This is a genomic window from Pantoea sp. Tr-811, from assembly GCF_011752535.1.
Taxonomy (GTDB): Bacteria; Pseudomonadota; Gammaproteobacteria; order Pseudomonadales; family Pseudomonadaceae; genus Aquipseudomonas.
The window spans coordinates 1-114,757 of record NZ_VWXJ01000014.1; the positions used below are offsets into that span (position 1 = coordinate 1).

The 114,757-nt window shown below is 64.1% G+C and carries 104 protein-coding genes and 1 pseudogene (1 of these 105 cut by a window edge); 52 read left to right on the top strand and 53 right to left on the bottom strand.

Going from position 1 to position 114,757, the window contains the following annotated elements; translation table 11 throughout:
- Positions 1-209 precede the first annotated feature (209 nt).
- The 3 genes from xseA (at position 210) to leuA (ending at position 4,478) form a co-directional block, all read left to right on the top strand.
- Positions 210-1,589: an exodeoxyribonuclease VII large subunit gene (gene xseA / locus F3J44_RS20060; protein WP_167060334.1), complete on the top strand. Its 1,380-nt coding sequence runs from the start codon at positions 210-212 to the stop codon at positions 1,587-1,589.
- A gap of 3 nt (positions 1,590-1,592) precedes the next feature.
- Positions 1,593-2,420 (top strand): peptidoglycan DD-metalloendopeptidase family protein, encoded by an 828-nt coding sequence (locus tag F3J44_RS20065; RefSeq protein WP_167275357.1) that lies wholly within the window; start codon positions 1,593-1,595, stop codon positions 2,418-2,420.
- 390 nt (positions 2,421-2,810) lie between these two features.
- Complete coding sequence (leuA, locus tag F3J44_RS20070; RefSeq protein WP_205300023.1) at positions 2,811-4,478, top strand: 2-isopropylmalate synthase; 1,668 nt, start codon at positions 2,811-2,813, stop codon at positions 4,476-4,478.
- Between the two features lie 234 nt (positions 4,479-4,712).
- Here leuA and F3J44_RS20075 read toward each other — a convergent pair whose 3' ends face one another.
- Genes F3J44_RS20075 through zwf form a run of 3 tightly spaced genes read right to left on the bottom strand, consistent with a single transcriptional unit; the run spans position 4,713 to position 7,580 of the window.
- On the bottom strand, positions 4,713-5,393 hold the full coding sequence (locus F3J44_RS20075) for a bifunctional 4-hydroxy-2-oxoglutarate aldolase/2-dehydro-3-deoxy-phosphogluconate aldolase (protein WP_167275362.1): 681 nt from the start codon (positions 5,391-5,393) through the stop codon (positions 4,713-4,715).
- Positions 5,394-5,410: 17 nt separating this feature from the next.
- Complete coding sequence (gene pgl, locus F3J44_RS20080) at positions 5,411-6,124, bottom strand: 6-phosphogluconolactonase (protein ID WP_167275365.1); 714 nt, start codon at positions 6,122-6,124, stop codon at positions 5,411-5,413.
- Positions 6,111-7,580, bottom strand: coding sequence for a glucose-6-phosphate dehydrogenase (gene zwf, locus F3J44_RS20085; RefSeq protein ID WP_167275367.1), 1,470 nt, complete (start codon positions 7,578-7,580; stop codon positions 6,111-6,113). The genes pgl and zwf overlap by 14 nt, the downstream gene beginning before the upstream one ends.
- Before the next feature lie 202 nt (positions 7,581-7,782).
- Here zwf and hexR point away from each other — a divergent pair, with 202 nt between their 5' ends.
- On the top strand, positions 7,783-8,655 hold the full coding sequence (hexR, locus tag F3J44_RS20090) for a DNA-binding transcriptional regulator HexR (protein ID WP_027920157.1): 873 nt from the start codon (positions 7,783-7,785) through the stop codon (positions 8,653-8,655).
- Here hexR and F3J44_RS20095 read toward each other — a convergent pair.
- The 11 genes from F3J44_RS20095 to edd form a co-directional block, all read right to left on the bottom strand.
- A complete protein-coding gene (locus F3J44_RS20095; protein WP_167275370.1) occupies positions 8,648-9,502 on the bottom strand; it encodes a D-hexose-6-phosphate mutarotase in 855 nt (284 codons plus the stop codon). The two genes, hexR and F3J44_RS20095, sit on opposite strands and share 8 nt — an antisense overlap.
- A gap of 116 nt (positions 9,503-9,618) precedes the next feature.
- Entirely contained in the window at positions 9,619-10,962 is a 1,344-nt protein-coding gene (locus F3J44_RS20100; RefSeq protein ID WP_167275373.1) for a carbohydrate porin, read from the bottom strand.
- Positions 10,963-11,003: 41 nt separating this feature from the next.
- Entirely contained in the window at positions 11,004-12,155 is a 1,152-nt protein-coding gene (locus tag F3J44_RS20105) for an ABC transporter ATP-binding protein (RefSeq protein WP_167275376.1), read from the bottom strand.
- Between the two features lie 3 nt (positions 12,156-12,158).
- Complete coding sequence (locus F3J44_RS20110) at positions 12,159-13,004, bottom strand: carbohydrate ABC transporter permease (RefSeq protein ID WP_167275379.1); 846 nt, start codon at positions 13,002-13,004, stop codon at positions 12,159-12,161.
- Positions 12,997-13,905, bottom strand: a complete 909-nt coding sequence (locus tag F3J44_RS20115; protein WP_110745733.1) for a carbohydrate ABC transporter permease — start codon at positions 13,903-13,905, stop codon at positions 12,997-12,999. Before F3J44_RS20115 ends, F3J44_RS20110 begins: the two co-directional genes overlap by 8 nt.
- Positions 13,906-14,037: 132 nt before the next feature.
- Positions 14,038-15,324, bottom strand: coding sequence for an ABC transporter substrate-binding protein (locus F3J44_RS20120; protein WP_167060365.1), 1,287 nt, complete (start codon positions 15,322-15,324; stop codon positions 14,038-14,040).
- A gap of 99 nt (positions 15,325-15,423) precedes the next feature.
- Positions 15,424-16,701 carry an AGE family epimerase/isomerase gene (locus F3J44_RS20125; protein ID WP_167275383.1) on the bottom strand — a complete coding sequence of 426 codons (1,278 nt, stop codon included), beginning with the start codon at positions 16,699-16,701 and terminating at the stop codon, positions 15,424-15,426.
- 302 nt (positions 16,702-17,003) lie between these two features.
- The gene (locus F3J44_RS20130) at positions 17,004-18,458 is read right to left on the bottom strand and encodes an ATP-binding protein (RefSeq protein ID WP_167060370.1); all 1,455 of its coding nucleotides are present in this window, start codon (positions 18,456-18,458) and stop codon (positions 17,004-17,006) included.
- Complete coding sequence (gene gltR / locus F3J44_RS20135; RefSeq protein ID WP_167275385.1) at positions 18,442-19,164, bottom strand: two-component system response regulator GltR; 723 nt, start codon at positions 19,162-19,164, stop codon at positions 18,442-18,444. The genes F3J44_RS20130 and gltR overlap by 17 nt, the downstream gene beginning before the upstream one ends.
- A gap of 71 nt (positions 19,165-19,235) precedes the next feature.
- The gene (locus F3J44_RS20140) at positions 19,236-20,195 is read right to left on the bottom strand and encodes a glucokinase (RefSeq protein ID WP_167060377.1); all 960 of its coding nucleotides are present in this window, start codon (positions 20,193-20,195) and stop codon (positions 19,236-19,238) included.
- Positions 20,192-22,018, bottom strand: coding sequence for a phosphogluconate dehydratase (edd, locus tag F3J44_RS20145; protein ID WP_167275388.1), 1,827 nt, complete (start codon positions 22,016-22,018; stop codon positions 20,192-20,194). Before edd ends, F3J44_RS20140 begins: the two co-directional genes overlap by 4 nt.
- A 264-nt stretch (positions 22,019-22,282) precedes the next feature.
- On the opposite strand from edd, the gene gap reads away from it, so the two are divergent.
- The 6 genes from gap to F3J44_RS20175 all read left to right on the top strand — a co-directional run bounded on the left by gap (position 22,283) and on the right by F3J44_RS20175 (position 29,108).
- On the top strand, positions 22,283-23,284 hold the full coding sequence (gene gap / locus F3J44_RS20150; RefSeq protein ID WP_167275391.1) for a type I glyceraldehyde-3-phosphate dehydrogenase: 1,002 nt from the start codon (positions 22,283-22,285) through the stop codon (positions 23,282-23,284).
- 312 nt (positions 23,285-23,596) lie between these two features.
- Complete coding sequence (locus F3J44_RS20155; RefSeq protein WP_167060385.1) at positions 23,597-24,109, top strand: sigma-70 family RNA polymerase sigma factor; 513 nt, start codon at positions 23,597-23,599, stop codon at positions 24,107-24,109.
- A gap of 90 nt (positions 24,110-24,199) precedes the next feature.
- Positions 24,200-25,162, top strand: a complete 963-nt coding sequence (locus F3J44_RS20160; RefSeq protein ID WP_167060387.1) for a FecR domain-containing protein — start codon at positions 24,200-24,202, stop codon at positions 25,160-25,162.
- Between the two features lie 125 nt (positions 25,163-25,287).
- Positions 25,288-27,876: a TonB-dependent receptor gene (locus F3J44_RS20165; protein ID WP_167275393.1), complete on the top strand. Its 2,589-nt coding sequence runs from the start codon at positions 25,288-25,290 to the stop codon at positions 27,874-27,876.
- A gap of 171 nt (positions 27,877-28,047) precedes the next feature.
- Complete coding sequence (locus tag F3J44_RS20170) at positions 28,048-28,641, top strand: biliverdin-producing heme oxygenase (protein ID WP_167060392.1); 594 nt, start codon at positions 28,048-28,050, stop codon at positions 28,639-28,641.
- Positions 28,642-28,694: 53 nt separating this feature from the next.
- Positions 28,695-29,108 carry a YbaN family protein gene (locus F3J44_RS20175; RefSeq protein WP_167275396.1) on the top strand — a complete coding sequence of 138 codons (414 nt, stop codon included), beginning with the start codon at positions 28,695-28,697 and terminating at the stop codon, positions 29,106-29,108.
- Here F3J44_RS20175 and arcD (F3J44_RS20180) read toward each other — a convergent pair.
- Positions 29,088-30,515 (bottom strand): arginine-ornithine antiporter, encoded by a 1,428-nt coding sequence (gene arcD, locus F3J44_RS20180; protein ID WP_167275398.1) that lies wholly within the window; start codon positions 30,513-30,515, stop codon positions 29,088-29,090. The genes F3J44_RS20175 and arcD (F3J44_RS20180) overlap by 21 nt on opposite strands.
- Before the next feature lie 431 nt (positions 30,516-30,946).
- Between arcD (F3J44_RS20180) and arcD (F3J44_RS20185) the strand changes: the two genes are divergently transcribed.
- The 7 genes from arcD (F3J44_RS20185) (at position 30,947) to gltS (ending at position 39,188) form a co-directional block, all read left to right on the top strand.
- Positions 30,947-32,374 carry an arginine-ornithine antiporter gene (gene arcD, locus F3J44_RS20185; protein WP_167275399.1) on the top strand — a complete coding sequence of 476 codons (1,428 nt, stop codon included), beginning with the start codon at positions 30,947-30,949 and terminating at the stop codon, positions 32,372-32,374.
- Positions 32,375-32,406: 32 nt separating this feature from the next.
- Positions 32,407-33,660, top strand: a complete 1,254-nt coding sequence (gene arcA / locus F3J44_RS20190) for an arginine deiminase (RefSeq protein ID WP_167275401.1) — start codon at positions 32,407-32,409, stop codon at positions 33,658-33,660.
- A gap of 72 nt (positions 33,661-33,732) precedes the next feature.
- Entirely contained in the window at positions 33,733-34,743 is a 1,011-nt protein-coding gene (locus F3J44_RS20195) for an ornithine carbamoyltransferase (protein ID WP_167060407.1), read from the top strand.
- A gap of 125 nt (positions 34,744-34,868) precedes the next feature.
- Complete coding sequence (gene arcC / locus F3J44_RS20200; protein WP_167275402.1) at positions 34,869-35,798, top strand: carbamate kinase; 930 nt, start codon at positions 34,869-34,871, stop codon at positions 35,796-35,798.
- A gap of 55 nt (positions 35,799-35,853) precedes the next feature.
- Positions 35,854-36,222 (top strand): DUF5064 family protein, encoded by a 369-nt coding sequence (locus F3J44_RS20205; RefSeq protein ID WP_167275405.1) that lies wholly within the window; start codon positions 35,854-35,856, stop codon positions 36,220-36,222.
- Positions 36,223-36,364: 142 nt separating this feature from the next.
- Complete coding sequence (locus F3J44_RS20210; protein WP_167060416.1) at positions 36,365-37,873, top strand: sigma-54-dependent transcriptional regulator; 1,509 nt, start codon at positions 36,365-36,367, stop codon at positions 37,871-37,873.
- Between the two features lie 109 nt (positions 37,874-37,982).
- Positions 37,983-39,188 carry a sodium/glutamate symporter gene (gene gltS / locus F3J44_RS20215; protein WP_167060419.1) on the top strand — a complete coding sequence of 402 codons (1,206 nt, stop codon included), beginning with the start codon at positions 37,983-37,985 and terminating at the stop codon, positions 39,186-39,188.
- A 207-nt stretch (positions 39,189-39,395) separates the two neighbouring features.
- On the opposite strand, the gene F3J44_RS20220 is transcribed toward gltS, so the two are convergent.
- A complete protein-coding gene (locus F3J44_RS20220; RefSeq protein ID WP_167060750.1) occupies positions 39,396-39,662 on the bottom strand; it encodes a bacteriocin immunity protein in 267 nt (88 codons plus the stop codon).
- Between the two features lie 215 nt (positions 39,663-39,877).
- Between F3J44_RS20220 and F3J44_RS29910 the strand changes: the two are divergent.
- Positions 39,878-40,044, top strand: a pseudogene (locus F3J44_RS29910) (sodium/glutamate symporter); the annotation flags it as partial.
- Positions 40,045-40,233: 189 nt separating this feature from the next.
- Here F3J44_RS29910 and F3J44_RS20230 read toward each other — a convergent pair.
- Positions 40,234-40,500 (bottom strand): bacteriocin immunity protein, encoded by a 267-nt coding sequence (locus F3J44_RS20230; protein WP_167275408.1) that lies wholly within the window; start codon positions 40,498-40,500, stop codon positions 40,234-40,236.
- 7 nt (positions 40,501-40,507) lie between these two features.
- Positions 40,508-42,277 (bottom strand): S-type pyocin domain-containing protein, encoded by a 1,770-nt coding sequence (locus tag F3J44_RS20235; RefSeq protein WP_167275411.1) that lies wholly within the window; start codon positions 42,275-42,277, stop codon positions 40,508-40,510.
- A gap of 645 nt (positions 42,278-42,922) precedes the next feature.
- Between F3J44_RS20235 and gcvH the strand changes: the two genes are divergently transcribed.
- The 6 genes from gcvH (at position 42,923) to F3J44_RS20265 (ending at position 50,006) form a co-directional block, all read left to right on the top strand.
- On the top strand, positions 42,923-43,306 hold the full coding sequence (gene gcvH / locus F3J44_RS20240; protein ID WP_167060431.1) for a glycine cleavage system protein GcvH: 384 nt from the start codon (positions 42,923-42,925) through the stop codon (positions 43,304-43,306).
- 5 nt (positions 43,307-43,311) lie between these two features.
- A complete protein-coding gene (gene gcvP / locus F3J44_RS20245; RefSeq protein WP_370526771.1) occupies positions 43,312-46,173 on the top strand; it encodes an aminomethyl-transferring glycine dehydrogenase in 2,862 nt (953 codons plus the stop codon).
- A gap of 156 nt (positions 46,174-46,329) precedes the next feature.
- Entirely contained in the window at positions 46,330-47,706 is a 1,377-nt protein-coding gene (locus F3J44_RS20250; protein ID WP_167275416.1) for an L-serine ammonia-lyase, read from the top strand.
- A 26-nt stretch (positions 47,707-47,732) separates the two neighbouring features.
- Positions 47,733-48,854: a glycine cleavage system aminomethyltransferase GcvT gene (gcvT, locus tag F3J44_RS20255; protein ID WP_167275419.1), complete on the top strand. Its 1,122-nt coding sequence runs from the start codon at positions 47,733-47,735 to the stop codon at positions 48,852-48,854.
- A gap of 358 nt (positions 48,855-49,212) precedes the next feature.
- Entirely contained in the window at positions 49,213-49,425 is a 213-nt protein-coding gene (locus F3J44_RS20260; RefSeq protein ID WP_003257941.1) for a cold-shock protein, read from the top strand.
- A 92-nt stretch (positions 49,426-49,517) separates the two neighbouring features.
- A complete protein-coding gene (locus F3J44_RS20265) occupies positions 49,518-50,006 on the top strand; it encodes an RDD family protein (protein ID WP_167060443.1) in 489 nt (162 codons plus the stop codon).
- A gap of 103 nt (positions 50,007-50,109) precedes the next feature.
- On the opposite strand, the gene lptG is transcribed toward F3J44_RS20265, so the two are convergent.
- Positions 50,110-51,171 (bottom strand): LPS export ABC transporter permease LptG, encoded by a 1,062-nt coding sequence (lptG, locus tag F3J44_RS20270; RefSeq protein WP_167275422.1) that lies wholly within the window; start codon positions 51,169-51,171, stop codon positions 50,110-50,112.
- The gene (gene lptF, locus F3J44_RS20275; RefSeq protein WP_167060449.1) at positions 51,164-52,279 is read right to left on the bottom strand and encodes an LPS export ABC transporter permease LptF; all 1,116 of its coding nucleotides are present in this window, start codon (positions 52,277-52,279) and stop codon (positions 51,164-51,166) included. Before lptF ends, lptG begins: the two co-directional genes overlap by 8 nt.
- A 290-nt stretch (positions 52,280-52,569) precedes the next feature.
- Here lptF and F3J44_RS20280 point away from each other — a divergent pair, with 290 nt between their 5' ends.
- The 5 genes from F3J44_RS20280 (at position 52,570) to rlmF (ending at position 59,063) form a co-directional block, all read left to right on the top strand.
- Positions 52,570-54,063 carry a leucyl aminopeptidase gene (locus F3J44_RS20280; protein WP_167275424.1) on the top strand — a complete coding sequence of 498 codons (1,494 nt, stop codon included), beginning with the start codon at positions 52,570-52,572 and terminating at the stop codon, positions 54,061-54,063.
- 50 nt (positions 54,064-54,113) lie between these two features.
- Complete coding sequence (locus F3J44_RS20285; protein WP_167060455.1) at positions 54,114-54,545, top strand: DNA polymerase III subunit chi; 432 nt, start codon at positions 54,114-54,116, stop codon at positions 54,543-54,545.
- A gap of 5 nt (positions 54,546-54,550) precedes the next feature.
- A complete protein-coding gene (locus F3J44_RS20290; RefSeq protein ID WP_167060458.1) occupies positions 54,551-54,919 on the top strand; it encodes a DNA polymerase III subunit chi in 369 nt (122 codons plus the stop codon).
- 186 nt (positions 54,920-55,105) lie between these two features.
- On the top strand, positions 55,106-57,952 hold the full coding sequence (locus F3J44_RS20295; protein ID WP_167060461.1) for a valine--tRNA ligase: 2,847 nt from the start codon (positions 55,106-55,108) through the stop codon (positions 57,950-57,952).
- 160 nt (positions 57,953-58,112) lie between these two features.
- Entirely contained in the window at positions 58,113-59,063 is a 951-nt protein-coding gene (gene rlmF / locus F3J44_RS20300) for a 23S rRNA (adenine(1618)-N(6))-methyltransferase RlmF (RefSeq protein WP_167275428.1), read from the top strand.
- A 51-nt stretch (positions 59,064-59,114) separates the two neighbouring features.
- Here the strand turns inward: rlmF and F3J44_RS20305 are convergent, their stop codons facing one another.
- A complete protein-coding gene (locus F3J44_RS20305) occupies positions 59,115-59,396 on the bottom strand; it encodes an HU family DNA-binding protein (protein WP_167060467.1) in 282 nt (93 codons plus the stop codon).
- 406 nt (positions 59,397-59,802) lie between these two features.
- Between F3J44_RS20305 and yejK the strand changes: the two genes are divergently transcribed.
- On the top strand, positions 59,803-60,810 hold the full coding sequence (yejK, locus tag F3J44_RS20310; RefSeq protein ID WP_167060470.1) for a nucleoid-associated protein YejK: 1,008 nt from the start codon (positions 59,803-59,805) through the stop codon (positions 60,808-60,810).
- A gap of 163 nt (positions 60,811-60,973) precedes the next feature.
- Here the strand turns inward: yejK and F3J44_RS20315 are convergent, their stop codons facing one another.
- The 14 genes from F3J44_RS20315 to F3J44_RS20380 form a co-directional block, all read right to left on the bottom strand.
- Entirely contained in the window at positions 60,974-61,279 is a 306-nt protein-coding gene (locus F3J44_RS20315; protein ID WP_167275431.1) for a GIY-YIG nuclease family protein, read from the bottom strand.
- Between the two features lie 18 nt (positions 61,280-61,297).
- The gene (locus F3J44_RS20320) at positions 61,298-61,768 is read right to left on the bottom strand and encodes a nuclear transport factor 2 family protein (protein WP_167060475.1); all 471 of its coding nucleotides are present in this window, start codon (positions 61,766-61,768) and stop codon (positions 61,298-61,300) included.
- A gap of 145 nt (positions 61,769-61,913) precedes the next feature.
- Positions 61,914-63,176 (bottom strand): MFS transporter, encoded by a 1,263-nt coding sequence (locus tag F3J44_RS20325; RefSeq protein WP_167060478.1) that lies wholly within the window; start codon positions 63,174-63,176, stop codon positions 61,914-61,916.
- Positions 63,177-63,189: 13 nt separating this feature from the next.
- Positions 63,190-63,840: a FadR/GntR family transcriptional regulator gene (locus tag F3J44_RS20330; protein ID WP_167060481.1), complete on the bottom strand. Its 651-nt coding sequence runs from the start codon at positions 63,838-63,840 to the stop codon at positions 63,190-63,192.
- Between the two features lie 211 nt (positions 63,841-64,051).
- Positions 64,052-65,101, bottom strand: a complete 1,050-nt coding sequence (gene hisC, locus F3J44_RS20335; RefSeq protein ID WP_167275434.1) for a histidinol-phosphate transaminase — start codon at positions 65,099-65,101, stop codon at positions 64,052-64,054.
- Positions 65,102-65,103: 2 nt separating this feature from the next.
- Positions 65,104-66,429, bottom strand: a complete 1,326-nt coding sequence (hisD, locus tag F3J44_RS20340; protein WP_167275436.1) for a histidinol dehydrogenase — start codon at positions 66,427-66,429, stop codon at positions 65,104-65,106.
- Positions 66,430-66,555: 126 nt separating this feature from the next.
- The gene (hisG, locus tag F3J44_RS20345) at positions 66,556-67,191 is read right to left on the bottom strand and encodes an ATP phosphoribosyltransferase (protein ID WP_023382134.1); all 636 of its coding nucleotides are present in this window, start codon (positions 67,189-67,191) and stop codon (positions 66,556-66,558) included.
- Positions 67,192-67,284: 93 nt separating this feature from the next.
- Complete coding sequence (murA, locus tag F3J44_RS20350; protein ID WP_167275439.1) at positions 67,285-68,550, bottom strand: UDP-N-acetylglucosamine 1-carboxyvinyltransferase; 1,266 nt, start codon at positions 68,548-68,550, stop codon at positions 67,285-67,287.
- Between the two features lie 23 nt (positions 68,551-68,573).
- A complete protein-coding gene (locus F3J44_RS20355) occupies positions 68,574-68,813 on the bottom strand; it encodes a BolA family protein (RefSeq protein WP_003255121.1) in 240 nt (79 codons plus the stop codon).
- Positions 68,814-68,931: 118 nt separating this feature from the next.
- The gene (locus F3J44_RS20360) at positions 68,932-69,234 is read right to left on the bottom strand and encodes a lipid asymmetry maintenance protein MlaB (protein WP_167275441.1); all 303 of its coding nucleotides are present in this window, start codon (positions 69,232-69,234) and stop codon (positions 68,932-68,934) included.
- Positions 69,231-69,878 carry a phospholipid-binding protein MlaC gene (locus tag F3J44_RS20365; RefSeq protein ID WP_167060499.1) on the bottom strand — a complete coding sequence of 216 codons (648 nt, stop codon included), beginning with the start codon at positions 69,876-69,878 and terminating at the stop codon, positions 69,231-69,233. Before F3J44_RS20365 ends, F3J44_RS20360 begins: the two co-directional genes overlap by 4 nt.
- A 9-nt stretch (positions 69,879-69,887) precedes the next feature.
- A complete protein-coding gene (gene mlaD, locus F3J44_RS20370; RefSeq protein ID WP_167060502.1) occupies positions 69,888-70,373 on the bottom strand; it encodes an outer membrane lipid asymmetry maintenance protein MlaD in 486 nt (161 codons plus the stop codon).
- The gene (gene mlaE, locus F3J44_RS20375) at positions 70,373-71,170 is read right to left on the bottom strand and encodes a lipid asymmetry maintenance ABC transporter permease subunit MlaE (protein WP_167060505.1); all 798 of its coding nucleotides are present in this window, start codon (positions 71,168-71,170) and stop codon (positions 70,373-70,375) included. Before mlaE ends, mlaD begins: the two co-directional genes overlap by 1 nt.
- A complete protein-coding gene (locus F3J44_RS20380; RefSeq protein WP_043213285.1) occupies positions 71,170-71,979 on the bottom strand; it encodes an ATP-binding cassette domain-containing protein in 810 nt (269 codons plus the stop codon). Before F3J44_RS20380 ends, mlaE begins: the two co-directional genes overlap by 1 nt.
- 247 nt (positions 71,980-72,226) lie before the next feature.
- On the opposite strand from F3J44_RS20380, the gene F3J44_RS20385 reads away from it, so the two are divergent.
- The 10 genes from F3J44_RS20385 (at position 72,227) to F3J44_RS20430 (ending at position 79,246) form a co-directional block, all read left to right on the top strand.
- Complete coding sequence (locus F3J44_RS20385) at positions 72,227-73,201, top strand: SIS domain-containing protein (RefSeq protein WP_167275444.1); 975 nt, start codon at positions 72,227-72,229, stop codon at positions 73,199-73,201.
- A gap of 16 nt (positions 73,202-73,217) precedes the next feature.
- Positions 73,218-73,742: an HAD family hydrolase gene (locus F3J44_RS20390; RefSeq protein ID WP_167060511.1), complete on the top strand. Its 525-nt coding sequence runs from the start codon at positions 73,218-73,220 to the stop codon at positions 73,740-73,742.
- 8 nt (positions 73,743-73,750) lie between these two features.
- Positions 73,751-74,323, top strand: coding sequence for an LPS export ABC transporter periplasmic protein LptC (lptC, locus tag F3J44_RS20395; protein WP_167060514.1), 573 nt, complete (start codon positions 73,751-73,753; stop codon positions 74,321-74,323).
- A complete protein-coding gene (gene lptA / locus F3J44_RS20400) occupies positions 74,310-74,837 on the top strand; it encodes a lipopolysaccharide transport periplasmic protein LptA (RefSeq protein ID WP_060511296.1) in 528 nt (175 codons plus the stop codon). Before lptC ends, lptA begins: the two co-directional genes overlap by 14 nt.
- Positions 74,838-75,563 (top strand): LPS export ABC transporter ATP-binding protein, encoded by a 726-nt coding sequence (gene lptB, locus F3J44_RS20405; RefSeq protein ID WP_167060517.1) that lies wholly within the window; start codon positions 74,838-74,840, stop codon positions 75,561-75,563. It abuts the gene before it with no gap.
- Positions 75,564-75,738: 175 nt separating this feature from the next.
- Positions 75,739-77,232: an RNA polymerase factor sigma-54 gene (locus F3J44_RS20410; RefSeq protein ID WP_167060519.1), complete on the top strand. Its 1,494-nt coding sequence runs from the start codon at positions 75,739-75,741 to the stop codon at positions 77,230-77,232.
- A gap of 78 nt (positions 77,233-77,310) precedes the next feature.
- Complete coding sequence (gene hpf, locus F3J44_RS20415; protein WP_003255135.1) at positions 77,311-77,619, top strand: ribosome hibernation-promoting factor, HPF/YfiA family; 309 nt, start codon at positions 77,311-77,313, stop codon at positions 77,617-77,619.
- Positions 77,620-77,631: 12 nt separating this feature from the next.
- The gene (gene ptsN / locus F3J44_RS20420; RefSeq protein WP_167060522.1) at positions 77,632-78,096 is read left to right on the top strand and encodes a PTS IIA-like nitrogen regulatory protein PtsN; all 465 of its coding nucleotides are present in this window, start codon (positions 77,632-77,634) and stop codon (positions 78,094-78,096) included.
- A 2-nt stretch (positions 78,097-78,098) separates the two neighbouring features.
- The gene (gene rapZ / locus F3J44_RS20425; RefSeq protein ID WP_167060525.1) at positions 78,099-78,953 is read left to right on the top strand and encodes an RNase adapter RapZ; all 855 of its coding nucleotides are present in this window, start codon (positions 78,099-78,101) and stop codon (positions 78,951-78,953) included.
- 20 nt (positions 78,954-78,973) lie between these two features.
- Positions 78,974-79,246: an HPr family phosphocarrier protein gene (locus tag F3J44_RS20430; protein WP_167060528.1), complete on the top strand. Its 273-nt coding sequence runs from the start codon at positions 78,974-78,976 to the stop codon at positions 79,244-79,246.
- A 90-nt stretch (positions 79,247-79,336) separates the two neighbouring features.
- Here F3J44_RS20430 and F3J44_RS30250 read toward each other — a convergent pair whose 3' ends face one another.
- The 6 genes from F3J44_RS30250 to pmbA form a co-directional block, all read right to left on the bottom strand.
- Positions 79,337-80,245, bottom strand: coding sequence for a ZIP family metal transporter (locus F3J44_RS30250; protein ID WP_205300016.1), 909 nt, complete (start codon positions 80,243-80,245; stop codon positions 79,337-79,339).
- On the bottom strand, positions 80,242-80,853 hold the full coding sequence (locus F3J44_RS20440) for a superoxide dismutase (RefSeq protein WP_167060531.1): 612 nt from the start codon (positions 80,851-80,853) through the stop codon (positions 80,242-80,244). The genes F3J44_RS30250 and F3J44_RS20440 overlap by 4 nt, the downstream gene beginning before the upstream one ends.
- 1 nt (position 80,854) lies before the next feature.
- Complete coding sequence (locus F3J44_RS20445; RefSeq protein WP_167275446.1) at positions 80,855-81,316, bottom strand: hypothetical protein; 462 nt, start codon at positions 81,314-81,316, stop codon at positions 80,855-80,857.
- Between the two features lie 30 nt (positions 81,317-81,346).
- Positions 81,347-82,723: a lyase family protein gene (locus tag F3J44_RS20450; RefSeq protein ID WP_167275449.1), complete on the bottom strand. Its 1,377-nt coding sequence runs from the start codon at positions 82,721-82,723 to the stop codon at positions 81,347-81,349.
- The gene (locus F3J44_RS20455; protein WP_205300017.1) at positions 82,716-83,108 is read right to left on the bottom strand and encodes a hypothetical protein; all 393 of its coding nucleotides are present in this window, start codon (positions 83,106-83,108) and stop codon (positions 82,716-82,718) included. Before F3J44_RS20455 ends, F3J44_RS20450 begins: the two co-directional genes overlap by 8 nt.
- Before the next feature lie 201 nt (positions 83,109-83,309).
- Positions 83,310-84,656, bottom strand: a complete 1,347-nt coding sequence (gene pmbA, locus F3J44_RS20460) for a metalloprotease PmbA (protein ID WP_167275452.1) — start codon at positions 84,654-84,656, stop codon at positions 83,310-83,312.
- A 109-nt stretch (positions 84,657-84,765) separates the two neighbouring features.
- Between pmbA and yjgA the strand changes: the two genes are divergently transcribed.
- The gene (yjgA, locus tag F3J44_RS20465; RefSeq protein WP_167275454.1) at positions 84,766-85,284 is read left to right on the top strand and encodes a ribosome biogenesis factor YjgA; all 519 of its coding nucleotides are present in this window, start codon (positions 84,766-84,768) and stop codon (positions 85,282-85,284) included.
- Between the two features lie 116 nt (positions 85,285-85,400).
- Here yjgA and tldD read toward each other — a convergent pair whose 3' ends face one another.
- The 8 genes from tldD to mreB all read right to left on the bottom strand — a co-directional run bounded on the left by tldD (position 85,401) and on the right by mreB (position 96,493).
- Positions 85,401-86,840: a metalloprotease TldD gene (gene tldD, locus F3J44_RS20470; protein WP_167060549.1), complete on the bottom strand. Its 1,440-nt coding sequence runs from the start codon at positions 86,838-86,840 to the stop codon at positions 85,401-85,403.
- A gap of 2 nt (positions 86,841-86,842) precedes the next feature.
- Positions 86,843-87,694: a carbon-nitrogen hydrolase family protein gene (locus F3J44_RS20475; protein WP_167060552.1), complete on the bottom strand. Its 852-nt coding sequence runs from the start codon at positions 87,692-87,694 to the stop codon at positions 86,843-86,845.
- A gap of 12 nt (positions 87,695-87,706) precedes the next feature.
- A complete protein-coding gene (locus tag F3J44_RS20480; RefSeq protein ID WP_205300018.1) occupies positions 87,707-91,516 on the bottom strand; it encodes a YhdP family protein in 3,810 nt (1,269 codons plus the stop codon).
- 88 nt (positions 91,517-91,604) lie between these two features.
- Positions 91,605-93,062, bottom strand: coding sequence for a ribonuclease G (rng, locus tag F3J44_RS20485; RefSeq protein ID WP_167275459.1), 1,458 nt, complete (start codon positions 93,060-93,062; stop codon positions 91,605-91,607).
- 54 nt (positions 93,063-93,116) lie between these two features.
- Positions 93,117-93,731 (bottom strand): nucleoside triphosphate pyrophosphatase, encoded by a 615-nt coding sequence (locus tag F3J44_RS20490; protein ID WP_167275462.1) that lies wholly within the window; start codon positions 93,729-93,731, stop codon positions 93,117-93,119.
- A 33-nt stretch (positions 93,732-93,764) separates the two neighbouring features.
- Complete coding sequence (gene mreD / locus F3J44_RS20495; RefSeq protein WP_167275464.1) at positions 93,765-94,253, bottom strand: rod shape-determining protein MreD; 489 nt, start codon at positions 94,251-94,253, stop codon at positions 93,765-93,767.
- On the bottom strand, positions 94,253-95,293 hold the full coding sequence (gene mreC, locus F3J44_RS20500) for a rod shape-determining protein MreC (RefSeq protein ID WP_167060757.1): 1,041 nt from the start codon (positions 95,291-95,293) through the stop codon (positions 94,253-94,255). The genes mreD and mreC overlap by 1 nt, the downstream gene beginning before the upstream one ends.
- A gap of 162 nt (positions 95,294-95,455) precedes the next feature.
- On the bottom strand, positions 95,456-96,493 hold the full coding sequence (gene mreB / locus F3J44_RS20505) for a rod shape-determining protein MreB (protein ID WP_003255163.1): 1,038 nt from the start codon (positions 96,491-96,493) through the stop codon (positions 95,456-95,458).
- 201 nt (positions 96,494-96,694) lie between these two features.
- On the opposite strand from mreB, the gene gatC reads away from it, so the two are divergent.
- The 5 genes from gatC (at position 96,695) to F3J44_RS20530 (ending at position 101,513) form a co-directional block, all read left to right on the top strand.
- Positions 96,695-96,982, top strand: coding sequence for an Asp-tRNA(Asn)/Glu-tRNA(Gln) amidotransferase subunit GatC (gene gatC / locus F3J44_RS20510; protein WP_110637484.1), 288 nt, complete (start codon positions 96,695-96,697; stop codon positions 96,980-96,982).
- Positions 96,983-96,997: 15 nt separating this feature from the next.
- Positions 96,998-98,449, top strand: a complete 1,452-nt coding sequence (gatA, locus tag F3J44_RS20515; RefSeq protein WP_167060565.1) for an Asp-tRNA(Asn)/Glu-tRNA(Gln) amidotransferase subunit GatA — start codon at positions 96,998-97,000, stop codon at positions 98,447-98,449.
- Between the two features lie 11 nt (positions 98,450-98,460).
- Complete coding sequence (gene gatB / locus F3J44_RS20520; protein WP_167275468.1) at positions 98,461-99,906, top strand: Asp-tRNA(Asn)/Glu-tRNA(Gln) amidotransferase subunit GatB; 1,446 nt, start codon at positions 98,461-98,463, stop codon at positions 99,904-99,906.
- A gap of 127 nt (positions 99,907-100,033) precedes the next feature.
- Positions 100,034-100,408 (top strand): septal ring lytic transglycosylase RlpA family protein, encoded by a 375-nt coding sequence (locus tag F3J44_RS20525; protein ID WP_167060570.1) that lies wholly within the window; start codon positions 100,034-100,036, stop codon positions 100,406-100,408.
- Between the two features lie 61 nt (positions 100,409-100,469).
- A complete protein-coding gene (locus F3J44_RS20530) occupies positions 100,470-101,513 on the top strand; it encodes a calcium/sodium antiporter (protein ID WP_167060760.1) in 1,044 nt (347 codons plus the stop codon).
- Positions 101,514-101,793: 280 nt separating this feature from the next.
- Here F3J44_RS20530 and F3J44_RS20535 read toward each other — a convergent pair whose 3' ends face one another.
- The 4 genes from F3J44_RS20535 to F3J44_RS20550 form a co-directional block, all read right to left on the bottom strand.
- Positions 101,794-103,149: an amino acid permease gene (locus F3J44_RS20535; protein WP_167275471.1), complete on the bottom strand. Its 1,356-nt coding sequence runs from the start codon at positions 103,147-103,149 to the stop codon at positions 101,794-101,796.
- A 56-nt stretch (positions 103,150-103,205) separates the two neighbouring features.
- Positions 103,206-104,147: an AEC family transporter gene (locus F3J44_RS20540; protein WP_167060576.1), complete on the bottom strand. Its 942-nt coding sequence runs from the start codon at positions 104,145-104,147 to the stop codon at positions 103,206-103,208.
- A gap of 185 nt (positions 104,148-104,332) precedes the next feature.
- Positions 104,333-104,893, bottom strand: coding sequence for a response regulator transcription factor (locus F3J44_RS20545; RefSeq protein WP_167060579.1), 561 nt, complete (start codon positions 104,891-104,893; stop codon positions 104,333-104,335).
- A complete protein-coding gene (locus F3J44_RS20550) occupies positions 104,893-106,149 on the bottom strand; it encodes an ATP-binding protein (RefSeq protein WP_167060582.1) in 1,257 nt (418 codons plus the stop codon). The genes F3J44_RS20545 and F3J44_RS20550 overlap by 1 nt, the downstream gene beginning before the upstream one ends.
- Positions 106,150-106,352: 203 nt before the next feature.
- On the opposite strand from F3J44_RS20550, the gene F3J44_RS20555 reads away from it, so the two are divergent.
- The 6 genes from F3J44_RS20555 to F3J44_RS20580 form a co-directional block, all read left to right on the top strand.
- Positions 106,353-107,069, top strand: a complete 717-nt coding sequence (locus F3J44_RS20555) for an SIMPL domain-containing protein (protein ID WP_167060585.1) — start codon at positions 106,353-106,355, stop codon at positions 107,067-107,069.
- Between the two features lie 372 nt (positions 107,070-107,441).
- A complete protein-coding gene (locus tag F3J44_RS20560) occupies positions 107,442-109,067 on the top strand; it encodes an ABC transporter substrate-binding protein (RefSeq protein ID WP_167275473.1) in 1,626 nt (541 codons plus the stop codon).
- Between the two features lie 153 nt (positions 109,068-109,220).
- A complete protein-coding gene (locus F3J44_RS20565) occupies positions 109,221-110,813 on the top strand; it encodes an ABC transporter substrate-binding protein (RefSeq protein WP_167275476.1) in 1,593 nt (530 codons plus the stop codon).
- 207 nt (positions 110,814-111,020) lie between these two features.
- Complete coding sequence (locus tag F3J44_RS20570) at positions 111,021-112,394, top strand: OprD family porin (protein ID WP_167060594.1); 1,374 nt, start codon at positions 111,021-111,023, stop codon at positions 112,392-112,394.
- Between the two features lie 74 nt (positions 112,395-112,468).
- Positions 112,469-114,064 carry an ABC transporter substrate-binding protein gene (locus tag F3J44_RS20575; RefSeq protein WP_167275479.1) on the top strand — a complete coding sequence of 532 codons (1,596 nt, stop codon included), beginning with the start codon at positions 112,469-112,471 and terminating at the stop codon, positions 114,062-114,064.
- A gap of 91 nt (positions 114,065-114,155) precedes the next feature.
- Positions 114,156-114,757, top strand: partial view of an ABC transporter permease subunit gene (locus F3J44_RS20580; RefSeq protein WP_167275481.1) — the 5' portion only. It continues 409 nt past the right edge of the window; 602 of the gene's 1,011 nt are visible here — the first part of the coding sequence; the start codon lies at positions 114,156-114,158; its stop codon lies beyond the right edge, outside the window.

Here is a 114,757-nt window from a genome sequence, read left to right on the forward strand (position 1 = left end):
TGAGATCGAGCGCCGCCCGCGCGGCGCATCGCAGGCAAGCCTGCTCCTACATCTGTTTCGGGCCAGTGTTCATGTGGCCACCGCGCGCGGCCCTTTGTAGGAGCAGGCTTGCCTGCGATGCGCCGCGCGGGCGGCGCTCGATCTCGAATCCACTATAAATCTCCCGGCATGCACTTGGCGCCCCCTACCCCGCCCCTTATCATGCCCCCATGATCAAAGACCCTTTCGAACGACTCGGCCTGGACCGCGAGGTCCTCACCGTCAGCCAGCTCAACGGCCGCGCCCGGGTGTTGCTGGAAGATGTGTTCCGCAGCGTCTGGGTGGAAGGCGAGATATCCAACCTCGCCCGCCCGGCCTCCGGCCACATGTACTTCACCCTCAAGGACAGCGGTGCCCAGGTGCGCTGCGCCTTGTTCCGCCAGAACGCCACGCGCGTGCGCCAGGCCCTGCGCGATGGCCTGGCCGTGCGGGTGCGCGGCAAGGTGTCGCTGTTCGAGGGGCGTGGCGACTACCAGCTGATCCTCGATACCGTGGAGCCTGCCGGCGATGGCGCGCTGCGCCTGGCCTTCGAGGCGTTGAAGGAAAAGCTCGGCAGCGAAGGCCTGTTCAGCGCCGAACGCAAGAAGCCACTGCCGGCTCACCCCCGGCGCATCGGCATCATCACCTCGCCCACCGGCGCCGTGATTCGCGACATCATCAGCGTGTTCGGCCGCCGCGCACCGCAGGTCGAGCTGAACCTGATCCCCACCGCCGTGCAGGGCCGCGAGGCTATCGGCCAGATCGTGCGGGCGCTGCAGCAGGCCGACCGGCTCGGCTTCGATGCGCTGATCCTGGCCCGTGGTGGCGGCTCGCTGGAAGATCTCTGGTGCTTCAACGAAGAAGCCGTGGCGCGCGCCGTGGCCGCCTGCGTCACGCCGATCGTCAGCGCCGTGGGCCACGAAACCGACGTGTCGATCAGCGATTTCGTCGCCGACGTGCGCGCCCCCACGCCCTCGGCTGCCGCCGAACTGCTCGCCCCCGACAACAGCGGCCTGCAGCAACGGCTGGACGGCCTGCACCGGCGCCTGCTGCTGCGCATGCAAAACCGCCTGAGCCACGACCGCCTGCGCCTGGACTCGCTGACCCGGCGCCTGCGCCACCCCGGTGAGCGCCTGCGCCAGCAGGCCCAGCGCCTGGACGACCTGGACATGCGCCTGCGCCGTGCATTCATGCTCAACCTCAACCAGCGCCGCGAGCGCCTGGCACGCCTGGACACCCGGCTGGCCGCCCAGCACCCGGGGCGCACCCTGAAGCTGCTCGGCCAGCGCCTGGACAGCCTGGCCGAACGCCTGCCGCGGGCCATGCGCGAAGTGCTCAAGGACCGCCGCCAGCGCTTCCAGGCCCAGTTGCAAACGCTGCAGGTGGTGAGCCCGCTGGCAACCCTGGCGCGCGGCTACAGCATCCTGCTCGACGAACAGGGCCAGGCCATCCGCAGCGCCGGGCAAACCCGCAACGGCCAGCGCCTGACCGCCCGCCTGAACGAGGGCGAGCTGCAGGTGCGCGTGGAAGACAATCACCTGACTCCGGTCACCCTCTCGCTACTGGACTGACACATGCCCCGCCTCCTTGCGCCCCTGCTTGCCCTTTCCCTCCTGCTGCTGGCCGCAGGCGCCCAGGCCAGCTACATCACCCGCACCCTGAACAAGCCGGTGCCCGGTGGCGTGGCCGTTGTCGACCTGGGCCCGGCGGCCACGGCGCCGAGTGCGCGCTTCGAGGGCAAGCCGGTGCTGGTGGTGCGCGAGCAGGACAACTGGCTGGCCATCGTCGGCATCCCGCTGACCCAGAAGCCCGGCGCGGCAGTACTGACCCAGGGCGAGCGGAGCCTGGCTTTTACCGTGGGCAGCAAGAAATACCCCGAGCAGCACATCACCCTGAAGAACACCCGCCAGGTCAACCCGAACCCGGCCGACCTCAAGCGCATCGACCGTGAACTGGCCGAGCAGATCAAGGCCTACCGCAGCTTCAGCCCCGGCCTGCCCAGCAACCTGGTGCTGGACAAACCGGTCAACGGGCCGCTGTCGAGCAAGTTCGGCGTGCGCCGCTTCTTCAACGGCGAGGAGCGCAACCCCCATGCCGGCCTGGATTTCGCAGTGCCGGCAGGCACTCCGATCAAAACCCCGGCCAACGGCCAGGTGATTCTGGTGGGCGACTACTTCTTCAATGGCCGCACGGTGTTCGTCGACCATGGGCAGGGCTTCATCAGCATGTTCTGCCACATGTCCAAGATCGACGTGCAGGTGGGCCAGCAGCTGCGCCGCGGCGATGTGGTGGGGCGCGTGGGCTCCACCGGCCGCGCCACCGGGCCGCACATGCACTGGAACGTCAGCCTGAACGATGCACGGGTGGACCCGGCGATCTTCATTGGCGCGTTTCAGCCCTGAGATCGGCGGCGCCTGCTTCGCGGCTGTAGGAGCGGGCTTGCCCCGCGAAGAGGCCGGCGCCGTCGACATCACTTCCCCTGTGTTGCGCCATCGAAAATTACCGCGCAACATTCAAGAACCCTTAAACAGATATCAGCGATAAAATCTCGCCATTTCGCTTTTTTTAAGCATTCCTCTCAATTTTTTCCAAGCGCTTGCCATCCCCCACCCCACTGGTTAGGGTTGAAGGCATGAAAACCTTCAGCACCCTCATCCTGCTCCGACAACATCGCAGCCTCTGCCTGGTCAGCGCCCGACTACCAGGCTGATTCGCGTCGCCTCGCCTCTTCATCTCGTTATCGCTCGGCAGGCCCGATCTCGGCCGCACACAAAAGGATTGCTTTCATGTCCATGCTCAAAGACCCTTCGAAGAAGTACCGCGCCTTCCCGACCATCGACCTGCCTCACCGTACCTGGCCGTCGAAGACCATCACCCAAGCGCCGATCTGGTGCAGCTCCGACCTGCGTGATGGCAACCAGTCGCTGATCGAGCCGATGGACTCGGAGAAGAAGCTGCGCTTCTGGAAGACCCTGGTGCAGGTTGGCGTGAAAGAAATCGAAGCCTCGTTCCCATCGGCCTCGCAGACCGATTTCGACTTCGTGCGCACGCTGATCGAAGACGGCCACATCCCGGACGACACCACCATCCAGGTGCTCACCCAGGCCCGTGAAGACCTGATCGCCCGCACCTTCGAATCCCTGCGTGGCGCCAAGAAGGCCATCGTCCACCTGTACAACGCCACCAGCCCGTCGTTCCGCCGCATCGTCTTCAACCAGGACAAGCAAGGCGTGAAGGACATCGCGGTGAACGCGGCCAAGCTGTTCGTCAAGTACGCCGCCCAGCAGCCGGAAACCCAGTGGACCTTCCAGTACTCGCCGGAAACCTTCAGCGCCACCGAGCTTGAGTTCGCCAAGGAAGTCTGCGATGCGGTGATCGAGGTGTGGAACCCGACGCCTGAGCACAAGGTCATCCTCAACCTGCCGGCCACCGTGGAAGTGTCCACGCCGAACATCTACGCCGACCAGATCGAGTGGTTCTGCCGTAACGTCAGCCGCCGCGACAGCGTGATCATCAGCCTGCACTGCCACAACGACCGTGGCACCGGCATCGCCGCCACCGAGCTGGGCCTGATGGCCGGCGCCGACCGCGCCGAAGGCTGCCTGTTCGGCAACGGCGAGCGCACCGGCAACGTCGACCTGGTGACCCTGGCACTGAACCTCTACACCCAGGGCATCGACCCGCTGCTGGACTTCTCCGACATCGATGGCGTGCGCAAGGTAGTCGAGGAGTGCAACCAGCTGCCGGTGCACCCGCGTCACCCCTACGTCGGCGACCTGGTTCACACCGCGTTCTCCGGCTCGCACCAGGACGCCATCCGCAAGGGCTTTGCCAAGCAGCAGGAAGGCGAGCTGTGGGAAGTGCCGTACCTGCCGATCGACCCGGCCGACATCGGCCGCAGCTACGAGGCGGTGATCCGCGTCAACAGCCAGTCGGGCAAAGGTGGCATCACCTACCTGCTCGAACAGGAATACGGCATCAGCCTGCCACGCCGCATGCAGATCGAGTTCAGCCAGGTGGTGCAGGGTGAAACCGACCGCCTGGGCCTGGAAATGACTGCCCAGCAGATCTACACCCTGCTGCACAAGGAATACCTCCAGGCCAATGCCCCGTACGCGTTGGTCAGCCACCGCCTGCAGGAAGAAAACGGCCACAGCGCCGTGGAAGTGGAAGTGGCCGGCGAAGGCGAAACCACCCTGCACTGGCGCGGCAAGGGCAACGGCGCCCTGGAAGCCCTGGTCGCCGGCCTGCCGGTTGCCGTGGAGATCATGGACTACAACGAGCACGCCATCGGCGCTGGCACCAATGCCAAGGCAGCGGCCTACATCGAACTGCGCGTGGCCGGCGGCCGCCCGGTGCACGGTGTGGGTATCGATGAAAACATCACCACTGCCAGCTTCAAGGCACTGTTCAGCGCGCTGAACCGCTCGCTGAGCCAGGAACAGGCCAAAGCAGCCTGATGCGATGGGCGCCGCTGGCGCGGCGCATCGCGAGCTTCGCTCGCTCCTACCAGGCCAATGCAAATCTGAACTGCGCCCCAGGTGATGGACGGGTGTCCAACATCTGGGGCGCAGTTCAATCTCCGGTAGGAGCGAGCAAAGCTCGCGATGCGCCGCGCCAGCGGCGCCTTTTCATACCCCAAAAAAAGGGGCGCCGACCAAGCGCCCCATAAGCCGTAAAGCACACAACAAATGTCAGTTGGCGTCGAGCAATGCCATGGCCTCGACGCTGCACGCCTCGATCCGCGCCCAGTCACCGTTCTTGATCCAGCTGCTGTCGAGCATCCAGGTGCCACCCACGCACATCACGTTAGGCAGCGCCATGTAGTTGCGCACGTTGGCTGGGTTCACGCCACCGGTCGGGCAGAAACGGATATCCCCGAACGGGCCGGCGAACGCCTTGATCGCCGCCACGCCCCCGCTGATTTCCGCGGGGAACAGCTTGAAGCGGCGGTAACCCAGGGCATAACCCATCATGATTTCCGACGGCGTGCTGATCCCAGGCAGCAGCGGGATTTCGCTGTCCACGCCGGCTTCGAGAATGGCCTGGGTGATGCCCGGCGTCACCACGAACTGCGCGCCAGCGGCCTCGACCGCCGCGAACATGCTGCGGTCGAGCACGGTGCCGGCACCCACGCACAATTCCGGGCGCTGCTCGCGCAGCACCTGAATGGCCTTCAGCCCATGTTGCGAGCGCAGGGTCACTTCCAGCGTGCGAATGCCGCCGGCCGCCAGGGCATCAGCCAAGGGCAGGATGTCTTGCTCACGGGCGATGGTGATTACCGGCAGAATGCGCGCCTTGTCGCAGATGGCATCGATCCGGGCGGCTTTCTCGGCCATCGAGAGCTTTGGCTGTGGGCGTTCAAGGGTGGTCATGACAGTGGATCCTTGGCTCATGGGCACCAGTAGATGTCCAGGGGGTCGTGAAGAAAGGCGCGAATCGGCATTTCCGAAAGGTCGTTGCCCGCCAGCGCGGCGCGCAGGGTAGCGAGTTTGCCCGGGCCTTGCACGGCCAAGGCGATAGAAGCGGCACTGGCCAGCAGCGCACGGGTCAGCGACAGGCGCTGGTGCGGCACCGTCGGGGCCAGCATCGCCAGGCAGCGGCGTGGGTTGCCCAGGGCCAGCCCTTCGTTCAGGTTCGGGCTGTTGGGGAACAGCGAGGCGATATGGCCATCGTCACCCATGCCCAGCACCAGCACATCGATCGGCGGCAGGTCGGCCAGCACTTGGTCGGCCTGGGCAGCGGCGGCCTCCAGGTTTTCCGCCTGCTGGTACAGGCCGATGAAGCGGGCCTTGGCCGCCGGCCCCTTGAACAGGTGGCGGGCCAGCAAGCCGGCGTTGCTGTCGGCATGCTCCACCGGCACCCAGCGCTCATCGGCCAGGCTGACGGTGACCTTTGGCCAGTCCAGCGCCTCGCCTGCCAGCTTCTCCAGAAACGGCACCGGGCTGCGCCCGCCGGACAACACCACGCAGGCCTGGCCCTTGGCGGCGATGGCCGCACGCAGGCGCTCGGCCACATCCGCGGCCAGGGTCGCAGCCAGTGCCTTGCCGTCAGCCAGCGAATGCGCCTTCACGGCGGCTGGCAGTTGCAGTTCAGATATCGCCATACCAGGCCCTCCCATCACGTGTGATCAATGCTATCGAGCTCATCGGCCCCCAGGAACCGGCGGCATAAGGCTTGGGCGCATCGCCCGCATTACGCCAGCCGGCGATCAGTTGGTCGCACCACTTCCAGGCGTACTCGATTTCGTCCTTGCGCACGAACAGGTTCTGGTTGCCCCGCATCACTTCGAGCAACAGCCGCTCGTAGGCATCCGGAATCCTTGCGCTGCGCCAGGTGTCGGAAAAATTCAGCTGCAGCGGGCCGCTGCGCAGTTGCATGCCCTTGTCCAGGCCCTGCTCCTTGGTCATCACCCGCAACGAGATGCCTTCATCCGGCTGCAGGCGAATGATCAGCTTGTTGCCGATCTGCAAGCGCTGTTCCGGAGCGAAGATGTAGTGCGGTGTTTCCTTGAAGTGGATGACGATCTGCGACAGCTTCTGCGGCATGCGCTTGCCAGTGCGCAGGTAGAACGGCACGCCCGACCAGCGCCAGTTGCGAATGTCGGCGCGCAGGGCAACGAAGGTTTCAGTGTCGCTCTGGGCGTTGGCGTTGTCTTCTTCCAGGTAGCCCGGCACCGGCTTGCCGTCGCTGTAGCCGGCAATGTACTGGCCACGCACCACATGGGTGCTCAGGCCCTCGCCGGTGATCGGTGCCAGGGCCTTGAGCACCTTCACCTTCTCGTCGCGGATGCTGTCGGCGGAGAGCTCGCTGGGCGGGTCCATGGCGATCAGGCACAGCAGCTGCAGCAGGTGGTTCTGGATCATGTCACGCAGCTGCCCGGCCTTGTCGAAGTAGCCCCAGCGGCCTTCGATACCGACCTTCTCGGCCACGGTGATTTCCACGTGGGAGATGGAGTTCTGGTTCCACTGGGTTTCGAACAGGCTGTTGGCAAAGCGCAGGGCAATCAGGTTCTGTACCGTTTCCTTGCCCAGGTAGTGGTCGATGCGGTACACCCGGTTTTCCGGGAAGAACCGCGCCACGGCATCGTTGACCCGGCGTGACGACTCCAGGTCGTGGCCGATGGGCTTTTCCAGCACCACCCGGGTGCGTGGGGCCAGGCCGGCCTTGTCGAGGTTTTCGCAGATCGCGCCGTACACCGCTGCGGCGGTGGCGAAATAGGCGATCAACGGCTCCTCGCCCGGCAGTTGCTCGGCCAGCGCCAGGTAACCGTCGGGCTGCAGGAAATCCAGGTGCTGATAGCCCAGCCGGGCCAGGAACCGGCCCAGTGCCGCCGGCTCGATATCGGCGTCCGGCACGTGCCGGCGCAGGTGGGCCTCAATGGTGTTCAGGTGATCCTGGGCGCTGCCGGGCTCGCGGGCCAGCGCCAGCAGGCGCGTGTCCGGGTGCAGGAGGTTGGCACGGTCGAGCTGGTAGAGCGCAGGGAACAGCTTGCGCAAGGCCAGGTCGCCAAGGGCGCCAAACAGGGCAAAGGTGCAAGGTTCGACACTGATTGCAGCCATGATGTTGGTTCTTTCCTAAAGTTGGCCTAGGAATACCGCTTTCACACACGGTTTTCAAGGGATAATGTAGTAAAAACCACAACATTACAGATAAGCGTTACAGACAAGTGGTGCGTCAACCGCACCGACAGTACGATAGACCACCGTGCAAAAAGCCTGCTGCTCCCACAGCCGGCTGTCTTCCCGACCCAAGGACACACCCATGGACCGCGTGCGAAACCTCCTGGAACAGATCCAGGGACGCCTCGACGAGCTGAACAAGGCCGAACGCAAAGTCGCCGAAGTCATCCTGCTCAACCCGCAACAAGCCACCCGTTTCAGCATCGCTGCACTGGCCCAGGCGGCCAAGGTCAGCGAACCCACCGTCAACCGCTTCTGCCGCTCGTTCGGTGTCAGCGGCTACCCCGAGCTCAAGCTGCAGCTGGCGCAGAGCCTGGCCAGCGGCGCGGCCTACGTGAGCCGTGCGGTGGAAGCCGACGACGACCCCGCCGCCTACACCCAGAAGATCTTCGGCAGCGCCATCGCATCGCTCGACAGCGCCTGCCAGCAGCTGGACCCACAGCAGGTCAGCCGCGCCGTGGACATGATGATCCAGGCCCGGCAAATCCACTTTTTCGGCCTGGGCGCCTCGGCCCCGGTGGCCCTCGACGCCCAGCATAAGTTCTTCCGCTTCAACCTGGCGGTGTCGGCCCATGCCGACGTGCTGATGCAACGCATGCTGGCCTCGGTGGCCCACACCGGCGACCTGTTCGTGATCATTTCCTACACCGGGCGAACCCGCGAACTGGTCGAAGTGGCGCGCCTGGCCCGGGAAAACGGGGCTTCGGTGCTCGGCCTGACCGCCGCCGGCTCGCCCTTGGCCCAGGCCTGCAGCCTGAGCCTGCACATTCCGCTGCCAGAGGATACCGACATCTACATGCCGATGACCTCGCGCATCATCCAGCTCACCGTGCTCGATGTGCTGGCCACCGGCATGACCCTGCGCCGCGGCGTCGACTTCCAGCCGCACCTGCGCAAGATCAAGGAAAGCCTCAACGCCAGCCGCTACCCGATCGAGGACGACGAACTCAACTGAGCCGGTGTGCCTGCAGGCGCAGGTGGGCACGCTGGCCCGGCGCCAGGCTCAGGCCTTCGCCACTGCCACTGGCCGCCTCGACGCAGACGAAACCCTGGCATTCGCGCCCGCTCACGCCCATCAATGGCCGGTTACCGGGGTGCCAGACCACGGTGTCGTCGCTGTCGCCGGTATCGATGCACAGCTCGCGTTGCCAGGCCGGGTCCTGCAGTTGCACCCGGGGCGTACCCGGGTAGACCTTCTGGCAGCCGCCCTTGAGCTTCAGCGCGCCCTCTTCGCGGCAGGCCTGGCGGTTGAGGCGGTCGTAGCCTTCGATATCTTCAAGCCCAGACAGCGCTATCTCGGACACGTCACTGATACGCCAGTAGGCCAGCAGCGCATGGCTCAGTTGGCAGGGTTCGCTGTCCTGGTGCTCGGTGCTCAGGCTCAATTCCATGCGGTTGCCCAGGCGGGCGTGCAGGTCGACCTGCCAGTCGCACAGGTCCAGGCGCCACTTCAGGGCCACGCCCTGCTCGTCCTCGCGGCTGTCCACCAGTTTCCAGTCCAGCAACCGCGCCCAGCCATGGGCGGGCCACAGGTCCTCGCTGGGGTGGCGGCCATACCAGGGCCAGCACACCGGCACACCACCGCGGATCGCCCCCACCTGTGGCCATTGCTCGGCGCACCACAGCCACGGCCGCTCGCCGGCCGGTTGAAAGTGCAGCAACTGGGCGCCCTGGCGGCTGAACACTGCCTGGCAACGGGGATGATCGATAATCAGCACATCGCGCTGCTGGTAACGCTCCCACTCGAATGTCGGCCGGGGCCGCTGCGAGGAAAAGAAGCGATGTAGCGGATGTTCGGGCATGGTTCCAAGCTCTTGTTGTTTGAGGTAGCGCTGTCTCGGCCTGTTCCCGACAACCACTGCAAGCCAGTGGGTGCCGGGAGCCGATTTGGATTGGCGTAAATTTACAACAATTGTGCTTAGAAAGACGACTGAATCTTGATACCCGCGACCAGCGCATTGTCCACTTCGTCGACCGCGCCAGGGCTCTTGATGTACTGAAGGTTGGGCCGCACGGTCAGCCAGTTGGTGACGTGGAAGCCGTAGTAGAGCTCGGCGTTGTACTCGGTGCGCTGCAGCGGCACGAAGCCTGGGTTGTCGTAATCGTCGATGCCGCTCTGGGCATTGAGCAGTTCGGCGCGTTTCTTCACGTCGTCATTCACATGAATGCGTGCCACGCCAAAGCCGATGTCGTCCTTGGGCCGCGAATCGAAGGCGCCCTTGTAGACCAGGCCCACCTGCTGGTAGTTGTCGACCACGTTGGTGGCCTTGTCGTGCACCGTGAAGTTGGCGAACAGGCTCAGGCCACGGTTGACGTCCCCGGCATGGGCCGTCACCTGCTGCTGCGCCACCACCCACCAGCCATGCTTGCTGGAATGGGACTTGAAGTCGGCACCGGTGATCGCCTGCGGGTTGCCGTTGACGTCGTCGAACACGTCGTCGGCCTTGGCGGTGCTGTAGTAGTAACCCAGGCGGTACTCGCCCGGCAGGCCATTGACCTTGGGCGACCAGACCATTTCCACCGGCAGGATCGCGCCCTTGGTGCCGCTGCCGCTGAGCTTGAAGCCGTTGCCGGTTTCCAGGTTCGACGGGTTCTGCTCGTAGGCACCCACCTGCACGAAGAACTCGGGGGTGATGTTGTACTTGACCCGCAATGCCCACTGGCTCACCGGCCAGTTGTACCAGATGCCCCCCACCCAGTTGCCCACCTGGGAGCCACAGAACGCCAGGTTCTGGAAGTCGCAGGGGAAGCTGTTGAAGTCTTCGCCTTCGCCGAAGCGGCCAACCTTGATGTCCAGGGCGCCGTCGAAATACTTCTGCTTGACCCACATCTGCGTCAGCCGCCAGGTCTGGCCACGGCCCCACACTTCCTGCACCGAGCTGAACTGCCCGGCGCGTGGGTCGCTGATGCGGTCGTTGGACAGGTTGCGGCCGCTGCGCTCGGTGATCGCCAACTTGAACTCGGCATCGTGCCAGCCCAGGATCTTCTGCAGGTCCAGGTGCGCGCCGAGGGCGAACTGGTCGCTGTAGCGTGCGGTCTTGTCGTCGTTGTAGCCGCCGTGCAGGTTGCCGGCCACCTCGCCGACGTAGTCGAGGGTGAAGTCGTAGCCTTTTTCCAGCAGCTCGGTGCGGGTGCCTCCCCAGTCACCGGTCATCCATTTCGACTCACTGGAAAAGGCCTCGGCAGCTTGCGCGCCACTGCTGCCAACGGCGGCAAGCAGGGCCAATGAGCCCAACGTTTTGATGCGATTGCGCTGTTCCATCCCTTTGCGTCCTCTTTTTTCTTATTGGGGTTGTAGACGAATCAGCGGCCCTTGAAGTGAGCCACGTTGTCCTTTACGGCATTACCATTGTTCAGGTGCAGGCGTTCGCCGCTGTGCGCGTCGAACAGCAGGGCCCGCGCCGGGTCCAGTTGCAGGTTCAGGCTGTCGCCGACCCGGCAGGCCACATCCGGGGCCAGGCGGCAGCAGACCTTGGTCTGGTTGAGGGTGACGAACACCAGCAGGTCTGGCCCGGTGGGTTCGGTCACCTGCACCTCGGCACGAATGCCCGGCAGGCCGTTGCCCTCCGCCGTGGCCAGGGCGATCTGCTCGGGGCGGATGCCAAGGATGATCTCGCGCCCCTCCAGGCCCTCGCTGGCCGGGCCTAGCGGCAGCTCGCAACGGGCCTGCCCGCTGTCGAGCACAGCCAGCAGCTGGCCGTCCTGCCGGGCCAGGCGCACCGGCACGAAATTCATCGGTGGCGAGCCGATGAAGCTGGCGACGAACTGGTTGGCCGGGTCGTTGTAGATCTGCTGCGGGGTGCCGAACTGCTGGATGATGCCGTCCTTCATCACCGCCACCTTGTCACCCAGGGTCATGGCCTCGATCTGGTCGTGGGTGACGTACACCGTGGTGGTTTTCAGGCGCTGGTGCATCAGCTTCATTTCGGTGCGCATCTCCACCCGCAACTTGGCGTCGAGGTTGGACAGCGGCTCGTCGAACAGGTAGATCTTCGGCCGCCGCGCCAGCGCCCGGCCCATGGCCACGCGCTGCTGCTGGCCACCGGAAAGCTGCGCCGGCTTGCGTGCCAGCAAGTGCTCGATCTGCAGCAGCTTGGCCACCCGCGCCACCTCTTCGTCGATGGCGGCCTGGGGCATCTTGCGGATCTTCAGGCCGAACTCGATGTTCTGCCGCACGCTCATGGTCGGGTACAGCGCGTAGGACTGGAACACCATGGCGATGTCACGGTCCTTGGGGCTCATGCCGCTGACGTCCTGCTCGTCGATGAGAATCGCGCCGCCGGTGATGCTTTCAAGCCCGGCGATGCAGTTCATCAAGGTCGACTTGCCACACCCCGAGGGCCCGACCAGGATCAGGAACTCGCCGTCGCGAATCGACAGCTGGATGTCCTTGAGGGTGTCCGGCAGGCCGCTGCCGTAGGTCTTGTTCACATTGCGAAGTTCAAGCGTTGCCATGACTTACCCCTTAACCGCGCCGGCCGTCAGCCCGCGGACGAAATACTTGCCTGCCACCACATAGACCAGCAGGGTTGGCAGCCCGGCAATCATCGCCGCCGCCATGTCGACGTTGTATTCCTTGGCCCCGGTGCTGGTGTTGACCAGGTTGTTCAGGGCCACGGTGATCGGTTGCGAATCGCCACTGGAAAACACCACGCCGAACAGAAAATCGTTCCAGATCTGGGTGAACTGCCAAATCAGGCAAACCATGATGATCGGCGTCGACATCGGCAGGATGATGCGGCGGAAAATGGTGAAGAACCCGGCACCGTCCAGGCGCGCGGCCTTGACCAGGGCATCGGGGATGCTCACGTAGAAGTTGCGAAAGAACAGCGTGGTGAAGGCCAGGCCATACACCACGTGCACCAGCACCAGGCCCGTGGTGGTGCTGGCCAGCCCGAGCTTGCCGAGGGTGAACGAGGCCGGCAGCAGCACGGTCTGGAACGGCAGGAAGCACCCGAACAGCAACAGGCCGAAGAACAGCTGCGAACCCCGAAAGCGCCACATCGACAGCACGTAGCCGTTCAGCGCACCGATGGCGGTAGAGATCAACACCGCCGGCACGGTGATCAGGATCGAGTTCCAGAAGTAGCCACTGACCGTCGCCCAGGCCTTGGCCCAGCCAATCCCGGTGACCACCGCCGGCCAGCTGAGCAGGTTGCCGGTGCTGATGTCTTCGGGGCTTTTGAAACTGGTCAGCAGCATCACCACCAGCGGCACCAGGTACAGCAGTACCGCCGCCAGCAGCACGGCGTGTATGGCGATGCGGCTCAGGCTCAGCGCCGGCTTGCCAGTAGGGCTATGCATGGCGTTTGCTCCGCAGTTCCGAGTACAGGTAAGGCACCAGAATCGCCAGGATCGCCCCCAGCATCAGAATGGCGCTGGCCGAGCCCATGCCCATCTGGCCGCGGCTGAAGGTGAACGAGTACATGAACATCGCCGGCAAGTCGGAGGAATAGCCAGGGCCGCCAGCGGTCATCGCCGCCACCAGGTCGAAGCTCTTGATGGCGATGTGCGAAAGAATCATCAGTGCGCTGAAGAACACCGGGCGCAGGCTGGGCAGCACCACGGTCCAGTAGATGCGCGGCAGGCTGGCGCCGTCGATCTGAGCCGCGCGGATGATCGACTGGTCAACCCCGCGCAAGCCGGCGAGGAACATCGCCATGATGAAGCCCGAGGCCTGCCACACGGCGGCGATCACCAGGCAGTAGACCACGCGGTCGGGGTCGATCAGCCAGTCGAGGCGAAAGCCTTCCCAACCCCAGTCGCGCAGCAGTTTGTCCAGGCCCATGCCGGGGTTGAGCAGCCACTTCCAGGCGGTGCCGGTGACGATCATCGACAGCGCCATGGGGTAGAGGTAGATGGTGCGGATGAAGCCTTCGCGGCGGATGCGCTGGTCCAGCAGCACCGCCAGCAGCACGCCGATGGCCAGGCTGATGGCGATGAACAGGCCGCCGAACACCAGTAGGTTCTTGCTCGCCACCCACCAGCGGTCGTTGTCGAACAACCGCGCGTATTGGGCAAGCCCTGCCCACTTGTAGGTCGGCAGGAAGGTCGAGGTGGTGAACGAGAGGACGAAGGTCCACAGGATGTAGCCGTAGAAGCCCACCAGAACGATGAACATGCTCGGCGCCAGCACCAGTTTCGGCAGCCAGCGCTGAAGCGCGTCCAGGGGTGAGGCCCGCAGTTGGGCGGTTGTGGTTGTCATGTTATGGATCTCAAGGTACGGGCGGTGCTGCGCACCGCTTCGCGGGCAAGCCCGCTCCCACAAAAGCCCTGCTCACCACAGATCGCGGGCATCACACCGAACCTGTGGGAGCGGGCTTGCCCGCGAAGGGGGTTACTTGGCGGCCTTGATCGCCGCCGCCAGCTTCTTCGCCGCATCGGCAGGGTCTGCCTTGGGGTCGTTGATGTAGTTGGTCACCACATCGAAGAACGCGCCCTGCACGGCCAGCGTGGTGGCCATGTTGTGCGCCATGCTCGGCTGCAGGCCGCCGGTCTTGGCGTCGGCCAGGAAGTCCTTGGCCGAGGTTTGCGCGCAGGCATCGAAACCGAACTTGCCCATGTCGGCGAGCATGTCGTTACGCACCGGGATCGACCCTTTGTTGATGCTGAAGACCTTCTGGAAGTCCTCACCCAGCACCTTCCGGGCGATATCCTGCTGGCCGGCAGCGGTGCCCTTGTCCTTCTGCTTGAACACCACCAGCGAGTCGATGTTGTACAGGAAGGCTTTTTCGGTGCCCGGGAACGGCACGCACTGGTAGTCCTTGCCGGCGGTTTTCTTGGCCAGGGTCCACTCGCTCTTGGCCCAGTCGCCCATGATCTGCATGCCGGCCTTGCCGTTGATGACCTTGGCCGCTTCCAGGTTCCAGTCCTGGCCCTTGCCGTCAGGGTCCATGTAGGTGGCGACCTTCTTCAGCTCGGTGAGCGCCTTGACCATCTCGGGGCCGGTCAGTGCCGACTCGTCCAGCTCCACCATGGCCTTCTTGTAGCCTTCAGGCCCCATTACCGCCATCACCACGCTTTCGAACACGGTGCTGTCCTGCCACGGCTGGCCGCCATGGGCGAGCGGGATGAAGCCGGCTGCCTTGAGCTTGTCGGCGGCGGCGTAGAATTCGTCGAGGGTGGTCGGCGCCTTGTCGATGCCGGCTTTCTTGAACACCTCCGGGTTGATCCACAGCCAGTTGATGCGGTGGATGTTCACCGGCACGGCCACGTAGTCACCCTCGTACTTCACGGTGTCGGCGACCTTCTTGTCGAGCAGGCTGTCCCACTTTTCTTCCTTGGCGACGTCTTTGAGCACCTCGGTGTCGAGCAGGCCGGTCGCGGCCCAGTCCTGGATGTCCGGGCCCTTGATCTGGGCGACGCCCGGTGGGTTGCCAGCCACGGCGCGGCTTTTGAGCACGGTCATGGCAGTGGCACCGCCACCCCCGGCAACCGCACCGTCCTTCCAGGTAAAACCGTCTTTCTCGACCTGGGCCTTGAGCACGTCGACTGCGGCTTTTTCACCGCCAGAGGTCCACCAGTGCACCACCTCGACGCTGCCTTTGGAGTCGGCGGCAGAGGCACTGAGCGGCAGGAACGAAGCGAGGGAGATCGCGGCAGCGAGACGGAGCGTGGAGTTCATGGGTATACCCTTTTCGGTTCTTGTTTTTATGCCGGGCAAAACGGGCCGGGCGCGCCGACCGTTTGCATGACATGGAGTCTAAACAGGCCGCCCGCCGCGTCAGGTAACGAAGCGATGCGCGAATGTCAGCGTTTGGTTACATTCGCCGCCCAACGCTGTCGCCAGGCTCGGCGCCAGCGGCGCCTTGGGCAGCAGCACGGCCTGGTAGGCGTGGTAGAGGTCCGGCTTGCCGGGCCAGAGGCTGGCCGCAGGCCGGTTGTCAGGGCCGAGTTCGTGGTGCCAACTGCCCGCCTGCAGGTCGATGAAGTGGCCGTCGATGAAGTCCCAGAAGCAGCGGTACCAACGCTCGTACTGGGCCTCGCCGGTGCGCCGCAACAGCGCTGCGGCAGCTGCGCAGGCTTCGGCATGCACCCAGTGCAGGCGTTGGCGCACCACCGGCTGGTTGTCCCAGTCCAAGGTGTAGACCAAGCCCCGGTTGCCATCGGCCTGCCAGGCGTCGCGGCAGGCACTGTCGAACAGGCCACGGGCACAGCCCAGCAGCCACCCCGGGGCCTCCAGCCCGGCCAGCTTGCGCGCGGCTTCTAGGTGCAGCAGCAGCCGTGCCCACTCGAAGGCGTGGCCGGGCGTGGTGCCGTAGGGCCGGAACTGGTCGGCCGGTTTGTCGTGGTTGTACTGGGGTTGCGCTTGCCAGTGCACGTCGAAATGCTCGACCACGCGGTAGTCGTTGGCCGCCGCGTGGGTGTGGATGATGCGCTGGGCGATGCGCAGGGCACGCTCCAGCCACACCGTGTCGCCGGTGACATCGGCCAGGGCCAGGAAGGCCTCGGTGGCGTGCATGTTGCTGTTGGCACCGCGATAGGCTTCGCTCTGCTGCCAGTCGCGGGAAAACGACTCACGCAGGGCGCCCTGTTCTTCGCTCCAGAAACGCGCTTCGAGGAGGCGGATGGCGTCCACCAGCAAGCCTTGCGCGCCCACGGCACCGGCCACCAGGGCAGAGCTTGCGGCCAGGGCGACGAACGCATGCAGATAGGCGGCCTTGCTGTTGTCACCCAAGCCGCGGGGCTGGGCGAACCAGCCGCCGTCACGGGCGTCTTGCAGCGGCCCGCGCAAGGCATTGACGCCGTGCTCGACCAGCGGCAGGCAACCGGGCACACCTTGCAGGTGGGCCAGGGCGAAGCTGTGGGTCATGCGGGTGGTGTGCAGGGTTTGGGCAACGGCCCCAGGGGGCAGTTGGCCCTGGGCATCCAGGGCGGCGAAGCCGTCTGGCAGCAGCGAGGCCTTGGCGAAGGCCAGCAGGCGCAGCCCCTCGGCCTGGAGCCAGGCGGCATGTACCGGGGCGTTCAGCCAGCTGCCGGGGAGGAGTTCTAGGTTATCCATGGGCCAGCTCGTTCCTTGCCAGTCGTATGCGAATAGTAGCCAGCCGTCCAGGCTGGGGTGTCACGAACGCTTGCTGTTGTGTCACTGGTTTGTGACATTTCGGTGGCCAATAGAGGCCTCATCTGAGCCTGTAGGAGCGGGCTTGCCCCGCGAACACCGGCGCAGCCGGTGCCATACACAGCGGTGTTTGCTTCGCGGGACAAGCCCGCTCCTACAGGATTTCCTGTTAAATCAGCTATTTGCGATTTGTTTCATGAGGGCGGGCTTGCCCCGCGAAGAGGCCAGCCCTGGCACCCATGAACTCAATCCAAGCCCCGTGGCAGGCACAACGTCACCCGCAACCCTCCTTCGCGCAAATTGAGCAAACTCACCTCGCCCCCATGGCTATGGGCAATATTGCGCGCAATCCCCAGCCCCAGCCCATACCCCTGCTGTTTGCCAGCCAGGCGAAAATGCGGCTCGAACACCTGCTCCAATTGCTGCTGCGGCACGCCCGGCCCTTGGTCATCCACCTGCAGCACGAACGCCTCGGCGTTGTCGATGATGCGCAGGCGCGCCCGCTCGCCATACTTGATGGCGTTGTCGATCAGGTTGCCAATGCAGCGGCGCAACGCCAACGGCTTGCCAGGGTATGGCGCCATGGCCTGCCCCTGGAGGGTGATGCGGCCATCGCCCAGGTACGGCTCGGCCAGGATCTCCAGCACCTGGTTGAGGTCGACCGGCTCGATGTTCTCGTGAATGTCGGTGTCCTTCACGCACTGCAGCGCGCCCTTGACCAGCAATTCCAGCTCGTCCAGGTCCTGGCTGAACTTGGCCTGCAGGCGCTCGTCCTCCAACAGCTCCACCCGCAGGCGCAAACGGGTGATCGGCGTGCGCAGGTCATGGGAAATGGCGCTGAACAGCTGCGAGCGCTCGGTCAGGTAACGGCTGATGCGCTCACGCATGCTGTTGAACGCCCGCCCAACCTCAACCACTTCACTGCCGCCGCCCTCGGCCACCGGCGCCACGTCGGCGCCCAGCGACAGCTCCCGCGCAGCGCGGGCCAGGCGCTTGAGCGGCCAGCTCTGCCAATGCACCAGCAAGCCGATGAACAACAACAGCAAGGCGGTGGTCAGCACGATGAAACCGATCTGCTGGCGGGGCAGGCGCTCGGCTTCAAGGCTGGTGTAGGGCTCGGGTAGCAGCGAGGCGATGTACAGCCATTCGCCCTCGCCCAGGCGGATCTGCGTGACCAGCACCGGCGGATTGAGGGGTTCCAGGGTCAGCGAGTAATGCGCCCACGAGCGCGGCAGTTCGTCGAGTTTCAGGCCGCTGTTGAAGATGCGCAGGTCATCGGGGCTGACGAACTCGACAGAAATTTCCATCTGCTCGCCCAGGCGCTCGTGCAGCACCTGCTGGAACACATCGATCACCGCCTGCTTGCGCGGGGTGACCGGCAACACCGGCATGTCCAGCGGCTTGACGTTGAGCGACACGAAAAAGCGCGTGCCGCCCATGCTGCGCAACTGGTCGAGCACCATCGGCCGGTAGGCCACCGGCAGCGAGCGGAAGTAGCTGACGCTGGCGCTCATCGAGTGGGCCAGGCTGCTGGCACTGGCGCGCAGGCCCTGCAGCTGGCTGGCGCGCAGTTGCGCCACCCAGATGACGCTCGACAGGCCCTGGGCCAACAGCACCACCAGCAAGGTCAGCAGCAGCATGCGCCCCAGCAGCGAGCGCGGCAGCAGGCGCCAACGCCGCTGGTCAAGCGCAGCTGACATGGGCCGCCAGCAGGTAACCACTGCCACGCACGGTGCGGATCAGCCGCGGCGGCTTGCCAGTGTCGCGCAGGCGCTGGCGCAGGCGGCTGACGGCCATGTCAACGATGCGGTCCAGGGGCATCGGTTCTCGGCCACGGGTGGCATTGCCGATGGTGTCGCGGTCAAGAATCTGCTGCGGGTGGTCGAGAAACAGCTTGAGCAGGGCGAAGTCGGCGCCGGAAAGCATCACTTCCTCGCCATCGCGGTGGAACAGGCGGTGGCTGACGGTGTCCAGGCGCCAGTCGTCGAAGGCCAGCACGGCGCTGGCCGGCGCGGCCTGGCCGAACTCGGCGCGGCGCAGCAGCGCCTTGATGCGCGCCTGCAGCTCGCGGGGGCTGAACGGCTTGCCCAGGTAGTCGTCGGCGCCCAGTTCCAGGCCGATGACCCGGTCGGCCTCGTCGGAGCTGGCAGTCAACATGATGATCGGCACCCGCGACTGGCGCGGGTGCTGGCGTACCCAACGGCACAGGCTGAAGCCGTCTTCGTCAGGCAGCATGACGTCGAGGATCACCAGGTCGCAGGGGGTGGTTTCCAGCGCCTGGCGGAAGCCTTGGCCGTCGGCTTCGGCATGCACCTGCAGGCCGCAGCGGCTGAGGTAGGTTTGCAGCAGTTCACGGATTTCCTGGTCGTCGTCGACCATCAGGATCGTTTTGCCGGCAGTGCTCAAGGTGTCCCGCCCTCTTGTGTGTCACAGGTCTTTTCTGCCTGTTTTTCCATGGGGGCCGCGCAGCAACCCCATCAGTGATCCAGCGTTTGCTGTAATGCCACCCCTGCGCCCAACAGTCCAGAGAATTCCGCGGTCACCAGCCACACCGGCACACCGGCGAAGTAGCCGCTCATGCAGCCCTTGTCGGCAAAGCTGTGGGCAAAGCCGCTGCGCAGGAACAGTTCGGCAAAGCGCGGGATCACGCCGCCGACAATATAAACCCCACCCCGTGCACCCAGGGTCAGGACATTGTTACCGGCCACCCGGCCGAGGAACCGGCAGAACTGCTCGACCACCGCCAGCGCCCGCGGCTCGCCGCCCAGCGCCGCATCGGTGATCTGTGCCGGGGACGTGTGTCGCGGCGTGTCGCCATCGAGCGCGCAAATAGCCTGGTACAACCGCACCAGGCCACCGCCACTGAGCACAGTTTCGGCGCTAACGTGGCCGATCTGTGCATGGATCTGCTGTTGAATCGCCGCCTCGCGGGCATTACCCACCGGCAGATCGACATGCCCGCCCTCACCCGGCAGCGCCTGCCAGTGCTGCTCGCCCAGGCGCAGCAGGCTGCCGACGCCAAGGCCGGTGCCCGGGCCAATCACCAGCGCCGGCCGCGACGGGTCGGCCTGGCCGGGGCACACCTCGCGGTACTCACCCGGTTGCAGGCGGGTCATGCCCAGGGCCTGGGCGGAAAAGTCGTTGATCAGCAGCAGCCGCTCGACCTGCAAGGTCTGGCAGAAGGCCTTGTGGCTGAGCCGCCAATGGTTGTTGGTGAAGCGAAACTCATCGCCATCGACCGGCCCGGCCACGGCCAGGCACACGGCCGCCAGGCCGCCACGGGCAATGCCGTGGCCATGCAGGTAGGCCTCGATGGCCTGCTCCGGGCTGGTGTAGTCCGCCGTGGCGAAAACCTTCACCTGGTACAGCTGGTTGTCACGCCACAACGCAAAACGGGCATTGGTGCCACCGATGTCGCCAACCAGCAGGTCCTTCATTTGATGTTCTCCAGGGCCGAAGTGAAGGCGCTCGCGCCCTGTTCGGCGGGGCTGAACGCCATGCGCATGAAGCCGAACAGCTCGCGCCCGCAACCCAGGTCGTTGCCCAGGGGCGCAGCAGGCAGTGGGCGGCTGGCCAGTTCTTCGGCCGACACCATCACCCGCAGCGTGCCTTCGACACCATCGACCCGCACCATATCACCATCGCGCACCCTTGCCAGCGGGCCACCGTCATAAGCCTCGGGGCACACATGGATCGCTGCCGGGATCTTGCCTGATGCACCCGACATGCGCCCGTCGGTCACCAGCGCCACCTTGAAGCCGCGGTCCTGCAGCACGCCGAGGAACGGCGTCAGCTTGTGCAGCTCGGGCATGCCGTTGCAGCGCGGGCCCTGGAAGCGCACCACGGCAACGAAATCGCGCTCCAGCTCACCGGCCTTGAAGGCATCGGCCAACGACTGCTGGTCGTGGAACACCCGCGCCGGGGCCTCCACCACCTGGTGCTCGGCAGCCACCGCAGAGACTTTCATCACGCCACGGCCGAGGTTGCCTTCCATCACCCGCAGGCCACCTTCGGCGGAGAACGGCCGCGCCACCGGGCGCAGGATGCTTTCGTCCAGGCTCTGCAGCGGGCCGTCGCGCCACACCAGCTTGCCGTCATCGAGGAACGGCTCCTGGGTGTAGCGGCGCAGGCCGTGGCCGGCCACGGTGTTGACGTCCTCGTGCAGGAGCCCGGCGTCGAGCAGTTCGCGAATCAGGAAGGCCATGCCGCCAGCGGCCTGGAAGTGGTTGATGTCGGCCTTGCCGTTGGGGTAGACGTGGGACAGGGTCGGCACCACCTCGGAGAGGTCGGCCATGTCCTGCCAGGTGAGCTGGATGCCGGCAGCCTGGGCGATCGCCGGGATGTGCAGGGTGTGGTTGGTCGAGCCGCCGGTGGCGTGCAAGGCCACGATCGAGTTGACCAGCGCCTTTTCGTCGACGATTTCACCCAGCGGCATGAAGTTTCCGCTGGCCTTGGTCATGCGCGTCACCTGCTGCGCAGCTTCGGCCGTCAGCGCCTCGCGCAGCGGGGTGTAGGGGTTGACGAACGAGGCCCCCGGCAGGTGCAGGCCCATCACTTCCATCACCAGCTGGTTGGTGTTGGCGGTGCCGTAGAAGGTGCAGGTGCCGGGGCTGTGGTAGGACTTCATCTCCGACTCCAGCAGTTCCTCGCGGCTGGCCTTGCCTTCGGCATAGCGCTGGCGCACGTCGGCCTTCTGCTTGTTGGAAATACCCGAAACCATTGGCCCGCCGGGGACGAACACGGTGGGCAGGTGGCCGAACCGCAGCGCACCCATCATCAAGCCGGGGACGATCTTGTCGCAGATGCCCAACATCAGCGCGGCATCGAACATGTTGTGCGACAGCGCCACCGCCGTGGACATGGCGATCACCTCGCGGCTGGCGATGGCCAGCTCCATGCCTGGCTCGCCCTGGGTAACGCCATCGCACATGGCCGGCACGCCGCCGGCGAACTGGCCGACCGAGCCGACCTCGCGCAGGGCCTGTTTGATCTGCTCGGGGAAGTGCAGGTACGGCTGGTGCGCCGAGAGCATGTCGTTGTAGGCCGAGACGATGGCAACGTTGGCCGCGTTCATCAGGCGCAGGGTCTGCTTGTCTTCGCTGGCGCAACCGGCCACGCCGTGGGCGAAGTTGGCGCACTGCAGGCTGGCGCGCATGGGCCCTTCACTGGCCGCGCCGCGAATCAACTGCAAGTAGCGTTCGCGGGTGGCACGGCTGCGTTCGACCAGCCGTTGGGTGACCTCAAGGATGCGCGGGTGCATGAACTGGACTCCAGGCTAATTGTAAGGGCGGTTTGCCGGGCATTTCCCCTCCAAACGATTGCGGCCTAGGCTCAAGGAAAGGGAGCCGGCGGCAACCGGGAGGCACTGCGCCCAACCACTCGTTGTATGTTTAAACAAAATTCTGCCACTAAAAAGGCTTGTTTTCTATCAGCCAGTGAATAATCTTGTAATTCCAACAACAAAACCGTTTCAGTGAAGCTTCTTTGTGCCACAGCTTTCACTCGGACTGCCAGAGGTACTGCCATGACCCTTCGCATCGCCATCAACGGATTCGGCCGCATCGGGCGCAACGTCCTGCGCGCACTGTATACCCAAGGCTACCGCCAGGACCTGCAGGTCGTCGCCATCAACGACCTGGGCGACAGCGCGATGAACGCCCACCTGCTCAAGTACGACAGCGTGCACGGCACCTTCGATGCCGTGGTGGAGGCCGACCATGAAAGCCTCACGGTCAACGGTGACCGCATCGCGGTAAGCGCCATTCGCAACCCGGCCGAGCTGCCCTGGAAGGCCGAGGCGATCGACGTGGTGTTCGAATGCACCGGGCTGTTCACCGACCGCGCCAAGGCCGCCGCGCACCTGGCTGCCGGGGCCGGCAAGGTGATTGTCTCGGCGCCGGGCAAGGGGGTTGATGCCACGGTGGTGTACGGGGTCAACCACGACAGCCTGCGGGCCTCGCACCAGGTTATTTCCAATGCCTCGTGCACCACCAACTGCCTGGCCCCGGTGGCCCAGGTGCTGCACCGCGAGTTCGGCATCGAGCAGGGGCTGATGACCACCATCCATGCCTACACCAACGACCAGGTGCTGACCGACGTCTACCACAGCGACCCCTACCGGGCCCGCTCGGCCACCCAGTCGATGATCCCGAGCAAAACCGGCGCCGCCGAGGCCGTGGGCCTGGTGCTGCCGGAGCTGGCCGGCAAGCTGACGGGCATGGCGGTGCGGGTGCCGGTGATCAACGTGTCGCTGGTCGACCTTACCGTCAACCTGCGCCGCGAGGCCACGGCGGAGCAGGTCAACCAGTTGTTCCTCGAAGCCAGCCGGCACTCCAGGGTGTTGGGTTACAACGCGTTGCCGCTGGTGTCGTGCGATTTCAACCACAACCCGCTGTCGTCGATCTTCGACGCCAACCACACCCGCGCCAATGGGCGCATGCTCAAGGTGATGGCGTGGTATGACAACGAATGGGGGTTCTCCAACCGGATGTTGGACAATTGCCTGGCGTTGGCCAATGCGCGTTGAGGGTTGTTGGTGTTTGACGGGGGATTTTTAGCGCCTGTGAGATCGAGCGCCGCCCGCGCGGCGCATCGCAGGCAAGCCTGCTCCTACATCTGTTTCGGACCAGTGTTCATGTGGCCACCGCGCGCGGCCCTTTGTAGGAGCAGGCTTGCCTGCGATGCGCCGCACGGGCGGCGCGCGATCTCATTGGCGCCGCAAATGCCAAGACATACACACCGCATCCCCCAAACTTTACCTTTTCTTAACAAATCCAAGCTTGACCTGGCAAACAGATGATAAGCATTATCATTCACCCTTCATCGGCCAGGTTTCCCCGTGAGTCAGTCCCGGTTCAACTCCGTCTTCCTCGTTCAGCGCCTTTCCCTGCTGCGTACCCTGCAGCGCATGGTGGGCAACCCCAGCACGGCCGAAGACCTGTTGCAGGAAACCTACCTGCGGGTGTCCCGTGCGCTGGGCGAGCGGCCCATCGAGCACCTTGAGCCGTTCGTCTTCCAAACCGCACGCAACCTCGCCCTGGACCACCTGCGCACGCGCCGGGTACAGGCGCGCATGCTGGTCGACGATGTGCCCGACGAAGTGCTGCACAACATCGCCGCGCCCGCCGGCAGCAGCGAAGACGCCGCCCATGCCGAACAACTGCTCAAGCACCTGAGCGTCAGCCTCAACCAGCTCACCGAGCGCCAGCAGCGCATCTTCATCCTCAGCCGCCTGCACGGCGCCAGCTACCTGGAAATCGCCGAGCAGCTGAACGTCTCGGCCAGCACGGTTCAGAAGGAACTGAAACTGATCATGGCAATCTGCATGGGCGTGGCCGATCGCCTCAAGTGAGCCGACCGTTGGCGGCCTGATTGCGGCCTGGGCCTTGCCAGGCGGCGCCTTAGCCATGATCATTCGGAAAAACCATTTCAAGGACCCACCGTGACCGACCGCCCTGCCCACCGCCCGTCCGCTGCCGGGGCCGACGCCCGCGCCCGCGCGCTGGACGAGGCGCTGGACTGGCTGGTGCGCCTGCAATGCGCCAGCGACGCGGACACCCAGGCCTTCGAGCAGTGGCTCAGCGCCGCGCCGGAAAACGCCGAGGCCTATGTCGAGGCCGAAGCCCTGTGGAACGGCACGCCGCTGCGCCAGGCCGCCACGCACATGCACCAGGGCCGTCGGCGTTCACTGCGCGGGCGCCTGCGCAGCCATTGGAAACCCCTGGCCACCGCCGCCATGCTGCTGGTCGGCCTGGTGACCTTCGGCAACCTGCCGGTGCGCCTGCAGGCCGATCACCTGACCGTGGTCGGCGAGCGCCAGCGCCTGCAACTGGACGACGGCGCCAAGGTACTGCTCAACACCAACTCGGCCTTTGCCAGCGACCTGCAGGGCGGCCGTCAGGTGGCGCGCCTGCTGCAGGGCGAGGCGTACTTCCAGGTGCCCGGCGGCGCTCAACCACCGCTTGAAGTGCAGGCTGGGCCCTTGCGTGCCCAGGTGCGCGACACCGACTTCGCCGTGCGCTACCTCGATGGCCAGGCCCAAGTGCGCGTGCAACGCGGCGACGTCGACCTGCAGGCCGCCAGTGACCAGCGCATCCGCCTCAGCGCCGGTGACAGCATCAGCGTCGGCCCCCAGGGTTTCGGCCAGCGCCAGCGCGCCGACCTGCGCAAGGACCTGGCCTGGGTCGATGGCCGCCTGGTGTTCGAAAACTGCCCGCTGAGCCAGGTGCTGGCCGAAGTGCGGCGCTATTACCCAGGCTGGATCATCAACCGCAACAGCGCGCTTGGCGACATGGCCGTCACCGGCAACTACCGCCTCGACCAACCATTGGAAACCTTGCGCGCCCTGGCCCACATCACCTCGGCGCAGCTGCATGAGTTCCCGGCGGTGGTGATCCTCAACTGACCTGAAACTATTTTTACGCGATCACGCTACCCCGCCCGTCTCGTTATAGCCAATGCAACTGATTCTTGTTTGAAAACAAGAACGGTCATCACCTATAACAGTTCGCGCGTCAGGGAGCGCTATCGATGTCAACTGGTCCATCTCGCCCGTCCACCCTTCCCCGCCGTACAGGGCAACTGTCCCTGTTGACCTTGGCCCTGCTCGCCAGCGGCGCCTGCAGCCTTCCGGCACTGGCCGCAGAGCCTGCCCAGGCGAGCAGCCCGCGCATGGGCGACTACCGCTTCAGCATCGCCCAGCAGCCACTGGTGGAGGCGATCAATGCCTTCAGCAAGGTCACCGGCTGGCAGGTCGGCTTCAGCGCCGAGCTGGCCAATGGCATAGCCTCGCCGGGCGTGCAGGGCTCGCTGCCACCGGAAGCCGCGCTGCAGCGCCTGCTGCAAGGCACTGGCCTGGGTTACCGCAAGATCGGTAACGGCAACGTGGTGCTCGAACGCCAGTCGTCGAGCAACGTCATCGCCCTGCAACAGATGACCGTCAGTGCCACCCGCAGCGCCCAGGACGTCAGCCAGGTGCCAAGCACCGTGACGGTACAGACCCGCGAGCAACTGGACCGGCAGAACGTCAACAACATCCAGGAACTGGTACGCTACGAACCCGGCGTGTCGGTAGCCGGCACTGGCCAGCGCAGCGGCCTGAACGGCTACAACATCCGCGGCATCGACGGCGAGCGTATTCTTACCCAGATCGATGGCGTGTCGATTCCCGACAGCTTCTTCTACGGCCCCTACGCCCAAACCCAGCGCAACTACGTCGACCCCGAGATCGTCAAGCGCGTGGAAATCCTCCGTGGCCCGGCCTCGGTGCTGTACGGCAGCAACGCCATCGGCGGCGCGGTGAGCTACTTCACCCTCGACCCGGAAGACATCATCAAGCCAGGCAAGGACGTGGGTGCGCGCCTGAAGACCGGCTACAGCTCGGCTGACGACAGCTGGCTGACCTCCGCCACCGTGGCCGGCCGCCAAGGTGATTTCGACGGCCTGCTGCACCTGAGCCAGCGCAATGGCCACGAAACCGAGTCCTACGGCGGCCACGGCGGCACCGGCCTTGCCCGTACCGCAGCCAACCCCGAGGACGTGCGCACCACCAACGTGCTGGCCAAGCTCGGCTGGAACTACGCCGACGACGCACGCCTGGGTTTCACCTACGAGCGCTACAAGGATGACCGCGACCAGAACATCAAGAGCGCCGTCGGCGGCCCGTTCATTCCGGCATTTGGCGGCATGGGGTACTACAAGGCACGCAGTGGCAACGATACCGTCACGCGCGAGCGCTTCGGCATCAACCATGAATTCGGCCTGGATTCGCTGGTTGCCGACCACGTGAAGTGGAGCCTGAACTACCAGATCGCCAAGACCGACCAGCACACCGATGAAATCTACGCGCCTCCGGGCCGCCAGGTGCTGCGGACCCGAGACACCACCTACAAAGACCGCCAGTGGGTATTCGATGCCCAGCTGGACAAAGCCTTCAGCCTCGGTGCTACCGACCACCTGCTGACCTATGGCACCACCCTCAAGCATGAGAAGGTCAGCGGCTCGCGCAGCGGCACCGGCACTTGCCTGGCAGTGGGTTCGGGTTGCACGGCCGTAGGTGCCGACCGCCCGGCAGACGGCCAGACCCTGGTCAGCGACTTCCCGGACCCAACCGTCAACACCTACAGCCTGTTTGCCCAGGATGAAATTCGCTGGAACAACTGGACCTTCCTGCCCGGTGCCCGCTACGACTACACGCGCATGGAGCCGAAGTTCACCGACGCCTTCCTGCGCGGCATCCAGGGCACGGGTACCGCGCCTTCCAGCCTCGACGACTCGGACAAGAAGTGGCACCGGGTGTCGCCGAAGTTCGGCGTAACCTACGCCTTCAACGACAACTACACCTGGTACGGCCAGTACGCCGAGGGCTTCCGCACGCCGACCGCCAAGTCGATGTACGGGCGCTTCGAAAACCAGACCCTGGGCTACGTCGTGCAGGGCAACCCCGGGCTTGAGCCGGAAAAGAGCAAGAGCTACGAAACCGGCCTGCGCGGCAACTTCGAGGCGGGCAACTTCAGCACCGCGGTGTTCTACAACAAGTACCGCGACTTCATCGACGAAGACGCCGTGCAGTCGGCCAACCTGGAAACCACCTTCCAGGCCAACAACATCAAGCACGCCACCATCAAGGGTGCCGAGATCAAGGGCCGCCTGAACCTCGACCACTTCGGTGCACCGGCCGGCCTCTACACCCAAGGCTCGATCGCCTACCAGTACGGCCGCAACGATGACAATGGCCAGCCGCTGAACACCGTCAACCCGCTGACCGGTGTGTTCGGCCTGGGCTACGAGCAGCAGAACTACGGCGGCCTGCTGAGCTGGACCCTGGTCAAGCGTAAAACCCGCGTCGACGATTCCACCTTCTTCGCCCCCGACGGCAAGAGCTCGCAGTTCCGCACCCCCGGCTACGGCGTGCTGGACCTGAGCGGCTTCTACAAGGTGACCGACGACGTGACCGTCAATGCCGGGCTGTACAACCTGACCGACAAGAAATACTGGCAGTGGGATTCGGTACGCGGCTACGACGGCCAGGGTGAAGCCGGCGTGACCCAACCGGCCAACCTCGACCGCCTGACCATGCCTGGGCGCAATTTCGCCATCAATGTGGTGTGGGATATCTGACCGCAGGCCTGGCCTCTCAGCAGTGCAAGCCCGCTCCTACATCCCCTGTAGGCGCGGGCTTGCCCCGCGAAGAGGCCAGTAAATCAAACCCAAAACCGCAATTTTTTTACTGTCCCCGCCCTGCTGTTTCGTCTTGTCACTAGACGCCCTCATTTTTCCAAGGACACCCCCATGACCGACCGCCCAGCCCTGCGCTCGCAACGCCTGAACCAGGTCACCCACGCCCCCCACAGCGAGCTCGATGCCCTGGTCAAATCCCACGCGCCGTTCGACAGCCGTGAAAGCTTCGCGCGCTTCGTGGTCGCCCAATACCTGTTCCAGGCAGAACTCAAGGCCCTGTACAACGACCCGCAACTGATCGCCATCGTCCCGGACCTGGCCGAGCGTTGCCGCGCCGAACAGGCGCGCCTGGACCTGGCCGACCTGAACACCGAAGTTCCGGCCGCCGTGCCCGGTGCCGTGCAGAATCCGAGCCTGGCTGAAGCCATGGGCTGGATCTTCGTCTCCGAAGGCTCCAAACTGGGCGCTGCGTTTCTGATCAAGCGTGCCGTGGCCCTGGAACTGTCCGACAGCTTCGGCGCCCGTCACCTCGGCGAGCCGGCCGGTGGCCGTGCCGAAGGCTGGAAGCAGTTCACCCGCATCCTCGACGGCCTTGAGCTGTCGCCTGAGGAAGACGCCGCCGCCGAGCGCGCTGCGGTCGCCGCCTTCGAGCGTTTCACCGAACTGCTCAAGCATGCCTACGCCGCCGACGCCGCACTGGCCTGAGACGCACCAACCGGCCGCCCCTCCGGCGGCCGGACGTTTTTCGCAGTGAGACCATGACCCAACCCGCCCGCTCCAAACTGTCCCGCCTGCTGTACGGCATCCTGGCTTACGTCAGCTTGGGTATCGGCCTGGTCGCCATCGTCATTCCCGGCCTGCCGACCACCGAGTTCATTCTGCTGGCCGCCTGGGCGGCAACGCGCAGTTCGCCGCGCCTGTCGGCCTGGCTGGAAAATCACCGGTTGTTCGGGCCCATTTTGCACAACTGGCGCAACGGCAAGGTGATCCAACGCCGCGCCAAAGTCAGCGCGACCCTCAGCATGCTGCTGTGCGCAGGCCTGATGCTGACCTTCCTCGACCACCACTGGCCGGTGTTCCTGGCCATCGCCGGCATGACCCTGGGCAACCTGTGGATCTGGTCGCGCCCGGAGCGCCTGTGCCCCGCCGCGTCACAGGCTCAGCAGCCCTGAATACAGCAGGTACGCCGCCAGCGCCGCACCGGCCAGCACCGCCGCGAAAATCAGTTTTTCCCACGTGGTGAACAGCGCCTGCCCCTGCTCGTGCTTGGCGCAGGCGAACAGGATCACGCCCGGGGCATACAGCAACGCCGACAGCAGCAGGTACTTCAGCCCACCGGCGTACAGCAGCCACACCGCATACAGCAGCGCCAGCGCCGCCACCAGCAGGTCCTTGCGGCGCAACCCGGCCTGCCCTTCATAGCGTTCGCCGCGCCACGCCAGCAGCAGCGCATAGGCCGCCGACCACAGGTAGGGCACCAGGATCATCGACGAGGCCAGGTAGATCAGGCTGGTATAGGTACCCGCTGAAACCAGGGTAATCAACAAGAAGCCCTGGATCATGCAGTTGGTCAGCCACAGGGCATTGGCCGGCACCTGGTTGGCATTTTCCTTGGCCAAAAAGCGCGGCATGGTCCGGTCGCGCGCCGTGGCATAGAGGATCTCGGCGCACAACAGCGCCCAGGACAACAACGCCCCCAGCAACGACACCGCCAGGCCGATGCTGATCAACAAGGCGCCCCAGGGCCCGACGATATGCTCCAGCACCGAGGCCAGCGACGGGTTCTGCAACCTGGCCAACTCCGGCTGGGTCATCACCCCCAGCGACAGCACGTTGACCAGCACCAGCAGCGCCAGCACCCCGAGGAAGCCGATCACCGTGGCCTTGCCCACATCGGCGCGGCGCTGGGCGCGCCCGGAATACACGCTGGCACCTTCGATGCCAATGAACACGAACACCGTGACCAGCATCATGTTGCGCACCTGGTCCAGCACGTTGCCGAACTGCGGGTTGCTCAGGCCCCAGATGTCGCGGGTGAAGATATCGGCGCGAAAGGCAAAGGCGGCGATGACGATGAAGATCAGCAGCGGCACCACCTTGGCCACGGTGGTGACCTGGTTGATAAATGCCGCTTCCTTGATGCCGCGCAGCACCAGGAAATGCACCGACCACAGCAACACCGAGGCACAGCCGATGGCCACTGGCGTATTGCCTTCACCGAACACTGGAAAGTAAAAGCCCAGGGTACTGAACAGCAGCACGAAGTAGCCGACGTTGCCCAGCCAGGCGCTGATCCAGTAGCCCCAGGCCGAGGAAAAGCCCATGTAGTCGCCAAAGCCCGCCTTGGCATAGGCGTACACCCCCGAGTCCAGCTCGGGCTTGCGGTTGGCCAGGGTCTGGAACACGAAGGCCAGTGCCAGCATGCCCACCGCGGTGATTGCCCAGCCAATCAGCACGGCGCCGACATCGGCCCGTGCCGCCATGTTCTGCGGCAGGGAAAAGATCCCGCCGCCAATCATCGAACCGACCACCAGTGCGATCAATGCACCAAGGCGCAGCTTCTGTCCTGGCTCGCCCATGGGCCTCCCCACTCACTGTTATCAACCAATTGGCTCTATCAAGCAGCTGCCTACCTGTGCAGTTACTTATACAGTTAAAACCTTAAACTTATAGCAGCCATAACCAGACTGTCTATCGGTGTCAACCTAGTAAAATTGTCAGTTGTCTGCGCAACCAGAAAGATTCTAATAACACATAAAAAGCGTATCGGAAATTTGCGAAAACGAGAAAACGGACTAGGTTCAGTGTTCGCAGGCTAAACAGAGTGTTCGCTCTATCGATCGACATGGAGGTGCCAGCGCACAAGGCCTGCAGCAACGCTGTCGGCACTCTCCAGGAGTCGCATGAAGGATTTTTCCTACTTCATGCCCCATGAACTGATCCATGTCAGCTCATGGTAACGGCGACGGATTTATTCTGTCGTCAACTTTCTCCTGGCAGGAGTTGTTAAATGTCTGATTCATCCGGAAAACTTAAACTAGGCGCACTGGTGGCACTGGTGGTCGGTTCGATGATCGGTGGCGGGATATTTTCGTTGCCGCAGAACATGGCTGCCAGCGCGGGCGTGGGCGCCGTTCTGATCGGCTGGGCGATCACCGCCGTGGGCATGCTCACCCTGGCCTTCGTGTTCCAGACCCTGGCCAACCGCAAGCCTGACCTGGACGGCGGCGTGTACGCCTACGCCAAGGCCGGCTTTGGTGACTACATGGGCTTTTCCTCGGCCTGGGGCTACTGGATCAGTGCCTGGCTGGGCAACGTCGGCTACTTCGTGCTGCTGTTCAGCACCTTGGGCTACTTCTTCCCGATCTTCGGTGAAGGCAACACCCCGGCGGCCATCATCGGCGCGTCGATTCTGCTGTGGGCGGTGCACTTTCTGGTGCTGCGCGGCATCAAGGAAGCAGCGTTCATCAACCTGCTCACCACCGTGGCCAAGGTGGTGCCGCTGGTGCTGTTCGCGCTGATCTGCCTGTTCGCCTTCAGGCTCGATGTGTTCACCGCCGACATCTGGGGCCAGGGCACGCCGGAGCTGGGCAGCGTGATGAACCAGGTGCGCAACATGATGCTGGTCACCGTGTGGGTGTTCATCGGCATCGAGGGCGCGAGCATCTTCTCGTCACGGGCGGAAAAACGCTCCGACGTGGGCAAGGCCACCGTGATCGGCTTCATCACCGTGCTGCTGTTCCTGGTGCTGGTCAACGTGCTGTCGCTGGGGGTGATGACCCAAACGGAGCTGGCCAAGCTGCAGAACCCGTCGATGGCCGCCGTGCTGGAGCACGTGGTCGGCCACTGGGGCGCGGTGCTGATCAGCGTCGGCCTGATCATCTCGCTGCTCGGGGCGCTGCTGTCGTGGGTGCTGCTGTGCGCCGAGATCATGTTCGCCGCGGCCAAGGACCACACCATGCCGGAGTTCCTGCGCCGGGAAAACGCCAACCAGGTGCCGGCCAACGCCCTGTGGCTGACCAACGCCATGGTGCAGATCTTCCTGGTGATCACGTTGTTCTCCAGCAGTACCTACCTGTCGCTGATCTACCTGGCCACCTCGATGATCCTGGTGCCATACCTGTGGTCGGCCGGCTACGGCTTTCTGCTGGCACTGCGCGGGGAAACCTACGAACAGGCCGCAGGCGAACGCAACAAGGACCTGCTCATCGGCGCCATCGCCCTGGTTTATGCCATCTGGCTGCTGTACGCCGGCGGCGTCAAATACCTGCTGCTCTCGGCCCTGCTCTATGCCCCTGGCGTGATCCTGTTCGCCAAGGCCAAGCGCGAGGTGGGCCAACCCATCTTCACCAGCGTGGAAAAACTGATCTTCGCCGCCGTGGTCATTGGCGCCCTGCTGGCGGCCTATGGCCTGTATGACGGCTTCCTGACCCTGTGACCCACGTATTTGCCTTAATGGAGGATTGAACCATGTCCACTGAGAAACAGAAGTACGGCGTGCACTCCGAAGCTGGCAAGCTGCGCAAGGTAATGGTTTGCGCCCCGGGCCTGGCGCACAAGCGCCTGACCCCAAGCAACTGCGACGAGTTGCTGTTCGACGACGTGATCTGGGTCGACCAGGCCAAGCGTGACCACTTCGATTTCGTCACCAAGATGCGCGAGCGCGGCGTGGACGTGCTGGAGATGCACAACCTGCTGACCGACATCGTGCAGAACAAGGAGGCCCTGGCCTGGATCCTTGACCGCAAGATCACCGACGACACCGTGGGCGTGGGCCTGAAGAACGAAGTGCGCAGCTGGCTCGAAGGCCTTGAGCCACGCCACCTGGCCGAGTTCCTGATTGGTGGTGTAGCCGGCCAGGACCTGCCGCAGAGCGAAGGCGCCGATGTGGTCAAGATGTACAACGACTACCTGGGCCATTCCAGTTTCATTCTGCCGCCGCTGCCCAACACCCAGTTCACCCGCGACACCACCTGCTGGATCTACGGCGGCGTGACGCTGAACCCGATGTACTGGCCGGCGCGTCGCCAGGAAACCCTGCTGACCACCGCCATCTACAAGTTCCACAAGGAATTCACCAACGCCGACTTCCAAGTCTGGTACGGCGACCCGGACAAGGAACACGGCCAGTCCACCCTCGAAGGCGGTGACGTGATGCCCATTGGCAACGGCATCGTGTTGATCGGCATGGGCGAGCGCACCTCGCGCCAGGCCATCGGCCAGCTGGCACGCAACCTGTTCGCCAAGGGCGCAGTGAAGGAAGTGATCGTCGCCGGGCTGCCGAAGTCCCGCGCCGCCATGCACCTGGACACCGTGTTCAGCTTCTGCGACCGCGACCTGGTCACGGTCTTCCCGGAAGTGGTGAAAGAGATCGTGCCGTTCATCATCCGCCCCGACGAAAGCAAGCCGTACGGCATGGACGTGCGCCGCATCAACAAATCGTTCATCGAGGTGGTCGGCGAGCAGCTGGGGGTCAAGCTGCGCGTGGTCGAAACCGGCGGCAACAGCTTCGCCGCCGAGCGCGAGCAGTGGGATGACGGCAACAACGTGGTGGCCATCGAGCCCGGCGTGGTCATCGGCTACGACCGCAACACCTACACCAACACCCTGCTGCGCAAGGCCGGCATCGAGGTCATCACCATCAGCGCCGGCGAGCTGGGCCGTGGCCGCGGCGGCGGCCACTGCATGACCTGCCCGATCGTACGCGACCCAATCGACTACTAACGCCCATTGCACACCCGGCCGCACCCACGAAGTGGCGGCCGGGACGTTCACCACACTCAAGGAGACTCTGTCATGGCGTTCAACATCCACAACCGCAACCTGCTCAGCCTCGAACACCACAGCACCCGCGAGCTGAAGTACCTGCTGGACCTGTCCCGCGACCTCAAGCGCGCCAAGTACACCGGCACCGAGCAGCAACACCTGAAGGGCAACAACATCGCCCTGATCTTCGAGAAAACCTCCACCCGCACCCGCTGTGCCTTCGAGGTGGCCGCCTACGACCAGGGCGCCAACGTCACCTACATCGACCCCAATTCCTCGCAGATCGGCCACAAGGAAAGCATGAAGGACACCGCCCGCGTGCTTGGGCGCATGTACGATGCCATCGAGTACCGCGGCTTCAAGCAGGAGATCGTCGAGGAACTGGCCAAGTTCGCCGGCGTGCCGGTGTTCAACGGCCTGACCGATGAATACCACCCCACGCAGATGATCGCCGACGTGCTGACCATGCGCGAGCACAGCGACAAGCCCCTGCACGACATCAGCTATGCCTACCTGGGCGACGCCCGCAACAACATGGGCAACTCGCTGCTGTTGATCGGCGCCAAGCTGGGCATGGACGTGCGCATCGCCGCACCGAAGGACCTGTGGCCCCATGACGACCTGGTAGCGCGCTGCAAGCAGTACGCCGAAGAAAGCGGCGCACGCATCACCCTGACCGAAGACGCCAAGGCGGCGGTCAAGGGCGTGGACTTCATCCACACCGATGTGTGGGTGTCGATGGGCGAGCCGATCGAAGCCTGGGGCGAGCGCATCAAGCTGCTCAAGCCTTACCAGGTGAACAAGGAGCTGATGAAGGCCAGCGGCAACCCACGGACCAAGTTCATGCACTGCCTGCCGGCGTTCCATAACTCCGAAACCAAGGTTGGCAAGCAGATCGCCGAGCAGTACCCGGACCTGGCCAACGGCATCGAAGTGACCGACGACGTGTTCGAGTCGCCGGCCTGCATCGCCTTCGAGCAGGCGGAAAACCGCATGCACACCATCAAGGCGATCCTGGTTTCGACCTTGGCTGACTTGTAATCCGCCACCGCTCGCAAGTGGCTTGCAGGGTAACTGTGGGGGGGGGGCTTGCCCGCCCCCACAGGTAACCCACCGGCCCTTGTGTAGTGACGGTTCATCGTCTATTCGTTCAAAGGACATTCCCCATGCGTATCGTTGTTGCATTGGGCGGCAACGCCCTGCTGCGCCGCGGCGAGCCCATGACCGCTGACAACCAGCGCGCCAATATCCGCACCGCCACCGAACAGATCGCCAAGATTCACCCCGGCAACGAGCTGGTCATCGCCCACGGCAACGGCCCGCAGGTTGGCCTGCTGTCGCTTCAGGGCATGGCCTACAAGCCCGACGAGGCCTACCCGCTGGACGTGCTGGGTGCCGAAACCGAAGGCATGATCGGTTACATGATCGAACAGGAGCTGGGCAACCTGCTCGCCTTCGAAGTGCCCTTCGCCACCCTGCTGACCCAGGTCGAAGTGGACGCCAACGACCCGGCCTTCAAAGACCCGACCAAGTTTATCGGCCCGGTCTATGCCAAGGACGAGGCCGAGCGCCTGGCCAAGGAAAAAGGCTGGGTGGTCAAGCCCGATGGCGACAAGTACCGCCGCGTGGTGGCAAGCCCCAAACCCAAGCGCATCTTCGAGATCCGCCCGATCAAGTGGCTACTGGAAAAGAGCAGCATCGTGATTTGCGCCGGTGGCGGCGGCATCCCAACCATGTACGATGAAAACCGCAAGCTCAAGGGCATCGAGGCGGTGATCGACAAGGACCTGTGCTCGGCATTGCTGGCCGAACAACTGGATGCCGACCTGTTGATCATCGCCACCGACGTGGATGCCGCCTACATCGATTGGGGCAAACCGACGCAGAAAGCCATTGCCCAGGCCCACCCCGACGAGCTCGAACGCCTGGGCTTTGCCGCCGGCTCCATGGGGCCGAAGGTGCAGGCTGCCTGCGATTTCGCCCGCCACACCGGCAAGGTGGCGGTAATCAGCTCGCTGGAAAACATCGAAGATATCGTCAAGGGCACCGCCGGCACCCGCGTCAGTACCGCCAAGCCCGGTATCAGCTACCGTTGAATGCAGTCGGCGGGCCGTGAGGGCCCGCCATGTTCACCTTCTGCAGGAGTCTGCTATGGCCAAGTACGCGCCAGGTCATGTCCATATCGAGCGCACCGCGCTGAACAAGAACGACCACAGTTACGACCTGAACATCGACTACGAAGCGGTCACCGACCCCAAGGAAGGCAGAGGCATCCAGTTTCGCATGCACGGCAGCATCGAGGGCAAGCCCGTCGATGAACCGTTCTTCCTGGCCAAGGACCAGGTGCTGCCGAGCTTTCTGATGGTGCTCAGCCGCAAGGCGCAGCAGCACCTTGCCCCGCCCAAGAAATTCGAAACCCTGGCATCGCCGCACAAACTCTACGACGCCATGTTCGAAGACATCCGCCAGAAACTGGATGTGAAATCCGGCGACCCGATCAAGTCTGAACACCTGGAGTGATCCCTTTCGCGGCACAAGGCCGCTCCTACAGGCAACCGCGCCCCTTGTAGGAGCGGCCTTGTGCCGCGAAAGGGCCGCAAAGCGGCCCCGGCGATGTTGAGGCATACTACTGCCCTCCCCGGCCACGACCCCCGCCTCCCCCATGCGCATCCACGTCAGCTTCATCGACCGCGTCGGCATCACCCAGGAAGTCCTCGCCCTGCTCGGTGCCCGCAACCTCAACCTGGACGCCGTGGAGATGGTCCCGCCCAACGTCTACATCGACGCCCCGACCCTGAGCCCTGCCGTGCTCGAAGAACTGCACGATGCCTTGTTCGAGGTACACGGCGTGCAATCGGTGGACGTGGTCGACATCCTCCCCGGCCAGCGCCGCCACCTGCAGCTCGACGCGCTGCTGGCGGCCATGAGCGACCCGGTGCTGGCGGTGGACAGCGCAGGCAAGGTGCTGCTGGCCAACCCCGCGCTGATTGCCCTGTGCGGCCGGGAGTCGGCCGGGCGTACGGTGGGCGAACTGTTCAACGACCCCGGCCTGCTGCAGGCGCTGCTGGACAACAATTTTCACCTGCCCATGCGCGAGATGCAGCTCAACGGCCAGAGCCTGCTGCTGGACGCATCGCCGATCACCCACGCTGGCGGCCTGCTGACCCTGTACCCGCCCAACCGCATGGGTGAGCGCCTGTCGGCCCTGCACCACGACCACGCCGAAGGCTTCGACGCCCTGCTGGGCGAGTCGCCGGCCATTCGCACCCTCAAGGCCCGCGCCCTGCGTGTCGCGGCCCTGGATGCACCGCTGCTGGTACACGGCGAAACCGGCACCGGCAAGGAGTTGGTGGCCCGCGCCTGCCACGCCATCAGCAGCCGCCAGGCCGCGCCCTTCCTGGCCCTGAACTGCGCCGCACTGCCCGAAAGCCTGGCCGAGAGCGAGCTGTTCGGCTATGCCCCCGGCGCCTTCACCGGTGCCCAACGTGGCGGCAAGCCGGGGCTGATGGAACTGGCCAACCAGGGCACGGTGTTCCTCGATGAAATTGGCGAAATGTCACCCTACCTGCAGGCCAAGCTGTTGCGTTTTCTCAGCGACGGCAGCTTTCGCCGGGTAGGCGGCGACCGCGAGGTCAAGGTGGACGTGCGCATCATCAGCGCCACCCACCGCGACCTTGAGCGCATGGTGGCCGAAGGTACCTTCCGCGAAGACCTGTTCTACCGTTTGAATGTGCTGAACCTGCAAGTACCGCCCTTGCGCGACCGCGGCCAGGACATCCTGATGCTCGCCCATTACTTCATGCAGCAGGCCTGCACGCAGATCCAGCGCCCAGCGTGCCGGCTGACACCCGCCACCCACTCGGCGCTGCTGGCCAACCCCTGGCCAGGCAATGTGCGCCAGTTGCAGAACGTGATATTCCGCGCCGCGGCCATCTGCGAAAGCAACCTGGTGGATATCGGTGACCTGGATATCGCCGGCACCTCGGTGGCCCGAGGCCAGGATGGCGAAGTGGCAAGCCTGGAACAGGCGGTGGGCGACTTCGAGCGCGAACTGCTGCAACGCCTGTACGCCAGTTACCCGTCCACCCGGCAGTTGGCCGGGCGCCTGCAGACCTCGCATACGGCCATTGCGCAACGTTTGCGCAAATACGGTATTCCGGGCAAAGGCTAATCCTTTTCGCGTAAAGCTTTCAGAAAAGCCCTACGGGCCTGGCCAATACTTCATCGAACACTGCTGCGAGAATGGCGTTCATCCCTGTTTGCTGGAAAGAACGCCTCTCATGCTGGAACTCGATTTCTACGGCACGCTGGTAGCCGCTTCTCTCGTCCTGTTGCTTGGGCATGGCCTGGTAAAGCGCGTGGCCATCCTGCGCACCTACAACATTCCCGAGCCGGTGGCTGGCGGCCTGGTGGTCGCCTTGCTGTTGCTGGGTTTACGCAGCTTCGACCTGAAGGTGCAGTTCGACACCTCGCTGCAGGCGCCGTTGATGCTGGCCTTCTTCGCCACCATCGGCCTGAATGCCGACTTCGCCAGCTTGAAGAAGGGTGGCCGGGTGGTGGGCATTTTCCTGCTCGCGGTCACCGGGCTGCTGCTGGTGCAGAATGCCATGGGCATCGGCCTGGCCACGGCGCTGGGCCTGGACCCGCTGATGGGCCTGCTGACCGGCTCGATCACCCTGTCCGGCGGCCACGGCACCGGGGCGGCCTGGAGCACCACCTTCAGCGAGAAATACGGCCTGGCCTCGGCCTCGGAGCTGGCCCTGGCCTCGGCCACCTTCGGCCTGGTGCTGGGTGGCCTGATCGGCGGCCCAGTTGCCCGCCTGCTGATCAAGCGGGTCCAGCTGCCCGGCGGCGAGCAGGCAGCGCCACACATGCCCAAGGGTTTTGAAGAGCCGGGTAAAGAGCGCCTGATCACGCCCTTGTCGTTTATCGAAACCCTGGCGCTGATCGCTGTCAGCCTGCTGGGCGGCACGCTGCTCAATGGCCAGTTGCAGGGCACGGCGTTCGAACTGCCGACCTTCGTTTGCGTGCTGTTCGTCGGCGTGCTGCTGCGCAACGGGCTGTCCGCCCTGGGCCTTTACCAGGTGTTCGAGCGGGAAGTGTCGGTGCTGGGCAATGTGAGCTTGTCGCTGTTCCTGGCCATTGCGCTGATGTCGCTGAAACTGTGGGACCTGGCAGCACTGGCCCTGCCCTTCCTGGTCATCCTGGCGGCACAAACTCTGCTGATGGCGCTGTTCGCGATCTTCGTCACCTTCCGGGTCATGGGCCGCAACTACGATGCCGCGGTATTGGCAGCCGGCCATTGCGGATTCGGCCTGGGCGCTACGCCCACTGCCATCGCCAACATGCAGGCCGTGACCCACCGTTTCGGGCCTTCGCAGCTGGCGTTTCTGGTGGTGCCGATGGTGGGGGCGTTCTTTATCGACATCATCAACGTGATCGTGATCAAGCTGTACCTGGCGCTACCGTTCGTTGCCGCAGGCTGAACATTACCGTCGAATTCGAGCGCCTACCTCAGCCCAACACCGCCCCGGTAGGAGCGAGCGCAGCTCGCGATGGGGCGCGCAGCGGCCCCAGGGTTTCAGCTCCGCGGCCCATCATGCCGGGGCTGCTTTGCAGCCCATCGCGAGCTTTGCTCGCTCCTACCAGCCACCCGCCCCGACCTCGATGGACCGGGGAGTTGCGAAGGGTGGTCAGGACTCCTTGAACCCTGGTAAGCCTTGCTCGGCTCGCCATTTCTTCACTGCCTCTACCACGCTTTGAGGGGAGTCCTTAATTCCTACCTTGCTCGGATAGAAAATCAGGTCAGAACCCAGTGGGTGCTCACATAACCGCTCGAACTTAATAATCCCATCCGTATGCTTCCGATCCGTCGGATAAAGAACTGGATCACCATGATAAATGCCGTGTACAAGCTCAAGAAACTCGTGCTCTGTGTAATCCGAGATTCTATCTTTCATCGCTTTCACATCTCCTTTTGATCCGCCACGTGAAATATTGCAGCGCGCTTGCGGGCAATAGCCCCTGTAGGAGCGGGCTTGCCCCGCGAACACCGGCGCAGCCGGTGCCATTCACCGCAGCACCTGCTTCGCGGGTCAAGCCCGCTCCTACAGAGTTCCCCGCTAAATCAGAAAGTTACGATTTCTTTCATAGAAGCGAGCAAAGTTTGCGATGCTTCCGGGTCATGGAACGCAACTACGATGCCGCAGTATTGGCGGCAGGCCACTGCGGGTTCGGCCTGGGCGCAGCCCCACTGCCATCGCCAACACGCAGGCCGTGACCCACCGTTTCGGGCCCTCGCAGCTGGCGTTTCTGGTGGGGCCGATGGTGGGGGTTCTTTATCGACGAATTCGAGCGCCTACCTCAGCCCGACACCGCCCCGGTAGGAGCGAGCGCAGCTCGCGATGGGGCGCGCAGCGGCCCCAGGGTCTCAGCTTCGCGGCTCATCATGCCGGGGCTGCGTTGCAGCCCATCGCGAGCAGTGAACACAGACTCCCCAGCCTGAAAAGGCCGGGGAGTTTTATAGGAAAGTCAAGAATCCTTGAAACCCGGAAGGCCCTGCTCGGCGCGCCATCTTTTTACTTCATTGAGCATGCCTCGCGGGGTCTCCTCGATCCCCAATTTTTTTGCTCTGTAGATAAGATCAGACCCGGCGGGGTGGCCGGTCAATCGCTCAAACTCCAACACCGCGTTGATATGGGAGCGTTCCGTTGGGTATAAGCGCCCATCTGCACGACATATACCAAGTAAAAACTCATAAAATTCATTTTCGGTGTAATCATTTAGCTGCTTCATCATAAAAACCTCACCTATGCATGTCGATATGGAATCTTGGTGAAATTATTACCAAATTATCACTATCATAAACACCTCCACCATCACGTATTGATTTTATGTGATGAATTTCGTATTTAACCCTACTACCAACCCGTTCATCCCTAGGAGCATACGGAGCTAGCCCTCGCAGCATCAATGCTCGCATCTCAGGGGAGAACTGCCCCTCAAACAACGGACTCTTAGCTACAAGCCGCCAAAGTCTTTGCCGATACAAATTCCAACTGCTATGTGATCTCCCCCGCAGCTTGCTCGCAATTTGGGAGGGAATGGGCGAGCCGTTTCGATTTCCTTCAACAAGCAATTCACCACTAAACTGCTTACCCTTGCCTACTCCAATTCCTGTGATATGCCGCCGGCTTTTGAACATCACATACAGCGGCGCCAACCCCGAGTCGGCAGGGAAGATGATGACGTAGTCATCGAACCCGACATCGGGCAGATCCGGGTAGGTATCGAGCCGCCCTTCAAGCGGTTCGAGTTTTGGCCCAACCAATACTTTCTTCGGGGGGCGCGTTGCAGGTAAGGTTGTTGAGCTGCCCATTGGCTCAACGGCGGGCGTCCACACTAGATTTCTTGGCGGGACATCTTCGGTCGTTACGACGTATTCGCCAGTTGACGCATCGTGGTGAGCTGCAAGAACTGCCACCGTTGAAGGTATGGCAGCCCCATCGGTGCGAATCGCGAACAGTTCGGTCGGGCCGATATCTTCGCGCTTGTCCCCCATACGCACCGGAAGTTCGATCCAGCCGCGCTCAATGGCTTCCGCTTGCGCAGCAGCATCAAGCGCCACCGACAGGTCAGCCAGTGGCGTGCTCAGAAGGTAATTCTCCTGCAGCTCTCCATTGCCCAACTTGGGGGAATAAAGTAGTGCAGCAACCCTTACCAGGAAAGGCAACGCGACCGATGCGAGTGAGGCTGCACCGACTGCTAAAACGGCAGAACGCAACGCGGCACTTAACGTTAAACCACCCTGAAGCGCCGGTGCTGCCCCTGTCGCCATGATGACCGCAGGCGTCCCATCAAGCTTTGCAAGCGGGATTCTGTAGCTGTTGGCTTCACGAATCGCCTTTTCCGCTTGTGCCCGCTCGGCGGCTGCTTTAACCGCAGCCTCGCGGGCTTTGGCCTGGGCGAGCGCTACGGCCTGAGCTCTGACTTGTGCCTCAGCTTGAGCCCGGGCATCAGCTTCAGCCTGTGCCCTTGCTCGCGCATCAGCTTGGGCTTGCGCTTCAGCTTGTAATCTGGCTTGCATCTCTGCAGCCGCGAGTGCATTTTCAAGCGTCGCTATCTGTACTTGAAGTAATTCGATCTCTAACTCTCGCAACTTCGCGGTGTACGCTGCGCGATACGAGGCATTTAACGCTTCTTGAATATTAGAAAGTTTGAGCCGACCAGATGCAATATTATGAAATGTAGCCCCCGCGTAGCTGCTTGGCGTCTGGTCAAAGGGGCTAAGCCCCAAATAGTAACTTCCTGCGACCTCCTGCTGAACAGCTAAATCGACCCGCTTGCGGCCGAGAAGAGCACCATGTGCCACGATACTCATTTTCAAACTATCTATCGCAGTTCCAGTGGAGCCTCCCAACTCTTGCGCCGTAGCTGAAACTTCCTGCGCAAGGGTATCGGCAACTTTTGACTTCTTTATCAGGTATTCCTGTTCTGCTTCCGATTTACCGAGATGCATTGCTCCCGGAGCCAGCGCCTTGAATCCGTCCAACTGAGGCCCAACCATGTTTATCATGGTCCCACCTGGCCGAGATGCAGGCGATCGCCCCGCACCTCCAGAAATCGAGGCAGAAGGAATTTGTGCGGGTGGTGGCTGCGCACCTACATAAGTCGGGGCAAGCGGAACTTGTCTGCGCTTTCTGGACATACACTATCTCCAATTATTTCCTTCATTCGGATAAGTGACTGCAGTCCATAACACTGTGCATTCGATCAAATCAGGATTCGCAGCAGGTAATATTCCCTAGAGAAAGTCGAACTGAACCCTAAAACATCTTCAAATTTATAACCACGACCATTAGGCAAGCAGGCGCTTTCCCACTTAATAAAAAGAATCATCTTTCATGAATCCAGCGGTTACCTGAGGAGCACATGACAGCTTGATTCCCTAGCCGTATCGTAACGATTTAATTACGGCGTATCGAAAACAATACGGTCGCATCTGACCGAGTAGCAGCAAGGATTTGATCCATAAACCTTTTGTCAGTTGCCAGCAGGTGTAATGTTTTCATTCCAAAAACATGGAAGCTGCTTTTCGTAAAACCAATAACTCATTGATTTAGTTGAATTTTTTAAAGATGGCCGCGTTATTGCTTAGCATTCCTCACCCCCAAGAGCGCGGGCCCACCGCGCCCAACGCCCTGCTTCCCGAGGAATCCCCATGAGCGAGTTGCGTTTCACCGAAGATCACGAATGGCTGCGCGTCGAAGCCGACGGCAGCGTCACCGTAGGCATCACCGCCTATGCCCAGAACGCCCTTGGCGATGTGGTCTATGTGCAACTGCCGGAGCTGCAGCATTACGACAAAGGTGCCGAAGCCTCCACCGTCGAATCGGTGAAGGCCGCCAGCGGTGTGTACATGCCCCTGGGCGGTGAAGTGCTTGCCGTCAACGATGCGCTCAACGACAGCCCCGAATTGGTCAACGAAGACCCGCTGGGCGAAGGCTGGTTCTTCCGCTTCAAGCCGGCCGACATGGCCGAAGTCGGTGCCCTGCTCGACCAGGACGCCTACGACCGCCTGATCAAAGCCAACGACGACGCCTGAGGAACCTGACCATGACCATCAACCTCGGCACCGCTAACGAATTCATCGCCCGCCACATCGGCCCACGTGCCGCCGACGAACAGGCCATGCTCGCCAGCCTGGGCTTCGACTCGCTGGACGCCATGTCCGCCGCCGTCATCCCAGACAGCATCAAGGGCACCAGCGTGCTCGGTGACCACGACGGCCAGAGCGAAGCCGATGCACTGGCCGCGCTCAAGGCCATCGTCGGCAAGAACCAGCTGTTCAAGAGCTACATCGGCCAGGGCTACTACAACACCCACACCCCAGCACCGATTCTGCGCAACCTGCTGGAAAACCCGGCCTGGTACACCGCCTACACCCCCTACCAGCCAGAGATTTCACAGGGCCGCCTGGAAGCGCTGCTGAACTTCCAGACCCTGGTCAGCGACCTCACCGGCCTGCCGATCGCCAACGCCTCCCTGCTCGACGAAGCCACCGCCGCCGCCGAGGCCATGACCTTCTGCAAGCGCCTGTCGAAGAACAAGGCCAGCCACGCCTTCTTCGCCTCCGTGCACTGCCACCCGCAAACCCTCGACGTGCTGCGCACCCGTGCCGAACCGCTGGGCATCGAAATCGTCGTGGGTGACGAGCGCGAGCTCGGTGATGTCAGCGCCTTCTTCGGCGCGCTGCTGCAATACCCGGCCAGCAATGGCGAAGTGTTCGACTACCGCGAGGTGGTGCAGCGCTTCCACGCGGCCAACGCCCTGGTGGCCGTTGCCGCCGACCTGCTGGCCCTGACCCTGCTCACCCCGCCGGGCGAATTCGACGCCGACGTGGCCATCGGCAGCGCCCAGCGCTTCGGCGTGCCCCTGGGCTTCGGCGGCCCGCATGCGGCCTACTTCGCCACCCGCGATGGGTTCAAGCGCGACATGCCGGGGCGCCTGGTTGGCGTGTCGATCGACCGCTTCGGCAAGACGGCCCTGCGCCTGGCCATGCAAACCCGCGAGCAGCACATCCGCCGCGAGAAGGCCACCAGCAACATCTGCACCGCCCAGGTGCTGCTGGCCAACATCGCCAGCATGTTCGCCGTGTACCACGGCCCGGCCGGCCTCAAGCGCATTGCCGAGCGCACCCACGCGCTGACCGCGATCCTCGCCGCTGGTCTGCAGCGCCTGGGCCTGGGCGTCGTGGGTGAAAGCGCCTTCGATACCCTGACCCTGGCCACCGGCAGCGCCACCGCCAGCCTGCATGACAAGGCCCGCGCCCAGGGCATCAACCTGCGCCAGATCGACGCAGGCCTGCTGGGCCTGTCGCTCGACGAAACCAGCACCCAGGCCGATGTCGAGGCGCTGTGGCAACTGCTCGGTGGCGACCAGGCCCAGCCTGACTTCGCCGCCCTGGCCGCCAGCACCGGCTCGCGCCTGCCTGCCGCGCTGCTGCGCCAGTCGGCCATCCTCGAACACCCCGTGTTCAACCGCTACCACAGCGAAACCGAGCTGATGCGCTACCTGCGCCGCCTGGCCGACAAGGACCTGGCGCTGGACCGCAGCATGATTCCGCTGGGCTCGTGCACCATGAAGCTCAATGCCGCCAGCGAGATGATCCCGGTCACCTGGGCCGAGTTCGGCAACCTGCACCCGTTCGCACCGGCCGCCCAGAGCCAGGGCTACCTGCAGATGACCAACGAGCTGGAAGCCATGCTGTGCGCCGCCACCGGCTACGACGCCGTGTCGCTGCAGCCCAACGCCGGCTCCCAGGGCGAATACGCAGGCCTGCTGGCGATTCGCGCCTACCACCGCAGCCGCGGCGAAGGCCACCGCGACATCTGCCTGATCCCGTCCTCGGCCCACGGCACCAACCCGGCCACCGCGCACATGGCTGGCATGCGCGTGGTGGTCACCGCCTGCGACGCCCGTGGCAACGTCGATGTCGAGGACTTGCGCGCCAAGGCCATCGAACACCGCGAGCGCCTGGCCGCGATCATGATTACCTACCCGTCCACCCATGGCGTGTTCGAGGAAGCCATCGGCGAAATCTGCGCGATCATCCACGACAACGGCGGCCAGGTGTACATCGATGGCGCCAACATGAACGCCATGGTCGGCCTGTGCGCCCCGGGCAAGTTCGGCGGCGATGTCTCGCACCTGAACCTGCACAAGACCTTCTGCATTCCCCACGGCGGCGGCGGCCCGGGTGTCGGCCCGATTGGCGTGAAGTCGCACCTGGCGCCGTTCCTGCCCGGCCACGCGCAATTGGAGAACACCGAAGGCGCAGTGTGCGCCGCACCGTTCGGCAGCGCCAGCATCCTGCCGATCACCTGGATGTACATTCGCATGATGGGCGGCGCCGGCCTCAAGCGCGCCTCGCAGATGGCGATTCTCAACGCCAACTACATCGCCCGCCGCCTGGAAGAGCACTATCCTGTGCTGTACACCGGTGGCAATGGCCTGGTGGCGCACGAGTGCATCCTCGACCTGCGCCCGCTCAAGGACAGCAGCGGCATCAGTGTCGACGACGTGGCCAAGCGCCTGATCGACTTCGGCTTCCACGCCCCGACCATGTCCTTCCCAGTGGCCGGCACGCTGATGATCGAACCGACCGAAAGCGAGTCCAAGGAAGAACTGGACCGCTTCTGCGCCGCGATGATCCAGATCCGCGAGGAGATTCGCGCCGTGGAGAACGGCAGCCTGGACAAGGACGACAACCCGCTGAAAAACGCCCCGCACACCGCGGCCGAGCTGGTTGGCGAATGGGCCCATGGCTACAGCCGTGAGCAGGCGGTGTACCCGCTGGCGAGCCTGGTTGAAGGCAAGTACTGGCCGCCGGTCGGGCGGGTCGACAACGTGTTCGGCGATCGCAACCTGGTGTGTGCCTGCCCGTCGATCGAGAGCTATCAGGACGCCTGATAGCTTAACCGGCAAGGCTGCAGGCATGGTGTAGGAGCGGGCTTGCCCCGCGAAGAAGCCGGCGCGCTACATGGCACCGGCTTCGCCGGTGTTCGCGGGGCAAGCCCGCTCCTGCAAGGCCCTTCGATAAACTGGCAAACCGGTAGGGAGATCATCATGTCACTGAGCGTCTTCGACCTGTTCAAGATCGGCATCGGCCCTTCCAGTTCCCACACGGTCGGCCCCATGCGCGCCGCCGCGCGCTTTGCCGAGGGGCTGCGCCGCGATGGCTTGCTGGCGGGCACCGCCTGCGTCAAGGCCGAGCTGTACGGCTCGCTGGGCGCCACCGGCAAGGGGCATGGCAGCGACAAGGCGGTATTGCTCGGCCTGGAAGGCGAGCACCCCGATACCGTCGACACCGAAGCCATCCCCGCCCGCTTGCAGGCCATCCGTGCCAGCGGCCAGCTCAGCCTGCTGGGTGAACAGCCAATCGACTTCGTCGAGAAGCAGCACCTGGCCATGATCCGCAAGCCACTGGCCTATCACCCCAACGGCATGATCTTCCGCGCCTTCGACAGCGCCGGCCTGCAAATTCGCAGCCGCGAATACTACTCGGTGGGCGGCGGCTTCGTGGTCGACGAGGACGCCGCCGGGCAGGACCGCATCGTTGAAGACAGCACCGCACTGGCCTACCCGTTCACCACCGCCAAGCAGTTGCTTGGCCACTGCAGCGCGCAGCACCTGGCGATCAGCCAGGTGATGCTGGCCAACGAGGCCGCCTGGCGCCCCGAAGCCGAAACCCGTGCCGGGCTGCTGCGTATCTGGCAGGTGATGCAAGACTGCGTCGAAGCCGGTTGCCGCCACGAAGGCATCCTGCCCGGCGGGCTCAAGGTCAAGCGCCGCGCACCGGCGCTGTACCGGCAACTGAGCAGCCACCCCGAGGCCAGCCTGCGCGATGCGCTGTCGGTGCTCGACTGGGTCAACCTCTACGCATTGGCGGTGAACGAGGAAAACGCCCATGGCGGGCGCGTGGTCACCGCGCCCACCAATGGCGCGGCGGGGATCGTGCCGGCGGTGCTGCATTACTACATGCGCTTCATTCCCGGGGCCAACGAGGACGGCGTGGTGCGCTTTCTGCTCACCGCTGCCGCCATCGGCATCCTCTACAAGGAAAACGCCTCGATTTCCGGGGCCGAAGTCGGCTGCCAGGGCGAGGTCGGGGTGGCCTGCTCGATGGCCGCCGGGGCCTTGTGCGAAGTGCTGGGCGGCACCGTACAGCAAGTGGAAAACGCCGCCGAGATCGGCATGGAACATAACCTGGGGCTGACCTGCGACCCGATTGGCGGGCTGGTGCAAGTGCCGTGCATCGAACGCAACGCCATGGGCTCGGTGAAGGCCATCAACGCGGTGCGCATGGCCCTGCGCGGCGACGGGCAGCACTACGTGTCGCTCGACAAGGTGATCCGCACCATGCGCCAGACCGGCGCCGACATGAAAAGCAAATACAAGGAGACCGCTCGCGGCGGTCTGGCCGTCAACATCATCGAATGTTGACCCGACAAACAACCAAGGAGTCATCGATGTCCGAAACACTGCAAAAGACCCCACTGCACGCCCTGCACCTGGAACTGGGCGCGCGCATGGTGCCGTTCGCCGGCTTCGACATGCCAGTGCAGTACCCGCTGGGGGTACTCAAGGAGCACCTGCACACCCGCGAACAGGCCGGCCTGTTCGACGTCTCGCACATGGGCCAGATCATCCTGCGCGGTGCCGACGCGGCTGCCGCCCTGGAGAGCCTGGTGCCCGTGGACATCATCGACCTGCCGCTGGGCATGCAGCGCTATGCCATGTTCACCAACCCGCAAGGCGGCATTCTCGACGACCTGATGGTCGCCAACTTGGGTGACGACACGCTGTTCCTGGTGGTCAACGCCGCCTGCAAGGAACAGGACCTGGCCCACCTGCAGCAGCACATCGGTGGCCGCTGCGAGGTGCAGCCGCTGTTCGAGCAACGTGCCCTGCTCGCCCTGCAAGGCCCGGCAGCGGTCAAGGTGCTTGAGCGCCTGGCGCCGGAAGTGGCCGGCATGACCTTCATGCAGTTCCGTCCGTTGACCCTGCTGGGCCAGGCCTGCTACGTCAGCCGCTCGGGCTACACCGGTGAAGACGGCTACGAGATTTCGGTGCCTGCCAGCGCCGCCGACGCCCTGGCCCGGCGCCTGCTGGCCGAGCCAGAGGTGCAGCCAATCGGCCTGGGCGCACGCGACTCGCTGCGCCTTGAGGCCGGCCTGTGCCTGTACGGCCATGACATGGACAGCACCACCACGCCGATCGAAGCCAGCCTGCTCTGGGCCATTTCCAAGGTGCGCCGCGCCGATGGCGCCCGTGCCGGTGGTTTCCCCGGCGCCGAGCCGGTGTTCGCCCAACAGCAGCAAGGCGTGGCACGCAAACGGGTCGGCCTGCTGCCCCAGGAACGCACGCCGGTGCGCGAAGGTGCAGAGATTGTCGATGCCGACGGCAAAAGCGTGGGCAAAGTGTGCAGCGGTGGTTTTGGCCCGACGCTCGGTGCACCGGTGGCGATGGGTTATATCGATAACGAACATGCCGCGCTCGACACGCCATTGTTCGCCTTGGTACGCGGCAAGCAAGTTGCCTTGAAAGTCAGCAAAATGCCTTTCGTTGCACAACGTTACTACCGGGGTTGAAGGTGTGACCTGAGGTTTTTTGGCAGGTTCGGCATATTCGATTTCGAACCTGCCCAATAACTTTTGAACATGGCGCCAGGCCAGGCGCCACGCCCGTTCTGGCACGGCGGGCGGTAATCGAAAAAACGCTTATTTTCTAGTCGACCAAGGGCTTGTTTTTTTCTTGGGAGTTGGCGTAGAGTCAGTGCACTGTGTTTGCGTGGGTCGCAACAGTTCGTGACCTGGGCCAGTAGCCGCAATTTGCTACAACCCGTTTGGCGTCTCTTACTTTCCTGCAACCCAGCCCGGTAAACTTTCGCGTACTGATTAATGCGAAAGTAACTGTCATCAAAATTTAAGCTTCATAGGAAATAAGACAATGGCTGAGCGTCAGAACGGTACCGTCAAGTGGTTCAATGACGAAAAAGGTTACGGTTTCATCACCCCAGAAAGCGGTCCGGATCTGTTCGTGCACTTCCGTGCCATCGAAGGCAACGGCTTCAAGAGCCTGAAAGAAGGCCAGAAGGTCACCTTCGAAGCAGTCCAAGGCCAGAAAGGCATGCAGGCTGACAAGGTTCAGGTCGCCGGCTAAGCCGCCCCCGACTTCGAAGAAAAGCCCCTGCCATGTGCAGGGGCTTTTTTTTGCCCGTAGAATACCGGCTTCGCTAACTGGAGCCGTTTCGCATGTCCAAGCCCCTGCTCTCCCCCCAGGGTGATTTCCCACCGGTCGGCCTGGGCCGACGCCTGGCGGCGATGTTCTATGACTGCCTGTTGTGCACAGCATTGCTGATCGTCACCGCCGGGGCCTACAAGATGATCCAGATGGCGATCATTGGCGAGGCGCGCATGCGCGAACTGACCGAGGCCGGCGCACTGGACGGCGACCCGCTGCTGTCGACGGTGCTGCTGTTTGCCTTGTTTGGTTTTTTTGCCAAGTTCTGGACCCATGGCGGCCAGACCCTGGGCATGCAGGTGTGGGGCGTGCGGGTGCAGAATGCCGACGGCAGCGCGATCAGCCTGTGGCAGGCGCTGCTGCGCTTCGTGGTGTCGATCGCATCGCTGCTATGCCTGGGGCTGGGTTTCTTCTGGTCGCTGGTCGACAAGCGCAAGCGCGGGTGGCATGACATCTATTCGGAAACCCAACTGGTGCGGGTGCCGAAACAGAAGAAGTGAAGGGGTTGGTCGTGGTTTGCCTGTGTGGCCGTATCGCGAGCTGCGCTCGCTCCTACCGGGCCTGGTAGGAGCGAGCGCAGCTCGCGATGCTAGGCGCGGGCCATCAACCGGCGCGGCGTAGCAGCCACAAACCGGCCACGGCGCAAATGCCTGCCGGAATCACCACCGCCAACAGCGGCGGGAAGCCGAACACCTGGCTCGCAGGGCCGAGCAGGTCCTGGCCAATACGGAACACGAAGCCCACCAGCACACCGGTGAACACGCGCTGGCCCAGGGTGACCGAACGCAGCGGGCCGAAGATGAACGAGATGGCCATCAGCACCAGCGCCGCGGTCACCATTGGCTGCAGCACCTTGGTCCAGAACGCCAGCCAGTAACGGGCGTTGTTCAGGCCCTGGTCGGACAGGTAGTGGATGTAGTCCCACAGCCCTGTGATCGACAGCGACTCAGGGGCCATGATCACTGTGTTGAGCAACTGCGGCGTCAGGGAAACATCCCAGCGCTCGGTCGGCGCCTTCACCACCTCGGTGTGGTCACCGCGGAAGAAGGTGGTGCTGACATCGCTGAGCATCCAGTGGTCTTCGTTGTACTGGGCACGACGGGCGAAGCTGGAGGTGAGGATCTTGCGCTCGTTGTCGAAGCGGTAGCGGGTCACACCCAGCAGCAGCCCACTTGGCTGCACGGCGTTGATGTGCACGAATTCCTCGCCCTGGCGGTGCCACATGCCATGCTTGGAGCTCTGCGCCTCGCCACCACCCTGGGCCAGGGAGCGGTCGGCCTGGGCCTTGTTCTCGGTCACCGGGGCCACATACTCGCCCACCAGCAGGCCGACCAGCATCAGCACCAGCATTGGCTTCATCACCGCCCAGACGATGCGGCCGATGGATACCCCGGCGGCGCGCATGATGGTCAGTTCGCTGCTGCTGGCCAGGCTGCCCAGGCCGATCAGGCAGCCGATCAGTGCCGCCATCGGCAGCATTTCATACACCCGGCGCGGCGCGGTCAGCAGCACGAAGCTGCTGGCGTCCATCAGGGTGTAGGTGTCGCTCAGGTCGCCCATCTCGTCGATGAAGGCGAACAGCGACGCCAGGCCCAGAATGATGCCCAGCACGGCCAGGATGGCCACCAGCACGCTCATGCCGATGTAGCGGTCGAGCTTAGCCATGGGCCACCTCCGCGCGGCGCGCTGCCAGCTTCAGGCGCAGCGGTTCCCAGTACATCAGGGCCAGGCCGATCAGCAGGAACAGGCCGTGCACCCACCAGATGCCCAGGCCAATTGGCAACTTGCCCTTTTCCAGGGCGCCGCGTACGGAAATCAGCATCGTCAGGTAAGCCATGTACAGAAGAATTGCCGGCAGCAGCTTGAGGAAGCGCCCCTGGCGTGGGTTGACCCGGGCCAGCGGCACTGCCATCAGGGTCACGATGAACACCAGGATCGGCAGCGACAGCCGCCATTGCAGCTCGGCACGCTCGCGCGGGTCGGTCTTGCCGAACAGGTCCAGGGTCGGGATGGCTTCGCGGTCGGTCACTTCCTCGGCCACTTCCGGCTTGGGCAGCAGCACCCCGTAGGTGTCGTACTTGATCGCACGGTAATCGGCCTGGCCGGGGTTGCCGTCATAGCGGTAGCCGTTCTCCAGCACCAGGTAACGGTTGCCGTCGGCCTGCACTTCCTGGTGGCCCTTCTCGGCTACCAGTACCGACGGGGCGCGGTCCTTGGTCTTGTCCTGGTTGAAGCGCTTCTCGGAAATGAACACGCCGCCAAGCCGGATGCGGTCGTCCGACAGCTGCTCGGTATAGGTAACGCGCGAGCCGTCGCGCAGGGTCTGGAAGCGGCCCGGCACCAGGGTGTCGAACTCGGTCAGGGCGTCCTGCTGGGCAATCACCTGCTGCAGCTGGCCAACCCCCAGGGGCGCCAGGCTCAGGCTCAACCAGGCCACCACCAGGGCGGTCAGCGCCGCCGGTGCCATGGTCAGGGCCAGCAGGCGCTGCTGGCTCATGCCAGTGGCCGACAGCACGGTCATCTCGCTTTCCAGGTACAGCCGGCCATAGGCCAGCAGAATGCCCAGGAACAGCCCCAGCGGCAGAATCAGCTGCAGGAAGCCCGGCAGGCGCAAGCCCATGATCAGGAACAACACGCCCGGGTCGAGTATGCCCTGGGCCGCCTGGGCCAGGTACTTGATGAAACGCCCGCTCATGATGATCACCAGCAGCACGGCGCTGACGGCGCTCAAGGTCACCAGGACCTCGCGGGACAGATAACGAAAGACGATCAAACCAGACACTCCTGGGTTGTCAGGGGCGGACTGCCAAACATTGGCCTGTGACAGCCAGGACCAAAGCCGGTTCGCCTAGGACGAACCTCCATTTAAAGTGCGCGCATTATCCTGTGATTGGCCGCGCCTGTCACTTGGCCGCGCATGAAGCCGCACGCCGGGGTTGTCAGCACGCTTGTCAGAGGCTCAAACTGGCAGCTTTTCCGCTGGTGCGCGGGTTCGCCGCCAGCCCCGTCCAGCGCGCCACTCTCAACACGCGCCACCTGCAAAGATCTCTCGGGGACCCTGACATGGAACTGGTTGTAAAAAGCGTAGCTGCTGCATCGATTAAAACCGCCACCCTGGTCGTGCCGGTCGCTGAAGGGCGCAAGCTCGGCGCCGTGGCCAAGGCCGTCGACGAGGCCAGCGAAGGCGCCATCAGCGCCGTGCTCAAGCGCGGCGACCTGGCCGGCAAGCCAGGCCAGACCCTGCTGCTGCAAAGCCTGCCGGGCCTGAAGGCCGAGCGCGTGCTGTTGGTGGGCAGCGGCAAGGACCAGACCCTGGGCGATCGCGCCTGGCGCAAGCTGGCCGCCAGCGTGGCCGGCGTGCTCAAGGGCCTGGGCGGCAGCGACGCGGTGCTGGCCCTGGATGACATCGCGGTGAGCAACCGTGATGGCCACTACGGCAAATACCGCCTGCTGGCCGAAACCCTGGTCGACGGCGAATACGTGTTCGACCGCTTCAAGAGCCAGAAGGCCGAGCCCCGCGCCCTGAAGAAAATCACCCTGCTGGCCGACAAGGCCGGCCAGGCCGAGGTCGAGCGTGCCGTCAAGCACGCCAGCGCCATCGCCACCGGCATGGCCTTCACCCGCGACCTGGGTAACCTGCCGCCGAACCTGTGCCACCCGACCTACCTGGCCGAACAGGCCAAGGAGCTGGGCAAGGCGCACAAGGGCCTGAAGGTCGAAGTGCTGGACGAGAAGAAGATCAAGGACCTGGGCATGGGCGCGTTCTATGCCGTGGGCCAGGGCAGCGACCAGCCGCCACGCCTGATCGTGCTCAACTACCAGGGCGGCAAGAAGGCCGACAAGCCATTCGTGCTGGTGGGCAAGGGCATCACCTTCGACACCGGCGGCATCAGCCTCAAGCCCGGTGCCGGCATGGATGAAATGAAGTTCGACATGTGCGGCGCCGCCAGCGTGTTCGGCACCCTGCGCGCCGTGCTGGAACTGCAGCTGCCGATCAACCTGGTGTGCCTGCTGGCCTGCGCCGAGAACATGCCCAGCGGCGGCGCTACCCGCCCGGGCGACATCGTCACCACCATGAGCGGGCAAACCGTCGAAATCCTCAACACCGACGCCGAAGGCCGCCTGGTGCTGTGCGACACCCTGACCTACGCCGAGCGCTTCAAGCCCCAGGCGGTGATCGACATCGCCACCCTGACCGGCGCCTGCATCGTTGCCCTGGGCAGCCACACCTCGGGCCTGATGGGCAACGACGACGAGCTGGTGGGCCAGCTGCTCGACGCCGGCAAGCGTGCCGACGACCGTGCCTGGCAACTGCCGCTGTTCGATGAGTACCAGGAACAGCTCGACAGCCCGTTCGCCGACATGGGCAACATTGGCGGGCCAAAGGCGGGCACCATCACCGCCGGTTGCTTCCTGTCGCGCTTTGCCAAGGCCTACCACTGGGCGCACCTGGACATCGCCGGCACCGCCTGGATCAGCGGTGGCAAGGACAAGGGCGCCACTGGCCGCCCGGTGCCGCTGCTGACCCAGTACCTGCTCGACCGCGCCGGCGCCTGATGCGCTGAAACCGGTGGCGCCCCTGGCGCCGCCGGTTGGCCGAACCCACCATGAGTAAAGTCGATTTCTATATCCTGCCCACCGACTCGTTGTCGGCGCGGCTGGATTTCGCCTGCAAGCTGTGCGAGAAGGCCTGGCGCCTTGGCCACCAGGTCTACCTGCATTGCCAGGATGCCGAACAGCGCAGCGAACTGGACGCGCGCCTGTGGCGCTTCAAGGGCGAAGCCTTCGTGCCCCACGACCTTGCCGAGCTGCACGCCGACGCCCAAGTGGCGCTTGGCCTGGCGGCCGACGGTGCCGGCGAGCACCGCGACCTGCTGATCAACCTGGGCGCCGATGTGCCGGGGTTCGTCGGCCAGTTCCAGCGGGTGGCCGAGATCGTGGTCGAGGAGCCGGGCATCCGCCAATCGGCCCGCGAGCGGTTCCGTTTCTACCGTGAACAGGGCTATGCTCTGCAAGATCACCGCTTACAGCGACTTTGAAGACGATGGACAAGCCCTCCCCCCTTCCCGATTCCGCCCACCTGCTCGACGACCTCGAGTCGATTCGCCAGCTACTGGGCGACGCCGACCTGCAGCCGCCGTTGCTGACCGAAACGGTCGAGCAGATTCCCCTGCTGCTGGATGTTCCGCCGGGCAACGCGCCGCTGCCGGCTGCGCCCGAGCCGGAAGCGGCCCCCGAGGACGACCCGCAAACCCGCCGCCAGGACACCCTGCTGCACCTGGAAAGCGAACTGCGCGCCGCTGCGCAGATGATCATGCAGGACGTGATCAACGACTTCACCCCGCACATCGAGAACGAAATCAAGCGCCGCCTGGATGCGCGGATCGAGCGGTTGATCAAGCGTTCCGAGTAACACCCAGGGGCGCTTTGCGCCCCATTCGCGGCACGAGGCCGCTCCTGCAGGCACCGGCATGCCCTTGTAGGAGCGGCCTTGTGCCGCGAATGGGCTGCAAAGCAGCCCCAGCGGCTGTCGCCTCAACCCCCCAGCTTGGTTATACTTCCCGGCTTTCCCGAATAAATGCACAGGGTCCCGCCGCGCATGGATAAGACCTACCAGCCGCACGCTATCGAAACTTCCTGGTACAACACCTGGGAGTCCGAAAACTATTTCGCTCCACAAGGTGCAGGTGAGTCCTACACCATCATGATCCCGCCACCGAACGTGACGGGCAGCCTGCACATGGGCCACGGCTTCAACAACGCGATCATGGACGCCCTGATCCGTTTCCGCCGCATGCAAGGCCGCGACACCCTGTGGCAGCCAGGCACCGACCACGCCGGTATCGCCACCCAGATGCTGGTCGAGCGCCAGCTCGAAGCCAAGGGCCAGAACCGCCACGACCTGGGCCGTGACAAGTTCCTGGAAAAAGTCTGGGAGTGGAAGGATCAATCCGGTGGCAACATCAGCCGCCAGATCCGCCGCCTGGGCTCCTCGGTAGACTGGAGCCGCGAACGCTTCACCATGGACGACGGCCTGTCCGAGGCCGTCAAGGAAGCGTTCGTGCGCCTGCACGAAGACGGCCTGATCTACCGCGGCAAGCGCCTGGTCAACTGGGACACCAAGCTGCACACGGCCATCTCCGACCTCGAAGTGGAAAACCACGACGAGAAGGGCCACCTGTGGAACCTGCGCTACCCGCTGGCCGACGGCGCCAAGACCGCCGAAGGCAAGGACCACCTGGTGGTCGCCACCACCCGTCCGGAAACCCTGCTGGGTGACGCCGCCGTCGCCGTCAACCCAACCGACGAGCGCTACCAGGCGCTGATCGGCAAGTTCGTCGAGTTGCCGCTGGTTGGCCGACGCATTCCGATCATCGCCGACGACTACTGCGACCCTGAATTCGGCACCGGCTGCGTGAAGATCACCCCGGCCCACGACTTCAACGACTACGAAGTCGGCAAGCGCCACAACCTGCCGCTGCTCAATATCTTCGACAAGAACGCCCTGGTGCTGTCCGCCGCCCAGGCCTTCAACCTCGACGGCAGCGTCAACGAGCAGTTCGACACCACCCTGCCCGCCCAGTACGCCGGCCTCGACCGCTTCGTGGCGCGCAAGCAGATCGTCGCCGACCTGGACGCCCAGGGCCTGCTGGTCAGCATCGACGACCACGCCCTGAAAGTGCCGAAGGGCGACCGTTCGGGCACCGTCATCGAGCCGTGGCTGACCGACCAGTGGTACGTTTCCACCAAGCCGCTGGCCGAGCCTGCCATCGCCGCCGTGGAAGACGGCCGTATCCAGTTCGTGCCCAAGCAGTACGAGAACATGTACTTCTCCTGGATGCGCGACATCCAGGACTGGTGCATCAGCCGCCAGCTGTGGTGGGGCCACCGCATCCCGGCCTGGTACGACGAGGCCGGCCAGGTCTATGTCGGGCGCAACGAGCAAGAAGTGCGCGCCAAGCACAACCTGGGCAGCGACGTGACCCTGCGCCAGGACGACGACGTGCTCGACACCTGGTTCAGCTCGGGCCTGTGGACCTTCTCCACCCTGGGCTGGCCGGAACAGACCGAGTTCCTCAAGAAGTTCCACTCCACCGATGTGCTGGTGACCGGCTTCGACATCATCTTCTTCTGGGTTGCGCGCATGATCATGCTGACCATGCACCTGATCAAGAACGAGGACGGCACCCCGCAAGTGCCGTTCAAGACCGTGTACGTGCACGGCCTGGTGCGCGACGGCCAGGGCCAGAAGATGTCCAAGTCCAAGGGCAACGTGCTCGACCCGCTGGACATCGTCGACGGCATCACCCTCGACGCCCTGCTGGAAAAACGCACCAGCGGCATGATGCAGCCCAAGCTTGCCGAGAAGATCGCCAAGCAGACCAAGGCCGAGTTCCCGGAAGGTATCGCCAGCTACGGCACCGACGCCCTGCGCTTCACTTTCTGCTCGCTGGCCTCCACCGGCCGCGACATCAAGTTCGACATGGGCCGCGTCGAAGGCTACCGCAACTTCTGCAACAAGATCTGGAACGCCGCCCGCTACGTGCTGGACAAGGGCGAGGACTGCGGCCAGAACGGCGAAGCCTACGAGCTGTCGCTGGCTGACCGCTGGATCATCTCGCAGCTGCAGCGTACCGAAGCCGAAGTGACCCGCCAGCTTGAGCAGTTCCGCTTCGACCTGGCCAGCCAGGCGCTGTACGAGTTCATCTGGAACCAATACTGCGACTGGTACCTGGAGCTGTCCAAGCCGGTCCTGTGGGACGAGAACGCCCCGGTCGAACGTGCCCGCGGCACCCGCCGTACCTTGGTGCGCGTGCTGGAAGTGGCCCTGCGCCTGGCGCACCCGTTCATGCCATTCATCACCGAGGAAATCTGGCAGCGCATCGCGCCGCTGGCCGGCATCGAAGGCAAGACCATCATGCTGCAGCCATGGCCAGTGGCCAATGAAAGCCGCATCGATGCCGCTGCCGAAGGTGACATCGAGTGGCTCAAGGAGCTGATGGTCGGCCTGCGCAACATCCGCGCCGAAATGAACATCGGCCCAGGCAAGCCGCTGCCGCTGTTCCTGAAGAACGCCAACGCCGACGACCAGCGCCGCCTGCAGGAAAACGAGGCACTGCTGAAGAAACTGGCCAAGGTCGAGTCGTTCACCGTGCTGGGCGATGCCGACGAAGCGCCGCTGTCGGCCACTGCCCTGGTCGGTGACCTGCAGGTGCTGGTACCGATGGCCGGGCTGATCGACAAGGATGCCGAGCTTGCGCGCCTGAACAAGGAAATCCAGCGCCTGCAGGGTGAGGTTCAGCGTGTCGGCGGCAAGCTGTCCAACGCCGCCTTCGTCGACAAGGCACCGCCTGCGGTGATCGAGAAGGAACGCGCCAAGCTGGCCGAGTCGGAACAGGCCCTGGCCAACTTCACCGAGCAGCATGCGCGGATTGCAGCGCTGTAATCATTAAGACCGATGGGGCCGCGGCGCGGCCCTTTCGCGGCACAAGGCCGCTCCTACAGGGACGGCGCCGGTAGATCAGGCGCCGCTATCCTGTAGGAGCGGCCTTGTGCCGCGAAAGGGCTGCACAGCAGCCCCTCGGCCTGCAACACCGGACCCCACCATGACCACCAAACCCACCCTGCACCCGCGCAACCGCCACCAGGGCCGCTACGACTTCCCCAGCCTGATCAAGGCCCACCCTGACCTGGCCCGCTTCACCATTACCAACCCCCACGGCAAACCCAGCATCGACTTCGCCAACCCCGAAGCCGTGCGCGTGTTCAACCGCGCCCTGCTCAAGGCCCAATACGGCATCCAGCACTGGGACATCCCCGCCGACTACCTGTGCCCACCGATTCCCGGCCGCGCCGACTACCTGCACGTCGCCGCCGACCTGCTGGCCGAGGACAACGCCGGCGAGATCCCCAAGGGCGCCCAGGTGCGCGCACTGGACATCGGCGTGGGCGCCAACTGCATCTACCCGCTGCTGGGCCATAGCGACTACCGCTGGCGCTTCCTGGGCTCGGACATCGACCCGGTGGCCCTGGCCTCGGCCAAGGCCATCGTCCAGGCCAACGGCCTGGGCAAGGCCATCGCCCTGCGCCAGCAAGCCAACCGCAAGCATATCCTTGGCGGCCTGCTGCAAGAGGATGAACGCTTCGACCTCACCTTGTGCAACCCGCCCTTCCACGCCTCGCGCGAAGAGGCCACCCGGGGCAGCCAGCGCAAGTGGAAGAACCTTGGCAAGCAAGACCCCAAGCGCAAGCTGCCCGTGCTGAACTTTGGCGGGCAGAACAATGAGCTGTGGTGCGAAGGTGGCGAGATTCGCTTCGTCAGCCAACTGGTCGAGGAAAGCGCGCAGTTCGCCCGGCAAGTGCTGTGGTTCACCAGCCTGGTGTCCAAGGCCAGCAACCTGCCCGGCATCGAGGCTGCGCTGAAGAAAGCCGGCGCCCAGGCCGTGCGTATCGTCGAGATGGGCCAGGGGCAAAAGCAAAGCCGCATGGTTGCCTGGAGCTTCGCTGACACCGAGGCACGCCAGGCCTGGCACCTGCTGCGTAAATCGCAGGCATGAAAAAACCGCGCCCGGGCAAGCCGGGCGCGGCTTTGGTCAACGCATCAACAATTACTTGTTGATGGAATCGTTCAGCACTTTGGCAGGAACGAACTTGACGACTTTCTTGGCAGCGATTTCGATGGCAGCGCCAGTCGAAGGGTTGCGGCCGGTACGGGCAGGACGCTCGGAGACTTTCAGCTTGCCGATGCCTGGCAGGGTGATTTCAGCGCCGTTTTCCAGTTGGTCGGCTACGATCTGGCCCAGTTGCTCCAGGGCAGCGCGAGCGGTGGTTTTTGGCGCGTCGATCGATTCGGCGATGTCGGCAATCAGTTGGTCTTTGGTCAATGCCATGGTTGTGTTCCTTCCCTATCAAATTCAGGTAGTTATGCAGCGTGCTACGACGTTATCGGGCCAGCCCCTGAATTCTGGAGGGCCGCGCCAATCGCGCATGTAGATACGCAAATTGGCGTTTGGTTCGACACGGCATGAGCGCGCTGCCAGCAATGCGCCACACGGGGGGCGCAAGACCGCGCAAAGCTACCACAGGAATGGATAAATATCCGCTACCGGCTTCGATTTAGTGCAGGTTTTTCGGGGGGTTCAGCCGAAAAGCCACAAATTTGAACAAAAAACGAACAACCGGCATTTCCGCCAACATCCGGCCACTGCACCCCCTGTGGTCTGGGGTAAACTGAACGACTTTTGCAGCGCGGCACAACCCGGCCGCCCCAGCCCGCTCAAACGCACCGAGAACTTCATGCCAATCCGTCATTGCATCGTCCACCTGATCGACAAGAAGCCCGATGGCAGCCCCGCCGTGCTGCATGCCCGTGACTCCGAGCTGGGCGCATCGGATGCCATCGAAAACCTGCTGGCCGACCTCAACGACAGCTACAACGCCAAGCAAGGCAAGGCCTGGGGGCTGTTCCATGGCGAGTCCGGCGCCTACCCGCTGAGCGGCTGGCTGAAGCAGTACCTGGACGCCGAAAAAGACTTCACCGGGTTCAGCCGCCAAGCCGTCGAACACCTGCAGAAGCTGATGGAGGAGTCCAACCTCTCCACCGGCGGCCACATCCTGTTCGCCCATTACCAGCAGGGCATGACCGAGTACCTGGCGATCGCCCTGCTGCACCACAGCGAAGGCGTGGCGGTAAACGCCGAGCTGGACGTGATGCCCTCGCGCCACCTCGACCTCGGCCAGTTGCACCTGGCAGCCCGCATCAACCTCTCGGAGTGGAAGAACAACCCGAACTCCAAGCAGTACATCTCGTTCATCAAGGGCAAGAACGGCAAGAAGGTGTCGGACTACTTCCGCGACTTCATCGGCTGCCAGGAGGGCGTCGACGGTCCGGGCGAAACCCGTACCCTGCTCAAGGCCTTCAGTGATTTCGTCGAGAGCGAGGACCTGCCGGAAGAATCCGCCCGCGAGAAAACCCAGACCCTGGTCGAGTACGCCACCACCCAGACCAAGCTGGGTGAGCCGGTGACGCTCGAAGAGCTGTCCAGCCTGATCGACGAGGACCGCCCCAAGGCCTTCTACGACCACATCCGCAACAAGGACTACGGCCTGTCGCCGGAGATTCCTGCGGACAAACGCACCCTCAACCAGTTCCGCCGCTTCACCGGGCGCGCCGAGGGCCTGTCGATCAGCTTCGAAGCGCACCTGCTGGGCGACAAGGTGGAATATGACGAAGCGGCTGGCACCTTGATCATCAAGGGCCTGCCGACCACCCTGGTGGATCAGCTCAAGCGCCGCAAAGACTGAATCGTAACTGTCTGATTTAAGGTAGATTTCTGTAGGAGCGGGCTTGCCCCGCGAAACAGGCGACGCGGTACGTGGCACCGGCTTCGCCGGTGTTCGCGGGGCAAGCCCGCTCCTACAGGGGAATGCGGCGCGCATGCGTGCAATGTTCCCTGCGCGAGCGGCCCTAACCGCTACCCGCCAAGGCCCCATAGGAGGTCACCAGCGCCTCCTTGGCCGACTTGCGCAACTTCTTCACCAGGCGCTCCTGGCGCAGCGCCTCGCCCTTGTCTGGCCACTGCTCCACATACACCAGCGCCTGCGCCGGGCTGGTCTTGAAGTAGCGGGCGCCCTGCCCTTTCTGATGGGCGATGAACCGACGTTGCGGGTCATCGCTGATGCCGCAGTACAGCGAGCCGTTGGCTGCGCGCACCAGGTAGACGTACCAAGGCTTGCACACTGGGGTGGGGGCAATTTCATTGACCGTGTTCATGGCCGACAGCTTAACCGCTCAGCTGGCCTGCTGGAACGCACGCAGCCCCTTGAAGGCCTGCTGGCGCACCTTGTTCTGCAACATCGGCGACCAGCCCAGCAATACCCCCGGCGCGCCCAGGGCCTGACGCGACCAGCGCCACAGGTCGAAGCTGTCGTCATGCTGGCAGATCAGGCCATCGCGGAACACGAAGCGGGCCTGGATATCGTTGACCACGGTGCGGCCAGTCTGGCTGAACAGGTAGGTAGCCACCCAGTGGGCAGCACCCCCGCGCTCATCGGCGCGAATGCTGTCGAAGGTCAACGAGAAATCCTTGGCGCGCGCGCAGAGCATGCGCCACATGTCGCCGGCATCGCGGCCGCGCAAGGTGCCGAACACCGGGTCGCTGAATGCGATATCGTCGCTGTAGCAGGCCACCATGGCCTCGGCATCCAGGCGCTGGAAGGCCTGGTAGAAGCGGGTGATCAGCTCACGGTTGGCGTCGCTCATGGGGCAGGTCCGTTCCTGGCAAGTGGGAAGCTGCACGATAATCTGCCCTGGATGGATTAGCCAGTACCGGCCCTTTCGCGGGGCAAGCCCGCTCCTGTAGGAGCGGGCTTGCCCCGCGAAGAGGCCGGCAAGGCCACCCTCAATGTCAAACCTTCTCGCTGGTCACCTGCACATGCAACGCCCGCCCGGCGCCCAGGCCAAACACGATGGCCCCCACCCCGAGCACCGCAAAGATCCAGCCCAACGCCGCCCAGCCGCCGGTGAGGTCATGCACCAGCCCCACCGCGAACGGCCCCATGGACGCCAGGGTATAACCCACGCCCTGGGCCATGCTCGACAGGTTCGCCGCCACATGGGCATCCTTGGAACGCAACACGATCAGGGTCAGCGCCAGGGCAAAGGTGCCGCCCTGCCCCAGCCCCAGCACCACTGCCCAGCCCCACAACCCGGACAGCGGCGCATAGAGGCAACCGAACAACCCGGCCAGGGTCACCAGCATTACCACCACGATGGCCAGCCGCTGGTCTTTGCCCCGCGTCGCCAGCCACGGCGCGGCCAGGGAACTGGCCAGTTGCACGATCACCGAGCCGGACAGCACCAACCCCGCTTCGGTAGGGCTTAGGCCGCGGCCAATCAGAATCGAGGGCAGCCAGCCGAACACGATGTACGCCAGCGACGACTGCAGGCCCATGTACAGGGTAACTTGCCAGGCCAGCGGGTCGCGCCACAGCCCGCGCACGCGGTAAGCCGCCTTGTGCAGGCCATGGCCCTGCCGTGCCTGGGGCAACCAGACGAGCATCGCCAACAGCGCCGGGATCATCCAGAAGCCCAGGCCCAGCGCCCAGCTGCCTTCGAAGTGCTGGGTCAGCGGCACGGTGGCGCCGGCTGCCATGGCGGCGCCCAGGCACAGGGCCATGGTGTACACGCCGGTGAGGGTCCCGGCATGCCGGGGGAAGTCGCGCTTGACGATACCCGGCAACAACACACCGATGATGCCGATGCTTGCGCCGGCCATGATGCTGCCGATGAACACCCCTGCCTCGCCCAGCGTGCTGCGCACGACAATGCCCAGGGCCAGGACCAGGAGAATGCCAAGAATCACCCGCTCGCTGCCAAAACGCCGCGCCAGCAGCGGCGCCAGGGGTGCGAACAGGCCCAGGCAAAGCACCGGCAAGGTGGTCAGCAAGCCGGCCTGCGACGCGCTAAGCCCCAGCCCTTCGGACACCAGGCCAAGCACCGGCGCCATGCTCGACAGCGCCGGGCGCAGGTTCAGCGCCACCAGCACCAGGCCCAGCAGCAGTAACCAGGGCCGTACGCGCTGCACGGTAGCCTGCACCTGGGCATCGTCGGCCTCGGCATCGATCAGCAAGGGGTCGAGCTCGCGCTCGCGGGTGATGGATTCAGACATGCTTTTCTCGTGGTCAGGATTCGATGAGGGTACGGCTCAGCTGCTTGGCCCGCTGTGGGTCACGCTGCTCGATGGCGTCGACGATCTGCCCGTGCAGGTCGAAGGTCGCCTGGCAGCGCGGAACAGTGGCCATGTTGTGCTGCAGCGCGCTGGCGACCACCCCGGAGAAGTAGCGGTACAGCTCGCTCAGGGCCGGGTTGTGCGCGGCATCGATCAGCCGCTGGTGAAACACCAGGTCGCAGGTGACATAGGCATCGACGTCACCGTGAAAATGCTCGCCACTGCCGGCCAGTGCGGCGCGCAGCCCTTGCAAGTCGGCCTCGGTACGGCGCAAGGCGGCAAGCCCGATGGCCTCGGTTTCGAGGATATGCCGGGTTTCCCGGGCCTGCTCCAGCGTGCAGCGCGCCATGGCCTGCACTGCCTGCAACGGGTCTTGGCTGGTGCGCAGGTAGCTGCCGTCGCCCTGGCGGATTTCCACCAGGCCGGCGAAGGCCAGCACGCGCATGGCTTCGCGCACGGTGTTGCGGCTGATGCCCAGCTGCAAGGCCAGTTCAGGCTCGGTGGGCAGGCGCTGCCCCACCTGCCAGTCGCCCTGGAGGATGCGTTCACGCATGCGCTCCACGGCCAATTCCACCAGGGATCGGCGGGTGACTTCTGTGTTCATGCAATTCAACCAATCATCCGATGAATTGCTGCAGCTTAATCGAACCCTAGGTGTACATCAATTCAGTAGGCATTTTCACCCGCCCGATCGCATCTCGAAGATAACCCTGTAGGAGCGGGCTTGCCCCGCGAACACCGGCGAAGCCGGTGCCATACACCGCGGGGCCTGCTTCGCGGGGCAAGCCCGCTCCTACAGAGGAACGGGGCGTGGGTTAGCTCAGCGCGTCGATCAGCGCCTGGTTCATCTCTGGCGTACCGATGGTGATGCGCAGGAACTGGGCGATGCGCTGCTGCTTGAAGTGGCGCACGATCACGCCCTGCTCACGCAGCCGCGCAGCCAGTTGCGCCGCGTCCTGCTGTGGGTGGCGGGCGAAGATGAAGTTGGCCGCCGAAGGCAGTACCTCGAAGCCCTTGGCAACCAGCTGCTCGACCAGCGCCTCGCGGCTGTCGATCACCTTGCGGCAGGTTTCCTCGAAATACGCCTGGTCCTCGAAGGCCACGGCCGCACCCACGATCGCCATACGGTCCAGCGGGTAGGAGTTGAAGCTGTTCTTGATCCGCTCCAGCGCCTCGATCAGGTCTGGGTGGCCGACTGCCAGGCCAACACGCAGGCCTGCCAGCGAACGCGACTTGGACAGGGTCTGGGTCACCAGCAGGTTGTCGTAGCGGTCCACCAGGCCGATGGCCGTTTCACCGCCGAAATCGATGTAGGCCTCGTCCACCACCACCACCGAGTCACGGTTGGCCTGCAGCAGTTGCTCGACGGCTTCGAGCGGCAACAGGCAACCCGTTGGCGCGTTGGGGTTGGGGAAGATGATCCCGGCATTGGGCTTGCTGTAGTCGGCAACGCGGATCTGGAACTGCTCGTCCAGCGCCACCTGCTCGAAGGGAATGCCGTACAGGCCGCAGTACACCGGGTAGAAGCTGTAGCTGACATCCGGGAACAGCAGCGGGCCTTGGGCGTGCTGGAACAGGCCGTGGAAGATGTGCGCCAGCACCTCGTCCGAGCCATTGCCGACGAACACCTGGGCCCGGGTGACGCCATAGTAGTCGGCCACTGCCTGCTTGAGCCGGTCGCCGTTGGGGTCCGGGTACAGGCGCAGGTTGTCGTTCAACTCGCCGCGCATGGCTTCCAGCGCCTTGGGCGACGGGCCGTAGGGGTTCTCGTTGGTGTTCAGCTTGACCAGGCGGGCCAGCTTGGGTTGCTCGCCCGGGACGTAAGGCACGAGGTCCTTGACGAAGGGGCTCCAGAATCGACTCATGCTCAGTTCCCCTTGTCTTGGGTCAGGATACGGTATTCGGCGCTGCGGGCGTGGGCGGTCAGCGACTCGCCGCGGGCCAGGATCGATGCGGTGTGGCCCAGCTCCGACGCGCCCTGCTCGGAGCAGAAGATGATCGACGAACGCTTCTGGAAGTCATACACCCCCAGCGGCGACGAGAAGCGCGCAGTGCCGGAGGTTGGCAGCACGTGGTTGGGGCCGGCGCAGTAGTCGCCCAGCGCTTCGCTGGTATGGCGGCCCATGAAGATCGCACCGGCGTGGCGAATGTGCGGCAACCAGGCCTGCGGGTCGGCGACCGACAGCTCCAGGTGCTCGGGGGCGATGCGGTTGGCGACTTCGATGGCCTGCTGCATGTCACGCACCTGAATCAGCGCGCCACGGCCGTTGACCGATTTCTCGATGATTTCGGCACGTTCCATGGTCGGCAGCAGCTTGTCGATGCTGGCAGCCACGCGGTCGAGGAACGCGGCATCCGGGCTGACCAGAATGGCCTGGGCGTCTTCGTCGTGTTCAGCCTGGGAGAACAGGTCCATGGCGATCCAGTCCGGGTCGGTCTGGCCATCGCACACCACGAGGATTTCCGACGGGCCGGCGATCATGTCGATACCCACCTGGCCGAACACATGGCGCTTGGCGGTGGCTACGTAGATGTTGCCCGGGCCGACGATCTTGTCCACCTGGGGCACGCTTTCGGTGCCATAGGCCAATGCCGCAACAGCCTGGGCGCCGCCCACGGTGAATACCCGGTCGACCCCGGCGATGCAGGCTGCCGCCAGCACCAGCTCGTTGATTTCGCCACGCGGGGTAGGCACTACCATCACCACTTCGGCCACGCCGGCTACCTTGGCCGGGATGGCGTTCATCAGCACCGACGAGGGGTACGACGCCTTGCCACCCGGCACGTACAGGCCGGCGCGGTCCAGCGGGGTGACCTTCTGGCCAAGCACGGTGCCATCGGCTTCGGTGTATTGCCAGGAGTCCTGCTTCTGCCGCTCGTGGTACACACGCACGCGGTTGGCGGCTTTTTCCAGGGCTTCACGCTGGGCCGGGGTGATCCGGGTCAGGGCCAGTTCCAGGCGCTCGCGGCCCAGGATCAGGTCGTTGATCGACTGGGCATCGACGCCATCGAAACGCTGGGTGAACTCCACCAACGCCGCATCGCCGCGCTCGCGCACAGCCTTGATGATGTCGAGCACGCGCTGGTTGACCGCGTCATCGGACACACTTTCCCAGCTCAGCAGATGATCCAGATGTCGGGCGAAATCCGGATCAGCGGCGTTGAGACGGGCAATTGCAGTGGACACGGTCATGGCGAGGGCCTCGATTATTAGCGAATGCTCAGGCGCCCTAGGCTACCAGTCCATCCGCGCGGGCACCCGAGAAAAATGGCTATGACGCGGATAGACGGGCGCGGCAGCAGAGGCCGCGCTCAGGAGTCAGCCGCGGTGTCGTGATTCGACTGCTTGGCGCAGCGTGTCGATCAGGCTTTGGATGCGGGCGTGCTGCATTTTCATGGAGGCCTTGTTGACCACCAGGCGCGAGCTGATCGTGGCGATCAGCTCCTGGGGCTCCAGGCCGTTGGCACGCAGGGTGTTGCCGGTGTCGACCACGTCGATGATCTTGTCGGCGAGGTTGATCAGCGGGGCCAGTTCCATGGAACCGTACAGCTTGATGATGTCGACCTGGCGGCCCTGCTCGGCGTAGTAGCGCTTGGCTACGTTGACGAACTTGGTGGCCACGCGCAGGCGGCCCTTGGGCTCAGGCGCGCCAACCACGCCGGCGGTCATCAGCTTGCAGCGGGCGATCTGCAGGTCCAGCGGTTCGTACAGGCCCTGGCCGCCGTACTCCATCAGCACGTCCTTGCCAGCCACACCGAGGTCGGCGGCGCCATGCTCGACATAGGTCGGCACGTCGGTGGCACGCACGATCAGCAGGCGCACGTCGTCCTGCGTGGTGGGGATGATCAGCTTGCGGCTCTTGTCCGGGTTCTCGGTAGGCACGATACCGGCCTCGGCCAGCAACGGCAGGGTATCGTCGAGAATACGGCCTTTGGAAAGCGCGATGGTCAACATTGGAACGTCGGTCCTTAAGCGGCTACTGCCGGCCGGGCGTGTTTCGCCCGACCGCATTCAATTCGAAGGGTGCGTCCTTGCACCTGCGGGCAACTAGCCCGGTACGCGGCGGATTTTCGCGCCGAGCATCTGCAGTTTTTCCTCGATGCACTCGTAACCACGGTCGATGTGGTAGATGCGATCGATCAGCGTGTCGCCTTCGGCAACCAGCGCCGACAGCACCAGGCTGGCGGACGCACGCAGGTCGGTGGCCATGACCGGCGCACCTTTGAGCGCCGGCACGCCGGTGACGATGGCGGTGTTGCCCTCGACCTGGATCTGCGCGCCCATGCGGTGCATTTCGTACACGTGCATGAAGCGGTTCTCGAAGATGGTTTCGATGACCGCGCCCGTGCCTTCGGCAATGGCGTTCAGGGAAATGAACTGGGCCTGCATGTCGGTCGGGAAGGCCGGGTACGGCGCGGTACGCAGGTTGACGGCCTTTGGCCGCTTGCCGTGCATGTCCAGCTCGATCCAGTCTTCGCCGGTGGTGATGTCGGCGCCCGCTTCCTTGAGCTTTTCCAGTACCGCCTCAAGGATGGTCGGGTCGGTGTCCTTGACCTTGACGCGGCCACCGGTCACCGCAGCGGCAACCAGGTAGGTGCCGGTTTCGATGCGGTCGGGCATGACGCGGTAGTGCGCCGAACCCAGGCGCTCGACGCCATCGATGGTGATGGTGTCGGTGCCGGCACCCTGCACCTTGCCGCCCATGGCATTGATGAAGTTGGCCAGGTCGACCACTTCAGGCTCGCGGGCGGCGTTCTGCAGTACGCTGCGGCCCTTGGCCAGGGCAGCGGCCATCATGATGTTCTCGGTACCGGTGACGCTCACGGTGTCGAAGAAGAACTGCGCGCCGCGCAGGCCGCCCTCAGGGGCTTCGGCCTTGATGTAGCCGCCTTCGACTTCGATCTTCGCACCCATGGCCTCAAGGCCGCGGATGTGCAGGTCGACCGGGCGCGAGCCGATGGCGCAGCCGCCCGGCAGCGCGACTTCGGCCTTGCCGAAGCGTGCGACCATGGGGCCGAGCACCAGGATCGAGGCGCGCATGGTCTTGACCAGCTCGTACGGCGCGACCAGGGTCTTGATGGTGCGCGGGTCGATTTCCACCGCCAGCTTTTCGTCGATCACAGGCTCGATGCCCATGCGCCCGAACAGCTCGATCATGGTGGTGATGTCGTGCAGGTGCGGCAGGTTGCCCACGGTGACCGGGCCATCGGCCAGCAGGGTCGCCGCCAGGATTGGCAGGGCTGCGTTCTTCGCGCCCGAAATGCGGATCTCGCCATCAAGACGAGCGCCGCCAGTAATAATCAGTTTGTCCATTGGTGTCTCGCCGCCATGTTGGCTCAGGTGCGCTCAGCCCAGGCTGCGCTGCTGAAAAATTTCATGGTTACCGCATGGATGCTGCCATTGGCGATCCACGGATTCAGGTGAGCATAGATCGCCTGCTGACGCTTGACCGGGCTCAGGCCAGCCAACTCGTCGCTGATCACGTTCAACTGGAAGTTGCAGCCTTCGCCCTCAACTTCGACCCGGGATCCCGGCAATTTCTCTTCAAGGAAGCTCTTAACTTCTACGGCCTGCATGCTCAACCTCAATCGGCGCCCGATGCGCACGGGTCGGCCATCATACAAAAAAGCCCCTCGCCTGCGAAGCCCAACGAAGGGGCACGCGACCGAGGGGCTGTTCTTCACTGCCAAGCCATCAGCTCGCCAGTACCTCATCGAGGTCATAGACCTCGGCAATTTCCCGCATGTCCTCGGGCATGCCGCGCACCTCGCAGGCCTTGCCCGTCGCCTGGGCGTCACGGATGAACGCCAGCAGCAGCGACAGGCCGACGCTGGTGGAGCGCACCACCGCCGAACAATCGAGCACCAGCCGGGTTTCCCGGCAGGCGTCGATCAACGCCTTGCCCTGCTTGCGCAGGCCCGGGCCGCTGCGGTAGTCCAGCACGCCGGCCAGGTACAGCACGCCTGGCTCGGCCATGCTCACGGCAGCCTCGCTCATTTGACGGTCTTCTCCGGCGAGCTGTCCGCCGCTTGCTTGGCCTTGGCCACTTCGCCGGCCCAGCCATCGATGGTCTTGTCCAGGTTGTTGCCGTTGCGCTGCATGGCGTCGGCGAACTGGTCGCGGAACAGCTTGCCGATGTTGATGCCGTTGACGATCACGTTACGCACCTTCCACTCGCCGGCGAGGTTTTCCAGGGTGTACTGCACCGGGTACACCGCGCCATTGTTGCCGGTGACCTTCATGCCAACGCTGGCGCGCTTGCCGTCGTCAGCCTTGGGCGGGTCGACGGTGATGCCCTGGTTGTTGTATTCCAGCAACGCATTGCCATAGAACTGCATCAGGCTGCGCTTGAAGTTTTCCTGGAAGCGCTGCATCTGCGCCGGGGTGGCATTGCGCGAATACTTGACGGTCATGATGCTCTTGGAAATGCCGTCGGCATCCACCACCGGGCCGAGGATGCGGTTGAGCGCATCGTAGAAGGCATTGGGGTTGGCCTTGTACTGCTCCTTGTTGGCCTTGAGGTCGCTGAGCAGTTCGGTGGTGGTGCCCTGAACCACGTCGTGCGGCGACTGCGCAGCCAGTGCCATCAGGGGGAAGGCCGCCAGCAACACCAGCAGGCCACGTCGCAGGATCGAAATCATGGAAACTCCTTATTTAGCCGGTTGCGCTTCTTTGGGTTCCTTGCCAACGGTGTTGAGCAGGAACTTGCCAATCAGATCTTCCAGCACCAGTGCCGACTGGGTGTCATGGATGGTCGAGCCATCCTTGAGCACGTCTTCCTCGCCGCCCACGCTGATGCCGATGTATTTCTCGCCAAGCAAACCGGCGGTCAGGATCGAGGCAGTGGAGTCGGTCGGCAGGTTGTTCACCGACTTGTCCAGCTGCAGGGTCACCCGACCGGTGTAGGAATCACGGTCCAGATCGATGGCGGTAACCTTGCCGATGGTGACACCGGCCATGGTCACTTTAGCTCTGACCGTCAAACCGGCGATATTGTCGAAGTAGGCATAAACTTTATAGGTATCGCTGCTCGGGCTGGCCGACAGGCCGCTGACACGCAGGGCCAGCAGCAGCAACGCCAGGATCCCGGCCAGAAGGAACAGGCCGACACCGATTTCCAGGGTGCGGTTTTGCATCAGAAATCTCCAAACATCAAGGCGGTCAGAATAAAGTCCAGACCCAGTACTGCCAACGAGGCATAGACCACGGTCTTGGTGGTGGCACGGCTGATCCCTTCTGAGGTGGGCTCGCAGTCATACCCCTGGAATACGGCGATCCAGGTCGTGACGAAGGCGAACACCAGGCTCTTGAGCAGCCCGTTGAGCACGTCGTCGGTAAAGGAAACGCTGTTCTGCATGTTGGCCCAGAACGAGCCTTCGTAGACGCCCAGCCAGTCGACCGCGACCCACGAACCGCCCCAGATGCCGACCACGCTGAAGATCAGCGCCAGCAGCGGCAGCGAGATGAAGCCCGCCCACAGGCGCGGCGCGACGATGTACTTGAGCGGGTCGACGCCGATCATTTCCAGGCTCGACAGCTGCTCGGTGGATTTCATGTTGCCGATTTCGGCCGTCAGCGCGGAACCGGCGCGGCCGGCGAACAGCAGCGCGGTCACCACCGGGCCCAGTTCGCGCAGCAGGGTCAGAGCGACCATCTGCCCCACGGCCTGCTCGGAGCCGTACTTGGTCAGGATGCTGTAGCCCTGCAGGGCCAGCACCATGCCGATGAACACGCCGGACACGACGATGATCGCCAGCGACAGCACGCCCACCGAATACAGCTGCTTGGTCAGCAGCTGGAAGCCGCCACCGATGCCGCCACGCCCTGCCAGGGCATGGAACAGGAACAGGCAGGAACGCCCCAGCACCGCCAGCACGTCGATCGCCGAGCGGCCGAACAGGCGAATACGTTCGAGAATGGATTTTCTGCGCATCAACGCGCTCCCAGCAAATCGGCGCGGTAGTCAGGCGCGGGAAAATGGAACGGTACCGGGCCGTCCGGGTCGCCCTTCATGAACTGGCGAATCCGCGGATTGTCCGAGCCCATCAGCTCGTCCGGAGTGCCCTGGCCCAGCACCTGGCCATCGCCCACGACGTAGATGTAGTCGGCGATGCTGGCGGTTTCCGCCAGGTCATGGGACACCACGATGCTGGTGATGCCCAGGGCATCGTTGAGCAGGCGGATCAGGCGCACCAGAACGCCCATGGCGATCGGGTCCTGGCCGACGAACGGCTCGTCGTACATCAGGATCTGCGGGTCCAGGGCAATCGCCCGGGCCAGCGCCACCCGGCGCTTCATGCCGCCGGAGAGCTCGTCGGGCATCAGGTCGATGGCACCGCGCAGGCCCACGGCCTGCAGCTTCATCAACACGATGTCACGGATCATCTCGTCCGACAGCTGGGTATGCACGCGCAGCGGGAACGCGACGTTCTCGAACACATCGAGGTCGGTGAACAGCGCGCCGCTCTGGAACAGCACGCCCATTTGCTTGCGGGCGTCGAACAGGTCGCTGCGCGACAGGCTCGGCAGGTTCTGCCCGGCCACCCACACCTCACCGCTCGACGGCCGCAGCTGCGCGCCCATCAGGCGTAGCAGCGTGGTCTTGCCACACCCTGAAGGCCCCATGATGCCGGTGACCTTGCCCCGCGGGATGCGGATGTCGACATTGCTGAAAATGCTGCGCGAACCGCGCTTGAAGGTCACTCCCTTCAACTCGACCGCGTAGGCGCTATCCACACTCATCTAGACTCCTTGCTAGTGCAGCCTCGCACTCATGGACGCCGGCCCCCTCATGGAAGGCACACGTACCCCTGGCAGGCTGAATAGCGGCGAACTATAGCACCGCTGACAGCCCCGCCCCAAGGCCATGGAACGAGTCGTTCAGGCCAATGACAGGCTTTCATGGCAATTGATGAGGCAATCGAAAGGGTGAGGCTTTCTTCCATTGCAGCTATAATCGCCGCCTTTTAATCAGGCATTGCTTTTCGACATGAGCCAATCCAGCGAGCTGATCCAATCCGCCCAGCGCACCTTGCGCCTGGAACTCGAGGCCGTAGAAGGCCTGGTGGCCCGTCTCGACGCCAATTTCGTCAAGGCCTGCGAGCTGATCCTGGCCAGCAAGGGCCGGGTCGTGGTGGTTGGCATGGGCAAGTCCGGGCACATCGGCAACAAGATCGCCGCCACCCTGGCCAGCACCGGCACGCCGGCATTCTTCGTGCACCCGGCCGAGGCCAGCCACGGCGACATGGGCATGATCACCCGTGACGACGTCATCCTGGCCCTGTCCAACTCCGGCAGCACCGCTGAAATCGTTACCTTGCTGCCGCTGATCAAGCGCCTGGGCATCCAGTTGGTCAGCCTGACCGGCAACCCGGACTCGCCCCTGGCCCAGGCCGCCGAGGTCAACCTCGACGCCAGCGTCAGCCAGGAAGCCTGCCCGCTGAACCTGGCGCCCACCTCCTCCACCACCGCGGCGCTGGTGCTGGGTGACGCCCTGGCCATCGCCCTGCTTGAAGCACGCGGTTTCACCGCCGAAGATTTCGCCTTCTCGCACCCCGGCGGTGCCTTGGGCCGTCGCCTGCTGCTGAAGGTGGAAAACGTGATGCACGCCGGCGACGAACTGCCGCAAGTGCAGCGCGGCACCCTGCTCAAGGACGCCCTGCTGGAAATGTCTCGCAAAGGTTTGGGCATGACCGTGGTCATGGAAGCCGACGGCACCCTGGCCGGGATCTTCACCGACGGCGACCTGCGCCGCAGCCTGGACCGCAACATCGACGTGCACACCACCCTGATCGAGCAGGTGATGACCGTACACGGCAAGACCGCCCGCGCCGACATGCTCGCCGCCGAGGCCCTGAAAATCATGGAAGACCACAAGATCAGCGCCCTGGTGGTCGTCGACAAGCACGACCGCCCCACCGGCGCCCTGAACATGCATGACCTGCTGCGCGCCGGCGTGATGTAACAAGAGAGCCTTAAAGATGACCCAGGACCTGATGCAACGCGGCAAGGCCATCAAGCTCGCCGTCTTCGATGTCGACGGCGTGCTCACCGACGGCCGCCTGTACTTCCTTGAAGACGGCAGCGAATTCAAGACCTTCAACACCCTCGACGGCCAGGGCATCAAGATGCTCATGGCCTCGGGCGTGACCACGGCGATCATCAGCGGGCGCAAGACCCCGGTGGTCGAGCGCCGGGCGAAGAACCTCGGAATCCCGCACCTGTTCCAGGGCCGCGAAGACAAATTGGTGGTTCTCGACGGCTTGCTTGCCGAACTGGGCCTAAGCTATGAGCAAGTCGCCTACCTGGGCGACGACCTGCCCGACCTGCCGGTGATTCGCCGGGTAGGCCTGGGCATCGCGGTGGCCAACGCCGCGCCGTTCGTTCGCCAGCACGCCCACGGCGTGACCCAGGCACGCGGCGGCGAGGGGGCGGCGCGCGAGTTCTGCGAACTGATCATGCAGGCCCAGGGCACCCTGGACGCTGCCAACGCCAACTACCTGTAAGGCTGCCCATGTTCAGCAAGAAAGCCCGCAATATTGCGCTGCTCGCGGCGACCGCCGCCCTGCTGGTGGCAATCGGCTACTGGAATGTCAGCCCGGAGAGCTTCCTCGACCAGCCCGTGGCCCAGGTCGACGAAAGCGCCATCGACTACTACGCGATCAATGCGCACAGCGTGCAGTTCCTGCCAGACGGCAAGCTGCAGTATGAAATGACCGCCGACAAGGTCGAGCACGTCAAGGCCACCGAGGTCACCCTGCTGACCACGCCCGACCTGCACATGTACCGCGGCACCGAGTACCCCTGGCACGTGCAGAGCGTGCGCGCCGAGGTCAACCCGGACGGCACCCAGGTCGAGTTGATCGACAACGTTCGGGTGGCCCGCACCGACGAAAAGAAACGTGACACCATCATTACCAGTTCGCGCATGACCGTGTTCCCGCAGAAGCAATATGCGCAGACCGACCAACCCGTTAGAATCGACGGCGCCGGTGGCACGACTACGGGCACAGGAATGAAAGCGTATTTGAAAGAAAGCAAGATGGACTTGCTCTCTAACGTAAGAGGACAGTATGAGGCTCGTTAAAACCCTCCCCCTTTTGCTCAGCCTGAGCGCAGCAGCACTGGGAAGCGCGAGCGCCTTCGCCCTGCCGAACGACCGTGACCAGCCGATCCGCATCCAGGCCGACAACGCGCACCTGGACGACAAGCAAGGCGTGGCGACCTACACCGGCGACGTGATCATCACCCAGGGCTCCATGATGATCAAAGGCAACACCGTGACCATGACCCGTGCCGCCAATGGCGACATCGACGTGGTGACCTCGGTGGGCAACCTGGCCTACTTCGAGCAGCAGCAAACCGCTGCCAAGCCCGACAAGATGAAGGGCTGGGCGGTGACCATCCAGTACCAGGCGCAGAAGGACACCGTGATCCTCACCGACCGCGCCAAGGTCGAGAACGAAGGCAACACCACCGAAGGCGAGAAGATCGTCTACAACACCAAGACCCAGGTTGCGACCGCCGGTCGTGGTGGCAACGTGACCCAGCCACGTCAGCGCATCGACATGGTGATCCAGCCTAAAAAGAAGGCCGAGTAAATGGCAACCCTCAAAGCCCAGCACCTGGCCAAGAGCTACAAGAAGCGACAGGTCGTGCGCGACGTCAGCCTGTCGATCGACAGTGGCCAGATCGTTGGCCTGCTCGGCCCCAACGGCGCCGGCAAGACCACCTGCTTCTACATGATCGTGGGCCTGGTCCAGGCCGACCAGGGCCGCGTCCTGATCGACAACCTCGACGTCAGCCACCAGCCCATGCACGGCCGCGCCCGCGCAGGCATCGGCTACTTGCCGCAGGAAGCATCGATTTTCCGCAAGCTGTCGGTGGCCGACAACATCATGGCCATCCTCGAAACCCGCAAGGACCTCGACCGCGACGGCCGGCGCAAGGAGCTGGAAAGCCTGCTGCAGGAATTCCACATCAGCCACATCCGCGACAACCTGGGCATGAGCCTTTCCGGTGGCGAACGCCGCCGCGTCGAGATCGCCCGCGCCCTGGCCACTGCACCGAAGTTCATCCTGCTGGACGAACCCTTTGCTGGCGTCGACCCGATTTCCGTGGGCGACATCAAGCAGATCATCCACCACCTCAAGGCCAAGGGCATCGGGGTGCTGATCACCGACCACAACGTGCGTGAAACCCTGGATATCTGCGAAACCGCCTATATCGTCAACGACGGCCAACTGATCGCCGAAGGCGATGCCCAGACCATTCTGGCCAACGAATTGGTCAAGGAGGTCTACCTGGGCCACGAGTTCCGACTCTGACCCCGGGACGCGCCCGGAGCACTGGTAATCCCGCCCGATGGGGGCTTAAGTTGTTACCGTGCTCTAGGCAAACGCTACAATTTGAGGCATAAAACTTGCTTGAATTTGGCGCCGCGGCGCCCTCGTGTAGTGGATGGCGCATGCGCGCCGGCGAACAAGGTATTAAGCCCCTGCCATGAAACCATCGCTCGTCCTAAAAATGGGCCAGCAACTGACGATGACCCCGCAGTTGCAACAGGCCATTCGCCTCCTCCAGTTGTCGACCCTGGACCTTCAACAGGAAATCCAGGAAGCGCTGGAGTCCAACCCGATGCTCGAACGTCAGGAAGACGGCGACGACTTCGACAACAGCGACCCGATGGCCGACAACGCCGAGAACAAACCGGCCGCCGAAGTTCAGGACACCAGCTTCCAGGAAAGCACTGCCAGTGCCGAAAACCTCGAAGAGGGCGAGTGGAGCGAGCGCATTCCCAACGAGCTGCCGGTCGACACGGCCTGGGAAGACATCTACCAGACCAGCGCCAGCAGCCTGCCGAGCAACGATGACGACGAGTGGGACTTCACCACCCGCACATCGGCCGGCGAAAGCCTGCAAAGCCACCTGCTGTGGCAATTGAACCTGGCGCCGATGTCCGACACCGACCGCCTGATCGCCGTTACCCTGATCGACAGCATCAACGGCCAGGGCTACCTGGAAGACACCCTCGAAGAAATCTGCGCAGGTTTCGACCCCGAGCTGGACATCGAGCTCGACGAGGTCGAGGCCGTGCTGCACCGCATCCAGCAGTTCGAGCCAGCCGGCGTCGGCGCGCGCAGCCTGGGCGAATGCCTGCTGCTGCAACTGCGCCAACTGCCCGCAAACACGCCATGGATGACCGAGGCTCAGCGCCTGGTCACCGATTTCATCGACCTGCTCGGCAGCCGCGACTACAGCCAGCTGATGCGCCGCATGAAGCTCAAGGAAGACGAGCTGCGCCAGGTCATCGAGCTGGTGCAGAGCCTGAACCCGCGCCCGGGTTCGCAAATCGAGTCGAGCGAGCCGGAATACGTGGTGCCCGACGTGATCGTGCGCAAGGACAGCGAGCGCTGGCTGGTCGAGCTGAACCAGGAAGCCATTCCGCGCCTGCGGGTCAACCCGCAGTACGCAGGTTTCGTGCGCCGCGCCGATACCAGCGCCGACAACACCTTCATGCGCAACCAGCTGCAGGAGGCGCGCTGGTTCATCAAGAGCCTGCAGAGCCGCAACGAAACCCTGATGAAGGTGGCCACGCAGATCGTCGAGCACCAGCGCGGTTTCCTCGACCACGGCGACGAGGCCATGAAGCCGCTGGTGCTGCACGACATCGCCGAAGCGGTGGGCATGCACGAGTCGACCATTTCCCGGGTCACCACGCAGAAATACATGCACACCCCGCGTGGCATCTACGAACTGAAATACTTTTTCTCAAGCCACGTCAGCACCGCCGAAGGCGGAGAATGTTCGTCCACGGCGATCCGCGCGATCATCAAGAAACTGGTTGCGGCGGAAAATCAGAAAAAGCCATTGAGTGACAGCAAGATCGCTGGTTTACTGGAGGCACAAGGCATCCAGGTAGCCCGTCGCACCGTCGCCAAGTACCGCGAGTCCCTCGGCATCGCACCGTCGAGCGAGCGCAAGCGACTGATGTAGCCCCTGGATGTGCCACAGCGTTTGCGGGGCAGGTGCAACACCTGCCTCTTTATGCACGGGCAACAAAGGAGAAGCTGTATGCAAGTCAATATCAGTGGACAGCATGTAGAAGTCACCCAGCCACTGCGCGATTACGTGCTTGAAAAGCTCGCCCGCGTGGAAAGTCACTTCGACAAGATCACCAACGTGCAGGTCATCATGAAAGTTGAGAAGCTGCAGCAGAAGGTCGAAGCGACCCTGCAGATTCCCGGCGGTGAAGTGGTTGCCAACGCCGAACACGAAGACATGTATGCAGCGATCGACGCCTTGGCCGACAAGCTCGACCGCCAACTGAAAAAACACAAGGAAAAACAGCAAAGCTTGCTGCAAGGCGCAGCCGCCCGCTGATCCCTCTCACCCATGATCCGACTTGAAACCATCCTGACCCCCGGCCGTTCCCTGGTGAACGTGCCGGGCGGCAGCAAGAAGCGCGCCCTGGAAAAGGTCGCTACCCTGATTGCCGAGCAAGTGCCCGAGCTTGCGATGCAAGACGTCTTCGAAAAACTCATCGCCCGCGAAAAGCTCGGCTCCACCGGCTTTGGCAATGGCATTGCCATTCCCCACTGCCGGCTCGAAGGCTGCGCCGCACCGGTGAGTGCCCTGCTGCACCTGGATGCACCGATCGACTACGACGCCATCGACGGCGCCCCGGTCGACCTGCTGTTCGTGCTGCTGGTGCCGGAAGCGGCCACCGATGCGCACCTTGAACTGCTGCGCCAGATTGCCAGCATGCTCGATCGCAAGGAGGTTCGCGATCGCCTGCGTGCCGCCGTCAGCAGCGAGTCCCTGTACCAGGTTGTCCTGGACGCCCAGAACGAGCACTGAACATGCGCCTGATCATCGTCAGCGGCCGGTCCGGCTCCGGCAAGAGCACGGCCCTCGATGTACTGGAAGACAACGGCTATTACGTCATCGACAACCTGCCGGCCGGGCTGCTGCCGCAGTTGGCGGAAAATGCGCTGATCAACACCGAGCTGCTGCAGCCGAAAGTGGCGGTCAGCATCGATGCGCGCAACCTGCCCAGCCATCTGTCGCGCTTCCCCGAGCTGCTGGAGGAAGCCCGTGCCCGTCATATCCAGTGTGATGTGCTGTACCTCGATGCCGACGAGGACACCCTGCTCAAGCGCTTCTCGGAAACCCGCCGGCGCCACCCGCTGACCAACGCCGACCGCTCGCTGGCCGAGGCCATCCGGGTAGAAACCGAACTGCTGGGGCCGATCGCCGACCTTGCCGACCTGAAGATCGACACCACCAACCTCAACCTGTACCAGCTGCGCGACTCGATCAAGCTGCGCCTGCTGAACCAGCCCGAGCCTGGCACCGCGTTCCTGGTCGAGTCGTTCGGCTTCAAGCGCGGCATGCCGGTCGATGCCGACCTGGTGTTCGACGTTCGCTGCCTGCCCAACCCCTACTGGAAGCCGGAATTGCGCGAGCATTCGGGCCTGGAGCAGCCGGTCATCGACTACCTGGCAGCCCAGCCGGATGTCGAGGAGATGTTCAATGATATCTCCAGCTACCTGCTGAAATGGTTGCCGCGCTTTGCCGCCAGCAACCGCGCCTATGTCACCATCGCCATTGGCTGCACTGGCGGCCACCACCGCTCGGTGTACATCACCGAACGCCTCGGCCAGCTATTGCAACAGTCTCTGAAAAACGTCCAGGTCCGTCACCGCGACCTCTAGCCCACAGGATCCACCCCACCATGCCCGCCCGCGAAATCACCATCATCAACAAGTTGGGGCTGCATGCCCGGGCGGCAGCCAAGTTCGTTGGCGTGGCCGGCAAGTTTCCCTGCCAGGTTCGCGTCGGCCGCGCACCTGACAAGCTGGTGGACGGCAAGAGCATCATGGCGGTGATGATGCTGGCCGCCGGCAAGGGCACCCAGGTGCACCTGTTTACCGAGGGCGAACAGGACAACGACGCCCTGGAAGCCTTGGTGGCTCTGATCAACAACTACTTCGACGAAGGCGAATAAGCGCCGCAAGCGGCGCATCGCGAGCTGCGCTCGCTCCTACCAGGCCTATGTGCATCCTGTAGGAGCGAGCAGAGCTCGCGATGCGTCCCGTCAGGACATCGCTGTGTCCATCACCATCATCAGGCAAAAGCCGATGCACAGCCCCAAGCTGGCCAGGCGGTGATGGCCGTTGCTGCGCGACTCGGGAATGATCTCCTGGGTCACCACCAGCAACATCGCCCCCGCCGCACAAGCCAGCCCCAGTGGCAGCAAGAGTTCGGCAACGTTCACCAGCCACGCACACACCACGGCGGCCAGCGGCTCGACCAGGCCGGACGCTGCGCCGATCAGGAACGCATTGAACCGCGGCATGCCCGCCCCCGCCAGCACCAGCGCAATCACCAGGCCCTCGGGCACATCCTGCAAGGCAATGCCCATCGCCAGGCTGTCAGCATCAGGCATGCCGCCACCGGCGGAAACGCCAATGGCCATGCCTTCGGGGATGTTGTGGGCGATGATGGCGATCACGAACAGCCAGATGCGCGCAGCGATCACCGGCTGGTTCTCGCTGCCAACCAAGGCCTCTGGCGAGGCGCCGGATACCTTGAGGTCGACCAAGAACAGGCACAACGCCCCGAACATCAGGCCGAAACTGATCAAGCCGCCGGCGCCCCATTGGCTGAAACCGATCGCCTGGGCCGCATTGAGCCCAGGAATAATCAGGGAAAAGGCCGTTGCCGCCAGCATGACCCCCGCGCCGAAACCCAACAGGGTGTCGGCCAGGGCCACCGGCATGTTGCGAATCACCAGCACCGGTACTGCGCCCAACGCCGTACCCAGCGCGCACAATGCACCGCCCTCAAGGGCACGCAACATGCGCGGTTCAAGGTCCAGCCAGGCGATGCCACGCGCCAGCAGCAGCGCAGTGCCGGCCAGTAACAGCAAGGTACCCATTGCCAGCCGGAACAAGCGCACACTGCTGACAGACATCACCTCGGAACGCATACCGGCAAGGCTCACTTCAGGGCTTCGTGGTAGCGCTGATCCACATGCGCCCAGTCGATCACGTTGTAGAAGGCACCGATGTATTCCGGGCGACGGTTCTGGTACTTCAGGTAGTAGGCGTGCTCCCACACGTCAAGGCCCAGGATCGGCGTGTTGCCGTGCATCAATGGGCTGTCCTGGTTACCGCTGCTCTCCACCACCAGGGTTTTCTGCGGGGTCACGCTGAGCCAGGCCCAGCCGCTGCCGAAGCGCGTCAGCGCGGCCTTGGTGAAGGCGTCCTTGAACGCCTCGAAACCACCCAGCTGGGCATCGATGGCCTTGGCCAGTTCACCTTGTGGCAGGCCACCGCCTTTGGGCGACATAACGGTCCAGAACAGGCTGTGGTTGGCATGGCCGCCGCCGTGGTTGGTGACTGCGCCGCGCAGGTTTTCTGGCAGCTGCTTGACCGCGCCCACCAGCTTTTCCACCGGCCAATCGGCCCATTCGGTGCCCTCGATGGCCGCATTCAGGCCATTGACGTAGGTCTGGTGGTGCTTGGTGTGGTGGATTTCCATGGTTTGCGCATCGATGTGCGGCTCCAGGGCATCGTAGGCGTAGGTCAGTGCAGGCAAGGTATGTGGCATGTCAGTGGATTCCGTAGGCTTGGGTTCTAGGTGGCGAGTCCGGCTGTGCAGCGAGTTCGCTGGCCTCGGCGCCCTGGCGGTTGAGCAGGCGCTCGGTACGCGGGTACTGGCCGTACTCGGCGATGAAACTCAGCAATTCGGTGTAGGTACGGCTGCTGTGGCGCAGGGCAGCGTCACGCAGCGCTTGCGGCAGGCGCGACTCCTGGCTGGCCTGGAGCAGGCGCTGGTGCGCCGAACACAGGTAGTCGGCGCTCTCGTGCGGCTGGTTCAGGCGCAGGTGCAGGTCGGCCAGGTTGTGGTGGGAGATGACCAACGCGGCCACCGCCTCATCAACGTCATGCCAGCGCTCGAAGAGCACCTGGGCCAGGGCCAGGGCTTGCAGGTAGTGCTCCCGGGCGTCGACCCACTCACCTTGTTCGAACAGGCGGTTGGCAGTGTCGGTGGTGCGTTTCCAGTGCTGCATGACGTGTGTTCTCCTGAGCGCTGGCGCGGATCAGATGCCGCCGGCGGTGAGTTTTTCCGGGTCCAGCAGCGCTTGGAGCTGGTCACGCGACAGGTCGGTGTGCTCCAGTGCCACATCGATGATCGGCCGGCCCTGCTTGTAGGCGGTCTTGGCGATCTCGGCGGCTTTCAGGTAGCCGATGATCGGGTTCAATGCGGTGACCAGGATCGGGTTGCGCGCCAGGGCTTCCTTGAGCTTGCCTTCGTTGACCTTGAAGGTAGCGATGGCCTTGTCGGCCAACAGGCGGCTGGCATTGGCCATCAGCTCGATGCTTTCCAGCAGGTTGCGGGCGATCACCGGCAGCATCACGTTCAGCTCGAAGTTGCCCGACTGGCCGGCCACGGCGATGGTTGCGTCGTTGCCGATGACCTGGGCGGCGACCATGGCAGTGGCCTCCGGGATCACCGGGTTGACCTTGCCCGGCATGATCGAGGAGCCAGGCTGCAGGCCTTGCAGCTCGATTTCACCCAGGCCGGCCAAGGGGCCCGAGTTCATCCAGCGCAGGTCGTTGGCGATCTTCATCAGCGCCACGGCGGTGGTCTTGAGCTGGCCGGACAGCGCCACGGCGGTGTCCTGGGAGCCGATCAGGGCGAACAGGTTGCTGCCGGGGGTGAACTCGACCTGGGTCAGGCCGCTGAGCTGGCGGGCAAAGCCTGCAGCGAACTGTGGGTGGGCGTTGATGCCAGTACCCACCGCAGTCCCGCCCTGGGCCAGCGCCTGCAGGCTTGGCAAGGTGGCTTCGATGTGAGCCTTGGCCGCGTTGACCTGTGCAGCCCAGCCATCGAGCACCTGGCTCATGCGCACTGGCATGGCGTCCATCAGGTGGGTACGGCCGGTCTTGACGTACTGGTGCACCTGCGCCGATTTGGCCTCGATCACCTGCACCAGGTGGCCCAGGGCCGGCAGCAGTTGTTCGTGCAGGGCCAGGGCGGCGCTGACATGGATGGTGGTCGGGATGATGTCGTTGCTGCTCTGCCCGCAGTTGACGTGGTCGTTGGCGTTGACCGGCTCACCGAGCACGCGGCTGGCCAGGGTAGCGATGACCTCGTTGGCGTTCATGTTCGAACTGGTGCCGGAGCCGGTCTGGTAGACATCCACCGGGAAGTGCTGGATGAAATCCTCGGCCAGCAGTTGCTCCACCGCCTTGACGATGGCCTGGCCCTGCCCTGCCGTCAGCTGCTCCAGCTCGACGTTGGCCTTGGCAGCGGCGGCCTTGGCCAGCAGCAGGGCGCGGATGAACTGGGCCGGCATGCGCTGGCCGCTGATCGGGAAATTGTCGACCGCGCGCTGGGTCTGGGCACCGTACAGGGCCTGGGCCGGCACCTGCAGTTCGCCCATGCTGTCACGCTCGATACGGGTATCACTCATCATCAAATCCTTGCATCAGTTCATCGGGGGAAATCGACGGCAGCAGTTGGCAGTTGGCCAACTGCAGGGCGTAGGGCTGCCAGCGCTGGTTCTGTTCGCGGCGGTCGAGGTTGCGCAGGTCGAGCAGTGGCCGCCAGGCCTGGTCCAGGCACAAGCACCGCCAGTGCCACGGCAGCATGCGGTCGCAGGCGGTATCCAGCAGCAGGCGGAAGGACGTCAGGGCCACGGTCCATGGCGAGGTTTCGGTGCAGCACACCAGGTAGCGGCCTTCGGCCAGGTAATGCTCGATCAGGCGCGGCTCGTCAGGTTCGAGGGCACAACGAATGCGCCGGCTGAGCCAGCGCCAGTTTTCCAGGTAGGGCAGTTCGCGCAGGACGGGTTTCATGAACATCATCGCCGAGTTACTGGATAATGATATTCATTATTAAGTGATAAACGTAATCACTTCAAGTGGGCGAATGCAAAGAAAAAACCCGGCGCGATGGCCGGGTTGGGGTTCATGCAGTATTTGCATGGGCCTCTTCGCGGGGCAAGCCCGCCTGTAGGAGCGGGCTTGCCCCGCGAAGACGCCCGAACAGGCAACCGATCAGCTACCCGCCACCGTCATGCGCTCGATCAGCACCGAGCCTGTGTGAATATTGCTACGGGTTTCAAGATCACTGCCAATCGCCACGATCTGCTGGAACATGTCCTTCATATTGCCGGCGATAGTCACTTCCTGCACGGCGTGTTGAATCTCGCCATTCTCGACCCAGAAACCTGCCGCGCCGCGCGAATAATCGCCGGTCACCATGTTCAACCCGTGCCCCATCAGTTCGGTCACCAGCAAGCCGCGGCCCATGCGCCGGATCAACGCCGCCTGGTCCTCGACGCCATGGGTGACATACAGGTTATGTACGCCCCCGGCATTGGCCGTGCTCGGCAGGCTCAGCTTGCGCCCGGAATAGGTGCCCAGCAGGTAGGACACCAACTCACCCTTGTCGACGAACGGTTTGGCGTAGGTCGCCAGGCCATCACCGTCGAACGCGGCGCTGCCGAGCGCACGCGGGATATGCGGGCGCTCGTCGAGGGTCAGCCAGCTGGGGAACAGGCGCTGGCCAATGGCGCCGTCGAGGAACGACGACTTGCGGTACAGGTTGCCGCCGGAAATCGCCGACAGGAAGCTACCGAACAGGCCACCGGCAAGCTCGGCCGAAAACAGCACTGGCACCTCACACGTCGGCACTGGCCGCGCGCCCAGGCGGCTGGCAGCACGCTGGGCAGCGCGCACACCGATGCTGCGCGGGTCGGCCAGCAACTGGCCCTGGCGATTCACGTCGTACCAGTAGTCGCGCTGCATCTGCCCGTCGCCTTCGGCGATCATCACGCAGCTCAGGCTGTGCCGGGTCGAGGCGTAGCCACCGATGAAGCCATGGCTGTTGCCATACACACGGCAGCCCTGGTGGGTGTTGAGGGTGGTGCCATCGGCATTGAGGATGCGCTTGTCGGCATCGAACGCCGCCGCTTCGCAGGCCAGCGCCATCTCGATGGCCTTTTCCGGCTCGATGTCCCAGTCGTGATACAGGTCCAGGTCCGGGATGTCACGGGCCATCAGGGCGGCATCGGCCAGGCCGGAGCATTCGTCTTCGGAGGTGTGCTTGGCAATGGCCAATGCTGCGGCCACGGTTTCACGGATAGCGTCAGGGCCACTGGCCGAGGTGCTGGCCGAGCCTTTGCGCTGGCCGACATAGAGGGTGATGCCAAAGCCCTGGTCACGGTTGAACTCGACCGTTTCGACCTCGCGCTGGCGCACCGTGGTGGACAGGCCCTGCTCCAGCGACACTGCCACCTCGCAGGCACTGGCGCCTTGCTTGCGGGCCTCTGCGATGATCGCCTCGACCTGCTCCTGCAACGCCGGCAGGTCCTTGGGGCCTACGCTCTGGACTGCACTCATGGTTTTCTCCACTCAAATTCTGCGTTCGGCTGAGGGTCATTCAGCGACCGGGCCGGACAAGCGGCCCCCGACTGGTTATCATGGCGACGATTTCTAGCGGACTGCCACCATGGTTGATTCATACGACGCCTTCGACGGCGAAAAAAGCAAAACCCAGATCAAGCGCGAGCTGCATGCGCTGGTCGAACTCGGCGAGCGCCTGACCACGGTCAAGGCCGATACCCTGGCACGCCTGCCGCTCACCGACGAGCTGCGCAAGGCCCTGGCCGACGCCAGCAAACACACCGCCCACGGCGCACGCAAACGCCACATGTCGTTCGTCGGCAAGCTGATGCGCGACCAGGACCTGGATGCCATTCACGCCGTGCTGGAGCAGATCGACAGCTCCAGCCGCCAGTACAACGAGCGCTTCCATAACCTGGAGCGCTGGCGCGACCGCCTGATCGACGGTAACGACGAAGACCTGGAGCGGTTCGTCAACGACTACCCCGACACCGATCGCCAGCAACTGCGCTCGCTGGTCCGTCACGCCCAGCATGAAAAAGCGCGGAACAAGCCGCCTGCCGCTGCGCGCAAGGTGTTCAAGTACATCCGCGACCTCGACGACATGCAGCGCGGCCTGCGCTGATACTGCCCCGGGGTTCTGTAGGCGATCCCCTGTGGGAGCGGGCTTTTCGAGGCGTCGAACCGCCGCGAAGCAGGCGACGCGGTGCAAGCCCACCCCTACAAAGGCCCCGGTAGCCATCAGGCGCCGGTTCCGCCTACGGTGATCGCATCCAGTTTCAAGGTTGGCTGGCCGACGCCCACCGGCACCGACTGCCCATCCTTGCCGCACGTACCCACGCCACTGTCCAGTGCCAGGTCATTGCCGACCATCGACACCCGGCTCATGGCCTCCGGGCCGTTACCGATCAGGGTCGCGCCCTTCACCGGTGCGGTGATCTTGCCATCTTCGATCAGGTAGGCTTCGCTGGTCGAGAAGACGAACTTGCCGCTGGTGATGTCCACCTGCCCACCGCCCAGGTTGGCGCAGTAGATGCCCTTCTTCACCGAGGCGATGATTTCCTGCGGGTCGCTTTCGCCGGCGCGCATGTAGGTGTTGGTCATGCGCGGCATGGGCAGGTGCGCGTAGGATTCGCGGCGCCCGTTGCCGGTGACCGCCATGCCCATCAGGCGTGCGTTGAGCTTGTCCTGCATGTAGCCCTTGAGGATGCCGTTCTCGATCAGCGTGGTGCATTCGGTCGGCGTACCTTCGTCGTCGACGCTCAACGAACCACGGCGGCCTTCCAAGGTGCCGTCGTCGACGATGGTGCACAGGCTAGACGCGACCTTCTCACCAATGCGCCCACTGAACGCCGAGCTGCCCTTGCGGTTGAAGTCGCCTTCAAGGCCATGGCCCACCGCCTCGTGCAGCAGCACACCGGACCAACCAGAGCCCAGTACCACCGGCAAGGTGCCTGCCGGCGCCGGGACCGCCTCAAGGTTCACCAGCGCCTGGCGCAAGGCTTCACGGGCATAGCCCATGACCCGCTCTTCGGTGAAGAAGCGGTAGTCGGTGCGCCCGCCCCCGCCCTGCCCGCCGCGCTCGCGGCGGCCGTTCTGTTCGACGATGACACTGACGTTGAAGCGCACCAGCGGGCGCACGTCAGCCGCCAGGCTGCCGTCGGCGGCGGCGATCAGGATGCGCTCCCAAACCCCGGCCATGCTCACGCTGACCTGCTGGATGCGCGGGTCGAGGGCGCGGGTGGCGGCGTCGACACGCTTGAGCAGTTCGACCTTCTCGGCGCGGCTCAGCACGTCCAGCGGGTTGTCCGGCGCATACAGTGCGGTCACGTCCTGGCTGCGGAAGGCCTGCACCTTGCCATTCTGCCCGGCACGGGAAATCGAACGGGCGGCACGCGCCGCCGAGGTCAGCGCTTCGAGGTTGATGGCGTTGCTGTAGGCGAAGCCGGTCTTTTCACCGGACTGGGCGCGCACGCCCACGCCCTGGTCGAGGTTGAAGCTGCCCTCTTTGACAATGCCGTCCTCCAGCGCCCAGGTTTCCGAAATCTGGCCCTGGAAATACAGGTCGGCGGCGTCGATACCGGGGCCCGCCAACTCGCCCAGCACAGCCTGCAGGCTGTCCAGGGTCAGTCCGCCCGGGGCCAGGAGCTGTTCGCTGACGGTGGATAACATCTGGCTCATAGTCACTCCGAGGTGTGCGCAGGCCGCAAGGCGTCCTGCGAGAAAAAGCGCCGGTGCGAGGTGACCGGCATGCGCGCCCGGATGGACGCCTGTTCATCAATGTCGCGCTCGGCAAGCAATACCGCTTCACCGTGCGCCTGTTCGGCGACGATGCGCCCCCAAGGGTCGACGATCGCCGCATGGCCGTGGGTTTCCCGTGGGCCAGGGTGGGTTCCGCCCTGGGCGGCAGCCAACACATAGCACTGGGTTTCAATGGCCCGCGCGCGAACCAGCACTTCCCAGTGCGCCGCCCCCGTCACCGCGGTGAAGGCGGCCGGGGCCGTGATCAGTTCCGCGCCGGCACTGCGCAGCGCGCTGTACAACTCGGGAAAGCGCAGGTCGTAGCACACGCTCAACCCCAAGCGCCCCACCGGCGTGTCGGCCACCACCACCTGCCCACCGTGGGCATAGTCGTCGGACTCACGATAGCGGCCTCGGTTGTCGGCAACGTCCACGTCGAACAGGTGCAGCTTGTCGTAGCGCGCCACCTGCTCACCCTGGTCGTCGATCAACAACGAACAGGCATGGGCCTTGGCGTATGGCTGGCCCTGGGGCGGCAGCGGCAATGTCCCGGCGACTATCCATAATCTGAGGTCGCGGGCCGTGCGTTTCAACCACGGCAGGATCGGCCCTTCACCCAGGGCCTCGGCGCGGCCGATCAGCGCCGCGTCCTTGCGCCCCATGGCCGCGAAGTTCTCCGGCAGCACCGCCAGCCGCGCGCCACCCAGTGCCGCCTGTTCGAGCAGGGCGCCAGCACGCTGCAGGTTGCCCAGCACATCGTCCTGGCTGACCATCTGGATGACCGCTGCCTTCATGGGCACTCCTGGTTATTTGTCGAAAGGTTTCACAAAGGTGATTCTAGGCTCTTTCCACGGACCTTCGACGCGATAGTGCACGCTGGCGAAGCGCGAAACCCGGTCACCGATCAGCCGGTCGACCAGGAATAATGCCCCGCCCACCGCCGGCGCCCCCACGATCAGCGCAGCCAACGGCAGGTTGTTGGTCACCGGCAGGCTGACCTGCAGGTTGGCGTTGACCTGGTCACGCACCAGGTCCAGGGTGCCGTCCAGCTCGAAGTTGCTCGACGGCCCGGTGACGCTGATCGGCTCGCGGGTCACATAAACACCGTCGCTGGCCACCAGCAGGCCCTTGATCCGGTCGTAGGCCAGGCCCTTGGAAAACAGGTCGGAGAAGTCCAGGCGCAAGCGCCGGCCGATCGAGTTGAAGTTGAGCAGCCCGAACACCCGCAGGGCCTGGGCGCCACCCTCCACTTCGACGATCTGGCCGGTGCGCATGGAGGCATCCATGCTTCCCGAGAAACGCTTGAGGCCGACATACGCCGGCGAGCCGGACCAACGGCCATCGACGTCCAGGTGGAAATCGCGGCTGGTGACGGTGGGCGCGAAGCCCCAGGCCTTGAGCACATCGCCCAGGTCCTTGCCGTCAAGGCGGCCCTTGTACCAGCTGCTGGTGGCGCCGACCGCGCCCTCCCAGCCGCCGCTGCCACCGATACGCAAGCCCTTGAGGTCCAGGTCGATGTCCTGGGCCGACACGCCGCGCGCATTGGGGCGCAGTTTCAGGCCAACCCTGCCGTACAGGTCGTCGCCGCGGTACAGCTTGTCGATGGCCAGGTCCAGGGCCGGTACCTTGCGCGGGTCGAACGTGGCCAGCGGGTCGGGCCCCTCCTCCGACTGCGCCTCGGCAGGGTCGGCGGCAGGCAGGCGCAGGGTTTGCAGGCGCACGGTAATGGGCGCGCCCTGGGCGTCGGGCACCCGGGCGTTGCCGATCACTTCCTTGCTGTCCAGGCGCAAGTCCCAGGCCGGGCCACCGCGGGCCAGGCGCACCACGGCCTGGTTAAGGCCCATGCCGAAGGCCTTGAGCTGGCCGATGCTCAGGTCGACACTTTGCAGGTTCTGCCGGGCGTTGCCACCGGGGTCGTCGCCGGCAAAACGCGCCGCCTGCTCCTGCCAGGGCGCCAGGTCGAGGCTGTCGAGCCGCCCCCTGACCCGCAGGCCCTGGCCGGTCGGCAACTGCGCCTGGCCTGCACCCAGCAACAGCTCGCCACGGCCCTGGCCGAGTTTTTCCAAGGGCGCCGCGTAGGCAAGCTGGGCCAGCTCATCGTAGCGGGCATCGAAGCGTCGCTCGGGCCCTTGCAGGTTCATGCTGAACCGGCTGTTGCGGGTTTCGCCTGCGGCTTTGCCGAAGGGCGCCGGCAGGTCGATGCCCAGCCCCTTGAGCGTAGAGTCCACGCTCAGGCTATTGTCGCGGTGGCCAAGGTTGACCTGCAGCTGGTAGGGCATCTCGCCGGAAGCCGGCAGGGTCTGCTTGAACTGTAACCAGTCGGTCAAGGCCTTGAGCGCCACCTGGCCACTGGCATTGATGCGGGTCTGCATCTGCCCCGGCTGGCCTTCGGCAGTGATCTGCGCGGTAACCGGCTTGCCGAATGCCTGCAGGCTGATGCCCTTGCCACTAAGCCCCTTGTCCAGGTCGAAGCTGAAATCACCCTTCAGTTGCGTAAGGTCAAGGCTTGGCGGGGCAACTTTCAGGCGTGCATCGGCCGTGGCAAAGTCCACCAGCACTTTGGGCCGTTCGCCATGGGCCAGGGGAATGTCGAGCTTGACCTTGCCCTTGAGCGGCCCCTCGCCTTCCCAACCCGCGAAGATCTCGCCCGTGCCGATGGGCGCTTCCTTGAGAATTTTCAGGCCGTCGCCCAGGCTGCCGTCGAAACCGCCGTCCAGGTACAGGTGACTGTGCTGGCCAGCGTCGACGTGGGGGATGTTTACGTTCACGTCGCTGACCTGGGTGTCGAGCAGCAGGCCCTTCTGCGCCTTGATGCGCACGCCGCTGTCCTCGATCAGCACATCGCCATCGACGTGCTGCACCTGCGGCCAGCCTGGCTGGAAGTCCAGTGCCGCGTCGCGCACCTTGAAAAACAGGCTGATGCTGTGCGACTCGGGGGTGGCGCCATGGTTCAGCGACCCCTGGTACTGGAAGTAGCCTTGGTCGACATTGCCTTTGACGATGGCGCTGCGCAGCCACTCGTCAAGGGCTGGGCTGAGCACTTCGGGCAGGTACTTGGCGGTGTAGCGGCCATCGCCCTCGGTCATGCCAACGCGCAGGTCCATGTAGCTTTCCGCGCCTTCGTCGAACAGCAGGCGAATCAGGAAGTCACCGGCGATCTTGCCTTCGTCGCCCAACACCTTGAGGTAGGGCGCAACCAGGGTGAAGCCATGCTTGTCCAGGGCCCAGGTCAGGCGGGCATTGGCCTTCTGGTACTGCCAGGGCTTGGCGAAGATCGGGTACAGGTGGAGCATGAAGGCGTCGGTATCCAGGCGCAGCTCGCCATGGCCCAGGTCGCCGCCAATGCTGCCGCTGACGTTACCGGCCGCCGGCGCGCCGTGGTAGGCGTCGAAGCCGACCTTCTCCAGGTTGGCGGCGAACTGCAGCCGCTGGTCGCCCTCGGCCTTGGGCCGGGCGTCGAGGCGCACGTTGCGCAGGGCTCCGGTGACCTTGAGCCCGTCGACCACAGCCATGAGCTTGTCCGGCAACGGTGCCAACCCCTGGATCAACGGCGTCAGCGGCGTGAGGTCGAGGCGGTCGGCCTGCAACTGCCAGGTTTCCTCGGCCGGGTTCTGGCCTGGGCGCTGGCTGAGCTGCAAGTGCGACTCCCAGCGGGCGTCGCCCAGGCTCATGGCCAGTGAATCGACCACCACGTCGAAGCCTTCGCCCCGGCGCTGCAGCCAGGCATTGAGGGCCAGGTTATCCAGGCTCACGGCCTTGCGCTGGGCATAGGCGCCGCGCAGTTGCGGCGCATTCAGGCGAACCACTGCCTGCTGTAGCTGGCCTTTGCGCCAATCGACCCAGAATTCGCCACCGGCGCGCAGCGCTTCGGCCCGCCACTGGCCGAACAGGCGGGGCGGCAACCATTGGCTCCAGTCGCTTTGCGGCAGGCTCAGGTAGGCCTGCACTTCACTTTCACCCAAGGCCTGGGTGTTTGCCCGGCTGTGCAGGTTGATCGCCAGCGGCTGGCCATCGGGCAGGGTGGCGCGCAGGTCCAGGGCCTGACGCGAGGCGCCGGCCTGCAGGCCAAGGCTGACATAGGTAAGGGTCAGCGGGTCACGCTGCCAGGGCTGCAGGGTGACCTGGCTGTCGAACACATCGACCCGCCCCAGCTGGCGCAGGCGCTGCAGCAGTTCGGCAGGGTCCAGCGGCGTGTCGTCCTTTTTTGGCAGGCCTTCCAGGGCCCAGGCGCCCTGCTGGTCTTCGCGCAGGATCAGTTGCAGGCCGGCCAGCTGAATGCGCGCCAGGCGTACCTGGCCGGAGGTGAGGCTGGCCCACAGGTCGGGCACCACCTTGACGTCATCCAGGCGCAAGGCCGAGGCGCCCTCGCCCAGTTGCAGGTCGCGCACCCGCAGCACCGGTGCCAGGCCGCTCCAGCGCCCTTCCAGCGCGCCCACGTGCACGGGCAGGCCCAATGCCTGCTCGGCTTTGTCCTCGGCTTCAGCGCGGTATTCGGCCACCAGCGGCACCAGCTCGCGCCCGAGGCTCACGTACAGCGCCACCAGCACCGCGAGCAAGGCGCAGGTACCCAGGCCCCAGCGGGTCAAGGTCACCAGAACGCGGTTCAGACGTCCCATGGCCATCGCCCTCCAGGTCGTTTAACCATGATGGCCGCAAGTGCCGGTTTTGCCAGCTCGACCATCTTGGCGGGGTAATCAGTAAGCCTCAGAGCAGCACCACGTCGTATTGTTCCTGCGAGTACATCGACTCGACCTGGAAGCGAATGGTTCTGCCGATGAAGGCCTCAAGCTCGGCAACGTTGCCAGACTCTTCGTCCAGCAGGCGGTCGACCACTTTCTGGTTGGCCAGCACGCGGTAGCCTTCAGCCTGGTAGGCACGGGCCTCGCGGAGGATTTCGCGGAAGATTTCGTAACAGATCGTCTCAGGGGTTTTCAGCTTGCCACGGCCCTGGCAGGCCACGCAGGGCTCGCACAGTACTTGTTCGAGGCTTTCGCGGGTGCGCTTGCGGGTCATCTGCACCAGGCCCAGCTCGGTGATGCCGATGATGTTGGTCTTGGCGTGGTCGCGTTCAAGCTGCTTTTCCAGGGTGCGCAACACCTGGCGCTGGTGCTCTTCGTCTTCCATGTCGATGAAGTCGATGATGATGATGCCGCCGATGTTGCGCAGGCGCAGCTGGCGGGCAATGGCCGTGGCAGCTTCGAGGTTGGTCTTGAAGATGGTTTCTTCAAGGTTGCGGTGGCCGACGAAGGCGCCCGTGTTGACGTCGATGGTGGTCATCGCTTCGGCCGGGTCCACGACCAGGTAGCCGCCAGACTTGAGCGGCACCTTGCGCTCCAGCGCGCGCTGGATTTCGTCCTCCACGCCATACAGGTCGAAAATCGGCCGCTCGCCTGGGTAATGCTCCAGGCGGTCGGCAATTTCCGGCATCAGTTCGGCGACGAACTGCGTGGTCTTCTGGAAGGTTTCCCGCGAGTCGATGCGGATTTTCTCGATTTTCGGGTTAACCAGGTCACGCAGGGTGCGCAGGGCCAGGCCCAGGTCTTCGTAGATGACAGTGGGCGCGCCGCAGGTCTTGATCTGGCTGCCGATCTGCTCCCACAGGCGACGCAGGTAGCGGATGTCCTGCAGGATTTCTTCCGGCCGCGCGCCTTCGGCGGCGGTGCGCAGGATAAAGCCGCCGGCATCCTTGATGTTTTCGCTGTCCATGCAATCGCTGACCAGCTTCTTCAAGCGCTCGCGCTCGGCTTCGTCCTCGATCTTCAGGGAAATGCCCACATGGCTGCTGCGCGGCATGTACACCAGGTAGCGTGACGGAATCGACAGCTGTGTGGTCAGGCGCGCACCCTTGGTGCCGATCGGGTCCTTGGTCACCTGCACCACCAGGGCCTGGCCTTCGTGCACCAGGGCAGTGATGTTCTCCACCGCCGAGCCTTCGCGCTGGGAAATTTCCGAGGCATGAATGAACGCCGCCCGCTCCAGGCCGATGTCGACGAATGCCGCCTGCATGCCCGGCAGCACGCGCACCACCTTGCCCTTGTAGATATTGCCGACGATGCCGCGGCGCTGGGTGCGCTCGACATGCACTTCCTGCAGCACCCCGTTTTCCACCACCGCCACGCGCGATTCCATCGGGGTGATGTTGATCAGGATCTCTTCACTCATGGCAGGCTCTCGTCAAAGGTCTTGGATAATGATGGATCGCGTGGGCTGGGCTGGCTACCGCTTGTTTGTTACCTCTGGCAAAAGCGCCGGTACCTGCCAGCAGGCGATACCGAAGCGGGCGAGCAGTTCGGCCGTTTCGCTCAAGGGCAGCCCGACCACGGCGGAGTAACTGCCCTGCAGCCCGGTGACGAACACCGCTCCCAGGCCCTGGATGGCGTAGCCACCGGCCTTGTCGGCTGGCTCCCCGCTGGCCCAGTAGCGCTGGGCTTCGGCTTCGTCGATGGGGCGAAAACGCACACTGCTGGCGATGCACAGGCTCTCGCAGCGCTGGCCATCGGTCAGTGCCACGGCAGTCAGCACCTGATGCTCACGGCCTGCCAGGTCAGCCAGCATGGCCAGGGCATGTTCGCGGTTTTCCGGCTTGCCGAGAATTCGACCATCGAGCACCACGGCGGTGTCAGCGCCGAGCACCGCGGCGCGCTCAACCGGGGCCGCAGCCAGGCCCGCCTCGGCCTTGGCCCGGGCCAGGCGCTCAACGTAGGCCTCGGCGCCCTCACCGGGCAGCGGGGTTTCATCGACAGGGGCGCTGACCACGGTAAAGGGCACGCCAATCTGGCTCAGCAGTTCACGCCGGCGCGGCGAGCCGGAGGCTAGGTAGAGCGAGTTCATGCAGACATCTCCCTGTCAGTGGTGGCGGCGCCGTCAGTTGATATGCAGGCGCCGGCGCAGGTCGCGCAGGGCGAAGCTGATCCACGGCCAGAGCAAGGCGCTGATCACCGCCGACCACACCAGGGCCAGGGTTGGCAGGCGGTTACCGGTCAGGGCGCTGAGCCACAGCTGGATCAACTGGGCGATGCCGAAGATCACCAGGATCACCAGGCTCTGTTGCCACAACGGGAACATGCGCAGGCGCTGCTGCAACGACAGCACCAGGAAGGTGATGAGGGTGAGGATAAAGGCGTTCTGCCCCAGCAGTGTGCCATACAGCACGTCTTCGGCCAGGCCCAGGACGAAGGCGGTGGTCATGCCCACCTTGCTCGGCACGTTCAGGGTCCAGAACGATACCAGCAGCGCCAGCCACATGGGCCGGAACACTTCGAGAAACTGCGGCATGGGTGACACGCTCAGCAGCAGGCCGACGGCAAACGTCAGCCAGATAACCCAACCGTGGTTACGGCGCGACTTGGCCATCATGGCCTCCGTGGAGTGGCAGGTGCCGCAGGCGTGGCTGCGGGGCTGGCGGGCGCCTGGGCCGCCGGGGCGGCAGGTGCGGGCGAGCCAGCAGGGGCCGGGGCGGCGGCGGGCGCTGGGTGCTCGCCACTGGCGGCCGGCTGGCCGTTGGCTGCTGCACCTTTGCGGTCCGCCTCTTCCTGGGCGATGGCGGCGTCGGTGGCGCGCTGCTCCGGCGTGCGCCGGTCGCTGAACACCAGCAGCATGTAGCGGCTGCGGTTGAGTGCGGCGGTGGGGATGGCGCGAACGATGGCGAACGGCTGGCCGGAGTCGTGGATCACTTCATTGACCGTGGCCACCGGGTAACCGGCCGGGAAGCGCTGGCCCATGCCGGAACTCACCAGCAGGTCACCTTCCTTGATGTCGGCGGTATCGGCCACATGGCGCAGTTCCAGGCGTTCCGGGTTGCCGGTGCCGCTGGCGATGGCACGCAGGCCGTTGCGGTTCACCTGCACCGGAATGCTGTGGGTGGTGTCGGTGAGCAGCAGCACCCGCGAGGTGTAGGGCATCAGCTCGACCACCTGGCCCATCAGGCCACGGGCGTCGAGCACCGGCTGGCCGAGGAACACGCCGTCGCGCTCGCCCTTGTTGATCAGGATACGGTGGGTGAACGGGTTGGGGTCGACGCCGATCAGCTCGGCCACCTCGACCTTCTCGTTGACCAGCGCCGAGGAGTTGAGCAATTCGCGCAGGCGCACGTTCTGCTCGGTCAGGGCCGCCAGCTTCTGCAGGCGCCCCTGCAGCAGCAGGGCCTCGGTCTTGAGCTTTTCGTTCTCGGCAATCAACTCGGTGCGGCTGCCGAACTGGCCAGCCACGCCTTGCCACACACGTTGCGGCAGGTCGGTGATCCAGTACGATTCCATGAGCACCAGGCCCATCTGGCTGCGCACCGGCTTGAGCACGTCGAAGCGCGCGTCGACAACCATCAACGCGACCGACAGCACCACCAGTACCAGCAGGCGAACGCCCAGCGAAGGGCCCTTGGAAAAAAGCGGTTTAATGGGCCGTTCCTCGTGGACGACTCAGGAGGTCATTGGACATGGGACAACGCACCAGCCTGGTTGCGGGTTGACGGAAACGACGCCCGGACGGACGCCAGCCCAGCACATACAGGTAGCACTGCGCGTGCTACCTGTAAACCGGGCACTCGAAAGCCGCGTGGATCACTCGCTCGAAAGCAGGTCCATGGCGTGCTTGTCCATCATTTCCAGGGCGCGACCGCCGCCACGGGCGACGCAGGTCAGCGGGTCTTCGGCGACGATCACCGGCAGGCCGGTTTCCTGGGCCAGCAGCTTGTCGAGGTCACGCAGCAGCGCGCCACCACCGGTCAGCACCAGGCCGCGCTCGGCGATGTCCGAGGCCAGCTCCGGCGGCGACTGCTCCAGGGCGCTCTTGACCGCCTGGACGATGGTCGCCAGGGATTCCTGCAGGGCCTCGAGCACTTCGTTGGAGTTCAGGGTGAAGGCACGTGGCACGCCTTCGGCCAGGTTACGGCCACGCACGTCGACTTCACGCACTTCGCCGCCTGGGTAGGCAGTGCCGATTTCCTGCTTGATGCGCTCGGCGGTGGATTCACCGATCAGGCTGCCGTAGTTGCGACGCACGTAGGTCACGATAGCTTCGTCGAAGCGGTCGCCACCCACGCGCACGGACTCGGCGTAGACCACGCCATTCAGCGAGATCAGCGCGATTTCAGTGGTACCACCACCGATATCGACGACCATCGAGCCGCGGGCTTCTTCAACCGGCAGGCCGGCACCGATGGCAGCGGCCATTGGTTCTTCGATCAGGAACACTTCACGGGCACCGGCACCCAGTGCCGATTCACGGATGGCACGGCGCTCGACCTGGGTCGACTTGCACGGCACGCAGATCAGTACGCGCGGGCTTGGCTGCAGGAAGCTGTTCTCGTGCACCTTGTTGATGAAGTACTGCAACATTTTTTCACAAACGCTGAAGTCGGCGATGACGCCGTCCTTCATCGGACGAATGGCAGCAATGTTGCCGGGCGTACGGCCCAGCATGCGTTTGGCTTCGGTACCGACGGCGACGACGCTTTTCTGGTTGCCGTGGGTACGGATGGCAACAACCGAGGGCTCATTCAGGACGATACCGCGCTCACGCACGTAAATAAGGGTGTTGGCAGTACCCAGGTCGATGGAAAGATCGCTGGAAAACATGCCACGCAGTTTCTTGAACATGGGAAAGTGACCCTGGGGAAAGCGTGGGTAAAAAAGTGCGGCAAACTCTAACAATGGCAGGGATTTTGGGCAAGGAGCCAATATGTTAAATTGGCTGTTTTTCCGAGCACGCCAGCAGATGATCGCGGCCGTTAGACCGCCAAAATGCTGACATGTTCCTCACTGCGGACTATCCGCTTCTCGTTTCCCCTGGAGATCCCCATGGCGCTTGAACGCAGCGACGTGGAAAAGATCGCCCATCTGGCCCGTCTGGGCCTGAATGAAGGCGAACTGCCACGCATTACCGATGCCCTGAACAGCATTCTTGGGCTGGTCGACCAGATGCAAGCGGTCGACACCACTGGCATCGAGCCCCTGGCCCACCCCCTGGAGGCCAGCCAGCGCCTGCGTCCCGACCAGGTCACCGAAAGCAACCAGCGCGACGCCTACCAGGCCATCGCACCTTCGACCGAAAGCGGTCTGTACCTGGTTCCGAAAGTCATCGAGTAAGGGAAAGAGCCTGCCATGCATGAATTGACCCTGGCCGAGATCGCCCGCGGACTCGCCGACAAGTCGTTTTCCTCCGAAGAGCTGACCACCGCCCTGCTGGCGCGGGTCAAGCAACTCGACCCACAGATCAACAGTTTCATCAGCGTCACCGAAGACCTGGCCCTGGGCCAGGCGCGTGCCGCCGACGCCCGTCGCGCCGCCGGTGAAGGCGGTGCGCTGCTGGGTGCGCCAATCGCCCACAAAGACCTGTTCTGCACCCAGGGCGTGCGCACCAGCTGCGGCTCGAAGATGCTCGACAACTTCAACGCGCCCTACGACGCCACCGTGGTCGCCAAGCTGGCCGAAGCCGGCATGGTCACCCTGGGCAAAACCAACATGGACGAGTTCGCCATGGGTTCGGCCAACGAATCCAGCCACTATGGCGCGGTGAAGAACCCGTGGAACCTCGAGCACGTGCCAGGCGGCTCGTCCGGTGGCTCGGCCGCCGCCGTGGCTGCGCGCCTGCTGCCGGCCACCACCGGCACCGACACCGGCGGTTCGATCCGCCAGCCGGCGGCGCTGACCAACCTCACCGGCCTCAAGCCCACCTACGGCCGCGTATCGCGCTGGGGCATGATCGCCTACGCCTCGAGCCTCGACCAGGGCGGCCCGCTGGCGCGCACCGCCGAAGACTGCGCCCTGCTGCTGCAAGGCATGGCCGGCTTCGATGCCAAGGACTCCACCAGCATCGACGAACCGGTGCCGGACTACAGCGCCAGCCTGAACGGCTCGCTGCAGGGCCTGCGCATCGGCCTGCCGAAGGAATACTTCGGCGCCGGCCTCGACCCGCGCATTGCCGAGCTGGTCCAGGCCAGCGTCAAGGAGCTGGAAAAGCTCGGCGCGGTGGTCAAGGAAATCAGCCTGCCGAACATGCAGCACGCCATTCCGGCGTACTACGTGATCGCCCCTGCAGAAGCGTCCTCCAACCTGTCGCGCTTCGACGGCGTGCGCTTCGGCTACCGCTGCGAGGAGCCCAAGGACCTCACCGACCTGTACAAGCGCTCCCGTGGCGAAGGCTTCGGCGCCGAAGTGCAGCGGCGCATCATGGTCGGCACCTATGCCCTGTCGGCTGGCTACTACGATGCCTACTACGTCAAGGCGCAGCAGATCCGCCGGCTGATCAAGAACGACTTCATGGCCGCCTTCGAAGGCGTCGACCTGATCCTCGGCCCAACCACGCCGAACCCGGCCTGGAAGCTTGGCGCCAAGAGCAGCGACCCGGTCGCCGCCTACCTGGAAGACGTCTACACCATCACCGCCAACCTGGCAGGCCTGCCGGGCCTGTCGATGCCAGCCGGCTTCGTCGATGGCCTGCCGGTCGGCGTGCAGCTGCTGGCCCCGTATTTCCAGGAAGGCCGCCTGCTCAACGTCGCGCACCGCTACCAGCAAGTCACCGACTGGCACACCCGCGCCCCTAACGGCTTCTGAGGAATTCACACATGCAATGGGAAGTTGTGATCGGGCTGGAGATTCATACCCAGCTGGCCACCCAGTCGAAGATCTTCTCCGGCAGCGCCACCACCTTCGGCTCCGAGCCGAACACCCAGGCCAGCCTGGTTGACCTAGGGATGCCCGGTGTTCTGCCGGTGCTGAACCAGGAAGCCGTGCGCATGGCCTGCATGTTCGGCCTGGCGATCGATGCTGAGATCGGCAAGCGCAACGTGTTTGCGCGCAAGAACTACTTCTACCCCGACCTGCCCAAGGGCTACCAGATCAGCCAGATGGACCTGCCGATCGTCGGCAAGGGCCACCTGGACATCGCCCTGGAAGACGGCACCATCAAGCGCATCGGCGTCACTCGGGCGCACCTGGAGGAAGACGCCGGCAAAAGCCTGCACGAAGACTTCAGCGGCTCCACCGGTATCGACCTGAACCGTGCCGGCACCCCGCTGCTGGAGATCGTCTCCGAGCCGGATATGCGCAGCGCCAAGGAAGCCGTGGCCTACGTCAAGGCGATCCACGCGCTGGTGCGCTACCTGGGCATTTGCGACGGCAACATGGCCGAAGGTTCGCTGCGTTGCGACTGCAACGTGTCGATCCGCCCGAAAGGCCAGGCCGAGTTCGGCACCCGCTGCGAGATCAAGAACGTCAACTCGTTCCGCTTCATCGAACGGGCGATCAACAGCGAGATCCAGCGCCAGATCGACCTGATCGAGGACGGCGGCAAGGTGGTGCAGGAAACCCGCCTGTACGACCCGAACAAGGACGAAACGCGCTCGATGCGCAGCAAGGAAGAGGCCAACGACTACCGCTACTTCCCCGACCCGGACCTGCTGCCGGTGGTGATCGAGGACAGCTTCCTGGAAACCGTTCGCGCAGGCCTTCCCGAGCTGCCACCGCAGAAGGTCGAGCGCTTCCAGAGCCAGTACGGCCTGTCGGCCTATGACGCCAACGTGCTGGCTTCGAGCCGCGAACAGGCCGACTACTTCGAAGAAGTGGTCAAGGTTGGCGGCGATGCCAAGTTGGCCGCCAACTGGGTCATGGTCGAGCTGGGCAGCCTGCTGAACAAACTGGGCGTGGAAATCGACCAGGCCCCGGTCAGCGCCGCGCACCTGGGTGGCATGCTGCTGCGCATTCGCGACAACACCATCAGCGGCAAGATCGCCAAGACCGTGTTCGAGGCCATGGCTGCCGGTGAAGGCGATGCCGACAGCATCATTGAAAGCAAAGGCCTCAAGCAGGTTACCGACACCGGTGCGATCGACAAGATGCTCGACGAGGTGCTTGCCGCCAATGCCGAGCAGGTCGAACAGTACCGCGCCGCCGACGAGGCCAAGCGCGGCAAGATGTTCGGCTTCTTCGTCGGCCAGGCCATGAAGGCCTCCAAGGGCAAGGCCAACCCGGGGCAGGTGAACCAATTGCTCAAGGCCAAGCTCGAAGGGTGATTGTTTTTTCCCTGTAGCCCTGCGAGGGCTTCGCCCTCGTTCGCGGGCAAGCCCGCTCCCACAGGAACACCGCTACACCTGTGGGAGCGGGCTTGCCCGCGAATGGCCGCCCTGGAGAGCATCTGAATTGCTAAAGCGATCCCTCAGCACCCTCGCCCTCTTCTCCGTCTTGGCCGGCTGCGCCAGCCACGACATTGACCCCCGCGGTTACGACGAAACCGGCACCGCGTCCTATTACGGCTCACGCCACCACGGCAAACGCACCGCCAGCGGCGATGCCTTCAACCAGCACGGCCTGACTGCCGCCCACCGCAGCCTGCCGTTCGGCAGCCGGGTACTGGTTACCAACCTGGCCAACGATCGCAGCGTCGTGGTGCGCATCAACGACCGCGGCCCGCACACACGCGGGCGCCTGATCGACCTGTCACGCGCGGCTGCAGAAAAAATCGGCATGCTCCGTAGCGGAACGGCGCGCGTCCGGGTACAAGGGCTGAGCGACTGAGCCGACAGGAGTCTTCATCATTTTCGACCTGGCCACCCTCCCCACTTCCAGCCTGCTGCAACTGTGCATCGCCCTGCCGCTGCTGGTCGCCGGGGCCGAATTGCTGGTGCGCGCGGCGTTGCGCCTGGCCCTGCGCCTGCACGTGCGACCATTGATCATCGGCCTGAGCCTGGTGGCCTTCGGCAGCACCGCACCGCAACTGACCGTGAGCCTGCAGGCCGCCTACCAGGGCGCGCCCGACGTGGCCGTGGGCAGCGTGATCGGCAGCAACATCTTCAATGTGCTGGTGATTCTCGGCCTGGCGGCACTGATTATCCCGCTGCGGGTTTCACGCCAACTGGTACGCCTGGACATCCCCCTGATGATCGTGGCCAGCGGGCTGGTCTATGCCCTGTGCGGCAATGGCCAGCTGGGCCGGATCGAAGGCCTGCTGTTGCTGCTGGCACTGGGGGGCTACCTGGCCATGCTCTGGCACCAGTCGCGCCATTATTCACGCACCTACCCCGCACCGCCCCCGGTGGCCGTCAGCGCCGCACGGTTCTGGTCGGCGACCTTGCTGCAGGTGCTTTTCGGGCTGCTGTTGCTCAGCCTGGCCGGGCATTTGCTGCTGGAGGCTGCCGTGGAGGTGGCAACCGACCTGGGGCTGTCCGAACGGGTAATCGGTTTGACCGTGGTTGCGGTGTGCACCTCGCTGCCGGAACTGGCCACCGCCCTGGTCGCCGCCCTGCGCGGTGAGCGCGAGATTGCCGTGGGCACGGTGATCGGCAGCAACCTGTTCAACCTGCTGGCGGTGCTTGGGCTGACCGCGCTGGTTGCTCCACAGCCGCTGAGCATTTCACCCAACGCCCTGGGCTTCGATTTCCCGGTGATGCTGGGCGTCGCTGCGCTGAGCTTGCCGGTGTTCTACTCCGGCTACCGGGTAACACGCGCAGAAGGGCTGGTGTTTCTGTGCCTGTACCTGGCCTACGGCCTGCACGTGGCGGCCTTTACCATGGGCATGCCGCTGGCAGGGCGGCTGGAGCGGTTGATGCTGTTCTATGTGCTGCCGGTGCTGGGCCTGGTGCTGCTGTACACCACCCTGCGCGCCTGGCGGCGCCAGCACTGAAAAAGCATCGCGAGCTACGCTCGCTCCTACCAGGTCCACGCTGTACCGGCATGCGTCACACCAGGATTGCGCTGTACCGGTATGCGTCGCACCAGGATTGCGCTGTACCGGTATGCGTCGCACCAGGATTGCGCTGTACCGGTATGCGTCACACCAGGATTGCGCTGTACCAGCATGCGTCACACCAGGATTGCGCTGTACCGGTATGCGTCGCACCAGGATTGCGCTGTACCGGTAGGAGCGAGCGTAGCTCGCGATGCGCCGCTCAGCGGCGCCTGGCCTACGCCTGCCGCGCTTTCTTGATCTTGAAGGCCACCCACAACAGCAGAATCCACCCCGGAATCAGCATCACCGAAATGCGAATCGGCGGGGTCAGGTACATCACCACCAGAATCAGCACGATGAATGCCAGGCACAGGTAGTTGGTCAGCGGGTGCCCCAAGCTCTTGTAGAACGGCGTGACACCGGCTGCAAGCTTGGCCTTGCGGAACTTCAGGTGGGTGATGCTGATGCTCGCCCAGTTGATCACCAGCGCCGACACCGCCAAGGCCATCAGCAAACCAAAGGCCTCACCCGGCATCAGGTAGTTGATAACCACACACAGGCCGGTGGCGAACGCCGACACCCCCAGCGCCGTCAGCGGCACGCCACTGCGGCTCACCTTGAGCAACTGGCGCGGTGCGTCACCCTGGCTGGCCAGGCCAAACAGCATGCGGCTGTTGGCGTACACGCAGCTGTTGTAAACCGACAGCGCAGCGGTGAGCACCACGATGTTGAGGATGGTCGCCACCAGGTCGCTGTCCAGTTCATGGAAAATCATCACGAACGGGCTGCCGCCCTGCACCACCTTCTGCCACGGGTACAGCGACAGCAGCACCGCCAGCGCACCGATGTAGAAGATCAGGATGCGATACACCACCTGGTTGGTGGCCTTGGGAATGCTCTGGCGCGGGTTGTCGGCCTCGGCGGCGGTAATACCCACCAGCTCCAGGCCGCCGAACGAAAACATGATCACCGCCAGCGCCATCACCAGGCCGCTGACGCCATTGGGGAAGAACCCGCCGTACTGCCACAGGTTGGCCACGCTGGCATCCGCGCCGCCGTGGCCGCTGGCGAGCATCCAGGCGCCAAAGCCGATCATGCTGATGATCGCCACCACCTTCACCAGGGCGAACCAGAACTCCATCTCGCCGTACACCTTCACCTGGGTGAGGTTGATCAGGTTGATCGCCACGAAGAAGATCGCCGCCGTCGCCCAGGTGGGGAATTCCGGCCACCAGTACTGCACGTAGATGCCCACGGCCGTGAGCTCGGCCATGCCCACCAGCACGTACACCACCCAATAGTTCCAGCCCGAGACGAACCCTGCGAATTCGCTCCAGTACTGGTGGGCGAAGTGGCTGAAGCTACCGGCAACCGGCTCCTCGACCACCATTTCGCCCAGCTGGCGCATGATCAGGAAGGCCATCAGGCCTGCAATGGCGTAGCCCAGCAAAACGGAGGGGCCGGCCAGCTGGATGGTCTGGGCGATGCCCAGGAACAACCCGGTACCCACGGCACCGCCCAGCGCGATCAGCTGGATATGGCGATTCTTCAGCCCGCGCTTAAGCTGCTCGGGCGTGCTCTGGTCTTGCATGAAGTGTCCTTTGGCTCAGTGAGGCAGTGTTGTTGCTGTTGTTTGCAGTCAAGGATCTAGATCCATCCGCCCCACTGCAAGATGAAAATACCAATATTGGTGGTAATCGCCGCCATTAGCGTAGTAATCACGATGATTGAGGCCGCCAGTTCATGGTTGCCATTGGCCGCGCGGGCCATGACGTAGCTGGCCGCCGCCGTGGGGCTGCCGATGTAGAGGAACAGGATGCCCAGCTCCGCACCGCGGAACCCACACAGCCAGGCCCCGAGCGTGCCGATCAGCGGCAGCCAGACCATCTTCACCAGGCTTGCGTCGATGGCCAGCCTGCCACTGTCGCGCAGGGCCGCCAGCGACAGGGTGCCACCGATGCAGATCAGCGCCAGTGGCAGGGTCATCTGCGCCAGGTAGTCGCCGGAGGTAAGCAGCCAGTTGGGCAACGGCACCTGGCCGTAGGCCATGGGCGTGGCCACCAGCACGCTGAGGATCAGCGGGTTGCTGAAGATACTCTTGCAGATGCTCCAGGGGTCGGACTTCAAGTCCGGGCTGTACACCGCCAGCACCACGGCCGACAGCGAGTTGTACATGAGGATCACCAGGCCCGCGAGCACCGCGCCCAGGGAGATGCCGTAGTCACCGTAGAGGCTGGCCGCCAGGGCCAGGCCGATAACCCCGTTGTTGCCGCGAAACGCGCCCTGGGTGTAGATGCCGCGGTCGGCCAGCGGGCTGCGCCAGATGGCCATGCCCCAGGCCACGGCGAAGCCCACCAGGGTGGCGGCGACGAAGTAGAGGATGACCTTGGGTTTGACCGCGGCGGCGAGGTCGGCATGGTAGATGCCAAGGAACAGCAGCGCCGGCATGCAGACGTTGAACACCAGTTGCGAGGCGACGCGGTTGAAGTTGTCGTCGATCAGGTGGATGCGTTTGAGCAGCACGCCCATGAACAGCATGGCGAAGACGGGCGCCGTGATGTTCAGCGTCTGGATAAGAAGGGCAAGCATGCGCAAGCGGTCCTGAAGGGGTTGCCGTTAGGTGGCTAATGATACGCCAACACATCAGGAAATGCGGGGATCGAGCGGGACTTCAGGGAAGTTTTTACCGGCCTCTTCGCGGGGCAAGCCCGCTCCTACAGGAGGTTGCGATCCCTGTAGGAGCGGGCTTGCCCCGCGAAGAAGCCTGAGCTGATTCAGCGGCGAACCGGTCGCTTCTGCAATTTGCGCTGCAGGGTACGGCGGTGCATGCCCAAGGCCCGCGCGGTGGCCGAGATGTTGCCTTCGTGTTCGTTCAGCACGCGCTGGATGTGCTCCCACTGCAGGCGGTCCACCGACATCGGGTTTTCCGGCACCAGGGTGTCCAGGTCGGCATGCTCGGACAGCAGCGCTGCCAGCACGTCGTCGGCGTCGGCCGGCTTGCACAGGTAGTTGCAGGCGCCGCGCTTGACCGCTTCCACCGCCGTGGCGATGCTTGAGTAACCGGTCAGGATCACCACGCGCATTTCCGGGTCCAGTTCCAGCAGCTTGGGCAGCAGCACAAGGCCCGAGTCGCCTTCCATTTTCAGGTCCAGCGTGGCGTAGTCAGGCAGGTCCTGCTGGGCCAGGATCAGGCCTTCCTCGGCGGAACCGGCCGTGCTCACGCGAAAGCCGCGGCGGCTCATGGCGCGGGCCATGACCCGGGTAAAGGTGGCGTCATCGTCCACCAGCAGCAGGTGCGGCAGCTCTTCGCTTTCGACCTGGTTTTCTTCGCTCATCATTCATCTCCTCGCTTGCCATGGGGCAGGCGCAGTTCGGTCAGGGTGCCACCCTGTTCATGACTATAGAGTTTTACCGAACCGCCCGCACGGGTCACGCTGGCCTTGCTCAAGAACAGGCCCAGGCCGAAGCCTTTGCCCTTGGTGGTAATGAAGGGTTTGCCGATGGCTTCGGCAATGGCCGGCGGCACGCCGGGGCCATGGTCGCGGATGCTGATCAGGATATCCTGGGCGTCCCAGTCGAGGGTCACCTGCAGGTCGTCCGGGCAGGCATCGGCGGCATTGTTCAACAGGTTCAGCAGCGCCTGGGTCAGGTCTGGCGGCGGGGTCAGGCGTGGCAGCTGGCCGTCGCGCAGGCGCTGGAAGCGGTAGCTGGCCTCCGGGCGCATCAGGTGCCAGCGGTTCAGCGCCTCGTCGAGCCACACGGTCACGTCCTGCTCGACCACGGCCAGGCGGCGGTTGGCCTCGGCGGCGCGCACCAGTTGCTGCAGGGTTTCCTTGCACAGCTTGACCTGGTCTTGAAGGATCTGCAGGTCTTCCTGCAGCAAGGGGTCGGTGTGGTCCTGGCGCATCTCATTGAGCAGCACGCTCATGGTCGCCAGGGGCGTGCCCAGCTCGTGGGCGGCGCCGGCGGCCTGGGTGGCCACGGCCAGCAACTGTTCGTCGCGCAGGCTTTCTTCGCGGCGCTCGGCGCGCAGCTGTTCCTGGCGGCGCAATTCTTCGGCCATGCGCGCCGCGAAGAAGGTAATCACCGCTGCGGCCAGGGCGATGCTCAGCCACATGCCATAGACCTGCATCTTGTCCCGCGCCAGCGGCAGCCCCTCCAGCGGGTAGAACTTCACCAGCAGCAGGCTGTAGGCGGTCAGGGCGATGCCGGAAAGGATCAGCGAATACAGCCACGGCAAGGTCACCGCGGCAATCGCCAGTGGCACCAGGTAATACGACACGAACGGGTTGGTCGAGCCACCGGTGTAGTACAGCAAGGCGCTATGGATCAACAGGTCGCAGGCCAGTTGCAGGGCGTATTCGGTTTCGGTAACCGGCAGCGACAGGCGCAGGCGCAGCGCCGTGAAGGCACAGAGAATCGACGACAAGGCCAGGGTCGCGGCCAGCGACAGCCAGGGCAGCGGCAGCAGGTCGGTCCAGTAGGCGACGCCCACGGAGCCGGCCTGGGCGGCCAGGACCAAAACCCGGATTACGGTCAGGCGCCAGAGGTTCTGGCGTGTGGCGGACAGCGGTTGTACGGCAGCGAGCATGAGCTCTCCTGATGAGTGCTCCAGGAAAATCGGCTGGAGTATACCGAAGCCGGGCGCCTCGCTGCAGCGATGCGGCAAAGCGCCACACTTTGTCACAAGTTCATGGTGGCACTTTTGAACCCACTACACTGCTCCGGGTCTGATGGGCCATGCGTGATATAGACAGCCAGAACTCACGCCCACTAATTGCCAAGGAGTAACCCATGCACATGCCACGTCGCGGCGCCGCCCTCGTTCTTTCCTGCGGCCTGCTCGCCAGCCTGCCAGCGCTGGCTGCCGACGAGCCGCGTTACAACCAGGTGTCGCTGCGCGCCGAAGTCAGCAAGGAAGTGGCGCGCGACCTGATGGTCGTGACCCTTTACAGCGAAGCGCAGAACACCGACCCGGGCAAGCTCGCCAAGCAGATCACCGAAACCATGAACAAGGCGGTGCAGCAGGCGCGCCAGGTCAAGGACGTGAAAATCAGCCAGGGCAGCCGCAACAGCTACCCGGTGTACGACGCCAAGGGCCAGAAGATCACCGGCTGGCGCGAACGTGCCGAGGTGCGCCTGGAAAGCGCCGACTTCCCGGCCTTGTCCCAGCTCACCGCCGACCTGCTGCAAGACTTGAAGATGGGTGGCATGGACTTCTCCATCGCCCCGGCCACGCGCAAGGCCAGCGAGGATGAACTGCTCAAGGATGCGGTGAACGCCTTCAAGGCCCGTGCGCAACTGGCCACCGAAGCACTCGGCGGCAAGGGCTACAAGGTGGTGAGCCTGAACCTCAACAGCTCCGGCTACCCGCGCCCTTACCTGCGCAGCGCACCGATGGCGATGATGGCCAAGGCGGCGGACCAGGCGGCGCCAGCGCCGGATATCGAGGCTGGCACCAGTGAAGTCAGCATGAATGCCGATGGGTTGATCGAAGTACAGATGCCTTGAATCCAGGCGGGCTTGCCCCGCGGAGACTGGCAATGCGGTGGATGGCACCGGCTTTGCCGGTGTTCGCGGGGCAAGCCCGCTCCTACAAAAAATCTCGCTCTTACACGAATTACGGAAATTTCCTACGCACCAGAGAAGTGCGTCCTACAAACTCCCCCGCCCCGAAACATCTCGTAAAAAGCCATCATTTCGCCCACGCAAACGTTCAACTTCGCTGAAAGTTATACGAATGCGACATCCATGTACGCTCGTACTACTTTTCTGACGCCAACTATCCTCCTGAGTGTTGCATTGGGAATATCCCCTGCATAAGTATCCGCAGGTCGGCTCACGAGGCCACCTCAAATCAAAAATGACAAGAATGAGGCCACCATGCTTAAACACGCAGTCATTCCGTTCCTGCTCGGCACAGGCCTACTGGCCGGGGCCCCCTTGGCCCACGCCGCGTCCAACCTGGTGTTCTGCTCAGAAGGCAGCCCGGCAGGCTTCGACCCGGGGCAATACACCACCGGAACCGACTTCGACGCATCGGCAGAAACCGTGTTCAACCGCCTGACCCAGTTCGAACGTGGCGGCACCGCCGTGATCCCGGGCCTGGCAACCCAGTGGGATGTGGCCGACGACGGCAAGACCTACACCTTCCACCTGCGCGAAGGGGTGAAGTTCCACACCACCGACTACTTCAAGCCCACCCGCGAATTCAACGCCGACGACGTGCTGTTCACCTTCAACCGCATGCTCGACAAGAACCACCCGTTCCGTAAGGCCTACCCCACCGAGTTCCCCTACTTCACCGACATGGGCATGGACAAGAACATCGCCAAGGTGGAGAAAGTCGACGCGCACACCGTCAAGTTCACCCTCAACGAAGTGGACGCCGCGTTCATCCAGAACCTGGCCATGAGTTTCGCCTCGATCCAGTCGGCCGAATACGCCGACCAGTTGCTCAAGGACGGCAAGGCCGCCGATATCAACCAGAAGCCGATCGGCACCGGCCCGTTCGTGTTCAGCAAGTACCAGAAGGACGCGCAAATCCGCTTCAAGGGCAACAAGGACTACTGGAAGCCCGAGGACGTGAAGATCGACAACCTGATCTTCGCCATCACCACCGACGCCTCGGTGCGCATGCAGAAGCTGAAGAAGAACGAGTGCCAGGTCACCCTGTTCCCGCGCCCGGCCGACATCGAGCCGCTCAAGGCCGACAAGAACCTGCAGATGCCGCAGCAGGCCGGCTTCAACCTGGGCTACATCGCCTACAACGTGATGGACAAGATCAAGGGCAGCAACGAGCCCAACCCGATGGCCAAGCTGGAGGTCCGCCAGGCGCTGGACATGGCCGTGGACAAGAAGAAGATCATCGAGTCGGTGTACCAGGGCGCCGGCCAGTTGGCGGTCAATGGCATGCCGCCCACCCAGTGGTCCTATGACACCAGCATCAAGGACGCCCCCTACGACCCGGAAAAGGCCAAGCAACTGCTCAAGCAGGCCGGCATCAAGGAAGGCACCGAGATCACCCTGTGGGCCATGCCCGTGCAGCGCCCCTACAACCCCAATGCCAAGCTGATGGCCGAAATGCTCCAGTCGGACTGGGCCAAGATCGGCATCAAGGCCAAGATCGTCAGCTACGAATGGGGCGAGTACATCAAGCGCTCCAAAGGCGGCGAACAAGGCGCCATGCTGATTGGCTGGAGCGGCGACAACGGCGACCCGGACAACTGGCTGGGCACCCTGTATGGCTGCGATGCCATCGACGGCAACAACTTCTCCAAGTGGTGCTACAAGCCCTACGACGACCTGATCAAGCAGGCCAAGGCCACCTCCGACCAGGCCAAGCGCACCGAGCTGTACCAGAAGGCCCAGCACATCCTCAAGGAACAGGTGCCAATCACCCCGATCGCCCACTCCACGGTGTACCAGCCGATGAGCGCCAAGGTGAAGGACTTCAAGATCAGCCCGTTCGCGCTGAACGCCTTCTACGGTGTCAGCGTGGATAACTAGGGCCGGTCCCTGGCCCCGCCGAGCCACGGCGGGGTCCACCTCACCGCACACACGCACTCGCCATCCGCCCCGACGCTACCCGCGACGGGGGCGGGAAACTGTTGCCGCCATTGGTACCCCGGGGCGGTGAAAACAGCTGGAAAAGGAACCGCCATGCGCCACGTCACTCGCCTTTCGACCCTGCTCGCCGTGGGCCTGCTCAGCCAGGCCCCTGCCCTTCACGCCAAGAACCTGGTGTTCTGCTCCGAAGGCAGCCCGGCGGGCTTCGACACCGCCCAGTACACCAGCGCCACCGACAACGATGCCGCCGAGCCGATCTACAACCGCCTGGTGGAATTCGAACGCGGCGGCACCGCCGTGCAACCGGCCCTGGCAACCCGCTGGGAGGTGTCCGACGATGGCCTGCGCTACACCTTCCACCTGCGCGAAGGCGTGAAGTTCCACGCCAACAAGGCCTTCACCCCCCGCCGCGACTTCAACGCCGACGATGTGCTGTTCACCTTCAACCGCATGCTCGACAAAAACCACCCGTTCCGTAAGGCCTACCCTACCGAGTTTCCCTATTTCATCAGCATGGGCCTGGACAAGAACATCGCCAGCGTCGAGAAAACCGGCGCGCTGAGCGTGGTGTTCACCCTGAACAAGGTCGATGCCGCGTTCATCCAGAACCTGGCGATGAGCTTTGCCTCCATCCTGTCTGCCGAATACGCCGACCACCTGCTGGCCAGCGGGCGCCCCAGCGACATCAACCAGCAGCCGATCGGCACCGGCCCGTTCGTGTTCCAGCGTTACCAGAAGGACTCGCAGATTCGCTACAAGGGCAACAAGGACTACTGGGCGCCCGAGCAGGTGAAGCTCGACAACCTGGTGTTCTCGATCAACACCGACCCTTCGGTGCGCATCCAGAAACTGCGCCGCAACGAATGCCAGGTCACCCTGCACCCGCGCCCGGCCGACCTGCCGGCGCTGCAGGCCGATGGCAAGCTGCAGGTGCTGCAGCAACCGGGCTTCAACCTCGGCTACATCGCCTACAACACCCAGCACCCACCGTTCGACCGCCTGGAAGTGCGCCAGGCCATGGACATGGCGGTCAACAAGCAGGCGATCCTCCAGGCGGTGTACCAGGACTCCGGGCAACGGGCGGTCAACGCCATGCCGCCAACCCAGTGGTCCTATGACAACAGCATCAAGGACGCCCCGTTCGACCCGCAAAAGGCCAGGCAATTGCTGCAGCAGGCCGGGGTCGAGCCGGGCACCGAGATCACCCTGTGGGCCATGCCCGTGCAACGCCCCTACAACCCCAACGCCAAGCTGATGGCCGAAATGCTCCAGGCCGACTGGAACACGCTCGGTTTCAAGGTGCGCATCGTCAGCTACGAATGGGGTGAGTACCTCAAGCGCATGAAAAGCGGCGAACACGACATCGCCCTGATCGGCTGGACCGGCGACAACGGCGACCCGGACAACTGGCTGGGCACCCTTTACAACTGCGATGCCATCGGCAGCAACAACTACTCGCTGTGGTGCGACCCGCAGTACGACCGCCTGGTCAAGCAGGCCAAGCAGGTCACCGACCGCGCGCAGCGCACGGCGCTGTACCAGCAGGCCCAGCAGCGGCTCAAGCAACAGGTGCCGATCACCCCGGTGGCCCATTCCACCGTCAACCAGCCTTTGAGTATCAAGGTGGCCGATTTCAAGGTCAGCCCGTTCGGGCGCAATGACTTTTCCGGCGTGAGTGTCGATTAGGCGATAGCCAGGCCCGGCCTCTTCGCGGGCAAGCCCGCGCCCACACAGGGATCACGTTCCCCCCTGTAGGAGCGGGCTTGCCCCGCGAAGAGGCCAGCAAACCCCACACAACGCCCCCAATTTGGCCCACCACCCCGGGCAACCCTGGCAACACCCCGGCCCACAAGGCCACACCACAACGAACAAAAACAGAAAGGGAGCTTCACCTTGAAAGTATTTACCCTAACCGCATTAGCCCTCGCCACCCTGGCCAGCACCGCCCAGGCCGACCCGCAAAGCCAGGACTACATCCCGTTCAGCCTGAAATCCAGCAGCGAGCAAGACGCCGCCAAAGGCTTCATCGACGGCCAGAGCCTGTCCGGCACCACACGCAACTGGTACGCCCGCGAACGCGCCACCCGCGCACCGCTGTGGAAGTACTACAAGGCCGACGGCACGCGCCACGACACCCACAGCCGTGACAACTGGCTGCAAGGCACCATCCTCAACTACAGCTCCGGCTTCACCCAGGGCACCGTCGGCTTTGCCGTCGAGGCCGCCGGCTACAACGCCATCGCCCTGGAACAGGGCCGTGCGGCGATTGCCGGGCCGAACAACCGCACCCTGACCCACAGCGACGGCGACCCGCTGGGCCAGTGGAGCAAGATGGGCCTGGCCAACGTCAAGGCGCGGGTGTCCAACACCACCCTGACCGTGGGCCGCCAGTCGGTGGACACGCCGATGATCGCCTACATCGGCAACCGCGCCCTGCCGTCGAGCTTCCAGGGCGCGTTCCTGCACAGCGCCGAGTTCGACAACCTGAGCTTCGACCTGGGCACCTTCGACCGCGTCTCGCCGCGTACCGAACAGAGCCTGAGCAAGTTTCGCAGTGAATACGGCGCCACCGGTGTCGAAACCGACCGCGCCAGCACCGCCGGCATCAACTACCAGCCGCTCAAGAGCCTGAGCACCAGCCTCTACGCCACCCGGGTCGACGACTTCTGGAACCAGTACTACGTCGGCGCCAACCACGTGCTCGGCGACAGCGCCGTGCTGGCCCTGACCACGGGCCTGAACTACTACAAGACCGTGGACACCGGCAGCAAGAAGATGGGTGACATCGACAACGACACTTACAGCCTGTCGCTGGGCCTGACCCACCAGGCCCACACCCTCACGGCGTCCTGGCAGCAGGTCAACGGCAACGAGTACTTCGACTACCTGCACGAAACCAACGGCATCTACCTGGCCAACTCGCTGCTGTCGGACTTCAACGGCCCCAACGAGAAATCGCTGCAGATTTCCTACGTGCTGAACATGGCGCCCTACGGCGTGCCGGGCCTGAAGTTCAACCTGTACAACGCCCGCGGCTGGGGGATCGACGGCACCCACTACAAGGGCAGCGCCTACGACGTCACCGGCATGGACGGCGAAACCCACTACGAGTGGGGCATCGGCACCAGCTACGCGGTGCAGAGCGGGCCGCTGAAAGACACCAGCATCCGCGCCACCTACACCGCCCACCGGGCCAGCAAGGCCCAGGCCGATGGCAGCCTGGACGAATTGCGCATCGTCACCACCATTCCGTTCAACATTCTCTGACCACTGGCGCCACGGCCCGCGCCAACAACGGGCCGTGGCGGCTACGCTGGAATCAATGCAAGCAGGGAGAACACATGAAATCGCCAATGCTTCGCACCACCCTGGCAGCCTTCATCCTGGCCGCTGCCGGCCAGGTGGCGGCCAAACCGCTGGTGGTGTGCACCGAAGCCAGCCCTGAAGGCTTCGACATCGTCCAGTACACCACCGCCGTCACCGCCGACGCCTCGGCCGAGACGCTGTTCAACCGCCTGGTGGACTTCAAGCCCGGCACCACCGATATCCAGCCGGCCTTGGCCGAACGCTGGGAAACCTCCCCCGACGGCCTGACCTACACCTTTCACCTGCGCCAGGGGGTGAAGTTCCACACCACCGACTACTTCACCCCCACCCGCGACTTCAACGCCGATGACGTGCTGTGGAGCCTGAACCGCCAGCTCGACCCGAAGCACCCCTGGCACGACAAGACCAGCGTTGGCTACCCGTACTTCGACAGCATGGCGTTCAAGCAGCTGCTCAAGTCGGTGAGCAAGGCCGACGACCACACCGTGGTGATTACCCTCACCCGCCCGGAAGCGCCGTTCCTGCGCGACATGGCCATGGCCTTCACCTCGATCTACTCCGCCGAATATGGCGACCAGCTGCTCAAGGCCGGCAAGACGGGCGACCTCAACAGCAAGCCGATCGGCACCGGCCCGTTCATCTTCCAGCGCTACAACAAGGACGCCCAGGTGCGCTTCAAGGCCAACCCGGACTACTTCCGCGGCAAGCCGCCGAGCGAAGCGCTGGTGTTTGCCATCGCCACCGACAGCAACGTGCGCCTGCAGAAGCTGCGCGCCAACGAATGCCAGGTGGCGCTGTACCCCAAACCCGATGACGTGCCGTCGATCAAGGCCGACCCCAGGCTCAAGGTCGCCGGGATCGAAGCCTTGGTCACCGGCTACATTGCGATGAACACCGAACACAAGTACCTGAGCGACGTGCGCGTGCGCAAAGCCATCGACATGGCCTTCGACCGCCAGACCCACGTCGACCAGCTGTTCGGCAAGGGCAACGCCCTGGTCGGCGTGAACCCCTACCCACCGACCATGATCGGCTACAACACCGACAACAAGAACCCGCCCCGCGACCTGGCCAAGGCCCGCGAACTGCTCAGGCAAGCGGGCGTACCGGACGGCGCGGTGCTCACCCTGTTCACCCGCAACGGCGGTGGCCCGACCAACCCCAACCCGCGCCTTTCCGCCGAGATGCTGCAGGCCGACCTCAAGCAGATCGGCCTCAAGCTGGACATCCGCGTGATGGAGTGGGCCGAGATGCTGCGCCGGGCCAAGAAGGGCGAGGCCGACCTGGTGTCTACCGGCTGGGCCGGCGACAACGGCGACCCCGACAACTTCCTCAGCCCCCTGCTCAGCTGCGATGCCGCCAAGACCGGCGAGAACTATGCGCGCTGGTGCAACCCTAAATTCCAGGAGCTGATTACCCGCGCCCGCGAAGTGATCGACAACGACGAACGCGCCAGGCTCTATGCCGAGGCTTTGAAGGTGTACGATGACGATCAACCCTGGATCAGCATGGCCCATCCGAAGATGTTCACCGCCATGCGTGACAACGTGGAGGGCTACGTGATCAACCCTCTGACCAACAACAACTTCGCCACCACCCGGGTGAAGTAGAACAACAACGATCGCCGGCGACCCACACGGGAACCGGCGGCACCGCCGTAATGGGCTGATCGCCCCACGGCCTGATGAGGTAACCCCGACAATGTTGAGTTTTATTGCCCGGCGCCTTGGCCTGCTGATACCGACCTTCTTCGGTATCACCTTGCTGACCTTCGCGCTCATACGCCTGATCCCCGGCGACCCGGTGGAAGTGATGATGGGCGAGCGCAGGGTCGACCCCGAAATGCACGCCCAGGCCATGGAGCGCCTGGGCCTGAACAAGCCACTGCCGGCCCAGTATGTGGACTACGTCGGCAAGCTGGCCCACGGCGACCTTGGCGAATCGCTGCGCACCCGCGAAAGCGTGTGGAGCGAGTTCCTTACCCTGTTCCCCGCCACCCTGGAGCTGGCCATGGCCGCGCTGTTGTTCGCAGGCGTGGTCGGCCTGCTGGCCGGGGTGATTGCCGCGCTCAAGCGCGGTTCGCTGTTCGACCACGGGGTGATGGGCATATCCCTGGCGGGCTATTCGATGCCGATTTTCTGGTGGGGCCTGATCCTGATCATGTTCTTCTCGGTAAGCCTGGGCTGGACCCCGGTGTCCGGGCGCATCGACCTGCTCTATGACATCGAGCCGAAAACCGGCTTCATGCTCATCGATACCCTGCTCAGCGACGAGGAAGGCGCGTTCAAGGACGCGGTGATGCA

Bases quoted from the DNA above. Each gene is read 5' to 3' on its own strand.
- xseA (WP_167060334.1), top strand. From the start codon at position 210: ATGATCAAAGACCCTTTCGAACGACTCGGCCTGGACCGCGAGGTCCTC.
- F3J44_RS20065 (WP_167275357.1), top strand. From the start codon at position 1,593: ATGCCCCGCCTCCTTGCGCCCCTGCTTGCCCTTTCCCTCCTGCTGCTG.
- leuA (WP_205300023.1), top strand. From the start codon at position 2,811: ATGCTCAAAGACCCTTCGAAGAAGTACCGCGCCTTCCCGACCATCGAC.
- F3J44_RS20075 (WP_167275362.1), bottom strand. From the start codon at position 5,393: ATGACCACCCTTGAACGCCCACAGCCAAAGCTCTCGATGGCCGAGAAA.
- pgl (WP_167275365.1), bottom strand. From the start codon at position 6,124: ATGGCGATATCTGAACTGCAACTGCCAGCCGCCGTGAAGGCGCATTCG.
- zwf (WP_167275367.1), bottom strand. From the start codon at position 7,580: ATGGCTGCAATCAGTGTCGAACCTTGCACCTTTGCCCTGTTTGGCGCC.
- hexR (WP_027920157.1), top strand. From the start codon at position 7,783: ATGGACCGCGTGCGAAACCTCCTGGAACAGATCCAGGGACGCCTCGAC.
- F3J44_RS20095 (WP_167275370.1), bottom strand. From the start codon at position 9,502: ATGCCCGAACATCCGCTACATCGCTTCTTTTCCTCGCAGCGGCCCCGG.
- F3J44_RS20100 (WP_167275373.1), bottom strand. From the start codon at position 10,962: ATGGAACAGCGCAATCGCATCAAAACGTTGGGCTCATTGGCCCTGCTT.
- F3J44_RS20105 (WP_167275376.1), bottom strand. From the start codon at position 12,155: ATGGCAACGCTTGAACTTCGCAATGTGAACAAGACCTACGGCAGCGGC.
- F3J44_RS20110 (WP_167275379.1), bottom strand. From the start codon at position 13,004: ATGCATAGCCCTACTGGCAAGCCGGCGCTGAGCCTGAGCCGCATCGCC.
- F3J44_RS20115 (WP_110745733.1), bottom strand. From the start codon at position 13,905: ATGACAACCACAACCGCCCAACTGCGGGCCTCACCCCTGGACGCGCTT.
- F3J44_RS20120 (WP_167060365.1), bottom strand. From the start codon at position 15,324: ATGAACTCCACGCTCCGTCTCGCTGCCGCGATCTCCCTCGCTTCGTTC.
- F3J44_RS20125 (WP_167275383.1), bottom strand. From the start codon at position 16,701: ATGGATAACCTAGAACTCCTCCCCGGCAGCTGGCTGAACGCCCCGGTA.
- F3J44_RS20130 (WP_167060370.1), bottom strand. From the start codon at position 18,458: ATGTCAGCTGCGCTTGACCAGCGGCGTTGGCGCCTGCTGCCGCGCTCG.
- F3J44_RS20140 (WP_167060377.1), bottom strand. From the start codon at position 20,195: ATGAAGGACCTGCTGGTTGGCGACATCGGTGGCACCAATGCCCGTTTT.
- edd (WP_167275388.1), bottom strand. From the start codon at position 22,018: ATGCACCCGCGCATCCTTGAGGTCACCCAACGGCTGGTCGAACGCAGC.
- gap (WP_167275391.1), top strand. From the start codon at position 22,283: ATGACCCTTCGCATCGCCATCAACGGATTCGGCCGCATCGGGCGCAAC.
- F3J44_RS20165 (WP_167275393.1), top strand. From the start codon at position 25,288: ATGTCAACTGGTCCATCTCGCCCGTCCACCCTTCCCCGCCGTACAGGG.
- F3J44_RS20170 (WP_167060392.1), top strand. From the start codon at position 28,048: ATGACCGACCGCCCAGCCCTGCGCTCGCAACGCCTGAACCAGGTCACC.
- F3J44_RS20175 (WP_167275396.1), top strand. From the start codon at position 28,695: ATGACCCAACCCGCCCGCTCCAAACTGTCCCGCCTGCTGTACGGCATC.
- arcD (WP_167275398.1), bottom strand. From the start codon at position 30,515: ATGGGCGAGCCAGGACAGAAGCTGCGCCTTGGTGCATTGATCGCACTG.
- arcD (WP_167275399.1), top strand. From the start codon at position 30,947: ATGTCTGATTCATCCGGAAAACTTAAACTAGGCGCACTGGTGGCACTG.
- arcA (WP_167275401.1), top strand. From the start codon at position 32,407: ATGTCCACTGAGAAACAGAAGTACGGCGTGCACTCCGAAGCTGGCAAG.
- F3J44_RS20195 (WP_167060407.1), top strand. From the start codon at position 33,733: ATGGCGTTCAACATCCACAACCGCAACCTGCTCAGCCTCGAACACCAC.
- arcC (WP_167275402.1), top strand. From the start codon at position 34,869: ATGCGTATCGTTGTTGCATTGGGCGGCAACGCCCTGCTGCGCCGCGGC.
- F3J44_RS20205 (WP_167275405.1), top strand. From the start codon at position 35,854: ATGGCCAAGTACGCGCCAGGTCATGTCCATATCGAGCGCACCGCGCTG.
- F3J44_RS20210 (WP_167060416.1), top strand. From the start codon at position 36,365: ATGCGCATCCACGTCAGCTTCATCGACCGCGTCGGCATCACCCAGGAA.
- gltS (WP_167060419.1), top strand. From the start codon at position 37,983: ATGCTGGAACTCGATTTCTACGGCACGCTGGTAGCCGCTTCTCTCGTC.
- F3J44_RS20220 (WP_167060750.1), bottom strand. From the start codon at position 39,662: ATGAAAGATAGAATCTCGGATTACACAGAGCACGAGTTTCTTGAGCTT.
- F3J44_RS20230 (WP_167275408.1), bottom strand. From the start codon at position 40,500: ATGATGAAGCAGCTAAATGATTACACCGAAAATGAATTTTATGAGTTT.
- F3J44_RS20235 (WP_167275411.1), bottom strand. From the start codon at position 42,277: ATGATAAACATGGTTGGGCCTCAGTTGGACGGATTCAAGGCGCTGGCT.
- gcvH (WP_167060431.1), top strand. From the start codon at position 42,923: ATGAGCGAGTTGCGTTTCACCGAAGATCACGAATGGCTGCGCGTCGAA.
- F3J44_RS20250 (WP_167275416.1), top strand. From the start codon at position 46,330: ATGTCACTGAGCGTCTTCGACCTGTTCAAGATCGGCATCGGCCCTTCC.
- gcvT (WP_167275419.1), top strand. From the start codon at position 47,733: ATGTCCGAAACACTGCAAAAGACCCCACTGCACGCCCTGCACCTGGAA.
- F3J44_RS20260 (WP_003257941.1), top strand. From the start codon at position 49,213: ATGGCTGAGCGTCAGAACGGTACCGTCAAGTGGTTCAATGACGAAAAA.
- F3J44_RS20265 (WP_167060443.1), top strand. From the start codon at position 49,518: ATGTCCAAGCCCCTGCTCTCCCCCCAGGGTGATTTCCCACCGGTCGGC.
- lptG (WP_167275422.1), bottom strand. From the start codon at position 51,171: ATGGCTAAGCTCGACCGCTACATCGGCATGAGCGTGCTGGTGGCCATC.
- F3J44_RS20280 (WP_167275424.1), top strand. From the start codon at position 52,570: ATGGAACTGGTTGTAAAAAGCGTAGCTGCTGCATCGATTAAAACCGCC.
- F3J44_RS20285 (WP_167060455.1), top strand. From the start codon at position 54,114: ATGAGTAAAGTCGATTTCTATATCCTGCCCACCGACTCGTTGTCGGCG.
- F3J44_RS20290 (WP_167060458.1), top strand. From the start codon at position 54,551: ATGGACAAGCCCTCCCCCCTTCCCGATTCCGCCCACCTGCTCGACGAC.
- F3J44_RS20295 (WP_167060461.1), top strand. From the start codon at position 55,106: ATGGATAAGACCTACCAGCCGCACGCTATCGAAACTTCCTGGTACAAC.
- rlmF (WP_167275428.1), top strand. From the start codon at position 58,113: ATGACCACCAAACCCACCCTGCACCCGCGCAACCGCCACCAGGGCCGC.
- F3J44_RS20305 (WP_167060467.1), bottom strand. From the start codon at position 59,396: ATGGCATTGACCAAAGACCAACTGATTGCCGACATCGCCGAATCGATC.
- yejK (WP_167060470.1), top strand. From the start codon at position 59,803: ATGCCAATCCGTCATTGCATCGTCCACCTGATCGACAAGAAGCCCGAT.
- F3J44_RS20315 (WP_167275431.1), bottom strand. From the start codon at position 61,279: ATGAACACGGTCAATGAAATTGCCCCCACCCCAGTGTGCAAGCCTTGG.
- F3J44_RS20320 (WP_167060475.1), bottom strand. From the start codon at position 61,768: ATGAGCGACGCCAACCGTGAGCTGATCACCCGCTTCTACCAGGCCTTC.
- F3J44_RS20325 (WP_167060478.1), bottom strand. From the start codon at position 63,176: ATGTCTGAATCCATCACCCGCGAGCGCGAGCTCGACCCCTTGCTGATC.
- F3J44_RS20330 (WP_167060481.1), bottom strand. From the start codon at position 63,840: ATGAACACAGAAGTCACCCGCCGATCCCTGGTGGAATTGGCCGTGGAG.
- hisC (WP_167275434.1), bottom strand. From the start codon at position 65,101: ATGAGTCGATTCTGGAGCCCCTTCGTCAAGGACCTCGTGCCTTACGTC.
- hisD (WP_167275436.1), bottom strand. From the start codon at position 66,429: ATGACCGTGTCCACTGCAATTGCCCGTCTCAACGCCGCTGATCCGGAT.
- hisG (WP_023382134.1), bottom strand. From the start codon at position 67,191: ATGTTGACCATCGCGCTTTCCAAAGGCCGTATTCTCGACGATACCCTG.
- murA (WP_167275439.1), bottom strand. From the start codon at position 68,550: ATGGACAAACTGATTATTACTGGCGGCGCTCGTCTTGATGGCGAGATC.
- F3J44_RS20355 (WP_003255121.1), bottom strand. From the start codon at position 68,813: ATGCAGGCCGTAGAAGTTAAGAGCTTCCTTGAAGAGAAATTGCCGGGA.
- F3J44_RS20360 (WP_167275441.1), bottom strand. From the start codon at position 69,234: ATGAGCGAGGCTGCCGTGAGCATGGCCGAGCCAGGCGTGCTGTACCTG.
- F3J44_RS20365 (WP_167060499.1), bottom strand. From the start codon at position 69,878: ATGATTTCGATCCTGCGACGTGGCCTGCTGGTGTTGCTGGCGGCCTTC.
- mlaD (WP_167060502.1), bottom strand. From the start codon at position 70,373: ATGCAAAACCGCACCCTGGAAATCGGTGTCGGCCTGTTCCTTCTGGCC.
- mlaE (WP_167060505.1), bottom strand. From the start codon at position 71,170: ATGCGCAGAAAATCCATTCTCGAACGTATTCGCCTGTTCGGCCGCTCG.
- F3J44_RS20380 (WP_043213285.1), bottom strand. From the start codon at position 71,979: ATGAGTGTGGATAGCGCCTACGCGGTCGAGTTGAAGGGAGTGACCTTC.
- F3J44_RS20385 (WP_167275444.1), top strand. From the start codon at position 72,227: ATGAGCCAATCCAGCGAGCTGATCCAATCCGCCCAGCGCACCTTGCGC.
- F3J44_RS20390 (WP_167060511.1), top strand. From the start codon at position 73,218: ATGACCCAGGACCTGATGCAACGCGGCAAGGCCATCAAGCTCGCCGTC.
- lptC (WP_167060514.1), top strand. From the start codon at position 73,751: ATGTTCAGCAAGAAAGCCCGCAATATTGCGCTGCTCGCGGCGACCGCC.
- lptA (WP_060511296.1), top strand. From the start codon at position 74,310: ATGAGGCTCGTTAAAACCCTCCCCCTTTTGCTCAGCCTGAGCGCAGCA.
- lptB (WP_167060517.1), top strand. From the start codon at position 74,838: ATGGCAACCCTCAAAGCCCAGCACCTGGCCAAGAGCTACAAGAAGCGA.
- F3J44_RS20410 (WP_167060519.1), top strand. From the start codon at position 75,739: ATGAAACCATCGCTCGTCCTAAAAATGGGCCAGCAACTGACGATGACC.
- hpf (WP_003255135.1), top strand. From the start codon at position 77,311: ATGCAAGTCAATATCAGTGGACAGCATGTAGAAGTCACCCAGCCACTG.
- ptsN (WP_167060522.1), top strand. From the start codon at position 77,632: ATGATCCGACTTGAAACCATCCTGACCCCCGGCCGTTCCCTGGTGAAC.
- rapZ (WP_167060525.1), top strand. From the start codon at position 78,099: ATGCGCCTGATCATCGTCAGCGGCCGGTCCGGCTCCGGCAAGAGCACG.
- F3J44_RS20430 (WP_167060528.1), top strand. From the start codon at position 78,974: ATGCCCGCCCGCGAAATCACCATCATCAACAAGTTGGGGCTGCATGCC.
- F3J44_RS20440 (WP_167060531.1), bottom strand. From the start codon at position 80,853: ATGCCACATACCTTGCCTGCACTGACCTACGCCTACGATGCCCTGGAG.
- F3J44_RS20445 (WP_167275446.1), bottom strand. From the start codon at position 81,316: ATGCAGCACTGGAAACGCACCACCGACACTGCCAACCGCCTGTTCGAA.
- F3J44_RS20450 (WP_167275449.1), bottom strand. From the start codon at position 82,723: ATGAGTGATACCCGTATCGAGCGTGACAGCATGGGCGAACTGCAGGTG.
- F3J44_RS20455 (WP_205300017.1), bottom strand. From the start codon at position 83,108: ATGAAACCCGTCCTGCGCGAACTGCCCTACCTGGAAAACTGGCGCTGG.
- pmbA (WP_167275452.1), bottom strand. From the start codon at position 84,656: ATGAGTGCAGTCCAGAGCGTAGGCCCCAAGGACCTGCCGGCGTTGCAG.
- yjgA (WP_167275454.1), top strand. From the start codon at position 84,766: ATGGTTGATTCATACGACGCCTTCGACGGCGAAAAAAGCAAAACCCAG.
- tldD (WP_167060549.1), bottom strand. From the start codon at position 86,840: ATGAGCCAGATGTTATCCACCGTCAGCGAACAGCTCCTGGCCCCGGGC.
- F3J44_RS20475 (WP_167060552.1), bottom strand. From the start codon at position 87,694: ATGAAGGCAGCGGTCATCCAGATGGTCAGCCAGGACGATGTGCTGGGC.
- F3J44_RS20480 (WP_205300018.1), bottom strand. From the start codon at position 91,516: ATGGGACGTCTGAACCGCGTTCTGGTGACCTTGACCCGCTGGGGCCTG.
- rng (WP_167275459.1), bottom strand. From the start codon at position 93,062: ATGAGTGAAGAGATCCTGATCAACATCACCCCGATGGAATCGCGCGTG.
- F3J44_RS20490 (WP_167275462.1), bottom strand. From the start codon at position 93,731: ATGAACTCGCTCTACCTAGCCTCCGGCTCGCCGCGCCGGCGTGAACTG.
- mreD (WP_167275464.1), bottom strand. From the start codon at position 94,253: ATGGCCAAGTCGCGCCGTAACCACGGTTGGGTTATCTGGCTGACGTTT.
- mreB (WP_003255163.1), bottom strand. From the start codon at position 96,493: ATGTTCAAGAAACTGCGTGGCATGTTTTCCAGCGATCTTTCCATCGAC.
- gatC (WP_110637484.1), top strand. From the start codon at position 96,695: ATGGCGCTTGAACGCAGCGACGTGGAAAAGATCGCCCATCTGGCCCGT.
- gatA (WP_167060565.1), top strand. From the start codon at position 96,998: ATGCATGAATTGACCCTGGCCGAGATCGCCCGCGGACTCGCCGACAAG.
- gatB (WP_167275468.1), top strand. From the start codon at position 98,461: ATGCAATGGGAAGTTGTGATCGGGCTGGAGATTCATACCCAGCTGGCC.
- F3J44_RS20535 (WP_167275471.1), bottom strand. From the start codon at position 103,149: ATGCAAGACCAGAGCACGCCCGAGCAGCTTAAGCGCGGGCTGAAGAAT.
- F3J44_RS20540 (WP_167060576.1), bottom strand. From the start codon at position 104,147: ATGCTTGCCCTTCTTATCCAGACGCTGAACATCACGGCGCCCGTCTTC.
- F3J44_RS20545 (WP_167060579.1), bottom strand. From the start codon at position 104,893: ATGAGCGAAGAAAACCAGGTCGAAAGCGAAGAGCTGCCGCACCTGCTG.
- F3J44_RS20550 (WP_167060582.1), bottom strand. From the start codon at position 106,149: ATGCTCGCTGCCGTACAACCGCTGTCCGCCACACGCCAGAACCTCTGG.
- F3J44_RS20555 (WP_167060585.1), top strand. From the start codon at position 106,353: ATGCACATGCCACGTCGCGGCGCCGCCCTCGTTCTTTCCTGCGGCCTG.
- F3J44_RS20560 (WP_167275473.1), top strand. From the start codon at position 107,442: ATGCTTAAACACGCAGTCATTCCGTTCCTGCTCGGCACAGGCCTACTG.
- F3J44_RS20565 (WP_167275476.1), top strand. From the start codon at position 109,221: ATGCGCCACGTCACTCGCCTTTCGACCCTGCTCGCCGTGGGCCTGCTC.
- F3J44_RS20575 (WP_167275479.1), top strand. From the start codon at position 112,469: ATGAAATCGCCAATGCTTCGCACCACCCTGGCAGCCTTCATCCTGGCC.